Below are 113,011 nucleotides of genomic sequence, written 5' to 3' on the forward strand. Positions count from 1 at the left end.
CCGAAAGATCCCACGGTCGGGACGAAGAGCTGGCCTGCAATCGAACAAAGAGCTGATCATAAATCTTGACACACCAAACCCCCATGTGAGCAATCCAGAATCTTTCCGCGGAGGCAGTCTGGATTTGCTTCGCTGCGCTCGCAATGACGATCGTTGAAACGGCGGAGCAAACTAAGGCATCCCCGCTTACCCCGGATGCTTCTTCGCCCGCACCGTACTCCCGTCGATGTCGCTCCGCTTCAACAGATAATCCAGCCCGCCGACGCGATACCAGCGATAGCCGTAGGGCTCCAGCACGACGCGATGCTGGCCGCGCTTGTCGGCGTGGCTGTGGTCTTCCGCGAGCAGATTGATGAGGTGCGCGCCGGCCCCATCAGGCAATCCGGCCGAGAACGCGATCTCGCGCGGCTTCTCGTCGAGATTGTGCACGAACAGCACCGAATTGTTGCGCCAGTCATAGCGCATGATGAACACGGCGGGATCGCGCACAGGAATGATCGCGAAATCGCCCCAGCCGACTTCCGGCACCTCCTTGCGCATGCGCACGATGCGTTCGGTCCAGTTCAGCATCGAGTTGGGATCGCGCCGCTGCTTGGCAACGTTGACGTGGTCGTAGCCGTAAGGGCCCTTGTCGATGACGGGGCATGCCGGCTTGTTGCTCTTGGTGAAGCCGCCATGCGGCTCGGTCGACCATTGCATCGGCGTGCGCGCGCAGTTGCGTTCGGGCAGCGAGAGATCGTCGCCCATCGCGATCTCGTCGCCATAACGGATGACGGGCGTCCCCGGCAACGTGCACATCAGGCTGTAGGCGAGCTCGAGCCGCCGGCGGTCGCCGCCCAGCATCGGTGCGAGGCGTCGCCTGATGCCGCGGTCGTAAAGCTGCATGTCCTTGTCGGGACCGAAGCATTTGAACACGACCTCGCGCTGTGCCTTGGTCAGGCGGCCGAGATCGAGCTCGTCGTGATTGCGCAGGAACAGCCCCCATTGCGCGGTGGCAGGCCGCGGCTTGGTCGCCTTGAGCGCCTTCGCCAACGGCCGCGAGTCGGCCGAGGCCAGCGCGTAGAACAGGTTCTGGTTGACGTGGAAGTTGAACATCATGTGCATGCGATCGCCGTCGCGCCCGAAATATTCCATGTCCGTCTTCGGCAGCACGTTGGCTTCGGCAAGAATGATGGCGTCGCCCTGGCGCCATTGCAGAAATTCGCGGAAGGCGCGCAGCATGTCGTACTGCTCGACCGGCTTCCTCACCTTCGCGCCCTTGGTCGCGATCACGAAGGGCACGGCATCCATGCGGAAGCCGGAGACGCCGAGCTGGATCCAGAACCCCATGATCTTGAGGATCTCGGCCTGCACGCGCGGGTTTGAGGTGTTGAGATCGGGCTGGAAATCGTAGAAGCGATGAAAGTACCAGGCACCGGCTTCCTTGTCGCGCGTCCATGTCGATTTCTGCACGCCTGGAAACACCATGCCCTCGTTGGCGTTGGCCGGCTTCTTGTCGGACCAGACATACCAGTCGCGATAGGGCGAGTTCTTGTCGCGCCGCGCTTCCTTGAACCAGGGATGCTGATCCGAGGTGTGGTTGACCACGAGATCGATGATGATTCGGATGCCGCGCTGCTTGCAGCCATGGGCGAACTCGACGAAATCGCCGAGCGTGCCGTAGCGGGAATCGACGCTGTAATAGTCGGCGATGTCATAGCCGTCGTCGCGGCCCGGTGAGGTCTGGAACGGCATCAGCCAGATCGTGGTGATGCCAAGCCCGTGCAGATAGTCGAGCCGGCGGAGCAAGCCCTTGAAGTCGCCGATGCCGTCGCCGTTGGCGTCCATGTAGGAGCCGACGGACAGGCAATAGATTATGCCGTTCTTGTACCAGAGATCGTCGATCATGCGCCGCAGCCTCGATGGATCCGCCCGGGCGCGGCGGCTGCGTGATAAGTGTGAAGGAGAAGGGAGGTTCCGCCTTCTCGCCTCACACTCGCTGTCGTCCGGGGCGCGTAGCGAGCCTGGGACCCTTAACCCCAGGAAGAAGCCTGACGAAGATTCGGAGTGACCGTTTTGGCTAAGCAACCACTCCCTGTGGTTATGGATTCCGGGCTCGCACCAAGCGGGCGCGCCCCGGAATGACGGGTGGGGAGACAGTGTCCGTCCCTCATGGAATCGGCTATCCTCCTCCCATGGACAACACCGCCCGCAACATCGCCTTCGTACCGCCGCCGGACCGTCGCCAGTCGGAGACGGCGCTTGCGATCGCGCGCGGGACGGCGCGGCTGTTGCGATCGCTCGGCTTCTCATGCATCAGCGAATTGCCGCTGCCGTCGGGCCGCCGCGCCGATCTCGTAGCGTTGAACGAACGCGGCGAGATCTGGATCGTCGAGATCAAGTCGTCGGTGGAGGATCTGCGCGCCGATCAGAAATGGCACGAATACCGCGCCCATTGCGACCGGCTGTTCTTCGCCTTCACGCAGGATCTGCCGTGCGAGATTTTTCCTGAAGGTACCGGCCTCATCATTGCCGACGCCTACGGCGCGCACATGCATTGCGAGGCGCCCGAGCACAAGCTTGCTGCCGCCACGCGCAAGCAGATGACGGTGCGCTTCGCGATGGCGGCAGCGCTGCGGATCAACCGCCTGGTCGATCCGCAGGGACACGCGGATTTCTGGGAGTAGCGGCGCTACGAGCAGGCGCCGTAGGGTGGGCAAAGCGTAGCGTGCCCACCATTCAACATCAGAATTGAGGCAGAAGCAGTCGGCACGACGCTACGCGCCTTTGCCCACCCTAGGAGACCATTACCTCGGCGCGCGCTTGGCCAAAATCCGCTGCAACGTGCGGCGGTGCATGTTCAGCCGGCGCGCCGTCTCCGAGACGTTGCGGTTGCACATTTCGTAGATGCGCTGGATGTGTTCCCAGCGCACGCGATCGGCCGACATCGGATTGGTCGGCAGTTCGGATTTCTCCGCGCTGGTCGAGAGCAGCGCCGCGACGACGTCGTCGGCGTCCGCGGGCTTGGAGAGATAATCGATCGCGCCCATCTTTACCGCGGTCACGGCGGTGGCGATGTTGCCATAGCCGGTCAGCACGATCGCGCGCGCGTCCGGGCGCTTCTTCTTCAGCGCCGAGACCACGTCAAGGCCGTTGCCGTCGCCGAGCCGCAAATCCACCACGGCGAAGGCCGGTGCCGATTTGCCGATCTGCGCAAGACCGTCCGAGACGGTGTCGCAGGATGTCACGGCAAAGCCCCGCGTCTCCATCGCGCGCGATAGCCGCTCCAGAAACGGCTTGTCGTCCTCCACGATGAGAAGCGAGCGGTCGGTCTGTTCGTTCAGTTCGGCGATGGCGTTCAAGGTGTTGTCCTCTCTCCAGCGCATTGACATATGGCGTCGCAATCGTTCGGTGCCAAGGCGGCAAATAGTCGATCGGCCCCGTTGTGCGACGCAAGGTCGCGGCCTATCCTATTGTTTCTTCAAGCGTCTCGATAGCCTCAAAACGCTCTCGCGGCCAATTGATCTGGACCACCGCGCCGTGATCCGGAAAGGTCCGGTTGGTAAACGAGACCTTGGCGCCGGTGCGTTCGAGCAGCGTGCGCGCGATGAACACGCCGAGACCGAGGCCGCGCCGGTCGCCGCCGCCTTCATCCTGGGTGCGCCGCCGCGACAGATAGGGCTCGCCGATCCGGTTGAGGATGTCGGGCGGGATGCCGGGGCCGTCGTCGGAGATCACGAGTTCGATATGGTCCTTGTTCCACCAGGCGTTCACCTCAACGGTGGTGCGAGCGAAATCGACTGCGTTCTCGACGATGTTGCCGATGCCGTAGAGGATCGCGGGGTTGCGTGAGCCGACCGGCTCGGCCGCGACGGCCACCGCGATCCGCACCTTGATCTCGACACCGAAGTCGCGATGTGGCGCAACCACCTCCTCGATCAGCTCCGACAGCTTCATGCGGTCGAACGGCGCGCCGGTGGAGGACAGCTGCGTGATCTTGCTCAAGATGTCGCGGCAGCGCTGGGTCTGCTCGCGCAGGGTTTTCAGGTCGGCGGCGATGGCCGGATCGTTCACCGTCTTTTCCAATTCGCGCGAGATCAGGAAGATGGTCGCAAGCGGCGTGCCGAGCTCATGCGCGGCTGCGGCAGCTAATCCGTCGAGCTGGGTCAGATGCTGCTCGCGCGTCAGCACGAGCTCGGTTGCAGCCAGTGCGTCCGCAAGCTTGCGCGCCTCCTCGGTCACCTGGAAGGAGTAGAGGCTGGTGACGCCGATCGCGAGCGCGATCGAGAGCCAGACGCCGATCAGATAGATCGGCGGCAGCACCAGGGGATCATCGGAATCCCAGGGCAGCGGCAGATGAAAGAAGAACAGGATCGAGGCGCAGGCAACGGCGAGCAGGCCGAGGCCAAAGGTGAAGCGGGCGGGGAGCGCCGTGGCCGAGATCAGCACGGGTGCGAGGAACAGGAACGAGAACGGGTTCTGGAGGCCGCCGGTGAAGAACAAAAGTCCAGCCAATTCCACGATGTTGAGCGCCAGCAGTCCGGCCGCCTGCATCGGCTCCAACCGCTGCATCGGATTGGCCACCGTCTGGAGCGCCAGGTTGAGTGCTGCCGACAGGAAGATGATGCTGACGCAGGGGACGATCTCGACGTCGAATTCCAGCCCCTGCGCCACGATGAAGATCGCGGCGAGCTGCCCCAGCACCGCGAGCCAGCGCAGCCGCAGGATCGTGTCCAGGCGGATATGCCGCTGCGCGTGGCGAAAGCCGGAATCGGCAATTTCGGTCATGTCGGCCAATGTGCAGGTGCCTTCTCGATCACAAACGCTGGGCTCACGGAACCACCCAGGAATTACAAGCCTTGCGCTATCGGCTGCAATAGCAGAAGAACGGCCAGCATGACTGAGATTGACAAGGCTTCAAGTCGGCCGACTGTCGCGGATCGCAGCGCACCTGCGGCGATTGCGGTCGATCATCTCGTCAAGGTCTACAAGCAGACCCGCGCCGTCGATGATATGTCCTTTTCGCTGCCGCGCGGCAGCATCACCGGGCTGCTCGGCGGCAACGGCGCCGGCAAGACCACGACCATTGCGATGATCATGGGCCTGGTGCTGCCGACCTCCGGCCGTGTGCAGGTGCTCGGGCGAAGGATGCCTGAGGAGAGCGCGTCCGTGCTGGGGCGGATGAATTTCGAGAGCCCCTATGTCGACATGCCGATGCGGCTCACGGTGCGACAGAACCTCACCGTGTTCGGCAAGCTCTACGCGGTGAAGAACCTGTCCGAGCGCATCGCCGAGCTTGCCGATGATCTCGACCTCGGCGATTTCATCGACCGTGCCAACGGCAAGCTCTCCGCCGGGCAGAAGACCCGCGTCGCGCTGGCGAAAGCGCTGATCAACCAACCCGAGCTGCTCTTGCTGGACGAGCCGACCGCCTCGCTCGATCCTGACACCGCCGATTGGGTGCGGGCGCATCTGGAGCGCTATCGCCGGCACCACCACGCCACCATCCTGTTGGCCTCGCACAACATGCTCGAGGTCGAGCGGCTATGCGACCGCGTCATCATCATGAAGCGCGGCCGCATCGAGGACGACGACACGCCCGAGGCGATCATGGCCCGCTACAACCGCACCACGCTGGAGGAGGTGTTTTTGGACGTCGCACGCGGGCGGGTGAACGGTGCGCGAGAGGAGGCGGCGAAGTGAGACGGCAGCGGGTGCTCCTTTCGTCATTGCAAGCGAAGCGAAGCAATCCAGAATCTTTCTGCGCAAGGACTCTGGATTGCTTCGTCGCATCAGCGCAAAATTGCTGCACAATTTTGTCGCGAGCTCCTCGCAATGACGTCTTGGATAGATCGTGCGCGGCATTTCCATCGCTATGCGGGAGGGTGCCATGAGCGAGCTCTCCCTCCACCGCGGCATCTCCGCACATCGCATCGGCGCGATGGTCCTGCGCTATTGGTATCTGTTGATGTCGTCCTGGCCGCGGCTGCTCGAGCTGTTGTATTGGCCGGCGCTGCAAGTCATCACCTGGGGCTTCCTCCAGCTCTATATCGCCGAGAATGCCAATTTCTTCGCGCGCGCCGGCGGCACGCTGATCGGCGCCGTTATCCTCTGGGACATCCTGTTCCGTGGGCAACTCGGCTTCTCCATCTCGTTCCTCGAGGAGATGTGGGCGCGCAACATCGGCAACCTCATGATGAGCCCTTTGAGGCCGATCGAATTTCTGCTGTCGCTGATGGTGATGAGCCTGATCCGGCTTGCGATCGGGATCATTCCGATGACGCTGCTCGCGCTGTTCCTGTTTCACTTCAATGTCTATGCCCTCGGCCTGCCGCTGATCGCCTTCTTCTGCAATCTGATCTTCACGAGCTGGTCGGTCGGCATCTTCGTCTCGGGCCTGGTGCTGCGAAACGGCCTCGGCGCCGAGAGCATCGTCTGGACCTTGATGTTCGCAATCCTGCCGCTCGCCTGCGTCTACTATCCCGTCAGTGTGCTGCCTGCCTGGCTGCAATACGTCGCCTGGGCGTTGCCCCCGACCTACGCCTTCGAGGGAATGCGCGCGCTCCTGATCGAGCAAACCTTTAGGACCGATCTGATGCTGGAGGCGTTGGCCATCAACGCAGTGCTGCTGGTCGCATCTTTTGGGGCATTCCTTGCCCTATTGCGAAGCGCCAGGAAGCACGGTTCGCTGCTCTCGGCTGGCGAATAACGTCACTTTCCCGTGGATTCATGCTGGTTTTGGCGTTTCCGCTACGTAGATGTACGGAACCATGCATTGACGCAATATTGCGCATTCGGCAGTATGCTGCGATGCGAAGAGGAATATAAGCGATGCCTATTGGTGAGTTTGGCGGCGCGCCGCCCCTGGCGGCTGAAGGCAGTCCGGTCCTGACGACGCCGATGTACTGGATGTACGAGATGGCGCAAGCCTCTCTCAATCCGGCGCGCGCGGTCACCGATGCGACCAAGCTCCTGTTTCAGAATCCTCTCAATCCCTGGGCGCGGACCGAGGTCGGCAAGTCGGTCGCCGCGGCCTGCGAATTGTTCGAGCGCACCACGCGCCGCTACGGCAAGCCGGAATGGGGCCTCAACGACACCGAGGTCAATGGCATCCGCGTCCCCGTCGAGATCCGCTCGGTCTGGGAAAAGCCGTTCTGCAAGCTGCTCTACTTCGATCGCAAGTTCGCTCGCCCCTTGCGCAGTCCGCAGCCGCGCGTGCTGATCGTGGCACCGATGTCCGGCCATTATGCGACGCTGCTGCGCGGCACGGTCGAGGCCTTTCTGCCCGCGCATGAGGTCTACATCACCGATTGGGCCGATGCCCGCATGGTGCCGCTCAGCGAGGGCCGCTTCGATCTCGACGACTACATCGACTATGTCATCGAGATGCTGCACGTTCTCGGCGGCAACACTCACGTCATGGCGGTGTGCCAGCCCTCCGTCCCCGTCGTCGCCGCCGTCTCGATCATGGAAGCACGGCGTGATCCCTTTGTGCCGACCTCGATGACGCTGATGGGCGGGCCGATCGATACCCGCCGCAATCCGACCGCGGTGAACAACCTCGCCCAGGAGCGCGGCATCGACTGGTTCCGCAACCACGTCATCACCAAGGTGCCGTTCCCGCATCCGGGCATGATGCGCGACGTCTATCCGGGATTCTTGCAGCTCAACGGCTTCATCAGCATGAATCTCGACCGGCATATGGATGCCCACAAGCAGCTCTTCGCCAATCTGGTGAAGGGCGACGGCGATCTCGTCGACAAGCATCGCGAATTCTACGACGAATATCTCGCAGTCATGGATCTCTCCGCGGAGTATTATCTGCAAACCGTCGACACGGTGTTCGTGAAGCACGCACTGCCGAAGGGCGAGATGACCCATCGCGGAACACGCGTCGATCCTTCGAAGATCACGCGCGTGGCCTTGATGACGGTCGAAGGCGAGAAGGATGATATCTCCGGTCTCGGTCAGACCGAAGCAACGCACACTTTGTGCAGCGCGATTCCCGATCATCGCCGCGTTCATTACGTCCAGAAGGGCGTCGGACATTACGGCGTGTTCAACGGCTCGCGTTTCAAGTCGGAAATCGTGCCGCGGATCCATGATTTCATGGTCTCGGCGGCGAATCCGACCTCGCTGCAGGCGCTCGCGGCCGAATAGTCGCGTATTTCGGCTTTCCCGTCGAAAATTCAGGCCCTGTCGGAGCCTCCTGGAGAGCACGGTTCCGTCCAGATTCGCGGTATTGAGGTAGCCTCATAGGAGTGAGTCGCCACTCACCCCTTGGGGGCGCCTCATGCGTCCAGCGGGGGCGAAAATTGATGGTTCCAACCCCAGTCTGTAGGGTCTCCCGGACGCCTGACCGCTGTATATTGGGCAAATGATTTGTTTTTGCGCCGAGCGCTTCCCATGGCGGCGGTTATGGCAGAATCCGGGCGCCCTCCTGCCCCCCGGACTGACAGACATGGCCACTCGCGCGCTCCTTTATCGGCGGCCCCACGAACCAAAGACCCTCGTCATCACCCACGGCTCGCAATTTTTTGCGATCCGGCTGCGCCGCCACAGACGCGCGCGACGCTATACGCTCAGAATCCATCCGAGCGACCGCGAAGCCATCCTCACCATGCCGCCGCGCGGCACGCTCGCCGAAGCAAAGGACTTCGCGCAGCGTCACGGCGCATGGATCGCCGCACGCCTCGGCCGGTTGCCGAAGGCGGCGCCGTTCCAGCCAGGCACGGTGATACCGTTGCGCGGCACGCCCCATCGCATCGTTCATCGCGCCGGACAGCGCGGCACGGTGTGGACCGAGATGCGCGAGTCCGGCGAACGCATTCTCTGCGTCGCCGGTGGTCTCGAGCATGTCGACCGCCGCGTCAGCGACTTCCTCAAGCGTGAGGCGCGCCGCGATCTCCAGCGCTCAGCCGAGGCCTACGCGGCCGAGCTTGGCGTCAGGGTCAAGCGGCTCTCGATCCGCGACCAGTCCAGCCGCTGGGGCTCCTGCACCTCGGCGGGCTCGCTGTCGTTCTCCTGGCGGCTGATCCTCGCACCGCCCTTCGTGCTCGACTACCTCGCTGCCCACGAGGTTGCCCATCTCGTCGAGATGAACCACTCGGCGCGGTTCTGGCGCGTCTGCGGTAAGATCTGCCCGTCAATGGAACGCGCCAAGAAGTGGCTCGACACGTACGGGAATGATCTGCACCGGTATGGGGTCGAGGATTAGGCCCTGCTTTTGTCGGGCGCTCGCGCACTGGAGCGGGCGATCCGGTATTCGAGAGGCAGTGATTGTTTGGTCGAGAAGCTGCTGCGCTGGATCAAAGCCCAGCCAGCATCGGCCTCGCCGAACGCTGCTGTTTTGAGCCGACGTGTCAAATGGTCTTGCCGCCAGCGTCGGCTGTTCTGCGATCCGCGTAAGCCGTTGATTCCTCTATCACCGGCTACTGTGCATGGGGTTGTTTTCGCAGTTTTGTTTTGATGCGCTCAGGACCTCAACCCGAACCTATCGATTTCCGCCGAACAGCCGGTCCATCAACCAGCCGTCGAGCCCTGCCGCCGCCTCGGGGCGTACGTTGGCGCGCGTCGGAGGCGGCGGCCGATAGCCGCCATTGTTCGTCGGGGCCGGTCCGGCCGAGGTCGGCGCGGAGACCTGCGAGGCGGCCTGCGCAAGGTTCGAAAGGCCCCAGCCGCCTGGTGAGCTCGGCAAGGCGGCCACCGGCACACCCTCATGTGCCGTGCGCATGAAGCGCGTCCACACTTCCACCGGCAGCCCGCCGCCGGTCGCCTTCTTGGTCGGCGAGTTGTCGTCATTGCCGAGCCAGACGCCGGTGACGAGGTTGGCGGTGTAGCCGATGAACCAGGCGTCGCGGTAATCCTGGCTGGTGCCGGTCTTGCCGGCCGCCGGCCAGCCCGGGATCTCGGCCTTCTTGGCGGTGCCGTTGATCAAGGTCTCCCGCATCATCGTGTTCATCATGCCGACATAGCGCGGGTCGATCACCTGGTTGCGCTCGTCCGGCTGGCGCATGTAGAGCAGCTTGCCGCCGAGCGTCTTGATCCGCGTCACGACATGCGGCGCCACCGCGAGGCCGCCATTGGCGAACGGCGCATAGGCGCCGACCAACTCGACGACAGAGACTTCCGATGTTCCGAGCGCGATCGAGGCGTTCGGCTCGAGCTTCGAGGAGATGCCGAGCCGGTGCGCCGTGCGCACCACGTTCTTCGGTCCGACCTCGAGGCCAAGGCGGATCGCGACCGTGTTGAGCGACATCGCCAGCGCCTGCGTCAGCGTCACCGCGCCGAAATATTCGTGGGTGTAGTTCTCAGGCCTCCAGCCCTTGACCTCGATCGGGGCGTCCTGGCGCACGGTATCCGGCGTCAGCCCCTGCTCGAGCGCCGTCAGGTACACGAACGGCTTGAACGAGGAGCCCGGCTGGCGTTTTGCGGTGACCGCGCGATTGTATTGGCTGTCGGAATAGTTCCGCCCGCCGACCATGGCGCGCACCGCGCCGTCAGGCGTCATCGCCACCAGCGCACCCTGGCTGACGTTGAACTTCACGCTCTTGGCCGCGAGCTCGTCGATGATGGCGGCTTCCGCCACGCTCTGCAGCTTCGGATCGATCGTGGTCTCGACCTTGATGCTCTCGTCGATCTGGCCGACGAGATCGTCCAGCACCTCGCCGATCCAGTCGGCAACGTAATTGACCGTTCCGGCGCCGACCGGCTTCACGTTATAGGAGGGGTGGCCGATCGAGGCCTTGGCTTGCGCGTCGGTGATGAATTTTGCATCCGCCATCGCCGCGAGCACGATTTGTGCGCGCGCTTCCGCGCCCTCGGGATTGCGGTTCGGCGCAAGGCGCGAGGGCGATTTGACGAGGCCCGCCAGCATCGCGGCTTCGGCGATCGTCACGTTCTTGGCCGACTTGCCGAAATAGCGCTGCGCCGCGGCCTCGACCCCATAAGCGCCGGAGCCGAAATAGACGCGGTTGAGGTAGAGCTCCAAAATCTCGTTCTTGGAATGCTTGCGCTCCAGCCAGATCGCGAGCTCCGCCTCCTGCAGCTTGCGCTGCATGGTTCGCTCCTGGGTCAGGAACAGGTTTTTGGCGAGCTGCTGTGTCAGCGTCGAGCCGCCCTGCGAGACGCCGCGATGGAGCACGTTGGTGACGAGGGCGCGCAGGATGCCGACCGGGTCGATGCCGAAATGGGAATAGAAGCGGCGGTCCTCGATGGCGATGAACGCCTTGGGCAGATAGGGCGGCAGGTCCTTCAGCGCGACGTTGGCGCCGGCCATCTCGCCGCGCTGTGCCAGCATGCTGCCGTCGATGCCGACGATCTGGATCGTCGGCGGGCGCTTAGGGATTTCCAGCGACTGGATCGGCGGCAGATGGGCGCCGACATAGATCACGACGCCGATCACGGCGATCACGCCCCACAAGCTCAGCACCGCGCTCCAATAGACCAGACGGCCGAGGCTGAAGCCTCCGCGCGACTTTGGCCGCCGCTTGGCGCCGCTACGGCCGGCCGATGCCTTGCGTTCGCGCGGCGGCTCGTCGCCGGCATCGTCGCTCTTGCGCTTGGCGGATGATTTCGCTGATTTCTTGGGCTTGTCGTCGCCACCGGGAATGCGGTCCGCCGCGGTCAGGCGCAGGTCGGCGAGCGCCGCAGGCAAGCCGAATAGCGGCTCCTTCCGCCCACCCTTCTTCTTTCCCCACGCCATACGCCAAACGCCCGGTCAGCCCGCCCCGCCGCACGCTAGCGGTTGCTGTTTAAGGCCCGGTTAACCAGAGCTTAACGCGCAATTAGGAGGTGCGGCATTCGCCGGCCGCAGTTCCGCTTCTGGAGCGCCAGAGCTAGGATCGCTCGCATCAAGAAAAAGGAAACTCGCATGGGCCATATCGATCCGACCAAGGAGATCTTCGCGCAATTCCGGGAGAACGACCGCCCGGGCCCGATCCACATGCTCAATCTGGTGCGGCTGCGCAAAGAGGCGGCCTATCCGGACGGCCGCAAGGCGAGCGGCGCCGAAGCCTATGCGGCCTATGGCCGCGAGAGCGGCCCGGTGTTCGAACGCCTCGGCGGCCGCATTGTCTGGCAAGGCAAATTCGAGCTGATGCTGATCGGTCCCCCGGAGGAGCGCTGGGACCATTGCTTCATCGCCGAATATCCGAGCGTCTCAGCCTTCGTCGAGATGATCCGAGATCCCGTCTATCGCGAGGCGGTGAAGCATAGGCAGGCAGCGGTGGAGGATTCGCGCCTGATCCGACACGCGGTGTTGCCGGTGGGGAAGAATTTTGGGGAGATACCGGAGTAGGCCCCGTCATTCCGGGGCGATGCGAATGCATCGAATGATGGTGCGCACTTGCGCACCTGAGAATCTCGACATTCCGGGTCTGGCGCTTGCGCGCCATCCCGGAATGACCGTTTAGCCTAGCCCGACGGCCCCGTGTCCTCGATGACCGGCCCGAACAGCTCCCAGCGTTCGCCGTTGAATTTCATCATCTGCATCTGCTTGTTGACGCGGTAGTCGTTGGGACCGGTGGTGATCTTGATGCCGGGCAGCGCCAGGCTCGGCGTATAGCCCTTGATGTTGGCGACCTGCTTCATGACGTTCTCACGCGTCAGGTCGTCGCCGCATTGCTTCAGCACCTGGACCAGGAGCTCCGCCACCGAATAGGCATAGGTGTTCACGGTGTTGAGCTTGTCGCCTTCCGGGAAATACTTGTCCATGAAAGCGAAGAAGGCCTTCACACCCGGATCGTCCTTCCACTGGGGATCGCCGGGGTCCTTGCCGTAATTGGTCGAGATGATGCCCTTGGAAATATCGAGGCCGGCCGGCTTCAGCGTCGCCGACACCGGGCTCGCATTGATGTCGAGGATATGCACCGGAGACCAGCCGAGGTCTGCGAGCTTCTTGATCGCCTGCGCCGCGAATTTTGGCGTCGAAGCGTCATAGAACAGATCGACGCCCATCGACTTCAGCTTGACCACCTGGGAGTCAACGGTCGGATCAGTGACCTCGTAGGAGACCTCGCCGACGATCATGCTGGCGGCCTTGTCACCGAGGCCGCTCTTGAGGCCCGCGAGATAGTCGCGGCCCATGTCGTCGTTCTGGTAGAGCACGCCAATCTTGGCATTGGGGTGATTGGCGAGAATGTACTTGGCGTAGATCCGTCCTTCGGACACGTAGTTCGGATTGTAGGCAATGGTCCAGGGAAAGTTCTGCGGATCGTTGAAACGCGCGGCGCCGGTGGACGCCAGCAGTTGCGGCACCTTCTTGCCGTTGAGATATTTTTGCACGGCGGCATTGGCCGCGGTGCCGATCAGCTGGAAGGTGAACAGCACCTCGTCGCCTTCGACCAGCTTGCGGACCTGCTCGACCGTCTTCGGCGGCGAATAGGCGTCGTCATACTGGATCAGATTGATCTTGCGGCCGTTGATGCCGCCCTGATCGTTGATCATCTTGAAATAGGCGGCCTGGGTCTTGCCGATATTGGCGTAGACCGAGTAGGCACCGGAGAACGGAACGGTCTGGCCGATCTTGATCTCGGTGTCGCTCGCGCCGGTGTCGTATTTCTTCTGGGCGAGGGCTTGGCTCGCGGAGAATGCGAAGGCGAGCGCCGCCGTGGCAGCTAGGAAGGCTCTGCGATTGTTCATGTTAGTTCGTTCCTCCTGACGGAATTATCGATCGATGGTCTTTGTCCGTTGATTGCAACGGTCGCCATCGCTGCCAAAGATTGTGGAGGAACGTTCGCCCCCGCGCAAGGATCACGGCGCTGCGCCGTAGCGTCTCAGGCTAAAAACTAGGCCAGGAACAATGCCATCAGCGCAAACCGTCGCCGGCCACGTCACGCACAGCTTTGTCCGGAAACGCTAAGGTTGGCGATCAAAATCAGGTTGGCTCCCCCAAAGCGTCAGCTTTCGGGTGGACGATAGTACGGCCGGCGTGGCAAGTCCGGCGGCGTGTTTCGATGCAATGGTGCCGCAATGCCCGCTGGACCAACCAAAACGCCTGAACGCTTTGGTCTCGATCGCCTGGTGACGCCGATCGGGATCGCCCTGCTCGTCACAGATGCCGATGGTGCCTTGCGCGCGCTCGACTGGGCGGATTACGAGCACCGCATGCGCGAGCTGTTGCGCCTGCATTATGGGGTGGTGGATCTGAGCGATCAGCCTGCGCCGACGCAGATGCGGGCTGCGCTGTCGGGCTATTTTGAAGGCGATCTCGGCCAGCTCTCGGGCGTCGCATGGCGTATCGGCGGCACGTCGTTCCAGCGGAAGGTCTGGACCGCACTTGCGCGGATTCCCGCCGGCACCACGATGAGCTACGGCGCACTCGCGGCAAAGATCGGCATGCCCAAAGCCATTCGCGCCGTCGGCCATGCCAACGGCTCCAATCCGATCAGCGTGGTGCTGCCGTGTCATCGCCTGATCGGCGCCGATGGCTCGCTGGTGAAATACGGCGGTGGGCTCGAGCGCAAGCGCTGGCTGCTGCGGCATGAGGGGGTGGAGCTTTAGGTCTCTCCTTTTCGTCATTCCGCGGCACCCCGGAACAACGGACGAGATCACGCCGCCGGCTGCACCGCCTTGTCGCCGGCCATCACATGGGTCAGCGCGCTCTTGATCGCGGCCTGGCGGGTCGGCGCGTTGATCTGTGCGCCCAGGAGGTCGGTGACGTAGAACACGTCGCGCGCGCGCTCGCCGAAGGTCGCGACATGCGCCGAGGCGATGTTGAGGTTGAGCTTGGAGATCGCGGTGGTCAGCTCGTAGAGCAGGCCGGGGCGATCGAGGCCGGAGACCTCGATCACGGTGTAGCGGTCGGACCATTGGTTGTTGATGGTCACTTCCGGCTCGATCACGAACGGCTTCGCCTTGCTGCGCACGGTGCGCCGCGCCACCACTTCCGGCAGGCGCAGCTTGCCTTCCAGCACGTCCTCGATCATCTCGCCGATCCGGGTGGCGCGCCGTCCCTCGTCCTCGTCGCGGTCATACTCCCGCGAGATCGAGATCGTGTCGAGCGCACGGCCGTCGGTGGTGGTGTAGATCTGGGCGTCGACGATGTTGGCGCCGGCCGAGGCGCAGGCTCCGGCGATGATCGAGAGCAGCCAGGGATGGTCGGCGGCGAAAATCGTGAGCTCGGTGACGCCACGCACCTCGTCGAAGCCGACATTGATCGCGAGCTTGTGGCCGGCCTGCTCGCTGGAGCGGACGAAGCGGGCATGGCGGATTTTTCGCGGCAGCTCGACCTTGAGCCAATAGGCTGGATAGTGCCGGCCGATATAGGCATCGAGCTCGTCAGCCGGCCATTCGGCGAAGGCCATGCGGAATTCGGCGTACGCAACGGCGAGGCGCTTTCCGCGGTCGACCTCCGAGAAGCCGCCGGTGAGCACCGGCTCGGTCTCGTAATAGAGCGAGCGCAGCAGCTGCGCCTTCCAGCCGTTCCACACGCCCGGGCCGACGCCGCGGATATCGGCGGTTGTCAGGATGGTCAACAGCTTCATCTGCTCGACCGATTGCACCACCGCGGCGAAATTCTCGATCGTCTTGCGGTCCGAGAGGTCGCGCGACTGCGCGACCGTGGACATCGTCAGATGCTCCTCGATCAGCCAGGCCACGAGCTCGGTATCGGCCGGGCTGAAGCCGAGCCGGGGGCACAGCCGCCGCGCCACCTTGGCGCCGGCAATGGAGTGATCCTCGAGGCGGCCCTTGGCGACGTCGTGCAGCAGCGTCGCGATGTAGATGACAGGCCGGTGCTCGGGCCTGATCTTGCGGAACAGGTCGCTGGCCAGCGCGAACTCCTCGATCCCGCCGCGCTCGATGTCCTGAAGGAAGCCGATGCAGCGGATCAGGTGCTCGTCGACCGTGTAGTGATGATACATGTTGAACTGCATCATCGAGACGATCTTGCCGAAGGCGCGGATGAAGTGGCCGAGCACGCCGGTCTCGTTCATCCGCCGCAGCACGATCTCGGCATTGTCGGAGATGAGGATCTCCATGAACAGCCGGTTGGCCTCGGGATTCTCGCGCAGCTGGGCGTTGATCAGGCCCAGCGAGCGCGTCACACCGCGCATCGCATCCGGATGGAAGGCGAGGTTGTTCTTCTGCGCCAGGCGGAAAATGCGGATCAGATTGACCGGATCGTGCTTGAAGACGTCGGGCGCGGCGATGTTGATGCGATTGTTGTCGACGATGAAGTCGTCGCTGTCAGGCACGCGCCGCTTCACGGTGCTGGGCCGCAGCCGCGCCATCATCCGGCTCAGCACCGGCGCGGGCTTGGCCTGCTGGTCCTCGAGCTTGGCGCAGAGAATGGCGGTGAGGTTGCCGACTTCCTTGGCGACCAGGAAGTAGTGTTTCATGAAGCGCTCGACGTCCTGCATGCCGGGATGCGAGGTGTAGCCGAGCCTGACCGCGATCTCGCGCTGGAGGTCGAAGGAGAGGCGCTCTTCGGCGCGATTGCAGTAGAAATGCAGATTGCAGCGTACCGACCAGAGGAAATCGGCGCAGCGGCGGAAGCTGCGATATTCCTGCGCGTCGAACACGCCGCGCTCGACCAGCTCGTCGGTATCGCGGACGCGATAGACGTACTTTGCGATCCAGAACAGCGTGTGCAGGTCGCGCAGGGCGCCCTTGCCGTCCTTGACATTCGGTTCGACAAGATAGCGCGACTGGCCGCCGCGGCGATGCCGCTCCTCGCGCTCGGCGAGTTTTGCGGTGACGAATTCGGACGCGGTGCCCTGCACCACGTCCTTGTCGAAGCGCTCGACCAATTCGTCATAGAGCGGCTTGTCGCCGGTCAGGAAGCGCGTCTCCAGGATCGCGGTGCGGATCGTCATGTCGCCGCGCGCCTGCCGGATCGACTCGTCGACCGAGCGCGTGGCGTGGCCGACCTTCAGCCCCATGTCCCAGAGGCAGTAGAGGATGGCTTCAGCGACCTGCTCGCCCCAGGCGGTCTGCTTGTAGGGCAGGATGAACAGCAGATCGATGTCGGATTCCGGCGCCATCAGCCCGCGGCCATAGCCGCCGGTCGCCACCACCGCCATGCGCTCGGCGCCGCTCGGGATTGGCGAGCGGTAGAGATGCCGGGTCGCGGCCGAATACAGGATGCGGATGATCTCGTCCTGGACGTGGCACAGTCGCTCGGCGCAGCGCCTTCCGTGGCGGTCCTTGAGCAGGATCGCCTGTGCGGCGGCGCGCGCCGCGATCAACTCGGCCTTGAGCAATTGCGCCATGGCGGTGCGGAACGCGTCCTCGCGGCCCTCGTGCTTTTCGGCGAGCGCATCGACCGCGGCGGTGATCCGCGCGCTGTCGAAGCGGTCATCCGTTTCGGGCTTCTGCTCAGTCGCGATGCTGTCCATGCCTCACCGGATATAAGAGGCGGCAGGCGCTGTCACCCGCGATTCTCTGGCAATAGTCGTTCCATGCTGGAAAGCTGCGGCTTTGGGCAAATCTGTTCTCGGGCTGCGCGCTTGCAAGGGACGGATTTTCTCGTTGACCTCTAGAAATAACTCCTTGAAAAACAATGAAATTTTGGAGGAGCTGGGCATGACCAGGATTACACGACGCATTCTGTTGGCGGGAGCCGTAGCGCTCGCATTGACCCCTGCGGCACGGGCGGCGGATCCGCTCAAGGAGATCCGCATCGACTGGGCGACCTACAATCCGGTGTCGATGGTCCTGAAGCAGAAGGGACTGCTGGAGAAAGAGTTCGCCAAGGACGGCATCACGATCACCTGGGTGCAGTCCGCCGGCTCGAACAAGGCGCTCGAATTCCTTAACGCCGGCTCGATCGATTTCGGCTCGACCGCGGGCTCGGCCGCGCTGGTCGCCCGTATCAACGGCAATCCGATCAAGTCAATCTATGTCTATTCGCGTCCGGAATGGACGGCGCTGGTGACATCAAAGGATTCCAAGATCGCTGGCGTTGCCGATCTCAAGGGCAAGCGCGTTGCGGTGACGCGCGGCACTGATCCGCACATCTTCCTGGTCCGCGCGCTGCTTGGCGCGGGTCTCACCGAAAAGGACATCACGCCGGTGCTGCTCCAGCACGCCGACGGCAAGACCGCGCTGGTCCGCGGCGACGTCGATGCCTGGGCCGGTCTCGATCCGATGATGGCGCAGGCCGAGGTCGAAGAGGGCGCAAAGCTGTTCTACCGCAAGGCCGATGCCAACACCTGGGGCATCCTCAATGTGCGCGAGCAGTTCCTGAAGGATTATCCGGACACTGCTCGCCGCGTCCTCGCGGTTTACGAGGAAGCGCGGAAATACGCCCTGGCGAATTACGACGAGCTGAAGAAGACTTTCATCGCGGTCACAAAACTGCCCGAGGCGGTCGTCGACAAGCAGCTCAGGGAGCGCACCGAGCTCACCCATAGCCGCATCGGCGCGCCCCAGCGCGAATCGATCCTCGCCGCGGGTCTCGCGCTCCAGCAGGCAGGCGTCGTCGACGCCAAGGTCGACGTCAAGGCGACGCTGGATGCCCTGATCGACGACCAGGTTCCGCTGCCGACGAATTGAGGCTCCTTGCATTCCCCGACCAGACGCGCTTGCTATGGCCATGATCTCCGACGCGCCAGTCCTGCAACAATCCTCGGAGCCGGCCGAAACCGCGGCTGCGCCTTCGCGCATCGCCCGCTACGCGCGGCCGGTGCTGGGTGTGCTGCTGCCGCTGATGCTCGCGCTTGGCTGGGAGCTCGTGGTCTGGCTCGGCTGGTCCAACGGGCGGCTGGTGCCATCGCCCTCGCGCGTGTTTGCCACCATCACCGAGCTCGCCCGCTCCGGCGAGCTGGTGCGCCACATCACAGCGACGCTGTGGCGGGTCGCTCTCGGCTTCGCCTTCGGCGTGGTCGCGGGCACGCTGTTAGGCGCCATCTCCGGCTATTGGTCGCTGGCGCGGCGGCTGCTCGATCCGACCGTGCAGGCGCTGCGCGCGATCCCTTCACTGGCCTGGGTGCCGCTTTTCATTCTCTGGCTCGGCATCTTTGAGACCTCGAAGATCGCGCTGATCGCGGTCGGCGTGTTCTTTCCGGTCTATCTCGGCGTGATGGGCGCGATCCTCGCGGTCGACCGCAAGATCGTCGAGGTCGGCCGCACCTTCCGCCTCTCAGGGCCGGCCATGATCCGGCGCATCCTGTTGCCCGCGGTGCTGCCGGCCTATGTCGTGTCCTTGCGCGTCGGCCTCGGTCTGGGCTGGATGTTCGTGGTGGCGGCCGAGCTGATCGGCGCCTCCGAAGGCCTAGGCTATCTCCTGCTCGACGGCCAGCAGCTCGGCAAGCCCGCACAGATCCTCGCGGCCATCGTGATCTTCGCCATCCTCGGCAAGCTCACGGACTGGCTGATCGAAGTCGCGGCCGCGCCCTTCCTGCGCTGGCAGGATGCCTTCGGACGCGCGAAGGGAGCGTGACGCGATGCTGGCGCTCCACCGGGTCAGCAAGACCTATCCCAACGGCGTGGAGGCGCTGGCGCGCTTCTCCGCCGAGATCCGCCAAGGCGAGATCGTCGCCATCATCGGCGGCTCCGGCTGCGGCAAATCAACATTGCTGCGCGCCATCGCCGGCCTCGATCGCGCCAGCTCCGGCACAGTGACGCTCGACGATGAGGCGATCGCCGCGCCGCACGCCAAGATCGGCATCATCTTCCAGGAGCCGCGGCTTTTGCCCTGGCTCAGCGTCGCTGACAATATCGGCTTCGGACTTGCCGATCTGCCCGCAGCCGAGCGGCGCGAGAAGGTGGCGCGCGCGCTCGAACGCGTCGGGCTCACCGAGAAGGCGCAGGCCTGGCCGCGCGAGCTCTCCGGCGGGCAGGCGCAGCGCGTCGCGATCGCACGCGCACTGGTGCCGCAGCCGGAGGTGCTGCTGCTCGATGAGCCGTTCTCGGCGCTTGACGCCTTCACCCGTCGCGACCTTCAGGATCATCTGCTCGACCTCTGGGCCGATACGCGGCCGACCTTGATGCTCGTCACACATGACGTCGACGAAGCCGTCGTGCTGGCCGATCGCGTGCTGGTGATGCGGCCGCGGCCCGGCCGATTGTTCGATCAGATCGAGATCAATCTGGGTCGGCCGCGCGACCGCAATTCGCCGCTGTTCGAGAACTTCAAAAGAAGTGTGCTGACCTCACTCGACCGCTCACTCGACCGCAGGGTGCCTGACCGTGACGCAACCCAGGGTCCCGGTCAGGCCATGTGGTGGTGACAATTCGTCTCCAAGCCGGTACATCGAGGGGCAATCTTCCGGGAGAGAACGAACATGGACGCTGCCCAATTGCGCCAGATGCAGGCCCCGATCAAGGAGCGCTACAAGACTGATCCGAAGGCTGCGCTGATCACGCTGAAGGCGAAGGGTTCGACAGACAGCGAAGGCATCGCCTGCAAGGTCGAGACCGGACGCGCCATTGCGATGGCCGGCCTGCATCCGGCCACCGGCGGCTCCGGCCTCGAACTGTGCTCCGGCGACATGTTGCTGGAAGCGCTGGTCGCCTGCGCCGGCGTCACGCTGAAATCGGTTGCGACCGCGATCGAGGTGCCCTTGAAGACCGGCAACGTCTATGCCGAGGGTGATCTCGATTTCCGCGGCACGCTCGGCGTCGATAAGGAGACCCCGGTCGGCTTCGCCGAGATCCGGCTGCGCTTCGAGGTCGACACCGACGCGCCGCAGGACAAGCTCGATCTGCTGCTGAAGCTCACCGAGCGCTATTGCGTGGTCTATCAGACCATCAAGAACGGCCCGAAGGTGTCGGTGTCGATGCAGCGGATGTAGCTGCCCACTTCCATTGCGAGAGGTTGCGCCGACGGCGCGGGTGAGGGGCGTTCTCTCGTGGGGACCTGAAGTCCTCACCCGATGTGCTGTGCAAATCGACCTCTCCCTCCGGGAGAGGTGAACGAACCCGCGGCTAATTCGCCTCAACGAAAATCATCCCGCGCTAGATGTCCCCCGATCTCCACCTCATCCTTTTCCTTCTCCTGCGCATGGCGATCGCGGCGGCGTTCGTCGTGACGGCGTCGATCATCACCGAACGTTCCGGCCCAGTGATCGGTGCGCTGGTGGCGACGCTACCGATCTCAGCGGGCCCTTCCTATGTCTTTCTCGCGCTCGACCATAACGCCGCCTTCATCGCGCAAGGCGCCCTGTCGAGCCTTCCCGTCAACGCCGCGACGATCGTCCTTGGCCTCTGTTATGTCGTGCTGGCGCAGCGGCACAATCTGCTGGTGAGTGCCGGCAGCGCGATCGCCGTGTGGATCGTGCTGGCCTCCATCATCCGCCTGTTCGACTGGACCTTGACGGCCGGACTCGCCGTGAACCTGATTGCCTTCGGCATCTGCATTCCGCTGCTCGCTAAGTACCGCCATGTGAAGATGCCGTTGGTGACGCGTCGCTGGTACGATATTCCGTTCCGCGCCGCTTTGGTGGCAACGCTCGTCGCCATCGTGGTTTCCACCTCGGGCTGGGTCGGCCCGCGGGTCTCCGGTGTCATCGCGCTCTACCCGATCGTCTTCACCAGCATGATGGTGATCCTGCATCCGCGCATCGGTGGCCCGCCGACCGCCGCGGTGCTTGCCAATTCTGCCTGGGGCTTGCTCGGGTTCGGTATGGCGATTGCGGTGATGCATGTCGGCGCCGCAAACTTCGGCTCCGCGATCGGCCTCAGCATGGGGCTCGCCACCTGCATCGTGTGGAACCTGACGCTGTGGTGGAATGGACGAAGGAAGCGGCTGGCGCACTAACCTCCGTCGTTGCGAGGAGCGAGGCGACGAAGCATCCAGACGATCACGGGGAGAGAGAATGGATTGCTTCGCTCCGCTCGCAATGACGATTGCGGTCGCGGCGTGCCTATTGCTTCGGCAGCTTGGCCTTCAACGCATACAGCGCATCCAGCGCCTCGCGCGGCGACATTTCGTCGGGATGTAACGCCTTCACCGCTTCCATTAGAAGCTCCGCTTCGCTCGGCGGCGCGGCCTCCGCCGCGGCGCGCGAGGGCACGGCGAACAGCGGCAGATCGTCGGCGGGGGCGCGGGCGGTCTGGCCGCGGTCCTGGGCCTCCAGCTTGGCCAGCACCGATTTGGCCCGCGTGATCACGGCCGGCGGCAGGCCGGCGAGCTTGGCCACCTGAATGCCGTAGGAGCGATCGGCCGAGCCCGGCAGCACCTCGTGCAGGAACACGACATTGCCCTGCCATTCCTTCACGCGCACGGTGGCGTTGAACATGCGCGGCAGTTTTGCCGAGAGCGCCGTCAGCTCGTGATAATGCGTGGCGAACAGCGTGCGGCAGCGATTGCTCTCGTGCAGATGCTCGATCGCGGCCCAGGCGATCGAGAGGCCGTCGAAGGTCGCGGTGCCGCGGCCGATCTCGTCGAGGATCACGAGTGCGCGCTCGCCGGCCTGATTCAGGATCGCCGCGGTCTCGACCATCTCGACCATGAAGGTGGAGCGGCCGCGGGCGAGATCGTCGGCCGCGCCGACCCGCGAGAACAGGCGATCGACGATGCCGATCCTCGCCCGCGCGGCCGGCACAAAACTGCCGATCTGCGCCATCAGGGCGATCAGCGCGTTCTGGCGCAGGAATGTGGATTTACCTGCCATGTTGGGACCGGTGAGCAGCCAGAGTTGGCCTGACTTCTGTCCGGGCGCCGGCGAGAGGTCGCAGGCATTGGCGATGAACGGCTCGCCATTGCGCTTGAGCGCCTGCTCCACCACGGGATGGCGGCCGGCTTCGATCGCAAAGCCGAGCGAGGTGTCGACCTCGGGCCGCACGTAGTTCTCGTCGACGGCCAGCTTGGCCAGCGACGTCGCGACATCGAGCAGCGCAAACCCGTGCGCGGCGGCGCGCAAGTCTTCACTGATCTCGAGCGCCTTGGCGCAGAGCCGCTCGAAGATCTCGAGCTCGAGCCCGAGCGCGCGCTCGCCGGCATTTGCGATCTTGGCCTCGATCTCGCCAAGCTCCGAGGTGGTGAAGCGTACCTGGCCCGCCAGCGTCTGGCGATGAATGAAGGTCGCATTCAGCGGCGGCGACATCAGCTTGTCGCCGTGCTGCGCGGTCACCTCGACGAAATAGCCGAGCACATTGTTGTGCCGGATCTTCAGGGCCTTCACGCCGGTTTGGTCGGCGTAGCGGGCTTGCATTGAGGCCACCACCAGGCGCGAAGCATCGCGCAGGTTGCGGGCTTCGTCGAGCGCAGGCTCAAAGCCTTGACGAACGAAGCCGCCGTCGCGCTTGATCAATGGCAGTTGCTCATCGAGCGCGCCGGCAAACTCCGTCGCCAGCGCGCGAGATGGCTTTTGCAGCGCCGCCATCACCGCCACGATCTCCTGCGGCGGCTGGTCGAGTTCGGACAGCCGCGTCAGCACCTGGTCGGCGGCGATGATGCCGTCGCGGATGCCGGCGAGGTCGCGCGGTCCGCCGCGGCCGACGGAGAGACGGGCCAGCGCCCGCGACATGTCCGGCGCGCCGCGCAGGATGCTGCGGATGTCTTCGCGCGCGGCGGAATCGGCAACGAAGGCGCCGACGGCGTCGAGCCGCCGGGCGATCGCCGGCGCATCGGTCAGTGGCGCCGCCAGTCGCTGCGCCAGCAGCCGAGAACCGGCCGAGGTCACCGTGCAGTCGATGGCGTCGAGCAGCGAGCCGCGGCGTTCGCCGGCGAGCGTGCGCGTCAATTCGAGATTGGCGCGGGTGGCCGGATCGATCGCCATGGTTGCGCCCGAGGCTTCGCGCGCCGGCGGCGACAGCGGCGGGTGCTTGCCGACCTGGGTGCGGTCGACGTAGGTGACGGCGGCGGCCGCCGCGGTGGCTTCCAGACGCGTGAGCTGCGCCAGCCCATCCATTGTGGCGACAGCGAAATAGTCGCACAGCCGCTTCTCGGCGGTGGCGCCGTCGAACACGTCGCGGGTCAGCGGCGTTACCGCCGGCAGCTCGCGCAACGTCTGTCCGAGCTCGCTGTCATTATAGAGCGCGTCGCTGACGATCGCCTCGTTCGGATTGATGCGCGCCAGCGTGGCGGCGAGCTCGCCGCCGCCGCACTCCGTCACCATAAATTCGGCAGTCGAGATGTCGATCCAGGCAAGGCCGAAGCGGTCGCCACCGGCGGAGGAGCGGGCGCGCGCGATCGCCAGCAGGTAGTTGTTCGCCCGCGCGTCCAGCAGGGTGTCCTCGGTCAGCGTGCCCGGCGTGACCAGCCGCACCACGCCGCGGCGCACCACGCTCTTGTTCCCGCGCGCCTTGGCCGCAGCGGGATCCTCGGTCTGCTCGCAGACCGCGACGCGGTGACCGGCCGAGATCAGGCGGTGCAGATAATCCTCGGAGCGTTCGACCGGCACCCCGCACATCGGGATATCCGTGCCCTGATGCTTGCCGCGCTTGGTCAAGACGATGCCGAGCGTCTTCGAGGCAATTTCGGCATCCTCGAAGAACAATTCGTAGAAATCGCCCATCCGGTAGAACAGCAGCAAGCCCTGATGCGCCGCCTCGATCTCGAGGTACTGTTCCATCATCGGCGTGACACGCGCGGCAGCTTCCGCCTGCGGCGCGGGCGTGTCGTCGGGAGGCGGTACAGGTATTGGCTGTTGCATTGTCATGGGCGGTGCAACCTACAAAATTTCGGCACCTGCTCCTATCGCTTTGGCCGCAGCGGCGAGGTTTTCCACGTTGTCCGCATTGCGGCATGCGTGGCTGGCGTGCGCCCCATCGGAACACGCGCGTATCAGTCAATTGACCTGCTGCGGGCGGCCTCCTAAAACTCCGCCGTCATTGAAGAATTCCGGCCGAACCACGGCATTCAGGGAGAACAGCGATGCGTGACGTCTTTATCTGCGATGCCGTGCGGACCCCGATTGGCCGTTTCGGCGGCTCGCTCGCCAAGGTGCGCACCGACGACCTGGCGGCCGCGCCGATCAAGGCGCTAATGGCCAAGCATCCCAAGCTCGACTGGGCCCAGGTCGACGAAGTCTTCTTCGGCTGCGCCAATCAGGCTGGCGAGGACAATCGCAACGTCGCACGCATGGCGCTGTTGCTGGCGGGCCTGCCGGATTCGGTTCCGGGCCAGACCCTGAACCGGCTCTGCGCGTCCGGGCTGGATGCGGTCGGCGCCGCGGGGCGCGCCATCCGCTCCGGCGAGATCGAGCTTGCGATTGCCGGCGGTGTCGAATCCATGACCCGTGCCCCCTTCGTCATGGGCAAGGCGCAGGAGGCGTTCTCGCGTTCGGCCGAGATCTTCGACACCACGATCGGCTGGCGCTTCATCAATCCGCTGCTCAAGGCGCAGTATGGCGTCGACGCGATGCCGGAGACCGGCGAAAACGTCGCCGAGGAGTTCCAGGTCTCGCGCGCCGACCAGGACGCCTTCGCGATCCGCTCGCAGCAGCGTGCCGGCGCGGCGATTGCATCCGGCTATTTTGCGGAAGAGATCACGCCGATCACCATTGCCGGTGGCAAGGCCGGCCCCATCACGGTGGACCAAGACGAGCATCCGCGCCCCGAGACCACGCTGGAGGGGCTCGCCAAGCTGAAGCCGATCGTGCGCAATCCCGGCACGGTCACTGCCGGCAACGCCTCCGGCGTCAATGACGGCGCCGCCGCGATGATCCTCGCGTCCGAAGCTGCGGTGAAGAAGCACGGGCTGACACCCCGCGCGCGCATTCTCGGCCTCGCCTCGGCCGGCGTGCCGCCGCGCATCATGGGCATTGGACCCGTGCCGGCGACGCGCAAGCTGATGGAGCGGCTCGGCAAGAAGATCAGCGATTTCGACTTGATCGAGCTGAATGAAGCCTTCGCCTCGCAGGGCATCGCCTGCATGCGTCAGCTCGGCGTGGCTGATGACGCCGACTTCGTCAATCCGCATGGCGGCGCGATCGCGCTCGGCCATCCCCTCGGCATGAGTGGCGCCCGTCTCGCGCTCACCGCCGTGCATGGCATGGAAAAGCGCGGCGGCAAGCTCGCGCTTGCCACCATGTGCGTCGGCGTCGGCCAGGGCGTCGCGGTCGCGATCGAGAAGTTGAACTGACGGAGCGCGGCGCATCTCGTCATCCCCGGGCGCGGTGCGCTTGCACCGAACCCGGGATCTCAGGTTCAGCCCTCTCGGGCTGCCCCCGGAAACAACAAGTAATAGGGGCTGCGAAACCCGCTTCCCCAAATTAGTTATGTCCTATAATGATTGTCGAGCGTTGACCGGCCCCAGAACGGCCGGGGAGGAGTTCGCCAATGACATTCGTCTATCCCGTCGACAGCAACAAGGCGCATCCGCTGCCGCTGTCTCCCGAGTACAAGAGCTCGATCAAGCGCGCGCCGCACCAGCCCTTGATTCCGATGCGCCACACCCTGTCGGAGCTGACTGGCCCGGTCTATGGCCACGAGACCGTGCGCGAGGGCGACAATGATCTGACCCGCCAGCACAGTGGCGAGCCGCTCGGCGAGCGCATCATCGTGCATGGCCACGTCCGCGACGAGGACGGCCGCGGCGTGCCGAACTCGCTGGTCGAAATCTGGCAGGCCAATTCCTGCGGCCGCTATGTCCATGTCCGTGACCAGCACCCGGCACCGCTCGATCCAAATTTCACGGGCGCCGGCCGCACGGTGAGCGATGCCTCCGGTTACTACCGCTTCGTCACCATCAAGCCGGGCGCTTATCCCTGGGGCAATCATCACAATGCGTGGCGGCCCGCGCACATCCACCTCTCGGTCTTCGGCCACTCCTTTGTCACGCGCCTCGTGACGCAGATGTATTTCCCGAACGATCCGCTGTTCCCGTTCGACCCGATCTTCAATTCGGTGCCGGACGAAAAGGCGCGGGCGCGGATGGTCTCGTCGTTCGATCTCGAGAACACACAGCCCGAATGGGCGCTGTGCTATCGCTTTGACATCGTGCTGCGCGGCCAGAACGCGACGCCTATGGAGAACCATTAAGTGCAGGATTCTGTGAAGCCCAACGGGATCACCCCATCGCAAACCGTCGGTCCGTTCTTCAAGTACGGCCTGACGCCGAACGGCGAATACGCCTGGAACGACGCGTTCACCAACTCGACGCTCACGCCCGACGTTTCCGGCGACCGTATCCGCATCGAGGGCCGGGTATTTGACGGTGATGGCGTCGCCGTGCCGGATTGCATGCTGGAGATCTGGCAAGCGGACGCGCAAGGTCGCTTTGCCGACCCGCAGGACAAGCGTGCGCTGCCGAATGCGAGCTTCCGCGGCTTTGCCCGCTGCGGCACCGACAAGGACGGCAATTACGCCTTCGAGACCATCAAGCCCGGCGCCGTGCCGGATCCCGACGGCAAGCCGCAGGCGCCGCACATCCTTCTTGCGGTGTTCGGGCGCGGCATGCTCAGGCATCTCTATACCCGCATCTATTTCAGCGATGAGGCCGGCAATTCCGCCGATCCCGTGCTGGCGCTGGTGCCCACTGAGCGCCGCGCCACGCTGGTTGCGACGCGCGAGGCCGGCAAGGCGGTTTACCGGCTTGACCTGCGGCTCCAGGGCGACGACGAGACGGTGTTCTTCGACGTTTAACTCCCGCGTCGTCCCGGACCTGCGGACGGCTGAGACGCGCTTGTCCGGGACGACGGCCTGGCGCCTTCCGTATCGGAAGCCGCCCCTGACCGCTTTTCCCGTAGTTTCCCCGGAGTTCGCCGAGCGCAATTTCCGCGCGTAGCAATCCCGTGTTTACCGTAGTCGTTTAGCATCCATTTGGATTTCGACCGCGCGATCGGATTGTTCCATGAAAATTCGTTTTTCGCTTTCCTTGGCGATCATTGCATTCGGCATCGTCCTGGCCCTCGGCTTTACGGCCGTGGTCTCCACCAGCCTCTACGCCCTAAAAGAGCTCAAGGTCGGCGGCCCGCTCTATTCCGACATCAAGCTCGGCAACGACCTCATCGCCGATATCCTGCCGCCGCCGGAATATGTCATCGAAGCTTATCTCGAGGCCACGCTTGCCATGCGCGAGCCGGACCAGCTTGCCGCTCATGGCGAGCGCCTGGTTCAGCTCCGCAAGGATTACGACGAGCGCAAGGCAATCTGGGTCTCCTCCAGTCTCTCGGCAGACCTGAAGACCGCGCTGGTGTCGAAGTCCGATGCCGAGGTGCAGAAATTCTGGAAGGCGTCCGACCAGCTCCTGCCAGCCCTCAAGGCCAAGGACGCGGTCGCTTCCGAGCGCGCCTATGCGCAGCTCAAGGGCGCATACACCGCGCATCGCGCCGTCATCGACAGCATCGTCGAGAGTGCCAACAAGCAGAATGCCGCCATGGAGAAGCTGGCCGCGGAGCGCGACAGTTCGATGCTCTACATCCTCCTCGGCGTCTCCGCCGCCGTCCTCGCCTTCATTGCCGCAGGCCTGCTCGGCGTTGCGCTCGGCGTGGTGCGCCCGATCGTCCGCATGACGGACACGATGCAGAAGCTCGCGACCGGCGATCTCGCAGCCGACATTCCTTTCGCGCACCGCCAGGACGAGGTTGGCTCGATGGCGGGTGCGCTGCTGGTGTTCAAGCAGGCGGCGGTCGAGAATTCCCGCCTGCGCGAGGAGCAGTTGCGGCAGGAACAGGAGGCCGCGCGCGCCAAGCGCGGCGCCCTGCAGCAGATGGCCGAGACCGTCGAACGCGAGACCGGCCGGTCGGTCGACACCGCGAGCACGGCGGCGCACGGCGTCGAGCGGGTCGCCACCAGCCTGTCCGAGATCGCAAGTTCGCTCTCCGCGCAGTCGCAGGCGGTCGCCGCGGCCTCCACCCAGGCCCTCGGCAGCTCGCAAACCGTCTCGGCTGCGGCCGAAGAGCTGAGCGCCTCGATCCGCGAGATCGCGAGTCAGGTCGCGAGGACCAGCACGGTCACCAAATCTGCGGTCGCCGGCCGTGAGCAGGCGCGCTCGACCATTCAGGCGCTGGCCGGTTCGGTGAGGAAGATCGCCGAGGTCTCCGATCTCATCGGCGGCATCGCCGGGCAGACCAACCTCCTGGCGCTCAATGCCACGATCGAGGCGGCGCGCGCCGGCGAGGCCGGCCGCGGCTTCGCGGTGGTCGCCACCGAGGTGAAATCGCTGTCCGATCAGACCGCCAAGTCCACCGAGGAGATCGGGCGGCTGATTGCCGAGATCCAGACCGCGACTCAGGCTGCCGTCGACGCCGTCGAGACCATGGGGGGCCACATCGCCGAGATCGACGGTGTCGCGACCTCGGTTGCTGCCGCGATGGAAGAACAGGACGCCGCGACGCGTGAGATCACGCGGTCGATCTCCGAATCCGCGTCGGCGGCGAAGGAGGTCTCGGCCAAGATCGGTCATGTCAGCCGCGACGCCGCCTCCGTGAACGAGCGCGCCGCGGAGGTCAGGCAGGCGATCGCCGGCATGGCGGCCAATCTCGAGCAATTGCGGTCGGTCGTGGTGCGGACCGTGCGGGACTCGACGGCCGCGGCGTGACGCCCGGCGCGATGCCTGCCGCTGGTGCCGGCGGTTGTGATCGTGCAGTATGGCGCGGCACAGGGGCATCGTGGTTTTCATGACGAATGCGCAACTGCCGGCGGTTGCCGAGCCCGCTTACCTCACGGCCGCGCTGCGCAGGGCCGGCGCGCTGGACGCCGGTGCCGTGCGTGAGGTGAAGGTGCTGCATCAGCGCGACACCATCGTGTCGCATATCGTGCGTCTCGGTTTGCGCTATGTTGGGGAGTCCGCTGGCGCCCCACAGTCGCTGATCCTGAAGACCGCGCATGCAGGCTTCGCCAAGTCGCTCGCAAATAGCGGCCGGAACGAAGTCGCGTTCTACACGCAGCTTGAGCCAGAAACGCCGCGGGGTCTCGTGCCGCGCTGCTTCGACGGACATTTTGACGAGGACGGCCTCACCTGGCATCACCTGCTCGAGGACCTCACCGACAGCCATGAGGTTGCAACTCAATGGCCGCTGCCGCCGTCGCGAGAGCAAGCAACGGCGATCGTGACGACACTCGCGCGCTGGCACGCGGCGTGGTGGGACCACGATAGCTTCGGCGATACTATCGGCACCTGGATGAGCACCGACGACAGTGCGAAGCTGATGGCGACCTTCGCTGGTCACTACGATCGTTTCGCCGATCTGCTCGGCGACCGCCTCAGCGAGGAGCGCCGCATTCTCTTCCGCCGCTTCATCGAGCAGTCGGAACGGTTGTTCGAGCGTTATCATTCGCGCCGGCATGTCACCATCGCTCATGGCGACGCCCATACCTGGAATTTTCTGTTGCCGCGCACAGGCGTTGCCAACACCGTTCGCATCTTCGATTTCGACCAGTGGCGCATCAACGTGCCGACCGGTGACCTCGCCTACATGATGGCGACGCAATGGTATCCGGACCGCCGGCAGGCACTCGAGCGGCCCCTGCTCAACCTCTATCACGAGACGCTGATACAGCACGGTGTCACTGGTTACACGCGCGGCGCGCTCGATCAGGACTATCGTCGGTCGGTGCTCTGGCACATCACCAAGCCGGTCTGGCAATGGAGCATCAACATCCCGCCGCTGATCTGGTGGAATAACCTGGAGCGGGTGATGATGGCGGTCGAGGATCTCGGGTGCGAGGAGTTGTTGTAGCGCGCTCGTGCAGCAAGCCGTCATTGCGAGGAGCCCTTGCGACGAAGCAATCCAGACTGCCTCCGCAGATACAGTCTGGATTTGCTTCGCTACGCTCGCAATGACGAAGGTGGTCGCGAGGCCTCTATTCCATCACCGCATGCTCCGGCCCGGCGGCCTGCTTGCGCAGTGTGGCCTTGGTGGAGCCGATCAGCAAAGCGAGCGGGATGGTGCAGAGGATGAAGACCATCACCAGCTGGTAATCGTGCGCGAAAGCGATGATCTGCGCCTGCACGCTGACCATCCTGTCGGCCATGGCGCGGCCGGCATCCGTGGAAAGATTGATCATGCCGCTGACGCTGGGCATCTGGAGCGCGTGGTTGAACGGGTTGATGTGCTCGGAGAGAATCGCATAAGTCCGCCGCGTTCCCTGCGTCAGCTGGGCGATCACGACGGAGATGCCGACTGAGCTTGCGACGTTGCGCATCAGGGTCAGCATCGCGGTGCCGTCGGTACGCAGCTCGTTCGACAGCGTCAGGAACGCCACGGTCGAGAGCGGCACGAAGACAAGGCCGAAGCCGAAGCCCTGGATGACGCTGACCGTGACGATCTCCGGTACCTGGGTCAGATCGGTCCAGCCGGTCATCTGGAACAGCGAGCCCGCGGTCAGCGTGAGGCCTGCGATGATCAGCGTGCGGGCCTCGATATAACGCATCATGCGGCCGACCAGCATCATGGCGAAGAAGGTGCCGATGCCGCGGCTCGCCAGCAGCAGGCCGGCGGTGATGATGGGATAGCCGATCACGTTCTGCATGTAGGGCGAAGCCAGCGCCATGGTCGAGAACAGCACGAGCCCCATCACGACCATGAACACGCAGCCGGTGACGAAGTTGCGATCCCGAAACAGCGCGAAGCGGATGAACGGCGTCGATGTCGTGAAGGAGTGCGCGTGGAAGAAGTAAAAGGCGACAGCGGAGACGATGAATTCCGCCAGGATCTCGCTCGACTCAAGCCAGCCCAGCTGCTCGCCGCGATCGAGCGCAAGCTGAAGTGCGCCGATCGCGATCGCCAGCGCGGCGAAACCGAACCAGTCGAACTTGAGGCTGAAATCCTTCCGGGTCTCGTCCATGAAGACGATCAGGCCGAGCACGGTGATGGCGCCGAACGGCAGGTTGACGAAGAACACCCAGTGCCAGGAATAGGTCTCGGTGAGCCAGGCGCCCAGCGAGGGGCCCATGATCGGGCCCATCATCACGCCCATGCCCCAGATCGACATCGCCTTGGCGCGTTCCTGGAGCGTGTAGTAGTCGAGCATCACCGACTGTGACAGCGGCACCAGGGCGGCGCCGAACACGCCTTGCAGCAGGCGGAACAGCACCATCTGGTTGATGTCCTGCGCGAGACCGCACAACACCGACGCCATGGTGAAGCCCGCCGAGCAGATGATGAAGATGCGCTTGCGGCCGAAGCGGTTGGCGATCCAGCCCACCGGCGCCGTCATGATCGCGGCAGCGACGATGTAGGAGGTCAGCACCCAGTTGATCTGATCCTGCGAGGCCGACAGCGTGCCTTGCATGTAGGGCAACGCAACATTGGCGATGGTGGTGTCCAGCGCCTGCATGATGGTCGCGGTCATGGCGCAGATCGTCACCATGTTCCGGCGCAGGCCGGGGACCATCAGACTGGCATTGGGGCCGGACATCGGATCAATCTTTGTCTTGTTAGTTTAAAGCGGAATGGCGTAGGTCGAATCGATTGCCGCGGCGCGTTCACCTCTCCCGCTTGCGGGAGAGGTCGCGCCGAAGGCGCGGGTGAGGGCTTTTTCCTCCTGGCGAGTCTTCGTTGTTGAGACACCCTCTCCCCAACCCTCTCCCGCAAGCGGGAGAGGGAGCGCACCTCCGTCGCAGCGCCAATCGAGCCTCATGCATCGTGCTTTAGTCTTTGTCCTGGCTCGCGGTCGCCGACAGGCCAAACAGGCCGGCGAGCGAGCGTCGATGGCCGGTGTCGATGGTGGCGTAGACGCTCATGCCGGCCTTCAGTTTCCGCACGTATTTGTCGGTCTCGTCGAAGTAGATCCGGATCGGCACGCGCTGCACCACCTTGACGAAATTGCCGGTGGCGTTCTGCGGCGGCAGGATCGCGAATTGCGCGCCGGTGCCGGGCGAGAGCGACCCGATCTTGCCCTTGAAAAGGTGGTTCGGAAACGCGTCGACCTCGAGCGTGACGGGCTGTCCTTCGGTGACGTAGGTGAGATCGCTCTCCTTCGGATTGGCATCGACCCAGGGACGGGCGACGTCGATGATGGAGAACACCGGCGTGCCGGCGGCGACGTAGCGGCCGAGCTGGATCTGTTCCACTTGCGTGGCCACGCCGTCCATCGGCGCGCGCAGGACGGTGTGGTCGAGGTTGCGCTGGGCGTCGTCCAGCTTGGCTTTCGCCTGCGCGTAAGGCGGGAACTGCTCCAGCGGCAATGCGGGATCGCCCAGCAATTGCGTCTTGGCGTTGGAGAGCTGCTGCTTGATGTATTGCGCCTGTGCGCCTGCGGTCACCAGCGCGTTGGCAGCGTTGTCGAGATCGAGCTGCGAGCCGTAATTGTTCTTCACCAGCGCCTGCTTGCGCTCGACATCGCGTTGCTTCAGGTCGACGCCCTGCTGGGCAAGGTTGAGCATGTCGCCGTAGATCTTGATATTGGCGACGAGGTTCTCATAGGTCGTGCGGGCCTGCGCGAGCTGCGCCTTGGCTTCATCCACTGCGTGGCGGAACGGAACGGGGTCGATCTCGAACAGTTCGTCGCCCTGCTTGACGGATTGTCCTTCTCTCACGATCACCTTCTGAATCTTGCCCGAGATGTCGGGCGTCACCAGCACCTTCTGCGCACCGACATATGCGTCGTCGGTGCCGACATAGCGGCCGCCATGGAGATAGAAGGTGATGCCCCCGATGACGACGGTGACCGGCAGGACGACCAGGAGGAGGAAGCGGCGGTAGCGGCGCAGGCCCGCCGCCAGGCGGCGGCGCGGATCCGTGCCGGCCTTCTTTGTGGGCTTGCCGCCGTCGATCTTCTGCTCGGGCTGGAACTTGAGAACCTGATCAGCCATAGCGCTGCTCCTTGCGTGCTTGTTCCGCTCCGGATGTCTGGATCGCGGTCCGCACGTTTTCCTTGATCGTTTCGAGCTGGGTGAGGAGGCGGTGGGCATCGGCCGCGTTGATGCCGTCGAGCGCGTTGGCGGTGATTTCGGACTTCAGCCCGCTCATCCGGCCAAGCAACGTCCGGCCCGCCTTCTTCAGATACAGGCGCTTGACGCGGCGGTCCGAGGCGTCGCTGCGGCGCTCGATCCAGTCATTCTCGCAGAGCTTGTCGATCAGGCGCGTCAGCGTGATCGGCTGCATCTCGAGGAGCTCGGCGAGCTCCGATTGCTTCATGCCCTCGCTGCGCTCGACTTTGGACAGCACGGCCCATTGCGCGCGGGTGATGCCGAAACGGGACGCCTCCTTATCGGCATAGACACGCAACAGGCGGTAGAGCTCACCCAGCGTGAACAGGAAATTCTGATCGACCGACCCTCGGGTCATGAGCTTCGTCTCCAATAAGCCTAGAATATAATAAGCAAGCTTATGATTATTTCATGGCGGATTAGCGGGGGGCCGTCCCGCTCCAAGAGCATGGCTGGCAGCCGCGCTGTCGGTCGCGCTTTGGGTTCCATCAGCAAAATGCTAGAACGCGTCCCGCATGACCCTCGCAAAGACGGCATTTCCCGCGCCCGATCACGATCACGACCGCTGCACTGCGGATGCGCTGGCGCATGCCGAACAGGTCTGCGAGCAGCGCGCGCAGAAATTCACGCCGATCCGCCGTCAGGTGCTCGGGGCGCTGCTCTCCAGCCACCGCCCGCTTGGCGCCTATGAGGTGATCGACGAACTCGCCAAGTCGATGGCGCGACCAGCGCCGATCACGGTCTATCGTGCTCTCGATTTTCTGATGGCCAACGGCCTCGTGCATCGCATCGAGAGCCGCAACGCCTATTTGGCCTGCGCCGCCCATGACCACGACGCGACCTCGGCGGTGGCGTTCCTGATCTGCGAGCGCTGTGGCCTGGTCGGCGAGATCCCGTCGGCCTCCTTCGCAAAGGAGCTCAATGCCGCTGCGCGCAGCTCAGGCTTCGCTCCCAAATTGTCCGTGGTGGAGATCACGGGCGTCTGCACCCATTGTCAGAAAGCTGCCTAAAGTAACAACGGCACAACGCCGGTAGTCGGGAAGAGATGTCCTCACCACAAGTTATATCCTCCGCCGGTCGCCCGCTGAGCGCCGGCGCCATTGCCCTGATGCTGATGCTGTGCCTGACCTGGGGCTTCAACCAGATTGCGGTGAAGCTGGTGTTGCCGGATATCCCGCCGATGCTCCAGGCCACGATCCGCTCGATGGGCGCGCTGCCGGTGCTGTTCATCATCGGCACTCTTCGTGGCGTCAATTTCTTCGAACGTGACGGCACCTGGAAGCCCGGCGTGATCGCCGGATTGATGTTCGGCATCGAGTTCGTTCTGATCTTCCAGGGCCTGCGCTTCACACCGGCCTCTCGGGCGGTCGTCTTCCTCTACACCGCGCCGTTCTTCGTCGCGCTCGGCTCCTATCAGGTGCTCGGCGAACGGCTTGGCGGCACGCAATGGCTGGGACTGGCGGTGAGCTTTGCCGGCGTCGCGCTCGCCATCGGCGTGCCGCAGCCGGATGTCGATGCCAAGGTGTTGCTCGGTGACCTCATGATCGTCGGCGGCGCGGCGCTGTGGGCGGCAACCACGCTGGTCGCCAAGGGCACGCGGCTGCGCTTCGCCGCGCCCGAAAAGGCGCTGGGCTATCAGGTCGCGACTTCGATCCCGATCCTCGGGCTGGCAGCCTGGCTGTTTGGCGAATCCGTCACGCATACGCCTGCGCCCCTGTCCCTCGCCCTCATGGCCTTCCAGGCAATCTGGGTGGTTGGAACCACGTTCACGCTTTGGTTCGCGCTGGTGAAGACGTATTCGGCCAGCAAATTGTCGGCTTTTACCTTCATCACCCCTTTGTTTGGCGTGGTCGGTAGCTATTTCATCATGCACGACACCCTAAGCCTGACATTCGGAGCCGCCGCGGTCCTTGTAATTGCTGGGCTTTTTCTGGTTAACCGTCCCAGCTCATCGGCTGCGGCGCCGCGCGATGCATTGCTGAACGTCACCAAAACCTGATATTTGGACCCCATGAACAAGCTCGAAAACCCTCTCGATTCCGACATCGCGGGCCCCGCGCCCCGGCACCAAACCACCCAGGTCAAAGTCGGCGACGTCTCGGTGGGCGGCGGTGCGCCGATCGTCGTGCAGTCGATGACCAACACCGACACCGCCGACATCGACGGCACCATTGCCCAGGTCGCAGCGCTCGCGCGCGCCGGCTCAGAAATGGTCCGCATCACCGTGGACCGCGAGGAGGCTGCCGCCGCCGTTCCGCACATCCGCGACGGCCTGCTCAAGCGCGGCATTACCACGCCCTTGATCGGCGACTTCCACTATATCGGTCACAAGCTGCTCGCGGCTTATCCGGCCTGCGCCGAGGCGCTCGCCAAATACCGCATCAATCCCGGCAATGTCGGCTTCAAGGACAAGCGCGACACCCAGTTCGCCGACATCATCGAGATCGCCAACAAGAACAACAAGCCGGTGCGCATCGGCGCCAATTGGGGCTCGCTGGACCAGGAACTGCTGACCAGGCTGATGGACGAGAACGCGGCTTCGGCCAATCCGCGCGACGTGCGCGCGGTGACGCGCGAGGCCATGGTGCAGTCGGCGCTGTTGTCGGCCGCGCGCGCCGAAGAGCTCGGCATGCCGAAGAACCGCATCATCCTGTCCGCCAAGGTCTCGGCGGTGCAGGATCTCATCGCGGTCTACCAGGATCTCGCCAGACGTTCCGACTATGCCATCCATCTCGGGCTGACCGAAGCCGGCATGGGCTCGAAGGGCATCGTGGCGTCCTCAGCCGCGCTCGGCATTCTCTTGCAGCAGGGCATCGGCGACACCATCCGCATCTCGCTGACGCCGGAGCCCGGCGGCGACCGCACCCGTGAGGTGCAGGTCGGCCAGGAGCTGCTCCAGACCATGGGCTTCCGCACCTTTGTGCCGCTGGTTGCGGCCTGCCCCGGCTGCGGCCGCACAACCTCGACCACGTTCCAGGAGCTGGCCCGCTCGATCCAGGATTTCATTCGGGACGAGATGCCGACCTGGAAGACGAAATATCCCGGCGTGGAAGAGCTCAACGTCGCGGTGATGGGCTGCATCGTCAACGGCCCCGGCGAGTCCAAGCACGCCAATATCGGCATCTCGCTGCCCGGCACCGGCGAGGCCCCGGCCGCGCCCGTGTTCGTCGACGGCAAGAAGTTCCGCACGTTGCGCGGCCCGACGATCTCCGCCGACTTCAAGGCGCTGGTGATCGACTATATCGAGCAGCGCTACGGCCAAGGCGCCAAGGTGCCGGTGACAGCGGCGGAGTAGTTTTACTCCGCTGTTTGCTTGCGGCGCGCGTGTAGCCCGGATGGAGCATTGCGAAATCCGGGGTTTTACGCAGGCTGATCGTTCCCGGATTGCGCTGCGCTCCATCCGGGCTACCATGCTCCCAATCAAACGATCGGGAGACACGCCATGAGCTCACTCGCCGGCAAGCAGGGTCCGCGCTATCGCCACACCGCCGAAGACGGCGCTCCCTACGAGACCATCGCGGTTGAAAAGCTCACCCCGATCATCGGCGCGGAAATCTCCGGCGTCGACATCGGCAGGCTCGTCGAGGGCGACACCCGCTCCAACCGGCAGATGGATGAGATCCATCGGGCGCTCGCCGAAAACCTCGTGATCTTCTTTCGCGATCAGCACATCACGCCAAAACAGCATCTCGCCTTCGGCCGCAAGTTCGGCGAGCTGCATTTTCATCCCGCCGCGCCGCATGAGGATGAAGACCCGGCACTGATGAAGATCTACGCCGACAAGAACTCGCCACGGGCCAATGGCGAGGGTTGGCATTCGGATGTGTCCTGCGATCTCGAGCCGCCGATGGGCTCGATCCTCTACATCAAGCAATGTCCGCCGCGCGGGGGCGACACGCTGTTCGCCAACATGTATGCAGCTTATGAGGCGCTGTCGGATCGCATGAAGACCTATCTCGACGGGCTCACTGCGCTGCATGACGGCGAGCCGATTTATCGTGGACTCTACGCCAATTACGGCGTCGCGGACCGCCCCTCTTATCCGCACGCGGAGCATCCCGTGGTGCGAACGCATCCGGTCACCAGCAAGAAGGCGCTCTATGTCAACCGCGGCTTCACCCGCCACATCAACGGCATCCCGCGCGACGAGAGCGACGCTATGCTCGCCTACCTCTATCAGCACGCCGAGAATCCGCTGTTCCAGTGCCGCTTCCGCTGGACCGAGAACGCCATCGCCTTTTGGGACAACCGCTGCACCCAGCACCGCGCGATGTGGGATTACTGGCCGCATACGCGCTCGGGGACGCGGGTGACGGTGAAGGGTGAGCGGCCGGTTTAAACTGGCGTAGGGCGGATTAGCGAAGCGTAATCCGCCAACTCCACGGCGGTGACACAGAGGTGGGTTACGCTGCGCTAACCCACCCTACGAAGCTGTTCTTGCGTTGACGTCCTTCCACTCCCGCGCCAATCTTCCCAAAAAACAAATCGGGAGGACTTTCCATGCTCCGCGCCGAGGACAACAAGTTCCTGACCGAGTCGGGCCCGGGGACAGGCATGGGCGAGCTGCTGCGCCGCTTCTGGATTCCTGTCCTGCTCTCGGAAGAATTGCCCGAACCCGAAGGCGAGCCGAAGAAGATCATCGTGCTGGGAGAGGAGCTGCTCGCCTTTCGCGACTCACGCGGCGTCGTCGGTCTCATCGACCAATATTGCCCGCATCGCGGCGCCAATCTCTGGCTCGGGCGCAATGAGGAATGCGGCATCCGCTGCGTCTATCACGGCTGGAAATTCGACACCGACGGACGTTGCGTCGACATGCCGACCTCCTATCCCGATCTCAATGCCAAGGATCTCATCCGCATCAAATCCTATCCGGTCCGCGAATGGGGCGAGATGATCTGGGCCTATATGGGCCCGGCCGAAGCGATGCCCGAGCTGCCCGATCTCGAGATGGCGCTGCTGCCGGCCTCGCATCGCTATGTCAGCAAGAAGTGGCAGGATTGCAACTGGGTGCAGGCGCTCGAAGGCTCGATCGACACCGCGCATTTCACCTTCGCCCATCTCTCCTTCGACAAGGAAGAGAACGAGATTCTGGATATCAAGAAGCATTTTGTGAATCCGCTCACCCGCGTGAACACGGACCATATGCGCTGGATCGCCGAGGATCCGCGCCCAGTCATCAAAGTCAGCCCCCACGAGGCGGGGCTGACCATCGCCGGTGGCCGGCTGACCGGCGGCGACAACATCTACTGGCGCATCGCGCAATTCCTGATGCCATTCCACGCCTATGCGCCGAGCGCGATGCCGGGCGAGAATATCTTTGGCCAGACTTTCGTGCCTGTGACCGACACCAATTGCTGGATCTACACCTATGCCTGGAATCCGGAGCGTCCGTTGACGCAAGCCGAGTGCGACGCTTTTGATCGCGGCAATGGCGTGATCGCGGAGGTCGACGACAATTACGTGCCGCTCCGCCACAAGGGCAATGACTATTTGATCGACCGCAAGCTCCAGAAGACCAGGAGCTACACCGGCATCAAGGGCGTCTCCGAGCAGGACGCTGCCGTGCAGGACAGCCAGGGGCCGATCGCCGACCGCACCCGCGAGCATCTCGGCCCGACCGATCTCGGCATCATGCATTTCCGCAAAACCGTCATGGATCTGGCGCGGGCGCTCCAGCACGGCGAGCCGCCGCCGCAGGCGGCGCACCAGGATCGCTACGCGGTGCGCTCCGGCGCCTGCGTCACCAGCAAGACCAAGGACCTGCCCGCGGTGATGCTGGAACGTTTCGGTGATGTCGCGGGCTTCGTTGGCCGCCCGCGGATCGCGGCAGCGGAGTAGAGCTTGGGGCAGTCGCGCAGCATCATCGCCGGGCTCATCGCATCGATCCTGCTGTCGCCGCTCGCGCTTGTCGACGTCGGCGAGGCTGCTGCTACGCGAAAGATCGCGAGACCCAGGCCGAAGCTGTCGCCGGCCGCCAAATGCGAGATGGCGAAATTCCGCATCGTCGTGGATGTCGGGCACACCCCGGACGCCTACGGCGCGTTGAGCGCGCGCAATGATCCGGAGTTCGGCTTCAACTTGCGTCTCGCAAGTCTCATCACCGCAAGACTCAAATCCGAAGGCTTTGCCGCAACCCGCCTGCTCGTCACGAACGGTAAGGCGAGAGCGAGCCTGTTCAAGCGCGTCAGTGCCGCGAATGACGGCCGGGCCGATCTGTTCCTGTCGGTCCATCACGATTCGGTGCCGGACAAGCTGCTCGAGACCTGGGAATTCGACGGCGCAAACAGCTATTTCAGCGATCGCTTTTCGGGCCATTCGCTGTTCGTATCGCACCAGAATCCGCACTTCGCCACCAGCCTGTTGCTGGCACGGATGATCGGCAGGCAGCTGAAAGAGCAAGGTCTGCACTATGCGAGGCAATACACGCTTCCGGTGATGGGCCGCTATCGGCGCCAGCTGCTCGACAAGGACGTCGGCGTCTACCGCTATGACGGGCTCGTCGTGCTCTCGCGGACGAGAAGCGCCGCGGTGCTGCTCGAGGCGGGCTCGATCATCAACCGCGACGAGGAGATGGAGATGAATTCGTCGGAGCGGCAGGACGCGGTCGCGGGGGCCGTTGCGGTCGCGATGAGGGAGTTCTGTGAGAGGCGATAGACTGCCTGGTCGTTCAAACAGCTGTTATTGCCAGCGCAGCGAGGCAGTCCAGGCTGCCGCGGTGGACAGATTCTGGATTGCTTCGGTGCGCTCGCAATGACGGCGGGAAGCTACAGCGGCGCGCCCCGATACTCCCTGTTGGCCAGGCTCGCCTCCTCCAGGTCAAGATCCCGCTCGATCCTTCGCCTTGTCTCGTCGGTGATCTGGCCGTCGCGCAGCAGGTCGTGGATGAATTTGCGCTCGGCGACGATCAGCTCCCGGGTCAATGCGATGCCGGCGGCGGAGACGTCGTGGTGCGTAGGATCGAGCAAATCCGGAAGCTGGCTGGTGCGGATCTCGTGGCGAGCACGCAGGAGCCGCATCACCTCGTCGGATACCTCCTTCTCCGCGGTCAGCGCGTCGAGCGATTTCAGTGCTGCCTCGAGAGCCTGACGACGCGCGGCGATCTCGGCCTCATGCTCGCTGACATGCTCGTTGCGGCCAGCCTCGGCGACGCCGAGCCAGCGCACCACCGGCGGCAGCGTCAGGCCGACACCGATCAGGGTGATGAAGATGACGCCGAAAGCGACGAACAGGATCAGGTCGCGATATGGGAACGCCTCGCCACTCGGCAGGGAGAACGGCAGCGCCAGCGCAGCCGCCAGCGACACCGCGCCGCGGACGCCGGTGAAGGCGAGCGTAAATACCCATTGCCACGGCGGCGACGGATCGCGCTCGCGCAGCGATTTGCTGAACATCCGCGGCAGATAGGTCGCGGGATAGAGCCAGGCGAAGCGCGCAATGACGACGATCACCAGGACCACGGCGGTCGCGATCACGATGTCGTCGAGCGGAAAGGCCTTCGACTTCTCGTACAGCGCGCGCATCTGAAAGCCGGTGAGCAGGAACAAGAGGCCTTCGATCAAATAGATCACGAGGTCCCAGAAGAAGATGCCCTGCAGGCGCGTCGCGGAAGAAATCAGCAGCGGGCCGTTCCAGCTCACATAAAGGCCGCAGGCGACCGTCGCGATCACCCCGGAGCCGCCAACATGCTCGGGCAGCCAATAGGAGACGTAAGGCGTGATCAGCGACAGCGTGAGCTCGACCTGCGGATCCCCCGACCATTTGCGGAGACGCAGGGAAAGCCATCCCACGCCGATGCCGAAGGCGATCTCGCCGGCGATGATGAGGAGGAATTCGCCGGCCGCCAGTGGCAGCGAGAAATGGCCGACCATGATTGCCGCGAGCGCAAAGCGGTAGAGGATCAGCGCGGTGGCGTCGTTGGCGAGCCCTTCGCCCTCGAGCACGACCAGGATTCGCCGCGGCATGTGCAGCCGGCGTGCGATGGCGAGCGGCGCCACCACGTCGGGCGGCGCGACGATGGCCCCCAACAGGAAGGCAACGGTCCAGGGCAGGCCGATCATGTAATGCGTGGCGGCCGCCACCATTGCCGCAGTGAAAATCACCGCGCCGACCGCGAGCAGCACGATCGGGCGCAAATTCTTCCTGAACTCGCGCCAGCTCATGGCGACGCTTGCCGAGTAGATCAGCGGTGGCAGCACCATCAGCAGCACCAGCTCCGGCGGCAATTCCACTGACGGCATGCCCGGCACGAAGGCGAGGCCGACGCCGGCCAGCATCAGCAGGATGGCAGGGGCGACGTTGAAGCGGCGCGCGGTCAGCGCCACGCCTGCCAGCACGGCCAGCAGGATGAGAAAGGTCTGAAACTTCGCTTCCATGATGGCCTGTCTTGACCCGGAAGCGGCCGCAACGTCAATGCGCGCGGCTCACGCCAGCCGCTCCGCCACCATCCGGCCGATCCGCGCGAAAGCCGCCGCAATCTGTGCGGCAGTCGGCGTGCCGCCTTGGACGTAGGCCGTAAGCAGGATCGGCGTGTCGGCCTTCGGCCAAGCCACCGCGATGTCGCCCGCTGCGTCCTTGCCATTGTAGCCGGTCTTGTCGCCGATCTTCCAGCCTGCGGGCAGGCCACCGCGCAGCCGGTTCGCACCGGTCTTGCAGTTCACCATCCATTCGATGAGCTGCGCGCGCGAGGCCGGCAACAATGCTCCGCCCAGCATCAGGCGGCGCAGGTTCCCGGCCATCGCCGCCGGCGTCGTCGTGTCCTGGGGATCGCCCGGCTGGGAGCGGTTGAGCTCGGGCTCGTTGTGGTCGAGCCGCGAGGTGGTATCGCCGATCGATCGCCAGAACGCGGTGAGCGCGGTCGGACCGCCGATCCGCGCCAGCAGCAGATTGGCGCAGGTGTTGTCGCTGAGCTCGACGATCGCCTTGCACATCTCGGTGACCGACATTGCGCCGGCCGCCAGATTTTGCTTCGCGACCGGCGCGTATTCCAAGAGGTCGTCCTGGCCGTAGGGAATCATGGCGGCAAGCTGTTCCTCGCCGCGGTCGACCCGCGCCAGCACACAGGCCGCGAGCGAGGCCTTGAATGTCGAGCACATGACGAACCGCTCGTCGGCGCGCCAAGCGAGTTTGGCGCCGGTCGCGAGATTTTCCGCATACACGCCAATCCGCCCGCCGCTCTCGCGTTCGTATGTTTCGAGTTCAGGCAGCGCATCCGCGGCCAGCGTAGGAGATGCGGCCATCCAGCACAGCGAGGCAAGCAGGGAGCGGCGATCGAGCAGCATGGGGGACTTTCGCGCGAATGAAGATGGGGGATGCGGCGCACTCTATCCGCATTGTCGTTGCGAGCGGAGCGATTCTGGATTGCCTCGCTTCACTCGCAATGACGGAGAATGGGAGGCGAGCGCGCCCGATTTCGGGCAGCGGAAGGTGAGCCCCCTCACTCTCTCAGGTCGTATCGATAAGATTTCGACACAATCTGCCAACCGTCGGCGAGCTTCATCGCCACTAGGTAGTCGGTGAAATAGCGCGGCGGCAGCTGGCATCTGACCTTGACGAAGGCGGTCTTGTCGTCAGAACGGTCGATGGTGACGATGAAATCCTCTCGCGGCTTGCCTTCGGCCTTGCCGGAGGGACGCTTGCACACGCGGTCGAGCCAGTCCGGCACGGTCAGCACCTGCAATTCGCCCTTCTCGACCCAGCGCAGGTCGGCGGAGGGATGGAAAATGGCGCCGAGCTTTTCGGCGTCGCCCTCATAGAGTCCGTCAAAATAGGATTGCACGACGGCTTCGAGACTTGAACGATTTGGGCTCATGGGTCATCCCTTGGAATAATGACTTGAGGCGAGTTTAGTCGTACACATCAAAATGCGCTATGGATGTTCAGACGGTTTGCGCAAGGACATCATGATGACCGGATCAGAGATTTCGAACGCTCGTATCCTGATCGGCGAATGCTATTGCCGTGCAGTGCGCTTCGAGGTGGCCGACGAATTCTCCTATGCGATGAACTGCCATTGCTCGAACTGCCGCCGCACCACCGGCTCCGCCTTCAAACCCTTCGCCGGTATCGTGCGACACAAGCTCCGCATCGTCAGGGGCGGCGACCAGCGGACGGTTTTCGGCGATGATATCACCCACGATGTGCACTGCGCCCGTTGTGGCTCGTTGCTCTATTCCCACGTGCGTGAGGGGAAATGGGCCCACGTCGCTATGGGAGCTCTGATCGACGCCCCTTCGATCCGGCCTAGCGCCCATATTTTCGTGGGCTCGAAAGCACCCTGGCACGAGATCACGGATGACCTGCCGCAATATCGGGGTTGACTGAGGGAACCCGGCCCGATTTGCTTCCTGGCGAACCACGGCCGCGCTGGCGCGACAAACAAAAGGGGTGTTTCGTCCCGTTGCGGGCGCCGCCTTCGTGACCTCCATCACAAGCGCCGGTGGCGGATCCTGCTAAAGCGGTCCCAAAGGGCCCAGCGGCCCGAATTTCGGAAGTCGTGTCATGCGCAATTTGCTCAGACTTTGTCCGCTTCTCCTTGCCCTCGCGCTGCTGTTCGGCACTGAACCGGCTTTCGCCGGCAAGCGCGTTGCGCTGGTGCTCGCCAATTCGGCCTATCAGCATGCGCCGTTGCTGGCCAACCCCGTCAATGACGGTTCGGTGATGGCCAAGACGCTGAAGGAGGCCGGCTTCGACATCGTCGATTCCCGGCACGATTTGTCGGCGCTGGATACGCGGCGGGTGCTCCGCGACTTCGCGGATGCGACCCGCGATGCCGATATCGCCGTGGTCTATTATGCCGGTCATGGCATCGAGGTCGAGGGGTCGAACTATCTGATCCCGGTCGACGCCAGGCTCGAGCGCGACACCGACGTGTACGACGAGGCGCTCTCGCTCGACCGGGTCCTGGTTGCGGTCGAGCCCGCCAAGCAGCTCCGCCTGGTGATCCTGGATGCCTGCCGCGACAATCCGTTCGGCAAGAGGATGAAGCGCACAATCGCTTCGCGCGGCATCGGCCGCGGCCTCGCCCAGGTCGAGCCGACCAGTCCCAACACGTTGATTGCCTATTCGGCCAAAGCCGGCTTCACGGCGCAGGACGGCGACGGCGCCAACAGCCCGTTCACGGTCGCGCTGTCCAAGCATCTGGCGACGCCGGGCCTCGACGTCCGCCGCGCCTTCGGATTCGTGCGCGACGACGTGCTCAAGTCGACTGGCAACAAGCAGGAGCCGTTCGTCTATGGCTCGCTTGGCGGCGAGGATGTTCCACTGGTGCCGGTGAAGATGACGGCGGCGGCTCCGGCGGCACCTATGGCGAACCCGCAGGCCGATATCCGCCGCGATTACGAGCTCGCGCTCCAGCTCGGCAACAGGGCGGCGTGGGATGCCTTCCTCGCCCAGCATCCCGACGGTTTCTATGCGAGCTTGGCCAAGCTCCAGCTCGAGAAGATCGGTGCCGAGCAGGCCCATGCGGCGGCGATCGCGAAGGCGAAACAGGCCGAGGCCGAGCGCGACCGCCTCGCCGCCGTTGGTGCGCAGAAGGATGCGCAGGCCAAAGCCGCAGCCGATGCGAAAGCCGCCGAACAGGCGCAGCTTGCCGCCCAGAAAGCGAAGGAGCAGGCGCAGCAGCAGGCAGCCGTGGCCGAGCAGCAGCGCGTCAACCTCGCCGCTGCGGCACCCGGCGGTGCGCCGGCCAGCACGGCCGGTTCGGCCGGCACCAACGTCGCTTCGCTGACCCCCGCGACCGCACCGGCTGATCTCACTCGCACGGTGCAGACCGAGCTCGGTCGCGTCGGCTGCTTCTCCGGACAGGCCGACGGCAATTGGACTACGTCTTCGCAGCGCTCCCTATCGCAGTTCAACCGTTATGCCGGCACCAAGCTCGACGTGAAGGTCGCGAGCACCGATGCGCTCGATGCGGTCAAGTCGAAACCGTCGCGCGTCTGCCCGCTGGTCTGTGAGCACGGCTTCAAGGCCGACGGCGACAAGTGCACCAAGATCGTCTGTCGTGACGGGTATGCGGTCAACGACGACAATGAGTGCGAGAAGAAGCGTGCCGCCAAGCCGGCCAAGCCTGCGATTGCGAAGCGCGACGACGGTGATGAACGTCCTGCACGGCAGCGTCGCCAGTCCGCCGGCGCTGGCGCAGCGGACGGTTACGGTGCTGCCGCCGGCATTGCTGCTGCCGCTGGCGCCAGTCGCGCTAAGGGTGGCGGGCAGGTCTTCTGCAATAGCGGTGGCTGCCGTCCGGTCCATCGCGGCTGCCATCTCGAATATCGCGGCGGAGGCGGCCCCGGCAATGACGCCAATGCCGAGGTCTGTTACTAGGATCGCGGTGTTCAAGAATCGCCATGGCGAAAGCCAGGACGATTCTTGGGAGTGAGTTCAGGTCGCAATAGCGCTTGCCGCGATGTTCACCGTCAGCGCCAGCAACGCCGTGTTGTAGATGAACGACACGATGCCGTGCGCCGTCGCCGTGCGGCGGATGGTCTTGTCGGTGATGCCGACGTCGGAGACCTGCGCGGTCATGCCGATCACGAACGAGAAATAGACGAAATCCCAGTAATCGGCATGGTCTTCCTTGTCGCCGCTCGGAAACTGAAGGCCTCCTGCCGTACCGTGCCGATAATAATCGTGCGCGTAATGCAGCGCGAAGGTCGTGTGCACGGCAGCCCATGACAGTGCGATTGTGGTGATCGCGATCGTCAGCTCCATGACGCCGCGATGCGACGTGCCGAGCTCGGCAACGATCGCCGCGATGCTAGCGAAGGCGCCGGTCGCCGTCACCAGCAGAATGACGAAGCGGCCGTCGTCCTGCATCGCAGCGGCGCGACGAATGTGCTGGTGGTCATTGCACAGCATCATCGCATAGACCAGCACGAGGTAGACCGCGATCAGCGCGTCCCAGCCGAGCAAGAGCCGCGTCACCAGCCGGTGCGTGCCCGGCAGCAGCAGGCAGACGAGGATGCCGACAGCGAGCGCAACAAACGTTCGCGGCCGTGCATAAAGCAACCGCATCGGCCGCGACATCTGGCGGAAGCGGGCGAGGACGGGATCCTCTTTGCCGCCGGCGGCCATCGACGCGCGTCAGTTCTTCCGTTCGGCGACGAATCGCGCCGCGGCTTGCAGCACGGCAGCGCGGTCGCCGAAGATCGACACGGCGCTGTCGGCTCGCGCGAGCAGGTCGCGCACGCGCTGCTTGGCGCCTTCGATGCCGAGCTGGGTGACGAAGGTGGTCTTGCCAAGCGCGGCGTCCTGGCCCGAGGGCTTGCCGAGCGCTGCCGCATCGCCCTCGACGTCGAGCAGATCGTCGGCGATCTGGAAGGCTTCGCCGAGCGCACGGCCGTAATCGTCGAGCGCCTGATATTCCGCACTCGAGGCCTGGCCGAGGATCGCGCCGGCGATGCAGCCATAGCGCAGAAGCGCGCCCGTCTTCATCTGCTGCAAGCGCGCGACATCGACGGGCTCGCGGTCGCCGAAGCGGCCTTCGCCGGCGAGGTCGAGGATCTGGCCACCGACCATGCCGCCAATGCCGGCGCAGCGCGCCAGCGCCCGTGTCAGCAGCAGCCGCACATTGGCGTCGCGATGGATCTCGTCGCGGGTGATGATGTCGAAGGCGAGCGTCAACAGGCCGTCGCCGGCGAGGATCGCGGTGGCGTCATCGGTCTTCTTGTGCAGGGTGGGGCGGCCACGGCGCAGGTCCGAATTGTCCATCGCCGGCAGGTCGTCATGAATCAGCGAGTAGCAGTGGATGCATTCGAGCGCCGCGCCCGCGAGCAGCGCGGCTTCGCGCGGCACGCCGAACACGGCGGCGCTTTCGACCACCAGGAACGGCCGCAGACGCTTGCCGCCATTGAGGCTCGAATAGCGCATTGCGTCCATCAGTCGCTTGGGGCGAGCGATCTCATCGGGCAGGATGTCGTCCGACAACAGGTGCCTGAGCAGGGCTTCAGTGTCATCAGCGGTCTTGTCCAGACGTTTGGCGAAATCGGACGGGGACGTGCCGGTCATCAAGAAAGGCTCCAGAACAAAAATTCGGCGGGACAATCCTTTATGAGTCGGCCCCAGTCAATCGTTTGGAAGGCCTAAAAACTGCTGGAAAAGGCCCGAATTATCACAGACTTAATGGTCTAGCGCGTGGCCGCGTTTCATTTTGCGCCGGAAAGGTCGATTTGCGCATCGTCAAGATACTGCTGGTCGTGCTCGCGGTCGTGGCTCTCGCGCCCTATGTGATCGCGCCGTTTTACCGGACCGGCCATCCGGTTTCCACGCTGATAGCCTGGCGTTCGCTTCGGGGCGCGCCGATGCAGCGCCAATGGATCGATCTGGCGGCGATGTCGCCGTATCTGCCGCGGTCGGTGGTGGCCGCCGAGGACGCGCATTTCTGCAAGCATCACGGCATCGACTGGGGGGCGCTGCGCGAGGCGATCGATGACGCTCAGGAGGACGGTACGGCGTTCCGGGGCGCCTCCACCATCACCCAGCAGGTCGCAAAAAACCTGTTCCTCTGGCAGGGGCGGGACTTCGTCCGCAAGGCGCTGGAATTCCCCCTGGCGCTGTGGATCGACCTCGTCCTGCCCAAGCAGCGAATCCTGGAGATCTACCTCAACATCGCAGAACTCGGCCCGCAGGGGCAGTTTGGGGTCGAGGCGGCCAGCCTCTATGCCTTCGGCAAGTCGGCCGCCAGCCTCTCCTCTCGGGAAGCCGCCCTTCTGGCCTCGATCCTGCCCAATCCGGTCAAACGCAGTGCGCGGAGCCCCGGACCGGGTGTGAGGCGGCTGGCAGCAACCTATATGGCGCGGGGGCAGGCGAGCTCGCTTGCGACCTGCTGGCACGAAAATCGCTGATTCCGGGCCCATTCCGGGCGTATTTTCCGGTCCAAGAGCCTAGCTTTACCGCCAGCCTTCCTCTATAAGCGCGGCCTTGATCGGCATTCAGCTCGCCTCGTATTGCGGGTGCTGAGCCGTCCTTTCGCGGACGATGCCCTGATGACACCAATCCCTAGAGGATAATTGAAATGGCCGTTCCGAGAAGAAAAACCTCGCCGTCGCGCCGCGGCATGCGCCGCTCGGCCGACGCCATCAAGAAGCCGACCTATGTGGAAGACAAGGACTCCGGCGAGCTCCGTCGTCCGCACCATCTCGACCTCAAGACCGGCATGTACAAGGGTCGCCAGGTCCTGAAGAAGAAAGAATCCTGAGGGCAGGACCTTTCTTCGGGCGGGCCGATTGGCCTGCCTGATTTCGGCCACCCCATGAGATAGACGGGGAGGCGGCGGAGCAAATGCTTCGCCGCTGTATTATCCTGTCCGGATATCTTGATCGAGAAGGCATCTTGCCGATGGTCGGTTTCCCGCTACTTCTGATTCCGCTCGCGGTCTACAACATCATCGCCTTCCTGATGCCAACGGTGTCCTTTACGGACGTGCTGTTCAAGGTGCCGATGGTGTCCGGCGAGACTTGGCCGGTCACGCTTGCCGATCTGCTGCTCGCGCTCGGGGTGGTGCTGCTGCTGCTCGAGGTGGTCAAAGGCGCGCGGCCCGGCTCGAAATTCCTGATGGATCACCTGCTGTCGCTGATCGTGTTCGGCGCGGCCGCCGCCGAATTCGTGATGTGGCCCAAATTCGGCAATTCCACCTATTTCCTGCTTGTGCTGCTCGCGATGGCCGACTTCCTCGGTGGCATCGCCCAGCGCACGCGCCGTCGCGTCAGCTATGTCGCCGAGACGACGATGGCTGCGCCACGCAAGGCCAAGCGCCAGGCCGAAGCGGCGGCGGACGATGTGGCGTCCGAGCGCAAGTTCGAGCCGGTGATCGCGCCGCAGCCGGCACCGGTCGTGCCACCCGCACCGTCGGCGCAATCCGTCGCCGAATCCGTGCTGACGGATCATCCCGCGCCGAAGCCGGTGCAAAGCGCGCCCTCGCCGGAAATCCCCTCGCCGCATCTTCAGCCGGGCAACGGCACGCCGTCCTCGCCGGATACACCGCCGCGCTGATCAAGCCACCTGCCGTGTGCGCGCGCTGACGCTAGGCAGCGGGCGCTTGCTGCCATAGGCCATCTGCGCATCTTCGGACGAGGCGCGGCGCAGCCGGCTCGCCTGGGGCAATTGCTCGGCATTGGCGATCAGCTGGGTGACGAAGCTCGGATCGGGTCGCGGCAGCGGTGCCTTATGGACCCACTGCAACGTCGGCATTAGCGGCACGAGGGCCGTGCCAGTCCCATTGTCCCCTGCGTCCGCTCGATCAGTACTCAACATCGCAATCACCGTTAGTCCGGCGGGATTGTCGCGTTTCGGGACGCTGGCGCCGGTGCGTGCCATGTACTCGCAAGCCCTATGCCGGCCGGGCCGGATTGGTTCCCCGGTGCCGACAAACGTGGTTTCCAAATTGTTTATCAACTTTGCCTAGGGTCGGCGGCGAATCTGGCTCTATCCTGTGCCAGCTCAGGAACTTTTCCACTGTCCCGAAACGAGGCGACTTTGACCCCTGGATTGCCGCAAGCCTCCGACATCCTCGCCGCGCTCGGCCAGGCCGTGTTCGCCTGGGACATCGCCAGCGACGTCATCGTCTGGGGTGAGCAGGTCAGCGCCGTCTTCCCGGGCATTCCCGCCGAGCGGCTCGCCACCGGGGCCGAATTCGCCAAGCTGATCGAGCCTGCGCAATCGCTACGGAGCGCGGCGCTGGCGCAGACCTCTGCCGTGCACGGTGCCGGCGGCACGCCTTATCGGGTCGAGTACGGCGTGCGCATGAGCGCTTCCGATCCCGTGATCTTGGTCGAGGAGACCGGCCGCTGGTTTGCCGGTCCCGACGGCCGCCCCACGCGGGCGATCGGCTCCGTCCGCATCAACAACGAGCGTCATGCCCGCGACGAGGAATTGACGAAACTGGCCCGGCTCGATCCGCTCACCGGCGAGCTCAACCGCTCCCATCTGATCGCCTCACTGGCCGAGGCGATCGAGGAGACGACCCGCTTCCGCTCGACCGCAGCCTTCATGCTCGTCGGCATCGATCATCTCGCCCGCGTCAACGACGCCTTCGGCTTCGACGTTGCCGACGCGGTGATCCTTGACGTCGCCAAGCGCATTCGCGCGCGCTTGCGCGGCGGCGACGTGCTCGGTCGCTTCTCCGGCAACAAGTTCGGCCTGATCCTGAAGAATTGCACCGTCGACGACACGAACGTTGCCGCCGAGCGCTTCCTCGCCGGCATCCGCGACGAGGTGGTGCCGACCAAATCCGGCCCGGTCTCGGTCACCGCGTCGATCGGTGCGGTCAGCGTGCCGCGCTATGCCCGCACCACCGACGAGGCGGTCAACCGCGCCCATGAGACGCTCGATGCCGCAAAGCGACGCCGCGTCGGCTCGTTCGCCGCATGGCGCCCGGATCCCGCGCGCGACGCGCAGCGCCGCGTTAACATCCGCGTCACCGACGAGATCGTCACGGCGCTGAACGAGCGCCGCATCAAGCTCGCCTATGAGCCGGTGGTCTCGGCCTCCTCGCGCGAACGCGCGTTCCACGAGTGCCTGGTGCGGATGGACCAGGGCGACGGCCAGGTGCTGCTCGCACCCGACATCGTGCCGGTCGCCGAACGGCTCGGTCTGATTCGCCTCGTCGATCATCGCGTGCTCGAGCTCGTGGTCGCCGAGCTCGCGGCTGCACCCGACATCTGCCTCAGCCTCAACATCTCGCCTGATACGACCATGGATCCGGACTGGTGGGCGGGCATCGAGTCGCTGATGCTGGCTCATCCCGGCGTCGCCGAACGGCTGATCGTCGAGATCACCGAAACGGTCGCGATTCAGGACATCGATGACGTCCGCGGCTTTGTCACGCGGCTGAAGAATTTCGGCAGCCGCATTGCCATCGACGATTTTGGCGCCGGCTACACCTCGTTCAGGAACCTGCGCAAGCTCGGCGTCGACATCGTCAAGATCGACGGCGCCTTCGTTCAGAACGTCACGCGGTCCGCCGACGATCGCGCCTTCGTGCAGACCCTGATCGACCTCGCCCGCCGCCTCGACATCAAGACGGTCGCCGAATGGGTCCAGGACGAAGAGGCCGCAAGCATGCTGCGCGACTGGGGCTGCGACTACATCCAGGGCCGTCTGATCGGCCTCGCCTCAGCCGAGCGGCCATGGGGCGCACCGCCGGACAATGCGCTGCCTGCGGCTGGGTAGGTGTTTTCGTTTCGTCGCGCGGGGATCTCGCTTCACCTCTCATTTGTGGGAGAGGGTGGTACGTCAGGCAGTAAGTATAAACCTCCTCACGCCCCTTCGTCCAACGCCACCAGCTCACGCTTCTTGCGCAGCGCGGGCAACAGCGGTGCGATCAGCAGCACCATCGCCAGCGCAAGACACGCCGCCGAGATCGGCCGCTGCACGAAGGTCCAGAGGTCGCCCTGCGACAGGATCAGCGACTTGCGCAGATTGTTCTCCAGCATCGGTCCGAGCACGAAGGCGAGTACCAGTGGCGCGGGCTCGTAGCCGAGCTTGCGCATGAAATAGCCGATGATCCCGAACGCGATCATCACGTAAACGTCGAACACGTTGTTGCTGGAGCAGTAGACGCCCAGGATCGTGAACAGGATGATCAGGGGGAAGAGGATGTTATAGGGCAGCTTGAGCAGTTGCACCCACATGCCGATCATCGGCAGATTGAGGATCAGCAACATGACGTTGCCGATATACATGCTGGCGACGATGCCCCAGAACAGGCCGGGGTTTTGTGTGATCAGCAGCGGACCCGGTTGCAGGCCGTGGATGACGAACGCGCCGAGCAGCAGCGCCATCACCACGTTCGGAGGGATTCCCAAGGTCATCAGCGGAATGAACGCGCCCCCGGCCGCCGCATTGTTGGCGGACTCGGGGCCTGCGACGCCCTCGATCGCGCCTTGGCCGAACCGCTCCGGCGTTTTCGACAGCCGCTTCTCCAGTGCGTAAGACGCGAACGAGGCCACCACGGCGCCGCCACCCGGCAGGATGCCGAGCAGAAAGCCGAGCAGCGTACCGCGTGCTACGGGGCCGGCGCTCGCCTGCCAATCGGCCTTGTTGGGCAAGAGCTGCGTGATCTTGGTATTGATGATGTCGCGCTTGATCGCCTGCTCGGTGTTGAGCAGCACCTCGGCGACGCCGAACAGGCCCATCACGACGGGCACGAGGCCGATGCCGTCGATCAACTCCATGCGGCCGAAGGTCATTCGCGGCTGCGCCGTGATGCTGTCGAGGCCGATCAGGCCGAGCACGACGCCGATGCAGGCCATCAGCAGCGCCTTCGGCATCGAACCCTGGGTCAGGAAAGTGAGCACGACGAGGCCGAGCACCATCAGGCTGAAATACTCGGCCGGGCCAAAGGCGATGGCGATACTGGCAAGCCTCGGCGCCACCAGCATCAGCGCGATCAGCGCAAAGGTGCCGGCGATGAAGGAACCGAAGGCGGAGATGCCGAGCGCGGGGCCCGCGCGGCCCTGCTTCGCCATCTGGTGGCCGTCGATGCAGGTGACAACGGAGGCAGCTTCGCCGGGGATGTTGACCAGGATCGACGTGGTCGAGCCGCCATACATCGAGCCGTAATAGATGCCGGCCATCATGATGATGCCGGATTCCGGCGTGCCCGACAGCGTCACCGGCAACAGCAACGACATCGCCGAGATCGGCCCAATGCCCGGCAGCACGCCGACCAGCGTGCCGATGAAGACACCGATGAAGCAATAGAGCAGGTTGATCCCGGTCAGCGCAACGCCGAACCCGTGCGCGACATTGGCGAGCGTATCCATGCGATCAGCCGATCCCGAACAGGCCAGAGGGCAGCTGGATCAAGAGCAGGCGCTTGAGCACCCACCACATGCCGAGCGGAACAAGCACGGCGATCGGAATCGCCAGCGTCCAGCGCACGGGATCGATCAGGCGCAACAACAGCAGCATCAACGGGATCGACGACAACAGGAATCCCAGCGGCTCCAGTGCGAACGAGAACGCGGTGAGGCAGGCGATGACGAGAAGCGGCTTGCTCCAACGCACATTTTCCCACCGTGAGGCCAGCGTTGGCCCGCCCTCGGTGATTGCCGAGATGATGATGCTGGTTGCGAACACGCATATCAGGATGCCCGTGTAGAACAGCACGTAGCCGGAGCCGGGATCGTTGATGGTGCCGAGCTTGAGCTTCAGCCCCGACCAGATCACGAAGCCGCCGAGTGCGAGCCCGATCAACCCGCCCCAGAGTTCGGAGTTGCTGAGGCGGAGTTTGACATTGGTTTGGTTGTTCATCGCTTCTCTCTCAGCCGTTCCCCGGACGCTGCGCAGCACCAAGTGGTGCGCTGCAGATCCGGAGGTCCGGTGGTTCGTGGCAAGCTGGTCGGCTCTGCGGTGCATCGCTGCAGAAGCGCTGCACCGCGTCCGGGACACCGAAGCGGCTCAGTCTATTTCTTCGCCAACCCGAGTGTCTCGATCACCTTTCGCTCGGACTCCGTGACCTCGACAACGAACTTCTTGTAATCCTCGGTGTTCTTGTAGTTCGGCACCATGTCATATTTGGCGAGCGTTGCCACGACGGCCGGGTCTTCGACCGCCTTCTTGAACGCATCGTGCAGCTTGGCGACGATTTTCGGATCCATCCCCTTCGGGCCGGCGATGCCGAACGGGGAGTCGTAGACCATGGGATAGCCGAGCTCCTTCAGCGTCGGTACATCCGGGTAATTCGGCGAGCGGGCAGCGGTCCACACCATCAATAACCGCAGCTTGCCGGCGTCGACCAGCGGCCGCCATCCCGTGGAGTCTGCCTGAAGCATTGTATGCTGCCCCAGGACCGCGGCGTTGGTTTCCGCGCCGCCTTTGAACGGCACCTGGGTGAGCTTGATGCCGGACATCGCCGCGATCTGCTCCATGCCGATATGCAGCGAGGTGCCGGTGCCGGGCGTCGCGTAGGTCACCTTGCCCGGGTTCGCCTTGGCGAACTCCACCACGTCCTTCCAGCTCTTGAACTGGGACTCCGCGTTGGTGGTGACGCCGAAGGTATAGCCGGTGAGATGGATGATGTAGGTAAAATCCTTCGCCGGATCCCATGACACCTCCTGCATCAAGGGCAAGCGGAAGACGGTGATCGGGATCTGGGAGATGGTGTAGCCGTCCGGCCTCGCGGCCGCGGCCATGGTTGCAGGTCCCACCGTGCCGCCGCCGCCGGCCTTGTTGTCGATCACGACGGGCTGACCCAGGACCTTCGAAGCGCTGTCGGCGATCGCGCGCATCGAGATGTCAGTCGAACCACCGGCCGGCCAGGGCACGATCAGCGTAATCGGCTTGGTAGGATAGTCCTGCGCACTGGCAGCAGTGGAGAGCACTGCGCCTATGACCGCATGTATGGCGGCAAAGGCAATCGTCTTCAGCCCGGATCGCGACATAGAAACGCCTCCCTCGCAGCGGCCTCGCTCAAGCCGCCATCTCTCATTCTGTGGAGCGATTGTTCCCGAAATCACGAGAGAAGAAAAGCGCCATTGCGTCTGTGCCAGGCAAGGAGCGAGACGGCAATTCCGCCGGAAACCATCCATGCGACAATTGGTCGTTTGGCGGCGTGCCGAGATACGGAATTTGAGCGGGCGAAGCCGCTACGCCACGCGCCGGACTCCGCTCAGCCTCTCGATGATGCCGCCGACTTCGGCCGCCGGGCACGGCTTGCCGAAATAATAGCCCTGCACGGCGGTGCAGCCGCATTCGCGCACGAAGTCGAGTTGCTCCGCGGTTTCCACTCCCTCCGCCGTGGTCTCGACCCCGAGCACGGAGCCGAGGCTGGCGATGGTGCGGACGATGGCGACGCTTTCGGGGCTCTCGCCGAGGGTGCCGACGAAAGAGCGGTCGATCTTGATGCGATCGAACGGAAACTTGCGCAAATAGCTGAGCGAGGAATAGCCGACGCCGAAATCGTCGAGGCTGACCCGCACGCCGAGTGCGCGGAGCTGGTGCAGGATCTCGATCGTCGCCTCGCTGTCGTCGAGCAGAGCCGTCTCGGTGACCTCGAGCTCGAGCCGTTGTGGCGGCAGGCCGGCTTCCGCAAGTGCGCTCGTGACCATCGACACCAGGCCGCGCGAGCGGAACTGCACCGGCGACAGGTTTACCGCGATGGTGACCTCGGGCCAGGATGCAGCGGTCGCACAGGCGGTGCGCAGCACCCATTCGCCGATCGGGACGATCAGCCCGGTCTCTTCCGCGATCGGAATGAATTCGGCCGGCGAGACGAAGCCGCGCGAGGGATGCTTCCAGCGCAACAGCGCTTCGAAGCCGATCAGCTCGGAATTGTCGAGCCGCACCTGCGGCTGGAACACGAGATGGAATTCACGTGCTTCCAACGCGCCGCGCAGATCGTGCTCCAGCGCGTGCCGGCTGCGCGCCTCTTCTTCCATCTCGGGCGCGAACAGCTGATAGGCGCCGCGGCCCTTGGCCTTCGCCTGGTAGAGGGCGAGGTCGGCGCATTTCATCAGCTCGTCGGCATCGAGCCCGTGGTCGGGCGCGATCGCGATGCCGACGGAGACGCCGATATGGATCGACTGGTTTTCCAGCGGCGGGGGATGGCCGATAATCTGGACCAGGCGACGGGCGAGCGTTTCAGCCGATTGCGGCTGCGGTCCGCGTTGGAGCACGGCGAATTCGTCGCCGCCGAGCCGCGCGACGGTATCATGCTCGCCGACATTCTCCTTCAGCCGCGCCGCAGTCCAGCGCAGCAGGCGGTCGCCTGCCGCGTGGCCGAGGCGGTCGTTGACGGTCTTGAAATTATCAAGGTCGAAACACAGCACCGCCATCGCGCCGCCGGCGATCGCGACCTGGTTCAGCCCCTCGCTCATCTTCTCGCGGAACAGCGTGCGGTTGGGCAGGTCTGTCAGCGAATCGTGGCGTGCCATGTGCGCGACGCGGGCCTGGGCCTTGTGGCGCTCGGTGACGTCCTCATAGGTGACGGCCCAGCCGCCAAGCTCCATCCGCTTGTGATTGAGCTTGATGATGCGGCCGTCGCTCAAATGGCGGTGCAGCGTGTGCTCGCCCTCGCGCAGCCTCTCGACATAGTCGGCATAGAGCCGCGCGCCCGTGGTGTTCGGATGGATGCCGAGCTCGCAGCTGTGCTCCATGATCTCGCGCATCGAGACGCCCGGCTTCACGATCTCGGTCGAGAGGCCGTACATCTCGATATAGCGGCGGTTGCAGACGATGACGCGCAGACTCGAATCGAGCATGCACAGGCCCTGGCTCATGTTGTTCAATGCGGCGTCGAAACGTCGATACTGCTCGCTCAGCTCCTCGATGGCGCGCTCGCGTTCGGTGATGTCCTCGTAGGTGGCGACGAAGCCGCCATCGGGCAGCGCACAGTAGCGCATGGAGATCACGATCCCGTTGGACATGCGCCGTCGCATCGGCGAGGAATCGCGGTTCGCGATCCTCGCGCTGGCGACTTCCAGGAGTTGCTGCGGGCTGTATTCGGAAGCGAACGCGCCGTTCGCCATCGACCGCTCAATCAGCTCGGAAAGATGCGTGCCGGGCCGTGTCTCCTCGGGCGACAGCCGGTAGATCATGCAGTAGGTGCTGTTGCAGACGCGAAGCCGCATCTCGCTATCGTAGAAAGCGAGTCCGTGCGCCATGTTCTCCAGCGCCGCATCGAGGATGAAGTTCTGCTGCCTCAGTGCTTCCTCGTATTGCAACCGCTCGGTGACGTCCTCGTGCACCGTCACCCAGCCGCCGTCGGGAAGGAAGCGGGAAACCGCCTGCACCATCCGCCCGTCATAGCGCATCACCAGCAGGGTTTTCGCCTTCCTGGCGCGCACGTCCGCCAGCCTGGTGTGGTGGAACTCATCGGCTGACATGCCCGTCAGGTTGCCGCGCGACATCCAGTGCTCGATCACCGTGCTGTGCGAGATGCCCGGCTTCACGATTTCGGAGTCGAGATTGTAAAGGTCCAGGAACCGGTCGTTGCAGACGACGACGCGGCTGTCGGCATCGTACATGATGAGGCCGTGCGACGTGTTCGCGAGCGCGTGCTGGCTACGCTCCGTCTGCACGCGCAATTCCGCCTCGAGTCGGGCGAGACGACTGACGTCGTCGCAGATCGTCATCCAACCGCCGCCGGGGAGAGGCTTCAGCTCGAGCGCCATGACGAGGCCGCTGGCAAGCCGCTGTTCGGTGCGAAAGGGCTTGCCCCCTGCAATTTGCGTCATTCGCGCCGAGTAAAGCGTATCAATCTCGTGCTGCGGAAAGTTTCCGCGCGTCGCGCTGTGGGCAAGCACCTCGCGATAGCTCGTGCCCACCCGCACGATATCGGCCGACATGTCGAACAGCGTGAGGTAGCGCTGATTGACCAGCACGATCCGGTTGTGGGCATCGTAGACGCAGACGCCCTGCTCCATGTGGTCGAGCGCAAGCTGGCTGAGCGCAACCAGTGCCTCGGGGGCCTGTTCGCGGTGTGCACCATGCTCGTTCTCGCGGGTCGACGTCATGTGAGTCGTGGATCTCGGCGGGCGATAGAGCTAACGCGACGTAATTCAGCCGCCGAGGGTAGCGAAGAGGCCAGAAAATTCCCTTAAGCGCAGTAGTTTACGGAGAGTGACCGGTGATGCAGAGATGCGTGTGCACGGAGTATCACCGTCACCCTGAGGCGCCGGAGCATAGCGGAGATCTGGAAAGAGCGTCGGGCCGGCTGCATCGCGGCCGTTCATCCTTCGAGGCGCGCCGCGCTGCGCAAGGCGAGCACCTCCGAATGACGGGCCAGTGCGCAGCCTGCGGGCCTGCTCAAGGCCCGTACAGCACGAGTTCCGTGTCGGTGAGGTCGGCGAGCTGCGGCCGGTGCGGGCCCTTGAAATATTTGCGGCCGCGCCGTTCGGTGTAGAGGCCGACGAGGCCGGGAAGCGGGCCGTTGGAATCGACGGCCACCGCAATCTTGCCGAGCCGCAGCAACAGCCGGCCGATCCGGCCCGCGCAAGTGGCATATTCGGCGGTGTTGCGGCAGTAGATCAGCTTCATCGCAGGCGGCGCAATGAAGCCGCGGCGGATGCGCACCGGTTGCAGGATGAAGGGGAACGTTCCCTCCGGTGTGCGGCAGACGAGGCTGAGGCAATTGTAGCGCGCATGTCGTGTCAGCAACTCGGTCTCGGGTTCGCCAAGCCCCTGGATCGCCTTGGCGTGCGGCGAGATCACCTCGATCGTGCTCCAGCGCGGGGGGCGCGCCAGCGCAGGCACCGAGAAGAATATCCCGCAGCAATAGGCGCGAAAGCCCTGCGTCTCGATGATCGGCCAGGTCCACGGCGCCGGGCTGATGTTGAGATAAGTGACGTCCTTGTGCCGCTGCGCGATCTTGGTCAGCAGCGGCGCGTAATTGCGGTAGACCGGATCGACATACCAGCTCGACAAATTGCACTGGATGGCGGCCTCTTCGCCGTGCTGGCGCGCCGTGTAGATCAGCAGCAGTGCGCCGACCGGTATGCCGTCATCCTCGAGCATGTAGCCGAAGCGCGGATAGCCCTCCGGCACGGTCCGGAAAGCCTGCCGGCGCAGGCCCTGGATCCAATAGTCCCGCGAGCGGCCGATGAAGCCGCGCGTCAGCAGGTCCGCGATGGCTTCGACATCGGTCTCGGTGATTTCGCGGCATCGGACCTTGGTGTGGATCACGCTCGTCTTGCCCGTGGAAATGGTCAGCCTCGTGAGTTCCGTTAGCGCCAGCCTTCGCCGTGGGCCTCGGCCGCAACATGCGGCTGTAAGCCCAGGACGTCGCGCACCCTGGCTGGCCAGGAAGCGGTATCAATGCCGTGGGTGTGGAACAGGGCGACCGCGAGCCGGTCCATGCCGAAGGCAACGCAGCCGGTGTGGGCCGGCTCGCCATTGGCATCCTGAATGCCCCAGGTCGTGCCGAAATGCTCGCGGTGATAGTTGAAGCTCATGCAGGCGGTCGGCTGCTCCTCCGAGCGCAGCGGGATCAGGAGCTCGAACTTCAGCTGCTGCTGCTTCTGGCTCACCGCCTTCATCTGGCCGACGCGGCCGAAGAAAGGATCGCTGGCGTAGTCGACGCGGAAGGTCAGGCCGAGGTCGCGGGCGATCGCCTGCGCGCGCACCATCCAGCGCTCGCGGAAGTCGGCGACGTCGTCGGGGCTGCCGATACAGACATATTCGCGCATCCGGAACGATTGCAGGCGGTCGAGATGCTTTGACGGCTCGCGGCGGAAGCAATCGGCGGCGACGTCGAAGCGCAGGCCGTCCTTCGGCAGTTGGCCTCGGCTTGCTGCGATCGGGTAGACGGGATAGCAGGCGGCTGGCGACAGCACGAGGTCGGCCGGGGAGAGCGATGAGGTCCAGTCGCCACCCGCATCGAAGCGGCTCACCGCAGCGTTGATCTCGCGTTCGGTGCCGTGCAGGCCGCAGACGCAGCCGAGCAGGTTCGGAAAGCTCTTGAGGTAGCCGGATTTCTCCAGCTGAGCCCGGCTCATCACCGGCGGAAAGCGCATCACCTCGGTTCCGGCCTCGCGATGGCCAGTGATCAGCGTGGCGAGCTTCTCGACGATGCCCTCGTAGAGCGCGGTGCGGGCGTAGACCCCGTCCGAGCCCATGCGGTGGAATAGCTTGTCGGTGAGATGATCGAGCGGATCGATGATCTCCGGTGCGGTCGCGGGCGAATTGGGGAGGACGGCAATGTTCATGGAGTTGATGTCCTGCTATCTCAAAATTGTTCTTGTTGGTTCAGTCGCCAAGGCTAGTCGGTCATGAAGGCACGTCAGTCACGAAGGCTCAATGGAACGCCGCTCATCAGCGTCGATGTCGCGGCGTTGGCGAGAATACGGTCATTGTTGATCATGATCGGCGACGACAGAACGTCCCGCAGGTGGCGGCCCATGGTGAACTCACCGTCGTTGCGGTAGCCGGAAAGGCCCGCGGTACGCATCGCATGCATCACGGTCTCCACCGCGAGCTCGGAGGCCTGCACCTTCAAAAGCGTGATCGAGGATTGGAAGTCGAGCGAGCTCAGCGCGCGCTCGTCATGCTCGGCGCCGGCGAAGGCGTCGATGTTGGCAGCGATCAGCGCGCGCAGCTTTGTGAGCGACATCTTCGCGGCGGTGAAATGCGCCGCGGCCGGCGGCATTTGTCCGCCGGAGCTGCGGGCCACCTTGCGGATGAAGGCCTGCGCACGGGTCACCGCGGCGGCGGCAATGCCAGCCCAAGCGGACGACCAGCATAGATGCGCGAACGGCGTCATGGTCTGGGCGTGGATCTTGTCATAGGATTCCGGGAAAACGCGGTCGGCGGGGCAATCGACCTTCAGCTCGAAACCGGTCGAGCAGGTGCCGCGCATGCCGAGCGTTTCCCAACCCAGCGTCCGCTTCAGCGAATAATCGCCCTTGGCGAGTGCCAGCAGCACTTGGTCGGAAGCGGCAGCGTCGGTGGCGCGGCGGGCGATGGTGACGAGACCGTCGGCTTCGGCGCCGTAGGAGATCACGGTCGCATCGCGTACTAGCGACACGATGTCGCCGGCGTGATCGACGGCGGCGGCGCTGGCGCGGATGTTGCCGCCGTTCTGTCCTTCGGTGGTGGAGGAGGCGAGCAGCCACTGGTCTCGCGCGACCCGGCGCATCATGGTTTCCATCCAGGGGATGCCGTGGCCGTGCCTGACGAGGCAGGCAACCTTGGTCTGGTGCATCGCGTAGATCATCGCGGTGGAAGCGCAGGCGCGCCCGAGCGTGTAGCAGATGTCGGTGACGTCGTAGATCGAGGCGCCAAAGCCGCCGAACTCGACCGGGATCATGACGCCAAGCAGTTTCTGCTCGCGCGCGACCTCGAAAGCCGTGTGGGGGAAGCGGGCGTCGCGATCGACCTCGTCTGCGTCGGCCGCTGCGGCAGCGGCTGTCCGGGCGGCACGCTCGATCAGGGAGGGGCCCTGCTCGAGAAAGCTCGTCTGCGTTTCGTCGACAGTGAGGACTGCTTCACGCACGTTCATGCTCGTCCGCCTCCGGTTCGCCGTTCGAGATCGCCGCCATCATTCGCGATGCCGCCGGCGATCCTCCGACCATCTTTGCTTGTGAGACGAGGCTACGGATTTAATTCAAATTCGTCGATGAAATAGAGGGTAAACAAAGCCCAATTCCGAACGAACAGTTAAGGTCAGGTTGTTGGAGGGGGCCGAAATTCCGTGGACCCGTTAGGGTTCTGGAAGAGCCCCCGAATTTTAGTCAATTTGAGTCATCGTTTACTAAGAAGGACGAAGTAATCCTCGTGCCCATTGCGGGACCGACTGGCCGTGTCCATCGTAGCCGGCAGTCCGGTCCGCCTCCGATAGATAGATGGGAATTTGCCGATGCAGGCTTTCGATACCGACATGCGCAATCGCATCATCAAGCTGGTGAAGGGCATCCTCGAACAGAACTCGCTCACGGCGGACATCACGCCGTCGGCGAAGCTCGTCGATGTCGGCCTGGCCTCGATGGACATGGTCAATCTGATGCTCGGCGTCGAGGCCGAATTCGACTTCACCATCCCGCAAGCCGAAATCACGCCGGAGAATTTCCAAACCGTCGAGACGCTGGAGCGGATGATCGCAGCTCAGCTGCAGCCGGCGAACGCAGCTTAGGTTGAACCACTGAGGTCGTTCCGGCGAAAGCCAAGACCCATTTCCCCCAGGGAGCAGTTTTGCGAAGACCGGTCGTTCGGGACAAAGACCGTTCGCAACCGATAGACCTCGCGGTATGGGCCCGCTTCGCCAAGACGACACACCGATGGCGTGGCGATAGCGCCCGCTTCCTGACCACACTACCACCCCGTTCCAAATCTGCCGCAAAACTGGCATAGCTTGACCATGTCGCACGTGGCGGATGGGATGGAGCAGGCATGACGCAGGCGGTATTGGGCATCATCGGCGGTTCCGGCATCTATGATCTGCCCGGCCTAGAGGGTGCGCGCGAAGCGGCGATCAAGAGCCCCTGGGGCGAGCCGTCAGCGCCCCTGCGCCGCGGCACTATGGCGGGCCTGCCGGTCGTGTTCCTGCCGCGGCACGACAAGGGCCACCGATTGTCGCCCTCCGACATCAACTATCGCGCCAATATCGACGTTCTGAAGCGGGCTGGCGTCACCGACCTGATCTCGCTGTCGGCCTGCGGCTCCTTTAGGGAGGAACTTGCGCCCGGCACCTTCGTGCTGGTCGATCAGTTCGTCGACCGCACCCACAAGCGCGAGAGCTCGTTCTTCGGCCGCGGCTGCGTCGCCCATGTCTCGATGGCCCATCCGGTCTCGCCACGGCTGCGAATCCATCTTGCCGCAGCGGCCGAAGCCGAGGAAATCGCAATCGCGCGTAGCGGCACCTATGTCTGCATGGAGGGGCCGCAATTCTCCACTTACGCGGAGAGCATGACCTACAAAACGTTGGGCTATTCCGTGATCGGCATGACCAACATGCCCGAGGCCAAGCTCGCGCGGGAAGCCGAGATTTGCTATGCCACCGTTGCGATGGTGACGGATTTCGACTGCTGGCATCCCGACCACGATGCCGTGACCGTGCAGGACATTATCCGTGTGCTGAATTCGAACGCCGACAAGGCCAAGGCGCTGGTGGCACGGCTGGCAAAGGATTTTCCGCGCGAGCATGAGCCGTGCCCGATCGGCTCGGATCGCGCGCTCGACACCGCCCTGATCACGGCGCCCGAGGCCCGCGATCCCGAGCTTTTGAAGAAACTCGATGCGGTGGCGGGGCGTATCCTGCGCGGTTGAGACGAAAGGCAGAATGCCATGAAGGTCGACGGCAAGCATTTTCGCAGCATCTGGCGCGAGCGCGACGGCTGGTCGGTCGGCGCGATCGACCAGCGCAGGTTGCCCCACGAGTTCGTTGTTGCGGAGCTGACGTCATGCGAGGAGGCGGCGGTCGCCATCCGCGACATGCTGGTGCGCGGCGCGCCGCTGATTGGCGCCACCGCCGCTTACGGCATGGCGCTCGCGATGCGCGAGGACGCCTCCGACGCCGGCCTGAAGCGTGCCTATGACACGCTGGTCGTGGCGCGGCCGACCGCGATTAATCTGAAATGGGCGCTGGACGAGATGCGCGCGACGCTCGCACCGATCGATCCGGTTGAACGGGCGGAGGCGGCCTACGCGCGCGCCGACGAGATCGTCGAGCAGGACGTCGAGATCAACCGCGGCATTGCCGGCAATGGCCTGAAGCTGATCGCGGCGATCGCGGCGAAGAAGCCGGGCGATACGGTCAACGTCCTCACTCATTGCAACGCCGGCTGGCTCGCGACCGTCGATTGGGGCACAGCGACGGCGCCGGTCTATCTTGCGCATGAGCGCGGCCTCAAGATCCATGTCTGGGTCGACGAGACCCGCCCGCGCAATCAGGGCGCCGCGCTCACGGCTTGGGAGCTCGGCCATCACGGCGTGCCGCACACGGTGATCCCGGACAATACCGGTGGCCATCTGATGCAGCACGGCATGGTCGATCTCGCTATCGTCGGCACCGACCGCGTCGCCGCCAACGGCGACGTCTGCAACAAGATCGGCACCTATCTGAAGGCGCTCGCCGCGCACGACAACGGTGTGCCGTTCTACGTCGCGCTGCCGTCGCCGACGATCGATTTCGCCATCCATGACGGCATCCGTGACATCCCGATCGAGCAGCGCAGTGGCTCTGAGGTCACCGACATGACCGGTCGCACCGCGGACGGGAGGCTGGAGACGGTGCGCATCGTGCCGGAGGGCTCCCCGGTCGCGAACTATGCTTTCGATGTGACGCCGGCGCGCCTCGTGACCGGCCTCATCACCGAGCGCGGCGTGCTGAAGCCCGACCGTGCCGCGCTCGCGGCCGCGTTTCCGGAGCGGATCGCGGCCGCTGCAGAATAGGTTGGACTAGCAGAGCTTCAACCCCGTCGCGACCTCGAGCTCGGCGATGGCCTGGACCCCGCTGGTGACCTTGATCGTGGTCATGCCCATCTCGCGAGCCGGCTTGAGATTGACGCCGAGATCGTCGAGATAAACGCAATTGTTGGGATCAACCTTCAGCGTCTGGAGCATCAGCCGGTAGATGCGTGGATCGGGCTTGCGCAGGCCGATTTTGGCGGACTCGATGACGTGATCGAACAGTGCCATCACCTCGGCAATGTAGAGCGTGCGTCCCGTCAGGCTGCTGATGGCGTTGGCCGGGAGGTTGTTGGTGATGCAGCCGGTCTTGAATTGCGCCTTGATGCGCTTCAGCGCCTCGACCATCTCGGGACGCAGCTCGCCCTGGAGCAGCGGCAGCACGTCGCGCCCGCGCACCTCTGCGCCAAGCGCACGTGATTCCTCGGCGAACAAAAGATCGAACGTGTCGATATCCACCTCGGCGCGTTCAAACTTGGCCCAGGCATTTTCCAGATGGTTGGCGGCATTGGTGCGCCGTATGATGTCGATGGGCAGGCCACGCTCGGTCTCGAAGCGGGCGAACGCCTCGAACGGTGAGCTCGTCAACACGCCGCCAAAATCAAAGATCACAGCCTCGATCGTCAAGGTCCTGTCCTCGTCAATTCAGTGCCAGGATGGCTGACAAGACGGCTAGCACGCGCTATCGGCAAGGGCCAGCCTGAAGCAAACTCCGCCCTTGACCGAACCGCCTGCCGAAACGTGTTCCCATGAAGACAATTGCGACATTCATCACTGCCATTTTGCTGCTCGCCACGCCTGCTCACGCCATCGTTGGCGGCGGCACGCCGCAAGCGGAGGGTGTCGCCCGCGCCATCGTCACCATCGTCGGCTCGCGCGGCAATTTTTGCACCGGGAGCCTGATCGCACCGAAGCTGGTGCTGACGGTCGCTCACTGCGTGCAGCCCGGCGCGGACTACAAGATCGTCGATCGCGGCGGCGACGGCCAGCCGCAATTGCTGAACGTCCGTTCTGTCGCGATCCATCCGAATTTCAACATGCAGGCAATGCAGGCGCATCGGGCGACTGCCGACGTGGCACTGCTGCAACTGGAAATTCCACTGAAGGGAAAATCGACGGTGCCGGTCGGTGCACCGGATATTCCAATCCGCGTCGGCAGCCGCTTTACCATCGCCGGCATCGGCGTCACAGTTCGCGGTGATGGCAAGAGCGGTGGCATTACGCGTTTCGCTGCGCTGGTCGCCACCGGCCAGCCCGGCACGCTCCAGATTCGGCTGGTCGATCCCGTAACCAACGGTGTTCGTGACGGAATCGGCGCCTGTACCGGCGATTCCGGCGGACCGGTGTTCGAGGACAAGCCGAAGGGTGCCGTGCTCGTTGGCGTCGTCAGTTGGTCGACCGGGCCGAACGGCGCCGCAGGTTGCGGCGGGTTGACCGGGGTCACTCCGCTCACGCTCTACCGGGACTGGATCTTGCAGACCGCACGGAGCTGGGGTGCGGCACTGTGATTTGACCGCGACCGGATCTATGTCATGTTGAAACGGAAGCGCGATGGGCGACACTGCCTGTCGCGGAGGAAACGCGCCGTCCAGTCAAGGCCGGCCACGAAAAACGAGCAAGGCAACAAGCAACAATGAATGTCGCTGTTCGCGGTCACACCGCTACCAAGCAAGCTTCCGAACATTTCGACGTGCTGATCGTCGGCGCCGGCATCTCCGGCATCGGCAGCGCCTATCATCTCACCAAGCAGCTTCCGGGCACGAGCTTCGTCATTCTGGAGACGCAGGCGAGCTTCGGCGGCACCTGGATCACACATCGCTATCCCGGCATCCGTTCGGATAGCGATCTCCACACCTTCGGCTATCGCTTCAAGCCCTGGGTCGGACCGCCGATCGCGACCGCCGAAGAGATCCTCGCCTACATGAACGAGGTGATCGAAGAGAACGATCTCGCGAAGCACATTTGCTACAAGCACAAGATCAGTTCCGCGAGCTGGTCGAGCGAGCAAAATCTCTGGACCATCGAGGCGGTCACGACCGACACCGGCGAGCCGAAGACCTTCACCGCGAACTTCCTCTGGATGTGCCAGGGCTATTACCGGCATTCGGAGGGTTACACGCCGGAATGGAAGGGGATGGACCGGTTCAAGGGCCGCATCGTCCATCCGCAGACATGGCCCGACGACGTCGATCTCACGGGCAAGAAGGTGATCGTGATCGGCTCCGGCGCGACCGCGGCAACACTCGTTCCGAACATCGCGGACAAGTGCGCGCATGTCACGATGCTGCAGCGCTCGCCGACCTATTTCCGGCTCGGTCGCAACGCCATCGAGATTGCGGAGGAGCTGCGCAGGCTTCAAGTCGACGAGGAGTGGATTCATGAGATCGTCCGGCGCAAGATCCTGTTCGAGCAGGATGCATTCACCAAGCTTTGCGTCTCCAAGCCGGAGCAGGTGAAGAAGGAGCTGATCGGTCAAATCAGCGCGGTCCTCGGCCCCGACTACGACGTCGAGACCCATTTCACGCCAAAGTACCGGCCGTGGCGGCAGCGCATCGCCTTCGTGCCGGATGCCGATCTGTTCAAGGGGATTGCCAGCGGCAAGGCCTCGGTCGTTACCGACGAGATCGAGTGCTTCGTCGAGAACGGCATCCAGCTCAAATCCGGCAAGCTGCTCGAAGCCGACGTCATCGTCACCGCGACCGGCTTCAACCTCGCCGCCCTGGGCGACATCGCCTTCGAGATCGACGGCAAGCCGCTCGCCTTCGGCGACACCGTCACCTATCGCGGCATGATGTTCACGGGCGTGCCGAACATGGTCTGGGTGTTCGGCTATTTCCGCGCGAGCTGGACGCTGCGCGTCGACCTGGTCGCCGATTTCGTCTGTCGGCTGCTCAGCCATATGAAGGGCAAGGGCGCAAAGAAGGTCGAGGTGAGATTGCGCCCCGAAGACCACAACATGCCGATCCTGCCCTGGATCGATCCGGAAAACTTCAACCCCGGATACATGATACGCAATATGGACCTGTTGCCGAAGCGCGGCGACAAGCCAGAATGGCAGCACAGTCAGGACTACTGGACCGAGAAGGACGAGATTCCGAAGACGGACCTGGACGATGCGGCGTTTGTGTATGGGTGAGGAGATTGCGAGAGCAACGGCAACGCCACAATCGTAAAGCCGTATAGGCGCGCCGGGCATCGGCGGTCACAGACGCACGTCACACGATCGGCCATGAATGTAAGCGGCCTTCCATCGGGCGTGCCGCGGCTAAGTGGAAGGGTCTGGCTTGGTGGCCAACGAGCGAGCCAGTTGCTCGCGCCGGAGCGTCACGGCAACTCGCCGGGCATTCTGGCCGAGATTAGTCTTAGTCGGAGCAGCCGCGGCGACCTTCCTTCAGGAAGGATAACGAAGAGATCACCGCTTCTGCTGCTCAGGCTTGCGCGGCGGTCGCGGCGCCACGGGCGTTCCCGCCATCTTGCTGGCGGTCTCGCTGACGTCGAGCAGCGAACGGCGGATGTCCTCGAGGTAGCTTGCCGACTTCTTCTTCATGGTGTCGGCCAGCTCGTGCAGTCCCTGTATCTTCTCGAACAGCTCGTCGGCCTTGCCGTCGACGAAGCCGGGCACCACGCCCTCGATCTTCGTGACCGCCTTGTCGAAGCCCGCGAAGGCGCTGTCGACCTTCGCCATGACGGAGTCGATCTCGCCGCCCTTGCCCCTGAGATCGGCGGTGTAGTTCTCGAATGTGCGCAGGCCCTCCTTGATCGCAGGGGCGTTGCTCACGATCGTACGGTCGACGCTGTGCAGGGCATCGACGATGGACTCGGCGTCACTGAGATCGGCGGTCAGTATGGGAATGCCGTCCACGTCCAGGGGCACCGGCGGCGCGGAGGGGGCACCCCCGATCAGCGAGATCGCGGCAACGCCCGTGAGACCCTGGAACTCGATGCCTGCGACGGTGTCCTTGCGGATCGGTGCGGTGTTGTCGAGCATCACCAGCGCCACGATCCTGCCGGGACTGTCCAGCTTGATCGACAGGATCTGGCCCGCAGGCACACCGTCGAAATTGACCGGCCCGCCGCGACGCAGTCCGCTGGCGGAGCCGCCTTCGAACACCACGCGCAACTGGCTGCGACTTTGGATGGTGCGCCATTTCTGCACGCCGAGCAGGCCGCCGAACGCCACGGCGATCGCCGCCAGCGTCGCCGTTCCGATCACGAGATTGCTCGCGCGTGCCATGCAGGGACGATTTTACGGCCAAAGCGGAGAAGTTGGAAGCAGCCCGGATGCACTTTGGCCGCATGTTACGTAGGGCAGGTTAGCGAAGCGTAACCCGCTCCACCTCATCTCAATGCCCGGCCGCGCGCTTTGCCGCAGCGTGTTCAGGACGATCAGGGCATCGACGGCCACGCCCGTCTTGGTGTTAATCAGGAACGGGTTGATGTCGATCGAGGCGATTCGGTCGCCGGCGTCTGCGATCAGGTTGGATAGGCCGACGAGCGCCTTCACTGCGGAGGTCTCGTGCAGCGTCGGCCTGCCGCGATAACCGCGCATCTTGATTCCGGCCTTGGTGCGACCGATCAGGAGCCGCGCCTCGGCCTCGTCCAGCGGCGCGCCGGCGAGTGCGACGTCCTTCATCAGCTCAATGTCGATGCCGCCAGTGCCGAACAGCACGACCGGCCCCATCTCGGCATCGAGCGAGGCGCCGACAACCAGTTCGAGTTCGGCCCTGACCTGCTGCGCGATCAGGATGCCGTCGAGCTTGGGCTTGCCCTTCAGCTTCTTCACCCGAGCCGTGATGTCGGCGAACGCCTTTTTCACCTCGGCGGCACTGTTGAGGTTCAGCACCACGCCACCGATGTCGGATTTGTGCAGGATCTCGGCGCTAACGACTTTAGCGACAACCGGGAAACCGATCTGCTTGGCGATCTTCACGGCTTCTGCCGCCGTCTGCGCAATTGCCTCCTTCGAGATCGGGATGCCGTATGCTTTCAGGAGCTTCTTGGAGGCAACCTCATCGAGCGCGGCGCCGCTCGCCGATTTCAGCATCTTCTCGAGCACGGCACGTGCGGCCGGCTTCGAGCGTGAGACGATGTCCGGCACTTCCTTGCGCAGCTTTGCGTAATCGAGCAGCGACTTGATCGCGGTCACCGCGCGGTCCATGCCCTGCATCACCGCCAGATGCGGCAGCGATTTGCGCAGCGCCTTGGTGAATTCGGTGAAGCCGATCGACATCGCGCTGATATAGATCACGGGCTTTGCGGCCCTGCTCGCCATGTCATTGACGATGCGAAGATTGCGCTCGCGCAGCTCGTGCGGCGCCTTCGGCAGCTCAGCGTCGATGATGACGACGTCGATATCGGGATCGTCGATCATCAGCTTAATCGACCTCATGTAGACGGAGGGATCGACCACGGCGGCAAACCCTGCATCGAGTGGATTGCCGACGATCGAGCCCGGGCCGAGCATCTTTGCCAGCTCCGAGCTGACATGGGGGCTCAGCGGAGCGAAATTCAAGCCCACGGCATAGAAAGCGTCGATCAACATACCGCGCTTGCCGCCGGACAAGGTGACAGCGGCGAGCCGGTCGCCTCTGGGCGCCACGGCGTGGACGAAGCACTCGGTGGTCTCGATCAACTCGTCGAGCCCACCGACCCGAATCACGCCTTCGCGGGTTGCAATGGCATCGAATGTCTCGATCGATCCGGCGAGTGCACCGGTATGCGCCATCGCCGCAGCGCGGCCACCCTCCGACGCGCCGAGCTTGAGCGCGATCACGGGCTTGCTCGCGGCGCGCGCCGCCTTGCAGGCGTCGCGGAACGCCTTGGTATTGCGCACGCCTTCGAGATAGACGACGATCACCTTGATGCTCGGGTCCTCGGCGAAATAGCGCATCAGATCCGGCGTCTCGAGCCCGGCCTCATTGCCGGTCGTCACCATGTAGCCGACGCCGACACCCCGGTCCTCCAGCGCCTGGCGGATCGCCATGACGATGGCGCCGGATTGTCCGGCGATCGCCACCGGCCCCTGCTCCATGGTGACGATACGATCGTCGATATTGGTGAAGAGCTTTTCGCCGGCACTCAAATTGCCGAGACAGTTTGGTCCCGTGACCGCAAGTCCCGTCTCGCGTACGGCTGCTTGCAATTCGGCGGCAAGCTTCTGACTCTCGTCGTCCTGCAACTCGCTGAAGCCTGAGGTGACGATGGTGGCCGAACGCGCGCCGGCCGCGGCGGCATCGCGGATCACCTGCACCGCAGAGCGTGCCGGCACCAGCACCAGGACGTGATCGGGCTGCTCGGGAAGACTGGCAAAGTCCTTGTAACAGGGGACATCCCAGATGGTGTCGCGCCTGGCGTTGACCGGATAGAGCCCGCCCTCGTAGCCGTACTTGACCAGATTGTTCCAGATGCGCTCGGCATAGTTGCCGGGCTTGTCGGTCGCGCCCACCAGCACGATGTTGCGCGGGTGCAGCATGGCATGGATGCCCTTGACCACGTCGCTGGCGTCGGGTGGGGGAGACCATCGACGGAGACAAACCGACGCAGCGGGCACCTGAGCTTCCATGGCGTGACCTCATCTGTTCTTGTTCTTGGTGGCGCGTCACGCTTTTCTATGGCGAGTTCGCCGCAGTGGCAACCATCAGAAAGGTATGCCGTATGACGGAATGGCAATCCGTCGCGGCATCGAACGGCCAACATGTGGTACCACGCTTTGAATGCATTCGCGCGAAAGATAGCGGCCCTTTCGGCCGCTATCTTGCTTGGGCATGTTGAGCTGATGCGGATTAGCCGCCCGTTTCCGCGCTGATGATATCCCCGAACAATTCCCACTGACCAGCCTTGAAGCGGATCATCTTGAGCTGCTCGATCGGCGCGAAATCGTTGGGGCCTGTGTTGACCTTGATACCCGGGATCAGCGTGTCCGGCGCAAAGCCCTTCAGGCTGGCAGCCTGCTTCATCACGTTCTCCCGGGTCAGCTCGTCCCCGCACTGCTTCAGCGTCTGGACCAGGGTCTGCGCGGCGGCGTAGCCGGAGACGTTGGCGCCCGGCATGTACTTGTCGATAAAGGCCATGAACTTCTTCATGCCCTCGTCGTCCTTCCATTGCGGGTCGGACGCGTCCTTCAAATAGGTCGCAGACAGCACGCCTTCCGAAGCATCGAGGCCGGCGGGCTTCATCACCGCGCCGATCGAGATCGACACGTCCGTCATCACATGCATCGGTTTCCATTCAAGCTCGGCGATCTTCTTGATCGCCTGCGCTGCGAATTTCGGCGTGGAGATATTGACGAGGACATTGGCGCCGGTGCCCTTCAGCTTGACGATGTGGGAATCGATCGACGGCTCGGTGGTCTCGTAGCTCTCCTCCGCCACGATCAGCGAAGAGGCTTTCTCGCCGAAGATCTCCTTGATGCCGGCGACGTAGTCTTTGCCGAAATCGTCATTGGCATAGAAGATCGCGACCTTGGCATCTGGCTTCGCCTGCAAGATGTACTTAGCGAAGATCCGGGCCTCGACCCGGTAGCTCGGCTGAAAGCCCATGGTCCAGGGAAAACCCTTCGGGTCGTTCCATTTGCTGGCGCCCGTTGCAAGGAAGAGCTGCGGCACCTTCTTGGCGTTGTGATATTTCTGCACGGCGGTCTGGGTCGGGGTGCCCAGCGCGTTGAAGACCAGGAACACCTCATCGCTCTCGATCAGCTTGCGGACCTGTTCGACGGTCTTGGGCGGCGAGTAGCCGTCATCATAGGAGATCCAGTTGATCTTGCGGCCGTTGATGCCGCCCTGGTCGTTGATCATCTTGAAATAGGCTTCCTCGGTTTTGCCGATGACGCCGTAGGCGGAGGCCGGACCGGAATAGGCTTCGACATTGCCGATCTTGATCTCGGTGTCGCTGGCACCGGTGTCGTATTTCTTTTGCGCGTGGGCGCCATGTAGGGAGAGCAATGTCAGTGCCGCTGCCGCGGCGAACAGAGCGAGTTTCTTGTTTTTCATGAACAATTTCCTTGGGGTTTCTTGTGGGTTGAGCAGGCACTTCGAAAAGAAAAAAGCGCCCGCGAGGGGCGCTTCGGTCAGGCACTGGCGACTTTGTTGTCGACTTCGGAAGCCACCGAAAACTCCTTGCGCAAGGTCGGCTTGTGGATCTTGCCGGTGGCGTTGCGCGGCAGCGCATCGACGAAGCGGATCTGGCGCGGGCATTTGAAGCGCGCGAGGTTGGCCGCGCAATGTGCGAGAACCTCGGCCTCGGTCAGCTTCTGGCCCGGCTTGACCGCAACGATGGCAAGGCCCACTTCGCCCCATTGCGGATCGGGAATCCCGATCACTGCGGCCTCCGCGATGGCGTTGAGCTGATGCAGGACGTTCTCGACCTCGGCCGGATAGACGTTCTCGCCGCCGGAAATGTACATGTCCTTCCAGCGGTCGACGATGTAGTAGAAACCTTCCTCATCGACGCGTGTGGCATCGCCCGTATGCAGCCAGCCGTCCGTAAACGACGTCTTGTTTGCTTCCGGCCTGTTCCAGTAACCGGGCGTGACGTTCGGCCCCTTGACCCAGAGTTCGCCGAGCTCGCCGACATCGGCATCGCTGCCGTCGGGTCGCACGATCCGGACCTCGGTGTGCAGCACCGGCTTGCCAGCGGAGCCGGCCTTGCGCGCAGCATCCTCGCGGTCGAGCACCAGCACGGCCGGCGATGTCTCGGTCATGCCATAGCCCTGCTGAAGCGCGACGCCGCGCGCTTCCCATACTTTCAGCAGCGCCACCGGCATCGGCGCGCCGCCGACACCGCCGACGATCAGCCGGCTGAGATCGGTGGCCGCGAAGGCGGGGTGTTGAGCCATGAACTGGTAGATCGCCGGCACGCCGAAGAAGACGTTGATGCCCTGCGCGGGATCATTGATGAGAGCGAGCGCAGTGCCGGGATCGAAGGCGCGCGTGATCATCACGGTGCCGCCGGCATGCAGCACCGGATTGGTGTAGCAATTGAGACCACCGGTGTGGAACAGCGGCAGCACGGTGAGCAGCACCGAGGACGGTCCGATGCAGGCCGGGCCGCCGAGATTGACGCAATTCCAGAAAGTCATGCCATGGGTGATGGTCGCGCCCTTCGGATGTCCCGTCGTGCCCGACGTGTACATGATGGTCGAGACGTCATCGAGCGTGACTTCTTCGCCGCGGTCGAGCGGTTTGGCGGCGGCGATGCCAGCTTCATAGGACCCGCCGGGGCCGAGCAGCAGGCGGGTCGCGACACCGCAGAGCTTGGCCACGCTCAGCGCCGTCTCGGCCAGGTCGGCGTCGTGGATCATCACCTTCGGCGCGCAGTCGCCCGTGATGAACTGGAGCTCGGGAACGGTGAGGCGGGTATTCAGCGGCACGAAGATGGCGCCGAGCCGCCCGCAGGCGAACTGCACCTCAAGCGTATCGGTGGTGTTCAGCGCCAGCACCGCGACGCGGTCACCGCGCGAGACGTTGAGCGTGTCGCGCAGGAATGAGGCGAGGCGCGAGACACGGGCATCGAGCTGCGAATAGGTGAAGCGGCGCTCACTCGCGAGATCGATGACCGCCACCTTGGCGGGCGTGCGCCGGCCATGATGAGCGATCCAGTCGTAGTAACGAACGGCCAAAAATCCCTCCCTCGGCGCTCTTGCGCCGCTATGTTATTTATTGCCATGCACCAGGCCCGGCGTGGCCTTGCTGGGCCAGCCGGAGTTGTGTGCACCATATTTTTGATCCGGAGTTGGCCTGCGAGGAGCGAAAATCGTCTTGCGTCAAGTTGCTGGCGCTTGAAGAGGACCGGCCCTCTCCGGCCAGCCACTTGGCGCAAGTGAAACCAACAAAGTTCCGGCCATGCTGGCCGAGGCGAATCCGTACGAGGCGAGAGGTGCCATGAAGAGCCCGTTCTACACTGCGGAGCATGACGCCTTTCGCGATGTCATGCGCCGCTTCGTCGAGAAGGAGATCACGCCCTTCGCCCATGAATGGGACGAAGCCGGCGAATTCCCGCGCGCGCTCTATCGCAAGGCGGCCGAGATCGGGCTGTTGGGGCTCGGATTCCCCGAGGAATATGGCGGGATCGCCGCCGACCAGTTCATGAAGATCGTGGCGAGCCAGGAGCTCGCGCAGGCTGGTGCCGGCGGTGTCAGTGCCAGCCTGATGAGCCACACCATCGGCTCGCCGCCGATCGCCCGCGCGGCGCGCCCCGAGATCAGGGCGCGTGTGCTGCCGCAAATCCTCGCTGGCGAGAAGATTTCAGCGCTCGCCATCACCGAGCCGGGCGGCGGCTCCGATGTCGCGAACCTGCGCACCCGGGCGCGGCGCGACGGCGATCACTACGTTGTGAGCGGGGAGAAGACCTTCATCACCTCAGGGATGCGTGCGGATTATCTGACCGTTGCGGTGCGTACCGGTGGCGAGGGCGCCGGCGGCGTCAGCCTGCTGCTGATCGAGGGCAACAGGCCCGGCCTATCGCGCACGAAGCTGCAGAAGATGGGCTGGTGGGCTTCCGACACCGCGACGTTGCATTTCGACGAATGCCGCGTGCCCGCCGAAAATCTGATCGGCGAGGAAGGTCAGGGCTTCAAGATCATCATGCAGAACTTCAACAGCGAACGCATGGGCATGGCCGCGAGCTGCACCGCCTTCGCCCGGGTCTGCCTGGATGAGGCGATTGCCTATGCCAAGGAGCGCAAGACCTTCGGCAAGCCGCTCGCCCAGCATCAGGTGATTCGCCACAAGATCGTCGACATGGCGCAGAAGGTCGCCGCCTCCCAGGCGATGCTGGAGATGCTGGCTTGGCGGCTCGAGCAGGGCGAAAGCCCGGTCGCCGAAATCTGCATGATGAAGAATCAGGCGACGCAAACCATGGCCTTCTGCGCTTCGGAAGCGGTGCAGATTTTCGGCGGCGCCGGCTTCATGCGCGGCATCAAGGCCGAGCGCATCTACCGCGAGGTCAAGGTCAATGCCATTGGCGGCGGCACCGAGGAGATCATGAAGGATCTGGCATCGAGGCAGATGGGGTTGTGATTGAGGCTGTCATTCCGGGGCGCAGAGTGCAGCGAAGCGAGCCCGGATTCCATCGGGCGCCGAATACCAGAGGGGAATGGATTCCGGCCTCATCGCTCCGCGATGTCCCGGAATGACGAAGGGAAAGACATGCTGTTCACTGCCGACCACGACGACATCCGCCGGTCCTTGCAGAAATTCATCGCCAATGAGATCAACCCTCATGTCGATGAATGGGAGAAGGCCGACATCTTTCCGGCGCATGAGCTGTTCAAGAAGATGGGCAGCCTCGGCTTTCTCGGATTGAACAAGCCCGTGGAGTTCGGCGGCTCAGGTCTCGATTACTCCTATGCGCTGATGATGGCAGAGGAGCTCGGGGCCATCACTTGCGGCGGCGTCCCGATGGCGATCGGCGTGCAGACCGACATGGCGACGCCGGCGCTGGCGCGGTTCGGCTCGGACGAGGTGCGGCGCGAGTTTCTGGCGCCGTCGATTTCGGGGGACTATGTCGCCTGCATCGGCGTCTCCGAGCCCGGCGCAGGATCGGACGTCGCCTCGATCAAGACCAATGCACGCTCGGATGGCGATGATTACGTCATCAATGGCGGCAAGATGTGGATTACCAACGGCACGCAAGCCGATTGGATCTGCCTGCTGGCCAATACGGGCGAGGGGCCCGTCCATCGCAACAAGTCGCTGATCTGCGTGCCCATGAAGAGCAAGGGCGTCACAATCGCGCGAAAACTCGACAAAATGGGCATGCGCTCGTCAGACACCGCGCAGATTTTCTTCGACGATGTCCGCGTGCCCAAGCGCAACCGGATCGGTGAGGAGGGCAAAGGCTTCACCTACCAAATGATCCAGTTTCAGGAGGAGCGGCTCTGGGGCGCGGCGGCCTGCCTGAAGGCGCATGAATACATCATCGATCAGACCATCGAATACACTCGCAACCGCAAGGCGTTCGGCAAGTCGATCCTCGACAATCAGGTCGTGCACTTCAAGCTCGCGGAGATGCAGACCGAGGTCGAGCTGCTGCGCGCGTTGATCTATCGGGCCGCCGAGCAGCTGGTCGCCGGCGAGGACGTCACCAGGCTCGCCACGATGGCCAAGCTGAAGGCCGGGCGACTCGGCCGTGAGCTCACCGATGCCTGCTTGCAATATTGGGGCGGAATGGGCTTTACCAACGAGACGCCGGTCAGCCGCGCCTATCGCGACAGCCGTCTGACCTCGATCGGCGGCGGTGCCGACGAGGTCATGCTGATGGTCCTCTGCAAGATGATGGGCACGTTGCCCGGCAGTAAAGGAAATGCGTCATGATCACGCTCTACCACTGCGAGGCCGCGCGCTCGTTCCGCCCGCTCTGGATGCTGGAGGAGATGGGGCTGCCCTATGAATTGAAGATGCTGCCGTTCCCGCCGCGGGTGTTCGCGAAGGATTATCTCGGCGTCAATCCGCTCGGCACGATCCCCTTCCTGATCGACGGCGAGACGCGGATGACCGAATCCTCCGGCATCTGCCACTATCTCGGCATGAAATATGGTCCGACGCCGCTGATGGTCGGCCCCGAAGATTCCGCCTATGGCGCGTTCCTGAATTGGATGTATTTCAGCGATGCCACGCTGACCTTCCCGCAAACGCTGGTGCTCCGATACACCCAGCTCGAGCCGGAGGAGCGCCGCAATCCGCAGGTCGCCGGAGATTATGCGAAATGGTTCCTGGGGCGCTTGCGCGCCGTTGAGGCAGCCACCGCAAATGCCGAAACCTTGTGCGCCGGCCGCTTCACAGCCGCTGACATTGTCATTGGTTATGCGCTCCGCCTTGCCGACAATATTGGGCTGGCCAGGGATTTCGGGCCAAATGTCGCAGCCTATTGGGCGCGCCTGCAGCAACGCGACGGCTTCAAGCGCGTAGTTGCTGCGGAACAGAGGGCAGGCGTCGAGCAGAACGTCGCACCGCGGGTGCGGGCGTAAGCTTCAGCCCGTCATTCCGTGGCGGTGCGCAGCATCGAGCTACGGCGCATCGTTGCGCATCTGACAATCTCGAGGTTCCGGGTTGGTCCTGCGGACGGCCCCGGAATGACCGGCTGTGTCTTTTGACAGCGCTATCCTATCGTGACAGCGCCCAAATTTCCGCTAAGGTGACCTCCGTCCGCAGCGGCCAGAGAGCCGCGCGAGGAGGACCCCAATGGAAGATACAGGTCGCGAATCCGACCATTTGATGCTGATCACGCCGGAACGGGTGTTCTATGCCGGCCTACTCGGCCGCCCCCGCAAGCGGACCCCGGGCTGCTGCCATGTCTATGTCGCGGTGAAGGGCAGCCTGCATCTGACCATCGATGACGTCCACACGTCCGACGAATTGATCGTGACCCTGCCCAACCAGCGGCACACCATCGCCAGCGATTATCGCAGCGTGATCAGCGTGACGTTGGAGCCGGAGAGCATGCCGGATGGCGTGATCGAGGCCTTGGCCGAGCGGCTGCGGGGACCGGACAAGACTGCCTATGCCCGGAAGATCCTCGCCGCCTACGCGCTACTTCGCCAGCGCCGCTACGGCGACATCACCACCGCCGAGTTCGACGAGATGTGTTTTGGCGAGGCGCTGCCGCGCCGCCTGCTCGATCCGCGCGTGATGCGCGCGGTCGCGCGCATCGAGCGCTTCTCCGGCGAGCCGGTCACGGCCGATACTTGCGCAGCCGAAGCGGGATTGTCCGCCTCGCGCTTCCTGCACCTGTTCAAGGAAGAGACCGGCATCTCGTTCCGGTCCTTCCGCGCCTGGAAGCGTGCGCGGCATCTCTTGCACTACGCCAACCAGGACCTCAACCTCGCCCATCTCGCGCAGGACATCGGCTATCCCGATTCCACCCACTTCAGCCACTCGATACGCCGCTTCTACGGCCTGAAGCCGCGCGCGATCTTCGTCGGCTCACGCGATCTTGCGATCTATCGCAGCACCGAGACGGTGCGGATGGCCGAGGCGAGTTAGCACCCCTCTCGTAGGGTGGGAAGGCGCAACGCGCCGTGCCCACCACTGTCCCGGATCGCGATGGAAGAGGTGGGCACGCTTCGTTTTGCCACCCTACGAAGCTCGTCGTTTTCCAGCTTCTCCGCGCAAGAAGCCGCATGCCGCGCGTCACATGATCGCAAGCGTTGAATTCTCAACGTGCGAGACATCCAAGTCATGAGCGTCAAGGCATGAGCGACAAGGCCGTCATCACCTGCGCGCTGAACGGCGTGCTGACCGACCCGAAGCAGCACAACGTGCCTGTGACGCCCGAAGAGATGGCGCGCGAGGCCAAGGCTGCGTTCGACGCCGGCGCGTCCATCATGCACATTCATCTGCGCCAGCAGGCGCCGAACAAGGGCCACTTGCCGTCCTGGGAGGTGAGCGTCAGCAAGGAGATCCAGCAAGCGATTCGCGAGGCCTGCCCCGGCGTGATCATCAACCACACCTCGGGCGTGTCAGGGCCGAACTACTCAGGCGCGCTCGATTGCATTCGTGAGACGAAGCCGGAGATCGCGGCCTGCAACGCCGGCTCGCTGAACTATCTGAAGGTCAAGGCCGACAACAGCTGGGCCTGGCCGCCGATGATGTTCGACAACGCGGTCGAGAAGGTGAAGGACTATCTCGATGTCATGAACGCGGTCGGCACCATCCCCGAGTTCGAATGCTTCGACGTCGGCATCGTCCGCTGCGTCGGCATGTACCACCAGGTTGGCATGTACAAGGGGCCGCTCGAATATAACTTCGTGATGGGCGTCGCCTCAGGCATGCCGTCTGATCCCGAGCTGTTGCCGATCCTGCTCAAGCTGAAGCGGCCCGAAGCGCATTGGCAGGTCACGGCCATCGGCCGCGAGGAGATCTGGCCGCTGCACCAGCGTTGCGCTGAGCTCGGCGGCCATCTACGCACCGGTCTCGAAGACACCTTTTATCTCGCTGACGGCAAGAAGGTGACGTCGAACGGTCAGCTGATCGAAGCCGTCGCTGCCTGTGCCCGGCGTGCCGGCCGCGAGATCGCAAGCCCCGCCGAGGCGCGGAAGATCTTTGGGACGAAGCGCTGAACGTCGGTCCGGGGCGCGCGAAGCGCGAACCATGGTGCCCGATTGCGCATCTGAGAACCTCGAGATTCCGGGTTCGATGCTTCGCATCGCCCCGGAATGACGGAGTAAACTGTGTCCATTCTCGAAAACACCATTTCCCCCGGTAGCGCAGCCTACCACGCCAACCGCCACGGCATGCTTGCGCTGATCGACCGCATGCGCGCGCTGGAAGAGCGTACGCGGGCGGCGTCGGCGGCAGCGAAAGATCGCTTCCACAAGCGCGGCCAGCTTCTGCCGCGCGAGCGCGTGGCGCTGGTACTCGATCCCGGCGCGCCGTTCATCGAGCTGTCGACGCTCGCCGGCTACAGGTTCGACGTGCCGGATCCGGACAAGAGCGTGCCCGGCGGAGGCGTCATTGCCGGGATCGGCTTTGTCTCGGGCGTCCGCTGCATGGTCAGTGCCAACGACGCCGGCATCGATGCCGGTGCGCTGCAACCTTACGGACTCGAGAAGACGCTGCGGGTGCAGGAACTCGCGCTGGAGAACAAGCTGCCTTACGTCCAGCTCGTCGAAAGCGCCGGCGCCAATCTGTTGCGCTACCGCGTCGAGGATTTCGTGCGCGGCGGCAACATCTTTCGCAATCTCGCGCGGCTCTCGGCAGCGGGATTGCCCGTCGTCACCGTGACGCACGGCTCGTCCACCGCCGGCGGTGCCTATCAGACCGGCCTCTCCGACTACATCGTCATGGTCCGCGGTCGCACCCGCGCCTTTCTCGCCGGGCCGCCGCTATTGAAAGCCGCGACGGGCGAGATCGCGACCGAAGAGGAGCTTGGCGGCGCCGAGATGCACACGCAGGTGTCCGGCCTCGGTGACTATCTCGCCGAGGACGATCGCGACGCACTTCGCATCGCACGCGAAATCATGGCGGCGCTGCAATGGGACCGGCCGGGCAAAGCGGCTCTGCAGTTCAAGCCACCGCGCTACGACCAGGACGAGCTCCTCGGCATCATGCCGATGGACCACAAGCGCTCCGTGGACATGAAACAGGTGATCGCGCGCATCGTCGATGATTCCGATTTCACCGAGATGGCGCCGAATTATGGTCCGGCCACGGTCTGCGGCCATGCCCGCATCGAGGGTCAGGCCATCGGCATCATCACCAACAACGGTCCGCTCGATCCCGCCGGCGCCAACAAAGCGACGCATTTCATCCAAGCCTGCTGCCAGACTAGCACGCCGCTGCTCTATCTGAACAACACCACCGGCTACATGGTCGGCAAGGCTTACGAAGAGGCCGGCATGATCAAGCACGGCTCGAAGATGATCCAGGCCGTGACCTCGGCGACGGTGCCGCAGATCACCCTCTATTGTGGCGCCTCGTTCGGCGCCGGTAATTACGGCATGTGCGGCCGCGGTTTCCATCCGCGCTTCTGCTTCTCCTGGCCGAATGCCAAGACCGCCGTGATGGGCGGCGAGCAGGCTGCAGAAACCATGGCGATCGTGACCGAAGCGGCTGCCGCACGCCGCGGCAGACCGGTCGAGAAGGACAAGCTCGAGGCCATGAAGGCTGAGATCATCGGCGTGTTCGACGGTCAGATGGACGTGTTCTCGACCAGCGCGCGCGTCCTCGACGACGGCGTGATCGATCCGCGCGACACCCGCGCGGTGCTCTCCGAAGTGTTGGCCATCTGTGGCGAGGGTGATGCACGCACACCCCAGCGCATGCAATTCTCCGTGGCCCGCCCATGAGGAACGGATCAGTGCAGCACCGGCCGTTCTTCAAGGTCCTGATTGCCAACCGCGGCGAGATCGCGCTGCGCGTGATGCGCAGCGCGCGGCACCTCGGCCTTGGCGTCGTCGCGGTCTATTCGGATGCCGATAGCGACGCCCTCCATGTGCGCCAAGCCGATCAAGCCGTGCGCATCGGCGAGGCGCTGCCGGCGCAATCCTATCTCAACATCCCCGCGATCATCGCCGCCGCCAAGGCGAGCGGCGCGGACGCTGTCCATCCCGGTTACGGCTTCCTCGCCGAGAACGAGGCGTTTGCGCGCGCTTGCAAGGATGCCGACCTCGTCTTCATCGGCCCGTCGCCGCAGGCGATCGAGGCGATGGGCAACAAGGCGGGCGCCAAGGACATCATGAAGAAGGCCGGCGTGCCCGTCGTGCCCGGCTATCAGGGGGCAGACCAGAGCGACGAGGTGATGCTGTCGGAAGCCACAAGGATCGGCTTTCCCGTGATGATCAAGGCGGTCGCCGGCGGCGGCGGACGTGGCATGCGGCTCGTGACCGATGCAGCATCCTTTCCCGATGCGCTGCGCAGCGCGCGATCGGAGGCCAAGGCGGCGTTCGGCGATCCCACGGTCATCCTCGAACGGGCCATCCAGAACCCCCGCCATATCGAAATCCAGGTGTTCGGCGACAGCCACGGCAACGCCATCCATCTCGGCGAGCGCGATTGCTCGGTGCAGCGGCGGCACCAAAAGCTGATAGAGGAGGCGCCGTCGCCCGCCGTGACGCCGGAGCTGCGCGCGAAAATGGGCGAGGTCGCCGTCGCTGCCGTGAAGGCGCTGCGCTACGAGGGCGCCGGCACGTTGGAATTTTTGCTCGATCAAAGCGGCGAGTTCTACTTCATGGAGATGAACACGCGGCTCCAGGTCGAGCATCCCGTGACCGAGGCGATCACCGGGTTCGATCTCGTCGAGCTGCAGCTGCGCGTTGCGCGCGGCGAGCCGTTGCCGGTGAAGCAGCAGGATATCCGCTTCGAAGGCCACGCCATCGAGGTGCGGCTGTGCTCGGAAGATGCCGCACACGATTTCATGCCGCAGTCTGGCCGCATGGCGCGCTGGCAGGTGCCGGAAGGTATCCGCGTCGAGCATGCGCTGCAATCAGGCACGGAGATCCCGCCGTTCTACGATTCCATGATCGCCAAGATGATCAGCCATGGCACGACGCGCGAGGAGGCGAGGGGCCGGTTGATCGTCGCCCTCGAGCAGCTCACGGCATTCGGCGTGACCACCAATCAGGCGTTCCTGATGTCCTGCCTGCGTCATCCTGGCTTTGCCCGGGGCGGGGCCACCACCGCCTTCATCGGCTCGCACCGCGATGAACTGTTTGCGCCACGGACGGCCGCCGCATTTGATACGGCGCTGGCCGGGCTGCTGCTCTACGTCACGAACCCGTGCGCGCCGTCATGGCGAACTGGACGGAGCCTTGCGGCAACGTTTCCGCTGCCGGCAAAAGTCGAGATCTCAGGCCAAACGCATGAGCTCGAAATCACGCGGGAGCGCGACGGGCGCTACGCCGTCGCAACGAATGGTCGGCAAGACCGATTCGAAATCGACCAGCTCGATCCCGACGCCATCCGCTTCCGCCACGACGGCGTGATTGACAGCGCCAAATTCCTGCGCGATGGCGACCGGCTCTACGTCCAGCGCCGCGGCATCCCTCTCGCGGTCGTCGATCTTACCCTGGCCGCGCCGAAGGCTGCCGCGAGCAATGGCGGTGACGGCAAGGTCCGCGCAGCCCTGAATGGCCGCGTCGTCGCCGTCCTCGTCAAGCCGGGCGATCGCGTCACCGCGGATCAGCCGGTGCTTATGCTGGAAGCGATGAAGATGGAGCACGTTCACAAGGCCGGCATCGACGGCGTCGTCGCAGCGATCGATGTCGCCGAGGGCGAGCAGGTGACAACTGGGAAGATCATGGCTGAGATCGGGCCGGGATAGCGGCGGCAAACTAACTTAACGCCCATGGGCCTTCACCGGGACGACGCTAGAGAGGCCGCCCCGTCCCGTCATTGAGCAAGCACGCGACCTGGTGCCCGCCGGCGGCATCCACCAGTGCCGGCCGTTCCACTCTGCACCGCTCCATCGCAAACCGGCAGCGCGTGTGAAACGCGCACCCCGAGGGCGGATTGACCGGGCTCGGCACATCGCCATCGACCAGCGGCGCAAGTTTCTTCGCAAGCGGATTAGGGACCGGCACCGAGGCGAGCAGCGCCTGCGTGTACGGATGGCGCGGATTGCGGAACAGCTCGTCCTTGTCGGCAATCTCGACGATTCGCCCGAGATACATCACTGCGACGCGGTGGCTGATATGCGCGACCACGGCGAGATCGTGCGCGATGAAGAGATAGGAGAAGCCGTGCTGCCGCTGTAGATCGATCAAGAGATTGATCACTTGCGCCTGGATCGAGACGTCGAGCGCGGAGACCGGCTCGTCGCAGACGATCAGCCGCGGCTCCAGTGCCAGCGCTCGCGCGATGCAGATGCGCTGACGCTGGCCGCCGGAGAATTGATGCGGGAAGTTGCGCATCTGGTCTGGCCGCAAGCCGACTTGTTCAAAGAGCTTGGCGACGCGCCCCTCCAGCGCCTTGCCAGTGGCGAGTCTATGCACGGCCAGCGGCTCGCCGACGATGTCGCCCGCGGTCATGCGCGGATTGAGCGAGGCAAAGGGGTCCTGAAACACGATCTGCATCGAGCGGCGGTGCGGCCGCAGCGCCGTCTTCGAGAGATGGGTGATGTCCTCGCCCTCGAGACGAATTTGCCCTGAGGTCGGCTCGACCAGCCGCAGCACGCTCCGCGCCACCGTGGACTTGCCGCAGCCGGATTCGCCGACGAGGCCGAGCGTCTCGCCGGTGCCAAGTGAAAACGACACGCCGTCGACCGCATGAACCGTGCCGACCTGCCGGCGCAGCACGCCGGCGCGGACCGGATAGTGCTTTTTGAGGTCGGTGACTTCGAGCAGCGCTTCGGTCATGCCACCTCCGCCACTTCCGCCGCGCGCCAGCACGCCGCGAGATGGCCGCCGCCCCAGTCCGCCAGCGGCGGATACTCGGCCTCGCAACGCTTGATCGCGAGCGGGCACCGTGGCGCGAAGGCGCAGCCTTTCGGCAGCCGCGCCAGCGACGGCACGGTGCCGGGAATTTCGTTCAGCCGCGGCGGCGCGGCGACGCCGGACGCCGGCACGGCTGGAATCGAAGCCATCAGCCCACGCGTATAGGGGTGCTTTGGCGACGCAAACAGCGCTTCGACGCCGGCTTCCTCGACCTTGCGGCCCGCATACATCACGATCACGCGCTGCGCGGTTTGCGCGACGACGCCGAGATCGTGCGTGATCAGCACCAGCCCGGTGCCGAGCTCCTTCTGAAGGTCGAGAATCAGCGCCAAAATCTGCGCCTGGATGGTGACGTCGAGTGCGGTGGTCGGCTCGTCCGCGATCAGCAGCGCGGGCCGGCACGCCAGCGCCATCGCGATCATCGCGCGCTGGCGCATGCCGCCGGAGAGCTGGTGCGGATATTCCCGTGCGCGCCGCGCCGGCTCGGGGATGCGCACCAGCCGCAGCATCTCGACTGCGATATTCCCGGCCTCCTTGGCCGACAAGTTCCGGTGCAGCCGCACCGCCTCGGCGATCTGGTCGCCGATCCGCATCACCGGATTGAGCGATGTCATCGGCTCCTGGAAGATCATGGAGATGCGGTTGCCCCTCTTGGCACGCATCTCCGCTTCATCCAGCGCTAGCAGATCGGTGCCTTCGAGCGTGACTGAGCCGCCGACAATGCGGCCCGGCGGATCTGGCACCAGCCGCATCAGTGACAGCGCCGTAACGCTCTTGCCGCAACCGGATTCGCCGACGATCGCCAGCGTGTCGCCGCGCCGCACTGTGAATGAGACGTCGTCAACCGCCTTGAAGAGGCCCGAATTGGTGAAGAACACCGTCTTCAGGTTCTTCACGTCGAGCACGACATCGAATTTGTCAGCCATCAGCCGCGCTGCCGGGGATCGAGGATGTCGCGGAGGGCGTCGCCGAACAGATTGGCGCCGAACACCGCGAGGCTGATGGCGATGCCCGGGAAGATCACCAGCCACGGCGCAGTGCGGACATATTCGGCAGCGGATTCCGAGAGCATACGCCCCCACGACGGATAAGGTTCGGGAATGCCGAGGCCGAGGAAGGACAGCGAAGCCTCGGTCAGGATGGTCGAGCCGAGCTGGGCGGTCGCCAGCACGATCAGCGGCGCCAGCGTGTTCGGCAGCACGTGGCGCAGCGCGATCCGCATCTCGCTCATACCGATCGATTTTGCCGCTTCCACGAAGGGCTGTTCGCGCAGTGCCAGCGTGTTGGCGCGGATGACGCGCGCGACCGTCGGGATCAGCGGAATGGCGATGGCGAGGATGACGTTCGGCAGTGACGGACCCAGCGCCGCCGTCATCACCAGCGCCAGCACCAGAAGCGGCAGCGCCTGGAGAACATCGGAGACGCGCTGGAACACGAGATCGACCCAGCCGGAGAGATAGCCGGAGGTAAGGCCAACGATCACGCCGATCGAGCCGCCGAGTGCCGTGGAGCCAAGCCCGACCGCCAGCGATATCCGCGCGCCGTGGATGATGCGGCTGAACACGTCGCGGCCGAAGGAATCGGTGCCCATCCAGTGCGCAAGGCTCGGGCGCGCCAGCGCTCGGGCGGAATCGACGGTCAGCGGATCGTAGCGCGCGATGAAATCGGCGAAGATCGCAGTCAACACGAACACCGTCATGATGACGAGCCCCGCCGCGCCCAACACGTGCCGCTGCGTCATGAACAGCACGCGCCGCCAGCCACCGGTCGCATGTGCGCCGGCGCGCCTTAATTCGAGATCATAGTCGATCGCGGTCAAGCTGATCTCCTAGTCCGTATACCTGATCCGCGGGTCGAACACCGCGTAAAGCATGTCGACGGTGAAATTCGCGAACACGACCACGACCGCAATGAACATCACGAGGTTCTGCACGATCGGGTAATCGCGCCAGCGGATCGCCTCGACCAGGAAGCGGGCGACGCCGGGGATGTTGAACACGGTTTCGGTGACGATCAGGCCGCCGATCAGGAACGCGGCCTCGATGCCGATCACGGTGATGACGGGCAGGATCGCGTTCTTCAGCGCGTGGTGATAGTTCACGGCAGCATCGGATGCGCCCTTGGCGCGGGCGGTGCGGATATAATCCTGCCGCAGCACCTCCAGCATCGAGGAGCGGGTGATGCGCATGGTCAGCGCGGCGCTGCGGAAGCCGACGGCGGCCGCGGGCACGGCATAGGTGGCAAACGCTTCGAGCCAGGTCTGCGGATTTGGATTGAAGATCGGCATCTGCCCGAACATCGCCACCGACGCGGTCAGGATCAAAAGGCCAAGCCAGAACGAGGGCAGCGACAATCCGCTGAGGCTGACGACACGCAGGGCATAGTCGAGTTTTGTGCCCTGCTTCACGGCGCTGATGACGCCGAGCGGGATGCCGATGGACGCCGAGAACAACAGCGCAAGGCCGGCAAGCCGCGCCGTGATAGGAATCCGCGGCAGGATCTCCTGCAGCGCCGGCTTCTCCGAGACGTAGGAATAACCAAAGTCGCCGCGCAGAAGACCGCCGATCCAGTGCCAATATTGCACGATCAGCGGTTGGTCGATGCCGAGCTCCTTCTCCAGATTGGCCTTGTCGGCGGGATCGACGTAGCCGGCCGCGGCGAACAGAATGTCGACGATGTTGCCGGGGACGATGCGCAGCAGGAAGAAGATGACGATCGAGATCCCGAACAGGGTCACGAGCATCAGGAAAAGGCGCCGCACCAGATAGGCAAACATGCACCGCCTCCTGTCGAACCCGTCAGCCGCCCGCGCTACTTGTCGATCCAGACGTCCTCGTAGCGAAAGCCGTTATAGGAGCTGTTCGACATGATCGTGATCCCCTTGACATAGGGCTGCCAGCAGGTGCCGGCCCGCGCATGGAAGATGATCGGCCGGGCGACGTCCTCCTGCAGCTTCTTGTCGATGTCCCAGACCAGTTGCTTGCGCTTGCCTATTTCGATCTCTTGAGACTGCACGTCGAACAGCTTCTCGATCTCCTTGTTGCAGTAATTGGTGTAGTTCCGCTCCGAACCACAGGAGTAGTTTTCGTAGAAAGACTGATCGGGATCGTCGACGGAATTGCCGGTCAAGTTCAGGCCGAGCATGTAATCCTTGCGTGCAACCTTCGGGAACCAGTTCGCCGTCTCCACGACGTCGAGCTCGCCGTCGATATAGATGCTCTTGAGCTGGTCGATCAGGATCACCGCGGGATCGCGATATTCCGCGAGATTGCGTGTCGAGACCTTCACCGCGAGGTGCTTGTCGGGGCCGTAGCCCGCCTTCTGCATCAACTTCTTGGCCTCCTCCCGGCTCGCGTTCACGTTCGGGCCATAGCCTGGAATGGTCTCCAGCTTGTCCTTGGGCATGCCCCAGATGCCCTGCGGCGGCGGGAGCATGGTGCCGCCGATATCGGCCTGGCCTTCGAACAGGATGTCGACGAAGGCTTTGCGGTCGAGCGCCATCGCCATCGCCCGGCGAATATCGATGTTGTCGAATGGCGGGGACGCCGAATTGACGATGATGTTGGTCGCAACGTTGGTCGGCTCGACGGCGCAGATCGCGTTCGGCGCCTGCGACTTGATGTCTTTGAGGAGCGGGATGGTAATGTGCGTCGGGAAGGTCATGTCGAACTTGCCGGCGACGAAGGCGAGGATGGCAGTCGAGCGGTTGGTGATGATCGTGTACTCGATGCCGTCGAGATAGGGCAGGCCCTTCTTCCAGTAGTCAGGGTTTCGCGTCAGCTTGATCGATTCATTGGCCTTGAACTCGACGAATTTGAACGGGCCGGTTCCGACCGGATGGGTGCGCATGTCGGCCGGCGAGACTTGACAGGGATAGATCGGCGTATAACCGGATGCGAGCATCGCCAGCAGCGACGGCTGTGGCCGCTTGAGGTCGAATGAGACCTCGAAATCGCCGTTCGGCGTGACGTCGTTGACCTCGTTGTACCAGGCCTTGCGCGGATTCTGCCGCAGCTTCTGCTGCGACTTGCCCATCAGGAGATCGAAGGTGCATTTGACGTCGGCCGACGTGAACGGCTTGCCGTCGTGCCACTTCACGCCCTGACGCAGCTTGAACGTCAGCTTTTTGTTGTCGCCGCTCCAGGACCAGCTCTCGGCGAGCTCTGGCCTGATGGTTTCAGGGCTGTTCTGCGCGATGTGCTGATCATAGATGACCAGATTGTTGAATACCCCCATGAACGGCACGTTGATCGAATAGGTCGCGCCCTCGAGGATGGACGCATTGGCCGGGCTATCGCGATGATACATCCGCAGAATACCGCCCTGCTTGGGCTCGCCGGCAAGCGCAATGGTCGAAAACGCCAGCAAAGATAGCGCCGCCGTCGCGGCGAGCGCCCGCACGGTCCGCATCCTCGTCCTCCCTGGACATCGGCCTTTGGCCTTTTGGCCTGTTTGAGGGGACGATAACGATGGGCGTGAAGAGAGGCAACCGGCAAGGCCGTCCACGCTCTCGACAATTCGGATGACGGATGCCGCGGCGCTGTTCTCTCATGAAGTCAGAGTGCAGTGCGAAGGGACGGTTCCTTTACCCTGGGGCAGCCAACAACCGCCGGTGTTGTCCCGGACAAGCGCGCCGAAGCGCGCGCCGGGTTTGCGACCTCGTCGCGCCCTGGGACAACAACGGAGTTTGTGGCTGCGCCTCACACGATACGCGACGCCTTGTTCCCCCAGTACCTATCCCGCAGCAGCCGCTTGTAGAGTTTCCCCGTCGGCAGCCGCGGCAATTCCTTTTCGAAATCGACCGAGCGCGGCACCTTCTGCCGCGATAGCGATTTTGCGCAGAACGCGATCAGCTCTTCCGCGAGCGCCGGGCCCGGCACCACGCCCGGCATCGGCTGCACCACCGCCTTCACCTCTTCGCCGAGATCGGCATTGGGCACGCCGAACACCGCGGCGTCGGCGACTTTCGGATGGGTGATCAGCAGATTCTCGCATTCCTGCGGGTAGATGTTCACGCCACCGGAGATGATCATGAAAGTCGCGCGATCGGTGAGGTAGAGGAAGCGGTCCTTGTCGACATAGCCAACGTCGCCGACCGTGCTCATGCTGCCGTCGGCAGAGCGCGCCTCCCGGGTCTTTTCGGGATCGTTGAAATATTCGAACGGCGAGGCCGTCTTGAACCAGATCTGCCCAGGCGTGCCGGTCGGGCACTCCCTCATGTTCTCGTCGAGAATGTGGAGGTCGCCGAGCAGCACCTTGCCAACCGTGCCGCGATGGGCGAGCCACTCCTCGCTGTTGCAGGCGGTGAAGCCGAGTCCTTCGGTGGCGCCGTAATATTCGTGGATAATCGGTCCCCACCATTTGATCATGTCGTCCTTGACCAGGGCCGGGCAGGGCGCCGCGGCATGGATCGCGATCTCCAGCGAGGATAGGTCATAGCGGGTGCGTACTTCCTCCGGCAGTTTCAGCATGCGCGAGAACATCGTCGGCACCAGCTGGGTGTGGGTGATGCCCCATCGTTCGACGAGCTGGAGGTAACGTTCCGGATCGAAACTCTCCATGATGACGACGGTCCCGCCCATGCGGATCGTGAGGTTCACGGCAGCTTGCGGCGCGGAGTGATACAGCGGTGCCGGCGATAGATAGACCATGCCCTCGCGGTAGTGCCAAAGTTTCGCCAGGAAATCGAATAGCGGCAGATTGTGCTTTGGCGGCTCCTCCGGCAGCGGTCGCAGGATGCCCTTGGGCCGTCCGGTCGTGCCCGACGAATACAGCATGGCGGTGCCGAGCCGCTCATCCGCGATCGGCGTTGTCGGCAGACCGGCGGTCACGTCGGCGAGGCCGACGATGCGCTCGCTCTCGCCAGGACCGTCGGCGACGACGCAGAGCCTGACGTCGGGGCAAGCCTGTATGGCTTCGCGCGCGATGTCGAGCTTCGCCATTGACGTGATCAGGATCTTGGACTGGCTGTTGACGAGGAGATAGGCGAGCTCGCCCGGCGTCAGGAAGGAGTTGATGCAGGTGTAGTAGAGGCCAGAGCGCTCGCCCGCGGCGCAGGCTTCGAGATAGCGCGAATTGTTCTCCATGAAGATCGAATAATGATCGAGCCGCTTCAGGCCGTGCCTACGAAACAGATGCGCGAGGCGGTTACTGCGCGCCTCCAGCTCGCGATAGGTGACAGTCTCGTCCGTCGCCGCCATGATGAAGGCAGGCTGAAGCGGGCGTAGGCGGGCATGCTGACCTGGATACATCAGTCCTCCGGCTTTGGATCATGCGGCAAGAAGCAGGATTTCGCGCACTTGCGCGGGGCTATCGATCTTGCGTGGATTGCGCGGGATCCAGTTCGTGCGCATCGCCTGTTCGGCGATGGCGTCGAAATGTTCCGGCGATACGCCCACCTCGGCGAGGCTGCGGGGCATGCCGAGCGAGCGGATGAAGGCATCGAGCACGTCGGCGGCATTTTGGCCGGGGAAGCCCATGGCGGCCGCGACGATCATCTGGCGCTCGGCATTGTCGGGCGCATTCCAGCGCATCACCGCCGGCAGCATCACGCAGGAGGTGTGGCCGTGCGGCACGTCGAAGGCTGCGCCCAGGACGTAACCGATGCCGTGGCTCGCGCCCATGGGAACGCCGGCCGAAAGCGCGCCCATCGACAGCCAGGTGCCGATCTGCGCATCCATCCGCGCGTCGAGATCGGCGGGATCGGCCTTTACCCGCGGCAGCGCATCGGCGAGCATGGCGAGCCCCTTCACCGATTGCGCATCGGCGTAAGGGTGCGTTTCGCGCGAGCAGATCGCCTCAACGCAATGGTCGACGGCGCGAATGCCGGTGGACAGAAACAGCCATTCCGGCGTGTGCACGGTGATAGCGGGATCGAGGATGGTTGCGCGCGGCACCGTGAGCGGATGCCGCAACATCTGTTTCACATGCGTGCTGCGGTCGGTCACGCCCGCGATGGCGCTGAACTCGCCGCCGGCAATCGTGGTCGGCACGCTGATCTGCCGTACGCTCGGGGCGGTCAGCTCGGGCGCAATGCCCTTGTGGACGCGGATGCGCTCGATGCCGCCGATATCATCGATGCCGTTGGCGAGGCAAAGCTGCACCGCCTTGGCGCCGTCGGTGATGGAGCCGCCGCCGACGGTGACGATCAGATCCGCGTTCACCTCGCGCGCCGCATGGGTGGCTGCGATCACAGCCTCGCGCGGCGTATGCGCCGGCATGGCCTCGAACAGGCCGGCGCAGCGCTCGCCGAGCGCCTGCCTAATCTTTTTGATTTCATCGGTCTGCCGGTTGAGCGTGCCCGAGACCATCAGGAAGGCGCGGCGCGTGCCCAGCCGGTCCATCTGCGCGACGATGGCTTCGGCCGCAGGATGACCGAACACGACCTCCTCGATCGCGCCGTAAACGACACGTCCCTGGTGCACGCCTGCCCTCCCTGGACAATTCGTCTTAGTTTTATGAGCATAATCTAGCCGAGCCGCTGGCGTCCGTCATGCGCGAAGACGCTGGCCGCTTGTCGCCGTCCAAGGGGAGGGTGGCGAGCATCGCTTTTCGTCACCCATTCGCACTGCGCGTGTGCGACCGTCTCGGTCTCTGTCAACCCACCATCCGGTCAGGGCCTCTTCCCCAGCCTTGCGTCCGCCGTCGTCTTGAAGAGTTCATCATCGCAACACATCTTGTGTCGCCCGCGGGTAGACGAGTACCCTGTCCTGCGGCTTTGATGCGAGGACCTGGGATGAGCGGACCGGACGGAAGCGAGCAGTTTGTCAAAAAGCACGATTTCGTTCAGCGCAGCGCAATCGCCGGGCTTCTCGCTGCGGCGTTCGCCCTTTCCGGCTGCGACAAGCCGGCGTCACAGGCCGCTGCCCCGCCGCCGGCGCCGGTGACAGTCGCTCAGCCGGTCAAGCGCACCGTCACCGATTGGGATGAGTTCACCGGTCGTTTCGAGGCGGTCGAGGAGGTGCAGGTGCGCCCCCGCGTCGGCGGCTTCGTCAACTCGGTCGAGTTCCAGGACGGCGCCATCGTGCGTCAGGGCGATCTGCTCTACGTGATCGATCCCCGTCCGTTCGAGGCGGTGGCCACGCAGGCGGAGGGGCAGCTGTCGGATGCGCGCGCCAGGGTGGAGCTTGCCAAGCGCGAGCTCGACCGTGGCCTCAATCTGGTGCAGACCAATGCGGTCTCGGAGCAGGTGGTCGATCAGCGTCGCCAAGCCCTGCAGGCCGCGCATGCGGCCGAGATGCAGGCCGAAGGCGCGCTGAAGGCCGCCAAGCTCAACATCGAGTTCACGCATGTGACGGCGCCGCTGACCGGTCGCGTCAGCCGCCATCTCGTCAGTCCCGGCAACCTCGTGCAGGGCAGCGACAACGGCGCTTCGACGCTGCTGACCTCGATCGTCACGCTGGATCCGATCTACATCTATTTCGACATGGATGAGGCGACCTTCATCAAATACAGCAAATTATGGTTCGAGGGGCGGCGCCCAAGCTCGCGCGACACTGCGAACCCGGTGCAGGTGACGCTGGCCGGTGAAACCAAGCCGTCGCATGAGGGCACCGTCAACTTCCTCGACAACCGCCTCGACGTCTCGACCGGTACGCTGCGCAGCCGCGCCGTGGTCAAGAACACCGACCTGTCGATCCTGCCCGGCCAGTTCGGGCGCGTCCGCCTGATTGGCAGTGCGCCCTATGATGCGCTGCTGATTCCGGACGTCGCTGTCGCAACCGACCAGTCCCGCAAGATCGTGTTCGTGGTGAAGCCCGATGACACGGTCGAGGCGCGTCCGGTGGTGCTCGGGCCGCTCGATGACGGCCTGCGCGTGATCCGCGAGGGGCTGAGGGCGGAGGATCGCGTCATCGTCAACGGCATCCAGCGCGCCCGGGTCGGCGCCAAGGTCGCCCCGCAGACGGCGCAAGCGCCGGCCGGTGGCAAGTCATGAATCTTGGCCGCCTCTCCATCAACCAGCCCATCCTGGCGATGGTGCTGTCGATCGTGCTGCTGATCGTCGGCGCGATCGCCTACACCACGTTGCCGGTCTCCGAATATCCGCAGGTGGTGCCGCCGACCGTGGTGGTCACCACGCAATATCCCGGCGCCTCCGCGCAAACCGTGTCCGACACGGTCGCAGCTCCCATCGAGCAGGAGATCAACGGCGTCGAGGACATGCTGTATCTCTACAGCCAGGCGACCTCGAACGGCCAGCTCACCATCACCGTCACCTTCAAGCTCGGCACCGATCTCGACAAGGCCCAGGTGCTGGTGCAGAACCGCGTCGCCATCGCGCAGCCGCGTCTGCCGGAGGAGGTCCAGCGCAACGGCGTCACCACGCGCAAGAACTCGCCCGACATCCTGATGGTCGTGTTCATGCTGTCGCCGGACGACACGTTCGACCAGCTCTACATCTCCAACTATGCCTTGCTCCAGGTCCGCGACCAGCTGCTGCGCCTCGACGGCGTCGGCGACATCCAGATCTTTGGCGCACGCGACTATTCGATGCGATTGTGGCTCGATCCCGACCGGATCGCCAATCTCGGCCTGACCTCGGCCGAGGTGCTGGCGGCGATCCGCGCCCAGAACGTTCAGATCGCCGGCGGCCAGATCGCCGAGCCGCCGATCGCCGACCGCGCTTTCCAGCCGAACCTCACCTTCACGGGGCGCCTGAAGGATCAGAAGCAGTTCGAGGACATCCTGATCAAGGCCGGCCCCGATGGCCGGATTGTCCGCCTGCGCGACGTCGCCCGCATCGAGCTGGGTGCCTTGTCCTACACCACCAACAGCTTCCTGCTGCGCAAATCCGCGGTCGCCATGCTGGTGACGCAGCGGCCCGGATCCAACGCGCTCGCGACGGCGAAAAACATTTCCGACACGATGACGAAGCTCAAGGAGAGCTTTCCGAGAGGTCTCGACTACAATATCGGCTACAACCCGACCGAGTTCATCGCGCAGTCCGTCCACGAGCTGATCAAGACCATCTACGAGGCGATGCTGCTCGTGGTCGTCGTGGTGCTGGTGTTCCTGCAAGGATGGCGGCCCGCGATCATTCCGATCATTGCTATTCCGGTGTCGCTGGTCGGCACTTTCGCGGTGATGGCGGCGCTGGGCTTCTCCATCAATAATCTCACGCTGTTCGGTCTCGTGCTCGCCGTCGGCATCGTGGTCGACGACGCCATCGTCGTGGTCGAGAATGTCGAGCGGCATCTCGAGCACGGCATGAGTCGGCGCGACGCCGCGCTGAAGACGATGGAAGAGGTCGGCGGCGCGCTGGTGTCGATCGCGCTGGTGCTTTGCGCGGTGTTCGTCCCGACCGCGTTCCTGGGCGGCATTTCTGGGCAATTTTTCCAGCAATTCGCCGTCACCATCGCGGTCGCGACCGCGATCTCCTGCTTCTGCTCGCTGACGCTATCGCCGGCGCTGGCTTCGCAGATCCTGGTGCCGCACGAGGAGAAGCGGCCGCCGGCCGCCTGGAACGTCATCGCGCGCGGCTGGAATGCTTTCACTGGCGTGTTCAACCGGGTGTTCGACCGGCTGGCGCACGGCTATGCGGGTCTTGCCAATTTCGTGATCCGGCATTCGGTCGTGATGCTTCTGGCGTACGTGGTGTTGATCGGCAGCGCCGGCTGGCTGATCGTGACGACGCCGCAGGGCTTCATTCCCGCGCAGGATCGCGGCTACGTCATCATATCCGTGCAATTGCCGGGCGCGGCGTCGCTGGCGCGCACCACGGAGGTCGTGCGTGAGATCGAGCGGATCTCGCTGGATACGCCGGGCATCGTCCGTGTTGCGGCATTCGCCGGCTTCTCCGGCGCCACGCGCACGCAGGCCGGCAACGCGGCGGCGCTCTTTCCGGTTTTCGATGAGCCCGAGGTGCGACTGAAAAAGGGGCTGTCCGCGAACGCCATCACGGCCGAGCTGCGCAAGCGCCTCACCGCAATTCAGGGTGCCTTCATTATCGTGATTCCGCCCCCGGCCGTGCCCGGCATCGGCACCGGCGGCGGTTTCACGATCCGCGTCCAGGATCGCCAGGGCCGCGGGCCCGAAATGCTCGCCGCTGCGACCGACGAGCTGGTCGCCGCCGCGCGCAAGGCACCCAGTCTCACCTCGGTGTTCTCGCCGTTCACGGCCAACACGCCGCAGCTCTTCGTGGACATCGACCGCACCAAGGCGCAGAAGCTCGGCGTTCCCATTTCCAACATCAACGACACGATCCAGTCCTATTTCGGCTCCACCTATGTCAACGACTTCAACCTGTTCGGCCGCACCTACCACGTCACCGCGCAGGCCGATTTCCCGTACCGCAAGGAGCCGAGCGACCTCGCGCGGCTGCGCACGCGCAACGCCTCCGGCGACATGGTGATGCTCGGCAGCGTCGTCGAGTTCAAGGATGTCTCGGGTCCCGATCGCGTCGCGCGCTATAATCTTTACGCAGCGTCCGAATTGCAGGGCGAGCCGGCGCCGGGCACCAGCTCGACCACCGCGCTCAACACCATCAAGCAGCTCGCCAACGATACCTTGCCGAGCGGCTTCACCTTCGAATGGACGGATCTGTCGTATCAGCAGGTCACAGGCGGCAATGCCGGCCTTTACGTGTTCCCGATCTGCGTGCTGTTCGTCTATCTCGTGCTCGCCGCGCAATATGGCAGCTGGACCTTGCCGTTTGCAGTGATCTTGATCGTGCCGATGTGCCTGCTCGCTGCCACCATCGGTGTGCGCATCATGGGCCAGGACGTCAACATCCTCACCCAGATCGGCTTCGTCGTGCTGGTGGGACTCGCAGCAAAGAACGCGATCCTGATCGTCGAGTTCGCGCGCGACATCGAGCTCGAGGGCAAGCCTCGGCTCGAGGCCGTCATCGAAGCCTGCCGCCTGCGCCTGCGCCCGATCCTGATGACCTCCTTCGCCTTCATCCTCGGCGTGCTGCCGCTGGTGATCTCGAGCGGCTCCGGCTCGGAGATGCGGCAGGCCGTCGGCGTTGCCGTGTTCTTCGGCATGATCGGCGTCACCCTGTTCGGCCTTCTGTTCACGCCGATCTTCTATGTGGTGGTGAGGAACCTGGCGGAGGGGCGGCGGGATAAGAAGCCAGGGGCCCCTGCGTAAGTCAGTGTCGCCACCGGCGTATCCACATCCGCGCCGTCGTCCCGGACAAGCCTAAGCGCAGATCCGGGACTCACCCCCAGTGACGCGCGCTGGCCCAAGGCGCGCTTGGTCCGGTGACGAAGCGGAGAATATAGCGCCCACCTCGATACTAACGGCCTACGCCGAAATGGATGGGCACGCGCGGGGTTCTTCACTACTATCCGCGCGATTTCACAACAGAAGACTGCTGGGAGTTAACATATGAAATCAGCATTTTTGGCCGCAGCGGCCTCGGCCGTATTGCTGGCGTCGCCGGCCGCCGCGCAGGGCGTCAAGATCGGCATCCTCAACGATCAGTCCGGCGTCTATGCCGATTACGGCGGCAAATGGTCGGTCGAAGCCGCGAAGATGGCGATCGAGGACTTTGGCGGCGAGGTGCTCGGCCAGAAGATCGAGCTCATCACGGCCGACCACCAGAACAAGCCGGATCTCGCCAGCTCGATCGCGCGGCGCTGGTATGACGTCGAGAATGTCGACATGATCACGGAGCTGACCACCTCCTCGGTCGCACTCGCGATCCACGAGCTCTCCAAGGAAAAGAAGAAGATCGACATCGTCGTCGGCGCCGCGACCTCGCGGCTGACCGGCGATGCCTGCCAGCCCTACGGCTTCCACTGGGCCTACGACACCCGCGCGCTCGCCGTCGGCACCGGCGGTGCGCTGACCAAGGCCGGCGGCGACACCTGGTTCTTCCTCACTGCCGACTACGCCTTCGGCTACGCGCTGGAGAAGGACACCAGCGAGATCGTCACCGCCAATGGCGGCAAGGTAGTCGGCTCGGTGCGCGTGCCGCTCAATTCCTCTGACTTCTCGTCCTTCCTGCTGCAGGCGCAGAGCTCCAAGGCGAAGATCGTCGGCCTCGCCAATGCCGGTCTTGACACCACCAACTCGATCAAGCAGGCGTCCGAGTTCGGCATCGTCTCCGGTGGCCAGAAGCTCGCAGGCCTTCTGATGACGCTCGCCGAGGTGAACGGCCTCGGCCTGCAGGCCGCGCAGGGCCTGGTGCTGACCGAAGGCTATTACTGGGATCTCAACGACAAGACGCGCCATCTCGGGGAACGCTTCTTCAAGCGGACGGGGCGGATGCCGAGCATGATCCACGCTGGCACCTATTCGGCGACGCTGAGCTATCTCAAGGCGGTCAAGGCCGCCGGCACCAAGGATCCGGACGCGGTTGCCAAGAAGCTGAAGGAGCTGCCGGTCGACGACGACTTCGCGCAAGGTGGCAAGGTGCTCGAGAACGGCCGCATGGTCCACGACATGTACCTGTTCGAGGTCAAGAAGCCCTCGGAATCGAAGAAGCCCTGGGATTATTACAAGCTGCTCGCTACCGTTCCCGGCGACAAAGCGTTCTTCGCCGCCAAGGAAAGTGGCTGTCCGCTGACGAAGTGACGCGCAGCGTCATTCCGGGGCGATGCGAAGCATCGAACTATGGTGCGCAATTGCGCACCTGAGAATCTCGAGATTCCGGGTTCGGCGCCAATGCGCCGCCCCGGAATGACGGCGGAATTTGGAGCCGCAGATGGGCCCTCACACCAGCCGCAACGCCACCGCCCCTAACGCCCCCGCCCACAGCGCCACGGCGGCGAGGCTCTGGATCGCGAAACCCAGGCTGCGCTTTGCCGCCGCCTGGGAATAGCCGACGAAATAGAGGATGCGGCCGATGATCCAGACCACGCCGATGCTGGCTGCGATGGCGTCGCTGATATAGATGGCGAACAGCCAGAGCGCCGGCAGGAAGATCGGCATCCATTCCAGCGTGTTCATCTGGATGCGAAAGGCGCGCTCGAAATCCGGATGGCCGGACATCGCCGGCACCTTGACGCCGGTCTTGGTGCGCGAGCGCGAGACGTTGACGGCGGTGAAAAAGTAAAATGCGATCGCCAGCAGCGTGACGAGGGCGGTGAGATGATGCATCGTTATTTCCTTCGACGAGATCGCGCTTCAATAGCCCGTCAGCTCGAGATAGCCAACGCCATCATGCGTGCCGGCAAAGCTGATCGGCCCTTCCCAGTAGGAGAAGCCGGTCCCCATCCAGGCCCCTGGATTGAGCGGCTTGCACAGGATCGAGAACGATTGCGAGGGGATTGCGATCTGCCACTCCACCGGCAGCTTGCGTCCCGCAACATCCGCGGTCGCCTTCGGCATCATCTGGATGTCGCGACCTGCAATCATCCGCGTCTCGCCGGCGGCGCTGATCCAGTTGCCGAACGGATAGTTTTGGCCGTCCTTCTGCCGCAGCCGGTATAGCATCAGCTTGTCGCCGGATCCGAGATGCAGCGACAGCCAGTCCCAACCGGTCTGATCGGCATCCAGCGGCTGGCTGCTCCATTCGCGGTCCATCCAGGCCTGGCCCATCACCTCGGCCGGCTTATCGTCGATCGTGATGCTGCCGCGTGCGCGATAGAACGGCTGGCTGTAATAGTAAGATGCCTGCCCGCGCTCCGACTTGCGGCTGTAGCCGCGGTCGCCCTGCAATACCATCGGACGATCGGCCTCCAGCGTCAGTGTATAGCTGAAATCGGTCGCCGAGGCTTTGAGCGTCAGCGGCGCCAGCGTGCGATCGTCGGTGCGCTCAAGACCCTTCATTTCCCAATCGTCGATCCAGGCATCGAACGGCTTGGCCGTGACGCCGGCCTGCCCCACACCGCCGCGTGAAAACGTCTCGCTAAAGCGGTGGGTGTCGGCGCGCGTCACCGCCGCATGTCCCATCCATATCTGCTGATTGGCCCAGCCCTCGCGTTGCGGGCCTGGCTGCGCCGCCTGGCGGAACAGGGTCCATTGTAGGCCGCAAGCAGCGCCATTGGCATCGACGAGGTTGGCCGTGAGATACCACCACTCGATACGAAACTCCGGATGCGGCCCGTGATCGCCCGGAAAGGTGAAGACCTTGCCCGCCGTTACTTTGGCAAAGCCGTCCGCGGTTTCGCCGAGTCCGGCATAGCCCTGCGCCCCTGCGCGAGGTGTGAGTGCCAGCGCAGCAAAGCTGCCGACGACCGCGCGTCGTGAGATTTTCTCAGCGCTCATTGGCGAACACCTTGACGAGATTTGCCGGCTGCATGCGCGCCAGCCGTAGCATCGGCAGCAATGCGGCAAGCAGCGAGGCGAGCAGCGCGACCGCGACCAACTCGACCAATTGCAGCGGAAACACATGGAACGGCAGCCGCCAGCCGAATGCCTTCACATTGACGATCGCGATCAGGCACCACGCCACCAAGAGGCCGAGCGGCACGGCCAAGAGCGATGTGAACAGCGCCACCGATAGCGTCTTGGCCAGCTCGATCGCGGCAAGGCGCGGCCGGGTGAGGCCCATCGCCCACAGCGGCGCAAGCTGCGGCAGGCGTGAGTTGGCCAACGTCAGCAGGCTTGTGAGCAGCGCGATGCCGGCGACGCCAAGCGTAAAGGCATTCAGCGCGGACGTGACCGCAAAGGTGCGGTTGAAGATGCGGATCGATTCTGCTTTCACCGTCGCCTGGTCGGCGACGCTGCGATCGTCGAGCGCAAATTGCTTCTGCAACGCTGAGATCAGGCCGGGGATATCGTTCTTGTTGACGATCAGGCCGATCCGCGTCTGCGGCGTCTGTGGAAATTGCCGGATCAGCGCCGCGACATTGACCGCGAGCTGCCCCTTGGGATTGCCGTAATCAGCATAGATGCCGACAATGTCGAGCTCCCAGGTCCCGCCCGGCGCCGGCACCTCGACGACGTCGCCGACGCGGATGTTCAGCCGGCGGCTCAACTGCTCGCTGATGAAGGCAGCATTGCCGGGCACGAGCCGGGTCCAGGCGCGCGGCGCGGCTTCCAGCAGCGGCCAACGTTCGCGATAGAGCGCGTGGTCGGGAAGGCCGAGCAATTCCACCGGCTGGCCCTGAACTTGCGCCTCCGCGCGTGCGCCCGAGAGGATCGCCTGGACATCGCTGCGCTCGCGCAGCCAGTTCCGGATCGCAACACCTTGCGTGTTGTCGGACGCGCTGATGTAGACGTCGGCCGCCAGCCGTCCATTGAGCCAGCCGATGAAGGTGCGGCTGAAGGTCTCCACCATCGTGGACACCCCGACATTGACGGCGAGTGCAAGCAGCAGCGCCATCAGCGCCAGCGACAATCCGGAGAGTTGCTGCCGGCTGTCGGCCCAGAACCACAGCGCCAGCGGCCCTTTCGCCCAACGCTGGCCAACGAGCAGGATGAGTTCGAGAAATGCCGGAAGGATCAGGGCCGCACCGAACATCAGCGCGGCCAGCACGCCGAAGCCTGCGACCAGCGATTGCCCATAGTGAAGCAGCAGCAGCGCGACCATGAATACGGCGCAGGCGCCTGCACTTTGCAGGATCAGCCAGCGGCGCTGCGCCTGCTGCCAGGCGCGTGGTTGCGCGGTTGCCAGCACCGGCATCCTGATCGCCTTGATCAGGCTGGTTGCGGCCGCGACCAGCGCGCCGACAACGCTGATGCCGATACCGGCTAGCCACCATTCGGAACGCAGCGTGAGCTGCCCGGGGATCTGTGCGCCATAGAGCCCGCGCAGCGAGGCCGCGACGTCGGGCAACAGCGCTGCCGCGATGAAATAACCGCAGACGAGCCCGATCAGCCCGGCGATCAGCGCCAGCACCACCAGCTCCAGCACCAGCATCGTGTTGACCAGCCGCGCCGACGCGCCGCAGGCGCGCAACGTCCGCAGCATCGGCAGACGTTGCTCGAAGGCGAGGCCAACGGCTGAATTGACGATGAAGAGCCCGACGAAGAATGACAACAGCCCGAAGGCGGTGAGATTGAGATGAAAACTGTCGGTGAGACGTTCCAGCTCCGTCTCGGCATCCGGCTCGATCCGCTGCAGCTGATCGCCGACGACGCTTTGAAGCGGCGCGGGCTTGCCCTTCGCCTTGCCGATCAGCAACCGCGACACCTGGTCCGGCTTGTTGAGGAGCCGCTGCGCCACGCCGATATCGACCACCAGCACGCCGGGCACGAGCTGCGGCAGCACGCGCAGCGGCGGCAGTTTTGCGCCGCTGCTGATCGCCGGCACCGCACCCTCCTGCTCTTGCAAGTCACTCAGCGTCTCCCGCGCCACCAGCGTCTGGCCCGGCGGCGCGACGAAACTGCTGAGATCCGAGGCGCCAAGGCGCGGCGCATTGCCGACGTCGGTCGGCAGCGTCACCGGCTCGATGCCGAGCAGCCGCACCGAGCGTCCATTGATCTGGACGCGTCCCTCCAGTACCGGGGAGACCGGCCAGCCGGCGCGGCGCAATTTTATGAACAGCTCCTGGGAAAAGGTCGCGGAATCCAGCGCGACCAGCATCGCCGTACGTGCGCCGCCGAATGTCGCCGCGGCGCGGTCATAGGCGCTGCGGGCCTGCTGGTTGATCGCCTGCACGCCACTCCACAGCGCGGTCGCCGCGATCAGCCCGATCAGCAGCGTTGCGAACTGCATCTGGTGACGCCGCCAATGGCTGAGCAGCACGGCGAGGATCCACAGCGCGCGCCTCATGCGATGCGCCCGCCGTGCAAGGTAAGGTGGCGGTCGAGCGTCGCTGCCAGATGCAGGCTGTGCGTCGCCATCAGGAAGCCGCAGCCGGTGCGCGCCACGAGATCGCGCGTCAGCGCCAGCACGTCCTCGGCGGTGGCTTCGTCCAGATTGCCGGTCGGCTCATCCGCCAGCAGCAGCGAGGGCTTCGTCGCCAGCGCCCGGCCGATGGCGACCCGCTGCTGCTGTCCGCCCGACAATTGCTCGGGATAACGCTTGAGGAGAGTGCGGAGTCCGAGCCGTTCGATCAGCTCTTTGGTCCAGGCCGCATCATGCCGGCCGGCGATCCGGGCCTGGAAGGCGAGGTTGTCCGCGACCGACAGGCTCGGGATCAGATTGAACTGCTGAAAAACCAAGCCGACCCGGTCGCGTCGCAAGCTGGCGCGTCCCGCATCCGACAGCTTGGTGACCTCGATATCCGCCAGCCGGATCGAGCCGCTATCAGCCGCATCGAGCCCGGCGATCAGGTGCAGCAGCGTGCTCTTGCCGCTGCCGGATTCGCCCGTCAGCGCGACCCGCTCGCCGGCCGCGAGGTCGAGATCGACGCCGCGCAGCACGTGGACCGGCTCGCCGGCTGAGAAGAAGGTCTTCGAGAGATTTTTGATGTTCAGCACGATTAATGGCGCCGGACGGAATTAGCGGAATTGCTGCCTAGCACACTTGCTGCGGAAATGCCGGGGTTGCGTTGGCATCCACGCCGTTGTTAGCTCCAAGAAGGTCAAATCAAAAAAGTGCCAAAAAGATACATGGGGAAAATAGAAGCATGAGCGCTCAGGGAACGCCGTCCGCGGCGAGCAAGCCGACAGCGACGCCGAAGGGCGCCTGGACCATCACCTTTCTCCTGTTTCTGTTCATGCTGGTGAACTTCGCCGACAAGATCGTCGTCGGTCTTGCCGGCGTGCCGATCATGGCGGACCTCAAGCTCACGCCGGAGCAATTCGGCCTGCTCGGCTCCTCGTTCTTCTTCCTGTTCTCGATCTCGGCCATCGTGGTCGGCTTCATCGTCAACAAGGTGCCGACGCGCTGGGTGCTGCTGGCGCTCGCAGTGGTTTGGGCACTGGCGCAGTTTCCGATGGTCGGCACCGTCTCCTTCACCACGCTCCTGATCTGCCGCATCGTGCTGGGCGCCGGCGAAGGCCCGGCCTTCTCGGTCGCAGCGCACGCCATCTACAAATGGTTCCCTGACGAGAAGCGCACGCTGCCGACCGCGATCCTGTCGCAAGGCTCGGCCTTTGGCGTGATCATCGCGGTGCCGGCCTTGAACTGGATCATCGTCAACCATTCCTGGCACTATGCCTTCGGCGCGCTCGGCGTCGTCGGCCTGATCTGGGTCTGTGCCTGGCTCGCGCTCGGCAAGGAGGGGCCGTTGGAGGATGCGCAGGCCCTCGCCGCAACCGAGACGAAGATTCCCTATATTCAGCTTCTTACCTCGCGCACCTTTCTCGGCTGCGTCGCCGCGACCTTCGGCGCCTATTGGGCGCTGTCGCTCGGGCTGACTTGGTTCACGCCGTTCATCATCAAGGGCCTCGGTTTCTCGCAGAGCCAGGCCGGCTGGATTTCCACTCTGCCCTGGATCTTCGGCGCCACCATCGTGATCCTGACGGGCTGGATCTCGCAAATGATGATGGCGCGCGGCTCGACCACGCGCATCGCCCGCGGCGTGCTCGGCTCGGTGCCGCTGGTCGTCGGCGGCCTGATTCTGGCGACGATGCCGCATGTCCAGGGCGCCGGCCTTCAGCTGGCTTTGCTGGTGGTCGGAACGGGCCTGTGCGGCGCGATCTATGTCGTGTGCCCGCCCATGCTCGGCGAGTTCACGCCGACATCGCAGCGCGGCGCCATCCTCGCGATCTACGGCGCGCTTTATACGCTTTCGGGCATCATCGCACCCGCCGTGATGGGCACCGTGATCCAGCGCGCCGGCAGCATGCTCGACGGCTACATGACCGGCTTCACCATCAATGCGGCGATCATGGTCGGCTCCGGCCTGCTCGGCTTGCTGCTGCTCTGGCCGAACACCGAACGCGCCAGGTTGACGGGCGGTGCCGCCCCGCAGGCGGGCGCGCTGAAGAGTGCGGTGTCGCCGACGTAGGGGTGGCGGCGCACGCCCCAAGCAACAACCGTCGTTCCGGACAAGCGCCCCCCAAGGGCGCGCCGACCCGGGGTCATAACCGCGGGGCGATGCTTGGCGCGGGAACGGACGATTAACTTTGTGGTCGCCGCTTCCGCTCCGTGAACGGTGACAGCACCACCGTCGCCGCCATGAAGATCACGGAGGCGCCGAACACCCAATGCGGCGCGCTCTGGTCCATGATCCAGCCGAACAGCAGCGGGCTGACGATGCCGCCGAGATTGAATCCGGTGGAGACGATGCCGAAGGCACGCCCCGCAGCGCCGGGAGGAGCCGCGTTGCGCACCAGCATGTCGCGCGAGGGTGCGATCACGCCGCTGAGGAAGCCTGCGGCCGTCATCGCGGCGGTGAGAGCCCAGCCCGGCAGTGTGGCGAGTGCGATCAGCAGCACGATCGCCGCATTCGCGGCAAAGCAGGCTGCGGCGACCTGGCCGTGGCGCTCGGTCCGGTCGGCGAGCAAGCCGCCTGCGAGCACGCCGATGGCGCTGGCGCCAAGGAATGCCGTCAGCGCGATGTTGGCGGCGGAGTAGGTGGCGCCGTAGCCGCTCATCAGTGCCACCACGCCGAAATTGTTGATGCCGGCAACCGAGAGGCTCAGCAGCATGAACAGCGCGGTCAGCGTGATCAGCGCCGGCGTGATGACGGCCTGTTTTGGCGCGTTCGCGCTGCCGGGTTTGGTCTTGTGCGCACCGGCGTCGGGAATGTTCATGGCGATCAGCAGCAGCGCCACCGCGACACCGATCGCGCCGGAGGCGATCAGCGCTCCAGTGCCACCGGACAATGTGACGAGCGCAGCGACGATGGCAGGAGCGAGGGCGCCGCCGAGAAAGCCGGCAAAAGTGTGAATCGAGAAGGCGCGGCCCATCCGCGCCTCGTCCATGTGCGCGGCCAGGATCGCGTAATCGGCGGGATGGTAGACGCTGTTGGCGAGGCCCAGCAGCACGGCGCAGGCGATTAGCGAGGCGTAGCTGAGGTGCAAGCCGAGCAGGATCAGCGCGAAGCCGCCGAGCGCGAGCCCGGCCAGCAGAATTCGTCGCGCGCCAAAATGGTCGACGAGATAGCCGGTCGGCGCCTGCGTCAATCCCGACACCACCGCAAACACGGTGAGTGCGAAGCCGAGCTCGATATAGCCGACGCCGAGCTGGCTCTTGAGGAACGGGAACAGCATCGGAAGCACGAGCAGATGGAAATGGCTCACCCAATGCGCGATCGAAATCCCCGTCAGCGTGCGCAGCGCGCTGTCCGCCTTGCTTTGCTGCGGTGCGGCGAGAACGTCGACCATTGTAGTTCCGTCTTGCGTGCTAAAGGAGGCGCAAACTATCGGGCAGAGCGGTTATTTGTCCATGAACGCGGGCGCATGGCAGGTAGCGCGGGCGGCGGCACGAGGTGTGTCGCTAGCCTGCACTTCGCCGGGACGACTTTGGAGGATGTTGCGCCAGCGTGCGCTCAACCCGCGAGCACCGTCCTCACAACGGCTCGTCGTCCGGGCCGTAGCGGTCGCGCTTCGGGGTCGCGATGTCGCCGTCTTCGTAATCGTCATGGTCGATCTCGCGCGGAGGCTTGGACTTTTTCGCCTTGTCTTGCGCTTGCTTATCGTCCGCGATCTTGTTGTCCGCGATCTTGGGCGGCTCGCTCGGCTTGCCGATCTTGGCCATGGCGGCTCCCGGATGGTGATGCTGCATCCGTCCTAGCCCGACATATGGGAACTTCCTGATCTATCTCAAGCACGGCACTCGGCCGTTCAGTGCACCACCGGCCCGCCTGCCTTCTTCCAGGCATCCAGGCCGCCGGCGATGTGCGCGCTGTTGGAGAGCCCCGCCTCCTTGGCGGCGGCCACCGCCATCGCCGAGCGTTCGCCGAAGGCGCAGAAGAACACGACGCGGCGGCCGGTCGCGGCTGCGACCTCGCGCAGCATGCCGCCGGGCTTCAGGCTCTCCTCCACGGATTGATAGGGCGTGTGCAGTGCTCCTTCGAGCATGCCGTGCTTCATCCGCTCGTTGCTCTCGCGCAGGTCAACCAGCAGGATGTCGGGCCGGCCGAGAATGCGGATCGCCTCGGCGGCACTGAGCGCGCGGCCCTCTTTCTCGAGCTCCTCCTGATGCAGGCCGACATGCATGTTGGCGGGGACCGCAACATCCATCATCTTCGGATTGGGCAGCTTCAGATTGGCCATCAGCTCGATATATTCGTCGACCGAGCGGACCTGGAGCCGCGGATTGTAGCGCTTCTCCTCGCCGATGGTGGAGACGGTATCGCCCTTGTAGTCATGCGCCGGAAACACCATCGTCTCGTCCGGCAGCTTGAGCAGGCGGTTGAAAATCGAATCGTATTGCGCGCGCGATGAGCCGTTCTGGAAATCGGTGCGGCCGGTGCCGCGGATCAGAAGCGTATCGCCGGTGAAGACACGGTCACCCATCAGATACGAATAGGAATCGTCGGTGTGGCCCGGCGTGTACATCACGTCGAGCGACAGGCCCTCGATCGTCACTTTATCGCCGTCGGCGACCCGCATCGCCACCACGTCGGCCTTGGTCTGATCGCCCATCACGGTCATGCAATGGGTGCGGTCGCGCAACTCGCCGAGACCGGTGACGTGATCGGCATGCAGATGGGTGTCGATCGCCTTGACCAGCTTGAGGTCGAGCTCGCGCAGCAACTGGCAGTAGCGGTCGACCTTCTCCAACACGGGATCGAGGATCAGCGCCTCGCCGCCTGGGCGGCTCGCAAGCAGATAGCTGTAGGTGCCCGAAACACTGTCGAAGAGCTGGCGGAAGATCATGGCAGGACCCGGCGTGTGGTGATTTCGAGGATTCTACTACGGGGCGGGCCCTAGAGAGAAGCAAATCACTGTGTAGAGAATGAACTTTAGAAGATCTTTATTGCGCGGGTGGCCGTCCCCACCCACCCCTGTCATCGCCCGCGCAGGCGGGCGATCCAGTATTCCAGAGGCGCTGAACGGGATGGAGGGGCCGCGGCGCACTAGATTCCCCCCTTCGCGGGGAATGACACGGATTGTGTTGCGCGGACGTGCGACAAGCTCGGACAGCTCCTACGGCCGCACCACCGTGTAGCCGTTCTCCGCCAGGAACAGGATCTGCCCGACGCCCACCTGCACCGGCGTTGCCGCGGGAATGAACTCCGGCCGCTTGCCTGTCTCGCGCTCGATCGTGTCCACCGTATTGAGGCAGATGTCGAAGCGCACGCCCTGTGCGATCAGGCTCTCGACCTGCTTGCGACGCTCGCTGCCGGACAGCAATAGATCGATACCGGGACCGAACGCCACCACTTCGACCGCGATCTTGTCGGGGTCGTAAGCCTTCAGCAGGTTGTTGGCGACGCTGAGCACCAGTGCCTGTTTCTTCGCATCGCCGTCGGAGAGCTGAAGTACGACCTTGTGCTCGGCGAACGGCTTGTCCTGCAGCGGCACTTGCTGCGCAAAGCCGGCGGGATCGCTGCCCAGACGAGCAATGCCAGCAGCATCGCGGATGAGATTTGCGACCGCATCATCCTTGTCCTGCAATGCCTGGATTGCCCTCGACCCCTTTCAGGGTGACGCCGGAGCCGAGCCGCTCCTGAAACATTCGTCCCGAGCGCAGATATTTGCCAACGACGTCCCACACCGGCGCGCCTTGCTGGCGGTTGACGGAGGCCCAGCCTGCGACCTTGTAGCGGTGGCTGGCGCCGAGCGCCTTGCCGCCATTGAGCTTCAGCTCGGAGATGCGGCTGCCGATCGCGGCGTCCGGCGTGCAGGTGTAGCTGAACCCGCCGGCGCGCACCATGTCGCCACCCTGCTGGTAATAGGGATCTGCGTTGAAGAGGTTGTCGCAGATGTCCTCCAGCACGTCCTTGATCTGTGCGCCGGTCATCTCCTGCACATAGGTCTCGGGATAGGTGATCGCGGTTTCCGCGAGCACATCCTCCATCGTCAGCGCCTGGCCCGACAGCGCGGTGACGCCCCAGCGGAAGCCCGGCGACAGCGCGATCTCGGCATCGAGCTCGCTGCGCAGCGCCGTGCAGATCAACTCGTCGACGGGACCGGAAAAATTGCCCCGGCGGTAGAGCAGGCGATCGGGCGTTGTGATCTTCTCCGACCAGTCGCTCACATGCGGCGCGCGCAGCCGGCCGATCAGCTCGGCCATCCCCGCATCCGGCTTCAGCAGCTCGGAAAAAACCGGCAGCAGATGATAACGAATGTCGCTGACCTTGCCCTTGCCGATTGCGAGATCGAGCACGGCCAGGAATTTTCCGTTGGAGCCGGCATTGGTGACGAGCGTGGTGCCTCCAGCGTTCTTCACGGCAATCGGCTGCGGCACGGCGTCGTGGGTATGGCCGCCGAGGATAACGTCGATGCCGGTGACGCGGCTCGCGAGTTTCAGGTCCACGTCCATGCCGTTGTGCGACAGCAGGATGACGGCATCGACCTTGTCGGTGGCGCGCAGAGCATCGACATGCTTCTGCAACTCCTCTTCGCGGATGCCAAAGGTCCAGTCCGGCGTGAACCGCTTGGGATGCGCGATCGGCACGTAAGGGAACGCCTGGCCGACGATTGCGACACGATGGCCGCCAAGCTCCTTGATGACAGACGGTTTGAACACGCGCCCGCTGGCTTTGTCGAAGGCGGGAGCATCGTTGAAGGCGGCCTCTTCGGTCAGGAAGACGTTCTGCGCCAGAAACTCGCCCTTGAAGCGCTCGAGATTGTCCCGCAGCACCTGCTCGCCATAGGTGAATTCCCAATGCCCGGTCATCGCCTCGATGCCGAGCAGGTTGGCGACCTCGACCATGTCGCGGCCCTGCATGACATTGGCAAGCCCGGTGCCCTGCCAGAGGTCGCCGCCATCGACGAGCAGCGAATGCTTTTCGCCGACGTCGCCGCGCAAGCGGTCGATCAGCGTCTTCAGATGGGCAAAGCCGCCGAGCTTGCCGAAACGGCCCGCAGATTTCTCGAATTCGAGGCAGGTGAAGGCATAGGCATCCGCGCTGTCGGACCGGATGCCGAACCGCTCCAGGAAGGCGCGGCCAACCAGGTGCGGCGGTCGTCCCGCCATCTCGCCGATGCCGATATTGACGCTGGGCTCGCGGAAATAGACCGGATTGAGCTGCGCATGCGTGTCGGTGATGTGCAGGATGCGCGCATTGCCGAAACGCTCGATGTCATAGATGCTCGCGGTGTCGGCACCGCGCGCGAGCCGCGGCAGTCCGAGCGATGCGGCGGCTAGGCCCGCGCTCTTCAGGAAATCGCGGCGGCGGATGGCCATCTTAACTTCTCCGCGCCCTCAACGCTGTCGACTGTTCCACAAGCATGATCCGGATCCGAAGGGGCCGCGTCAGCGCAAGGTGTGGTGCGGCTTTCCGACAAGATCATGCTCAAAGAATGATCTGGAGCACGATGTTCTCGCGCGCCAGGCCCAGTCTAGCGGATTTCCATCGCCTTCCAGGCCTCTTTTTCGGAATTAGCCTGGAAGATCGACGCCTTCGCCAGCGCCTCGGCCTCTTTCGCTGCGGCAAATGCGCGGTCGAAATCGCCGCCATCGGCCGCCTTCTTCGCCGCCGCCAGCGTCGCGACGGTCGTGGTCCATTGGTGGCGCAGGCTGGCCGCCTCCTTGGCTGCGGCTTCGGCGGCGGCATAGGCCGCCTTGTACTCCGCTTCCGTTGCCGCGCGTGCCGACGGTAGCGCGATGGTCAATGCAACCAGTGTGGCCAGGAGACATGCCCGCTTCATGGCCGCGCTCCCGGTCCCGAGATCGGCAGGCCGTTGGCGACGTAGGAGAGGAAATATTCGACGTCGCGATATTCGTCCGATTGCGGCTCCAGCGGAACCGCCCGGGTCTGGCTGTTGCAGGTGACGAAGCGGCGGCTGGTCGTGCCCATGCCGCTCCATTCGGAGCGGTAGATCGGCATCGCATTCAAAATGCCGAGCGCCGGCGCCAGAGTCTCGGCGCGGATGCGCTCGCCCGGGCTCTGCACGTGGCAGCTCGCGCAGGAGAAGTTCATCTGGCCGCGGCGGGTGTAGAAATACCGCTTGCCGTTCTCGAACGCTTCGAGCGCACGGGGATCATCGGGAATCTTGATGTCCATCGGCTTGCCGCGCGAGGTGTAGGCCATGTAGGCGGTGAGCGAGGCCATCTCGTCCTTGACGTAGGAATAGGGCGCCTCGCCATTGGCCTCGCGGCAGCGGTTCAGCGCGAGCTCCAGCGTGATGACCTTGCCTTCCTTGCTGTCGAAATAGGGATAGTTCTGGCGGATGCCGATGCCGCCGTTCGGGAAGCAATCGGCGTAAGTCTTGCCGTTCTTAAACGGGGTCGAAAACATTTCCTTGCCGGCGTCGAGCGCGAACTCGTAAGGCGGGAATTCTTCCTTCTCCTGCCACTGCCGCTTCATGTCCTCGTTCATGGAATAAGGACCGTTGACGAAATCCTCGCGCTTCACGTTCGGAAATTTCTGGAAGAAGAAATTCTGGAACGCCTTCGCATCAGCAACGGGATCGACCTTATCAGCCGCGACGGCTCGCGGCGAGGTGAGGGCGCACGCAACGAGCGCGGCGCTCACCGAGCCAAGCAGGAGGGAGAAGCGGGTCTTCATCACGCGATCTTCGCGGTGGTCGTATCCGACGCACCCTTGTTGTCGGTCCAGGAGATCTTGAGCTCGTCGCCCTTCTTGGCGCCCTTGAAGCTGAATTTGACGTAGGGGTCCTTGGAGACCGCCGTGCCCCAATTGGCGACAAAGACGTCCTTGCCGTTACATTCGAACTTCAGCTCCTGGATGAAGTGGGCCGGGATCAGCTCGCCCTTGGAATCCTTGACCAGGCCGGTGTCCATGGGATGTTGGATCAGCGCCTGCACCTCGGTGATGTCGCCATTGGATGTTGCGCGCACGCGAATGCTTGATGCCATCGGACCGATCCTCCTAGCCGCCGCAGCCGCCGACGGTGACCTTCACTTCCTTGGTCGCGCTGTAGAGCTTGCCGTCAGCCTCGACGATGGCGACCAATTTGGTGGTCTTGGCCATCTTCAGCCGGTTGGCAACGCCCGGAATCGTGCCGTCGGCGATCTTGTAGGACGCGGCGAGCGCGTACGGGTTCTCGGCCACGAAGAACGAGATCGAGGTCACCTTGTCGAGCGTCGTCGTCACTGAGACCGGCACCACGCCGCCGTTCTCGGCGATCTCCGGCGCATCCAGCTTGACCTTGTCGGAGGGCTCGGCGGTCCTGCCATAGAGCGCCTTGAGCGCGTCGGCCTCGCTCTTCTGCTTGAAGGCCTCTTCCGGATATTTATCGTTCGCCGCGGCGCTCGCTGGGCTGGCCGCGAACGGCAGGTTGCCGAGCCCGATCAGCGCGACAGAGGCAGCGCCCAGAAGGATCAGGCGCCGCGTCGGATGTGGGCCCGTGGTCGTGGTCATCGGAGGTCTCCTGGCGTGCCGGCCGTTTACAGCGTTTGCAGGAAGTCAACGATCGCGTTGATCTCCTGTTCGGTCAAAATCCGGTTCCGGCCGAACGGCGGCATCATGGTCTGCGGATTGCGTTTGGTCTCGTCGAAGATGATCGCGGCCAGCTCGTTGCGGTCGGGGTATCTGGCCTTGATGTCCTTCAGTTCCGGCCCGATCGTCCCCGGCAGGTCGCCCCCCTGGATGACGTGGCAGGTCAGGCAATTGCCCTTGCTGCGGTCGATGGCGAGCTTCCGGCCCTCGTTTGCCGCGGATTGGGCCTGCGCCGGGCTGGCGAGGCCGGCAGCGACGGCCAGCAGGAGGAACAGGATGGGCGTCCGGGACAAAGCAGGCAAGGCGTCATTCCGAGGCGTTATGGCGATGGTCCCGATCGCTGAAATAAAGGCGTTCCAAAGCATAAAGGACATCGCCTGACAATCGAGACTATGCACGGAGCAAAATGGAGTTAATATCTTCCGCATTGCAATTAAAGGCATTATTGGTTCGGCCGATCTGGCCCCGACAATCCCCAACAATAAGGACAATGGGCGCCGGCCGGCTGTTTCCAGGGCGTTTTCGCGCCCATCCTGTTTTCATCGCGTTCTCGTGTTTTCAAGGGGACCTCACTTGGCTGAATATGTCGTCGAATTTGGCGGGGATGGCGGACGGGTCGCGCCGGATGGGCGGCTCGATGCGCCGGCCTTCCATCGCAATCACGAGCCGATCTGGGCGGCGCTGGAAAAGCATCTCGCCGGCACGACCGGTGACGTGGTCGAGCTCGGCAGCGGAACCGGACAGCACGTGGTCCATTTCGCCCGTCATACCCCCGGCCTGATCTGGTGGCCGAGCGACCTCAACCAGCGCCATCTCAAGAGCATCGAGGCCTGGCGCGTTCATTCAGGCCTGCAAAACGTCCGCCCGCCCTTACGGATCGATCTCACCGATCCCGACTGGTGTCCGGAAATGAAAAGCGGGCAGGGGCCGACCAACCTTGCCGCATTGTTCTGCGCCAATGTCATTCACATCGCGCCATGGAACGTGGCCGAGGGTCTGTTCGCCGGCGCCGGGCGCTATTTGCGGGCAGACGGCAAGCTGTTTCTCTACGGCCCGTTCAAGCGCGGCGGCAAGCACACCGCGCTCAGCAACGCCGTGTTCGACACGTCCTTGCGCGAGGGCAATCCCGAATGGGGCGTGCGCGACATCGGCGATGTCGAGGCGCTGGCGCAAGGCATTGGCCTCCGGCTGATCGATACGATCGAGATGCCAGCGAACAATCTCACGCTCGTGTTTTCGCGCTAAGCCGCATCGGCAGTGCGCTCCCTCCCCCGCTTGCGGGCAGGGCTATCGCATATGGCGAAGCATACTGAGGAGGAAGGCATCATCCCAGCCCGCGCGCTTGATTTTGCGTCGAATCGAGGCGGTGTCGGGATGAGA

Annotated in this window: 93 protein-coding genes and 2 pseudogenes; 46 read left to right on the forward strand and 49 right to left on the reverse strand. The window is 64.1% G+C overall.

All coding sequences use genetic code 11. The annotated features are described in order from the left end of the window. Positions 1-186: 186 nt before the first annotated feature. Positions 187-1,887 carry an alpha-amylase family protein gene (locus IVA87_RS25350; RefSeq protein ID WP_247303717.1) on the reverse strand — a complete coding sequence of 567 codons (1,701 nt, stop codon included), beginning with the start codon at positions 1,885-1,887 and terminating at the stop codon, positions 187-189. Between the two features lie 287 nt (positions 1,888-2,174). On the opposite strand from IVA87_RS25350, the gene IVA87_RS25355 reads away from it, so the two are divergent. Continuing rightward, positions 2,175-2,666, forward strand: coding sequence for an MmcB family DNA repair protein (locus IVA87_RS25355; RefSeq protein WP_247303716.1), 492 nt, complete (start codon positions 2,175-2,177; stop codon positions 2,664-2,666). Between the two features lie 120 nt (positions 2,667-2,786). Here IVA87_RS25355 and IVA87_RS25360 read toward each other — a convergent pair whose 3' ends face one another. Next, positions 2,787-3,341, reverse strand: a complete 555-nt coding sequence (locus IVA87_RS25360; RefSeq protein WP_164934823.1) for an ActR/PrrA/RegA family redox response regulator transcription factor — start codon at positions 3,339-3,341, stop codon at positions 2,787-2,789. 103 nt (positions 3,342-3,444) lie between these two features. After that, a complete protein-coding gene (locus IVA87_RS25365) occupies positions 3,445-4,767 on the reverse strand; it encodes an ActS/PrrB/RegB family redox-sensitive histidine kinase (protein WP_247303715.1) in 1,323 nt (440 codons plus the stop codon). 108 nt (positions 4,768-4,875) lie between these two features. Between IVA87_RS25365 and IVA87_RS25370 the strand changes: the two genes are divergently transcribed. The 4 genes from IVA87_RS25370 (at position 4,876) to IVA87_RS25385 (ending at position 9,196) form a co-directional block, all read left to right on the forward strand. Further along, positions 4,876-5,682, forward strand: coding sequence for an ABC transporter ATP-binding protein (locus IVA87_RS25370; protein ID WP_247335614.1), 807 nt, complete (start codon positions 4,876-4,878; stop codon positions 5,680-5,682). A 187-nt stretch (positions 5,683-5,869) separates the two neighbouring features. Then, positions 5,870-6,688, forward strand: a complete 819-nt coding sequence (locus IVA87_RS25375) for an ABC transporter permease (RefSeq protein ID WP_247303713.1) — start codon at positions 5,870-5,872, stop codon at positions 6,686-6,688. A gap of 122 nt (positions 6,689-6,810) precedes the next feature. After that, complete coding sequence (phaZ, locus tag IVA87_RS25380) at positions 6,811-8,139, forward strand: polyhydroxyalkanoate depolymerase (protein ID WP_247303712.1); 1,329 nt, start codon at positions 6,811-6,813, stop codon at positions 8,137-8,139. Positions 8,140-8,356: 217 nt separating this feature from the next. Continuing rightward, positions 8,357-9,196 (forward strand): SprT family zinc-dependent metalloprotease, encoded by an 840-nt coding sequence (locus IVA87_RS25385; protein WP_247303711.1) that lies wholly within the window; start codon positions 8,357-8,359, stop codon positions 9,194-9,196. Between the two features lie 276 nt (positions 9,197-9,472). Here the strand turns inward: IVA87_RS25385 and IVA87_RS25390 are convergent, their stop codons facing one another. Beyond that, positions 9,473-11,683, reverse strand: coding sequence for a penicillin-binding protein 1A (locus IVA87_RS25390; protein WP_247303710.1), 2,211 nt, complete (start codon positions 11,681-11,683; stop codon positions 9,473-9,475). A gap of 168 nt (positions 11,684-11,851) precedes the next feature. Between IVA87_RS25390 and IVA87_RS25395 the strand changes: the two genes are divergently transcribed. Continuing rightward, entirely contained in the window at positions 11,852-12,277 is a 426-nt protein-coding gene (locus tag IVA87_RS25395) for a DUF1330 domain-containing protein (RefSeq protein ID WP_247335618.1), read from the forward strand. Positions 12,278-12,393: 116 nt separating this feature from the next. Here IVA87_RS25395 and IVA87_RS25400 read toward each other — a convergent pair whose 3' ends face one another. Next, positions 12,394-13,620 carry an ABC transporter substrate-binding protein gene (locus tag IVA87_RS25400; RefSeq protein ID WP_247303708.1) on the reverse strand — a complete coding sequence of 409 codons (1,227 nt, stop codon included), beginning with the start codon at positions 13,618-13,620 and terminating at the stop codon, positions 12,394-12,396. A 330-nt stretch (positions 13,621-13,950) separates the two neighbouring features. Between IVA87_RS25400 and IVA87_RS25405 the strand changes: the two genes are divergently transcribed. Further along, complete coding sequence (locus IVA87_RS25405; protein ID WP_247303706.1) at positions 13,951-14,481, forward strand: methylated-DNA--[protein]-cysteine S-methyltransferase; 531 nt, start codon at positions 13,951-13,953, stop codon at positions 14,479-14,481. Positions 14,482-14,528: 47 nt separating this feature from the next. On the opposite strand, the gene IVA87_RS25410 is transcribed toward IVA87_RS25405, so the two are convergent. After that, positions 14,529-17,318 (reverse strand): [protein-PII] uridylyltransferase, encoded by a 2,790-nt coding sequence (locus IVA87_RS25410; RefSeq protein WP_247303704.1) that lies wholly within the window; start codon positions 17,316-17,318, stop codon positions 14,529-14,531. 187 nt (positions 17,319-17,505) lie between these two features. Between IVA87_RS25410 and IVA87_RS25415 the strand changes: the two genes are divergently transcribed. The 5 genes from IVA87_RS25415 to IVA87_RS25435 all read left to right on the forward strand — a co-directional run bounded on the left by IVA87_RS25415 (position 17,506) and on the right by IVA87_RS25435 (position 21,682). Continuing rightward, positions 17,506-18,477 carry an aliphatic sulfonate ABC transporter substrate-binding protein gene (locus IVA87_RS25415; protein ID WP_247303702.1) on the forward strand — a complete coding sequence of 324 codons (972 nt, stop codon included), beginning with the start codon at positions 17,506-17,508 and terminating at the stop codon, positions 18,475-18,477. A 40-nt stretch (positions 18,478-18,517) separates the two neighbouring features. Then, on the forward strand, positions 18,518-19,363 hold the full coding sequence (locus tag IVA87_RS25420) for an ABC transporter permease (RefSeq protein WP_247303955.1): 846 nt from the start codon (positions 18,518-18,520) through the stop codon (positions 19,361-19,363). 4 nt (positions 19,364-19,367) lie between these two features. Continuing rightward, the gene (locus IVA87_RS25425) at positions 19,368-20,153 is read left to right on the forward strand and encodes an ABC transporter ATP-binding protein (RefSeq protein ID WP_247303700.1); all 786 of its coding nucleotides are present in this window, start codon (positions 19,368-19,370) and stop codon (positions 20,151-20,153) included. 54 nt (positions 20,154-20,207) lie between these two features. Further along, complete coding sequence (locus IVA87_RS25430; RefSeq protein WP_247303698.1) at positions 20,208-20,717, forward strand: OsmC family protein; 510 nt, start codon at positions 20,208-20,210, stop codon at positions 20,715-20,717. Between the two features lie 167 nt (positions 20,718-20,884). Then, positions 20,885-21,682, forward strand: coding sequence for a hypothetical protein (locus IVA87_RS25435; protein WP_247335621.1), 798 nt, complete (start codon positions 20,885-20,887; stop codon positions 21,680-21,682). Positions 21,683-21,788: 106 nt separating this feature from the next. On the opposite strand, the gene mutS is transcribed toward IVA87_RS25435, so the two are convergent. Further along, entirely contained in the window at positions 21,789-24,527 is a 2,739-nt protein-coding gene (mutS, locus tag IVA87_RS25440) for a DNA mismatch repair protein MutS (RefSeq protein WP_247335624.1), read from the reverse strand. Positions 24,528-24,742: 215 nt separating this feature from the next. Between mutS and pcaF the strand changes: the two genes are divergently transcribed. The 5 genes from pcaF (at position 24,743) to IVA87_RS25465 (ending at position 30,491) form a co-directional block, all read left to right on the forward strand. Further along, entirely contained in the window at positions 24,743-25,951 is a 1,209-nt protein-coding gene (gene pcaF, locus IVA87_RS25445) for a 3-oxoadipyl-CoA thiolase (protein WP_247335626.1), read from the forward strand. A 197-nt stretch (positions 25,952-26,148) separates the two neighbouring features. After that, positions 26,149-26,850: a protocatechuate 3,4-dioxygenase subunit beta gene (pcaH, locus tag IVA87_RS25450; protein ID WP_247303692.1), complete on the forward strand. Its 702-nt coding sequence runs from the start codon at positions 26,149-26,151 to the stop codon at positions 26,848-26,850. Next, positions 26,851-27,453 (forward strand): protocatechuate 3,4-dioxygenase subunit alpha, encoded by a 603-nt coding sequence (gene pcaG, locus IVA87_RS25455; protein ID WP_247281972.1) that lies wholly within the window; start codon positions 26,851-26,853, stop codon positions 27,451-27,453. Between the two features lie 208 nt (positions 27,454-27,661). Beyond that, positions 27,662-29,350, forward strand: a complete 1,689-nt coding sequence (locus tag IVA87_RS25460; protein WP_247303689.1) for a methyl-accepting chemotaxis protein — start codon at positions 27,662-27,664, stop codon at positions 29,348-29,350. A 49-nt stretch (positions 29,351-29,399) separates the two neighbouring features. Next, positions 29,400-30,491 (forward strand): ecdysteroid 22-kinase family protein, encoded by a 1,092-nt coding sequence (locus IVA87_RS25465; RefSeq protein ID WP_247303687.1) that lies wholly within the window; start codon positions 29,400-29,402, stop codon positions 30,489-30,491. 124 nt (positions 30,492-30,615) lie between these two features. On the opposite strand, the gene IVA87_RS25470 is transcribed toward IVA87_RS25465, so the two are convergent. The 3 genes from IVA87_RS25470 to IVA87_RS25480 form a co-directional block, all read right to left on the reverse strand. After that, the gene (locus IVA87_RS25470; protein WP_247303685.1) at positions 30,616-32,172 is read right to left on the reverse strand and encodes an MDR family MFS transporter; all 1,557 of its coding nucleotides are present in this window, start codon (positions 32,170-32,172) and stop codon (positions 30,616-30,618) included. Positions 32,173-32,404: 232 nt separating this feature from the next. Then, positions 32,405-33,568 carry an HlyD family secretion protein gene (locus tag IVA87_RS25475; RefSeq protein WP_247335629.1) on the reverse strand — a complete coding sequence of 388 codons (1,164 nt, stop codon included), beginning with the start codon at positions 33,566-33,568 and terminating at the stop codon, positions 32,405-32,407. Beyond that, the gene (locus tag IVA87_RS25480; protein WP_247303682.1) at positions 33,561-34,043 is read right to left on the reverse strand and encodes a MarR family transcriptional regulator; all 483 of its coding nucleotides are present in this window, start codon (positions 34,041-34,043) and stop codon (positions 33,561-33,563) included. Before IVA87_RS25480 ends, IVA87_RS25475 begins: the two co-directional genes overlap by 8 nt. A gap of 157 nt (positions 34,044-34,200) precedes the next feature. Between IVA87_RS25480 and IVA87_RS25485 the strand changes: the two genes are divergently transcribed. The 6 genes from IVA87_RS25485 (at position 34,201) to IVA87_RS25510 (ending at position 40,339) form a co-directional block, all read left to right on the forward strand. Then, the gene (locus tag IVA87_RS25485; RefSeq protein ID WP_247303681.1) at positions 34,201-34,695 is read left to right on the forward strand and encodes a transcriptional repressor; all 495 of its coding nucleotides are present in this window, start codon (positions 34,201-34,203) and stop codon (positions 34,693-34,695) included. A 35-nt stretch (positions 34,696-34,730) separates the two neighbouring features. Beyond that, a complete protein-coding gene (locus IVA87_RS25490; RefSeq protein WP_247303680.1) occupies positions 34,731-35,684 on the forward strand; it encodes a DMT family transporter in 954 nt (317 codons plus the stop codon). A gap of 12 nt (positions 35,685-35,696) precedes the next feature. Next, the gene (ispG, locus tag IVA87_RS25495; RefSeq protein WP_247335631.1) at positions 35,697-36,980 is read left to right on the forward strand and encodes a flavodoxin-dependent (E)-4-hydroxy-3-methylbut-2-enyl-diphosphate synthase; all 1,284 of its coding nucleotides are present in this window, start codon (positions 35,697-35,699) and stop codon (positions 36,978-36,980) included. Positions 36,981-37,127: 147 nt separating this feature from the next. Then, positions 37,128-38,024, forward strand: a complete 897-nt coding sequence (locus tag IVA87_RS25500; RefSeq protein ID WP_247303678.1) for a TauD/TfdA family dioxygenase — start codon at positions 37,128-37,130, stop codon at positions 38,022-38,024. A gap of 161 nt (positions 38,025-38,185) precedes the next feature. Beyond that, positions 38,186-39,523: a Rieske 2Fe-2S domain-containing protein gene (locus IVA87_RS25505; protein WP_247303677.1), complete on the forward strand. Its 1,338-nt coding sequence runs from the start codon at positions 38,186-38,188 to the stop codon at positions 39,521-39,523. A gap of 3 nt (positions 39,524-39,526) precedes the next feature. Beyond that, on the forward strand, positions 39,527-40,339 hold the full coding sequence (locus IVA87_RS25510) for an N-acetylmuramoyl-L-alanine amidase (RefSeq protein ID WP_247335633.1): 813 nt from the start codon (positions 39,527-39,529) through the stop codon (positions 40,337-40,339). 110 nt (positions 40,340-40,449) lie between these two features. On the opposite strand, the gene IVA87_RS25515 is transcribed toward IVA87_RS25510, so the two are convergent. The 3 genes from IVA87_RS25515 to IVA87_RS25525 all read right to left on the reverse strand — a co-directional run bounded on the left by IVA87_RS25515 (position 40,450) and on the right by IVA87_RS25525 (position 43,493). After that, on the reverse strand, positions 40,450-42,057 hold the full coding sequence (locus IVA87_RS25515) for a Na+/H+ antiporter (RefSeq protein WP_247303675.1): 1,608 nt from the start codon (positions 42,055-42,057) through the stop codon (positions 40,450-40,452). Positions 42,058-42,105: 48 nt separating this feature from the next. Continuing rightward, complete coding sequence (gene bla / locus IVA87_RS25520) at positions 42,106-42,963, reverse strand: class A beta-lactamase (protein WP_247303674.1); 858 nt, start codon at positions 42,961-42,963, stop codon at positions 42,106-42,108. Between the two features lie 155 nt (positions 42,964-43,118). Further along, the gene (locus IVA87_RS25525) at positions 43,119-43,493 is read right to left on the reverse strand and encodes a nuclear transport factor 2 family protein (RefSeq protein ID WP_247303672.1); all 375 of its coding nucleotides are present in this window, start codon (positions 43,491-43,493) and stop codon (positions 43,119-43,121) included. Positions 43,494-43,587: 94 nt separating this feature from the next. Between IVA87_RS25525 and IVA87_RS25530 the strand changes: the two genes are divergently transcribed. Continuing rightward, on the forward strand, positions 43,588-44,001 hold the full coding sequence (locus tag IVA87_RS25530; RefSeq protein ID WP_247335674.1) for a GFA family protein: 414 nt from the start codon (positions 43,588-43,590) through the stop codon (positions 43,999-44,001). Between the two features lie 181 nt (positions 44,002-44,182). Continuing rightward, entirely contained in the window at positions 44,183-46,003 is a 1,821-nt protein-coding gene (locus IVA87_RS25535) for a caspase family protein (protein WP_247303670.1), read from the forward strand. A gap of 57 nt (positions 46,004-46,060) precedes the next feature. On the opposite strand, the gene IVA87_RS25540 is transcribed toward IVA87_RS25535, so the two are convergent. Together IVA87_RS25540 and IVA87_RS25545 are read right to left on the reverse strand one after the other, a co-directional pair. Further along, positions 46,061-46,753 (reverse strand): DUF1345 domain-containing protein, encoded by a 693-nt coding sequence (locus tag IVA87_RS25540; protein WP_247303668.1) that lies wholly within the window; start codon positions 46,751-46,753, stop codon positions 46,061-46,063. A 9-nt stretch (positions 46,754-46,762) separates the two neighbouring features. After that, positions 46,763-47,686 (reverse strand): polyprenyl synthetase family protein, encoded by a 924-nt coding sequence (locus tag IVA87_RS25545; RefSeq protein WP_247303666.1) that lies wholly within the window; start codon positions 47,684-47,686, stop codon positions 46,763-46,765. 161 nt (positions 47,687-47,847) lie between these two features. Between IVA87_RS25545 and mtgA the strand changes: the two genes are divergently transcribed. The 3 genes from mtgA (at position 47,848) to IVA87_RS25560 (ending at position 49,669) form a co-directional block, all read left to right on the forward strand. Next, entirely contained in the window at positions 47,848-48,522 is a 675-nt protein-coding gene (gene mtgA, locus IVA87_RS25550; protein ID WP_247303664.1) for a monofunctional biosynthetic peptidoglycan transglycosylase, read from the forward strand. A 170-nt stretch (positions 48,523-48,692) separates the two neighbouring features. Continuing rightward, the gene (gene rpmF / locus IVA87_RS25555) at positions 48,693-48,875 is read left to right on the forward strand and encodes a 50S ribosomal protein L32 (RefSeq protein ID WP_007598106.1); all 183 of its coding nucleotides are present in this window, start codon (positions 48,693-48,695) and stop codon (positions 48,873-48,875) included. Positions 48,876-49,015: 140 nt separating this feature from the next. After that, entirely contained in the window at positions 49,016-49,669 is a 654-nt protein-coding gene (locus IVA87_RS25560; protein WP_247303953.1) for a hypothetical protein, read from the forward strand. Here IVA87_RS25560 and IVA87_RS25565 read toward each other — a convergent pair whose 3' ends face one another. Beyond that, on the reverse strand, positions 49,670-49,930 hold the full coding sequence (locus IVA87_RS25565; protein ID WP_247282053.1) for a hypothetical protein: 261 nt from the start codon (positions 49,928-49,930) through the stop codon (positions 49,670-49,672). It lies immediately after the preceding gene. A gap of 222 nt (positions 49,931-50,152) precedes the next feature. On the opposite strand from IVA87_RS25565, the gene IVA87_RS25570 reads away from it, so the two are divergent. Then, positions 50,153-51,847 (forward strand): GGDEF domain-containing phosphodiesterase, encoded by a 1,695-nt coding sequence (locus IVA87_RS25570; protein ID WP_247335635.1) that lies wholly within the window; start codon positions 50,153-50,155, stop codon positions 51,845-51,847. 86 nt (positions 51,848-51,933) lie between these two features. Here the strand turns inward: IVA87_RS25570 and IVA87_RS25575 are convergent, their stop codons facing one another. From IVA87_RS25575 to IVA87_RS25605, 7 genes are all read right to left on the reverse strand, one after another. Continuing rightward, entirely contained in the window at positions 51,934-53,442 is a 1,509-nt protein-coding gene (locus IVA87_RS25575) for a tripartite tricarboxylate transporter permease (protein WP_247303661.1), read from the reverse strand. A 4-nt stretch (positions 53,443-53,446) separates the two neighbouring features. Then, positions 53,447-53,932: a tripartite tricarboxylate transporter TctB family protein gene (locus IVA87_RS25580; protein WP_247303660.1), complete on the reverse strand. Its 486-nt coding sequence runs from the start codon at positions 53,930-53,932 to the stop codon at positions 53,447-53,449. Between the two features lie 152 nt (positions 53,933-54,084). Further along, positions 54,085-55,062, reverse strand: coding sequence for a tripartite tricarboxylate transporter substrate binding protein (locus IVA87_RS25585; RefSeq protein WP_247335637.1), 978 nt, complete (start codon positions 55,060-55,062; stop codon positions 54,085-54,087). Positions 55,063-55,266: 204 nt separating this feature from the next. After that, positions 55,267-58,134 carry a PAS-domain containing protein gene (locus IVA87_RS25590; RefSeq protein WP_247335639.1) on the reverse strand — a complete coding sequence of 956 codons (2,868 nt, stop codon included), beginning with the start codon at positions 58,132-58,134 and terminating at the stop codon, positions 55,267-55,269. 292 nt (positions 58,135-58,426) lie between these two features. Then, positions 58,427-59,302, reverse strand: coding sequence for an acyl-CoA acyltransferase (locus IVA87_RS25595; RefSeq protein WP_247335642.1), 876 nt, complete (start codon positions 59,300-59,302; stop codon positions 58,427-58,429). Positions 59,303-59,343: 41 nt separating this feature from the next. Next, a complete protein-coding gene (locus tag IVA87_RS25600; RefSeq protein WP_247335645.1) occupies positions 59,344-60,324 on the reverse strand; it encodes an amino acid--[acyl-carrier-protein] ligase in 981 nt (326 codons plus the stop codon). A 74-nt stretch (positions 60,325-60,398) separates the two neighbouring features. After that, on the reverse strand, positions 60,399-61,616 hold the full coding sequence (locus tag IVA87_RS25605) for an acyl-CoA dehydrogenase family protein (protein WP_247303655.1): 1,218 nt from the start codon (positions 61,614-61,616) through the stop codon (positions 60,399-60,401). Between the two features lie 357 nt (positions 61,617-61,973). On the opposite strand from IVA87_RS25605, the gene IVA87_RS25610 reads away from it, so the two are divergent. From IVA87_RS25610 to mtnA, 3 genes are all read left to right on the forward strand, one after another. Further along, a complete protein-coding gene (locus IVA87_RS25610; RefSeq protein WP_247303654.1) occupies positions 61,974-62,246 on the forward strand; it encodes a phosphopantetheine-binding protein in 273 nt (90 codons plus the stop codon). Between the two features lie 257 nt (positions 62,247-62,503). After that, positions 62,504-63,379: an S-methyl-5'-thioadenosine phosphorylase gene (locus tag IVA87_RS25615; RefSeq protein ID WP_247335648.1), complete on the forward strand. Its 876-nt coding sequence runs from the start codon at positions 62,504-62,506 to the stop codon at positions 63,377-63,379. An 18-nt stretch (positions 63,380-63,397) separates the two neighbouring features. Further along, the gene (gene mtnA / locus IVA87_RS25620; protein WP_247335650.1) at positions 63,398-64,504 is read left to right on the forward strand and encodes an S-methyl-5-thioribose-1-phosphate isomerase; all 1,107 of its coding nucleotides are present in this window, start codon (positions 63,398-63,400) and stop codon (positions 64,502-64,504) included. A 6-nt stretch (positions 64,505-64,510) separates the two neighbouring features. Here mtnA and IVA87_RS25625 read toward each other — a convergent pair whose 3' ends face one another. Beyond that, positions 64,511-65,146 carry an HAD-IA family hydrolase gene (locus tag IVA87_RS25625; protein ID WP_247303649.1) on the reverse strand — a complete coding sequence of 212 codons (636 nt, stop codon included), beginning with the start codon at positions 65,144-65,146 and terminating at the stop codon, positions 64,511-64,513. Positions 65,147-65,268: 122 nt separating this feature from the next. On the opposite strand from IVA87_RS25625, the gene IVA87_RS25630 reads away from it, so the two are divergent. Together IVA87_RS25630 and IVA87_RS25635 are read left to right on the forward strand one after the other, a co-directional pair. After that, positions 65,269-66,027, forward strand: coding sequence for a trypsin-like serine protease (locus IVA87_RS25630; protein ID WP_247303646.1), 759 nt, complete (start codon positions 65,269-65,271; stop codon positions 66,025-66,027). A 125-nt stretch (positions 66,028-66,152) separates the two neighbouring features. Continuing rightward, complete coding sequence (locus tag IVA87_RS25635) at positions 66,153-67,655, forward strand: NAD(P)/FAD-dependent oxidoreductase (RefSeq protein ID WP_247303645.1); 1,503 nt, start codon at positions 66,153-66,155, stop codon at positions 67,653-67,655. Positions 67,656-67,931: 276 nt separating this feature from the next. Here the strand turns inward: IVA87_RS25635 and IVA87_RS25640 are convergent, their stop codons facing one another. The 4 genes and pseudogenes from IVA87_RS25640 to IVA87_RS25655 form a co-directional block, all read right to left on the reverse strand. Then, entirely contained in the window at positions 67,932-68,753 is an 822-nt protein-coding gene (locus IVA87_RS25640; RefSeq protein ID WP_247303644.1) for an MlaD family protein, read from the reverse strand. Between the two features lie 109 nt (positions 68,754-68,862). Continuing rightward, positions 68,863-71,081: pseudogene (locus IVA87_RS25645) on the reverse strand (acetate--CoA ligase family protein). Positions 71,082-71,301: 220 nt separating this feature from the next. Next, positions 71,302-72,507, reverse strand: coding sequence for an ABC transporter substrate-binding protein (locus tag IVA87_RS25650; RefSeq protein WP_247335652.1), 1,206 nt, complete (start codon positions 72,505-72,507; stop codon positions 71,302-71,304). Between the two features lie 77 nt (positions 72,508-72,584). Continuing rightward, on the reverse strand, positions 72,585-74,135 hold the full coding sequence (locus IVA87_RS25655; protein WP_247335655.1) for a long-chain fatty acid--CoA ligase: 1,551 nt from the start codon (positions 74,133-74,135) through the stop codon (positions 72,585-72,587). A 262-nt stretch (positions 74,136-74,397) separates the two neighbouring features. Here IVA87_RS25655 and IVA87_RS25660 point away from each other — a divergent pair, with 262 nt between their 5' ends. The 7 genes from IVA87_RS25660 (at position 74,398) to IVA87_RS25690 (ending at position 83,275) form a co-directional block, all read left to right on the forward strand. Further along, complete coding sequence (locus tag IVA87_RS25660; RefSeq protein ID WP_247303640.1) at positions 74,398-75,534, forward strand: acyl-CoA dehydrogenase family protein; 1,137 nt, start codon at positions 74,398-74,400, stop codon at positions 75,532-75,534. 129 nt (positions 75,535-75,663) lie between these two features. Next, on the forward strand, positions 75,664-76,830 hold the full coding sequence (locus tag IVA87_RS25665) for an acyl-CoA dehydrogenase family protein (RefSeq protein WP_247303639.1): 1,167 nt from the start codon (positions 75,664-75,666) through the stop codon (positions 76,828-76,830). Next, positions 76,827-77,483, forward strand: a complete 657-nt coding sequence (locus IVA87_RS25670) for a glutathione S-transferase family protein (protein ID WP_247303638.1) — start codon at positions 76,827-76,829, stop codon at positions 77,481-77,483. Before IVA87_RS25665 ends, IVA87_RS25670 begins: the two co-directional genes overlap by 4 nt. A 214-nt stretch (positions 77,484-77,697) precedes the next feature. Next, positions 77,698-78,498: an AraC family transcriptional regulator gene (locus tag IVA87_RS25675; RefSeq protein WP_247303636.1), complete on the forward strand. Its 801-nt coding sequence runs from the start codon at positions 77,698-77,700 to the stop codon at positions 78,496-78,498. Between the two features lie 209 nt (positions 78,499-78,707). Next, positions 78,708-79,574, forward strand: a complete 867-nt coding sequence (locus IVA87_RS25680; RefSeq protein ID WP_247303635.1) for a 3-keto-5-aminohexanoate cleavage protein — start codon at positions 78,708-78,710, stop codon at positions 79,572-79,574. Positions 79,575-79,685: 111 nt separating this feature from the next. After that, positions 79,686-81,302, forward strand: coding sequence for an acyl-CoA carboxylase subunit beta (locus tag IVA87_RS25685; protein WP_247335657.1), 1,617 nt, complete (start codon positions 79,686-79,688; stop codon positions 81,300-81,302). Then, on the forward strand, positions 81,299-83,275 hold the full coding sequence (locus IVA87_RS25690; protein ID WP_247335660.1) for an acetyl-CoA carboxylase biotin carboxylase subunit: 1,977 nt from the start codon (positions 81,299-81,301) through the stop codon (positions 83,273-83,275). The genes IVA87_RS25685 and IVA87_RS25690 overlap by 4 nt, the downstream gene beginning before the upstream one ends. A gap of 46 nt (positions 83,276-83,321) precedes the next feature. On the opposite strand, the gene IVA87_RS25695 is transcribed toward IVA87_RS25690, so the two are convergent. The 7 genes from IVA87_RS25695 to IVA87_RS25725 all read right to left on the reverse strand — a co-directional run bounded on the left by IVA87_RS25695 (position 83,322) and on the right by IVA87_RS25725 (position 91,810). Beyond that, a complete protein-coding gene (locus tag IVA87_RS25695) occupies positions 83,322-84,308 on the reverse strand; it encodes a dipeptide ABC transporter ATP-binding protein (protein ID WP_247303628.1) in 987 nt (328 codons plus the stop codon). After that, the gene (locus IVA87_RS25700; protein WP_247303626.1) at positions 84,305-85,312 is read right to left on the reverse strand and encodes an ABC transporter ATP-binding protein; all 1,008 of its coding nucleotides are present in this window, start codon (positions 85,310-85,312) and stop codon (positions 84,305-84,307) included. The genes IVA87_RS25695 and IVA87_RS25700 overlap by 4 nt, the downstream gene beginning before the upstream one ends. Then, the gene (locus IVA87_RS25705) at positions 85,312-86,205 is read right to left on the reverse strand and encodes an ABC transporter permease (protein ID WP_247303624.1); all 894 of its coding nucleotides are present in this window, start codon (positions 86,203-86,205) and stop codon (positions 85,312-85,314) included. The genes IVA87_RS25700 and IVA87_RS25705 overlap by 1 nt, the downstream gene beginning before the upstream one ends. Positions 86,206-86,214: 9 nt before the next feature. Beyond that, positions 86,215-87,162 (reverse strand): ABC transporter permease, encoded by a 948-nt coding sequence (locus tag IVA87_RS25710; RefSeq protein ID WP_247303622.1) that lies wholly within the window; start codon positions 87,160-87,162, stop codon positions 86,215-86,217. Positions 87,163-87,197: 35 nt separating this feature from the next. Further along, on the reverse strand, positions 87,198-88,796 hold the full coding sequence (locus tag IVA87_RS25715) for an ABC transporter substrate-binding protein (RefSeq protein ID WP_247335663.1): 1,599 nt from the start codon (positions 88,794-88,796) through the stop codon (positions 87,198-87,200). 290 nt (positions 88,797-89,086) lie between these two features. Further along, positions 89,087-90,637 carry an AMP-binding protein gene (locus IVA87_RS25720; protein WP_247303617.1) on the reverse strand — a complete coding sequence of 517 codons (1,551 nt, stop codon included), beginning with the start codon at positions 90,635-90,637 and terminating at the stop codon, positions 89,087-89,089. An 18-nt stretch (positions 90,638-90,655) separates the two neighbouring features. Next, positions 90,656-91,810, reverse strand: coding sequence for an iron-containing alcohol dehydrogenase (locus IVA87_RS25725; RefSeq protein WP_247335670.1), 1,155 nt, complete (start codon positions 91,808-91,810; stop codon positions 90,656-90,658). A gap of 311 nt (positions 91,811-92,121) precedes the next feature. On the opposite strand from IVA87_RS25725, the gene IVA87_RS25730 reads away from it, so the two are divergent. The 3 genes from IVA87_RS25730 to IVA87_RS25740 all read left to right on the forward strand — a co-directional run bounded on the left by IVA87_RS25730 (position 92,122) and on the right by IVA87_RS25740 (position 97,907). After that, positions 92,122-93,321, forward strand: coding sequence for an efflux RND transporter periplasmic adaptor subunit (locus IVA87_RS25730; RefSeq protein WP_247303614.1), 1,200 nt, complete (start codon positions 92,122-92,124; stop codon positions 93,319-93,321). Then, positions 93,318-96,476, forward strand: a complete 3,159-nt coding sequence (locus IVA87_RS25735) for a multidrug efflux RND transporter permease subunit (protein WP_247303612.1) — start codon at positions 93,318-93,320, stop codon at positions 96,474-96,476. The genes IVA87_RS25730 and IVA87_RS25735 overlap by 4 nt, the downstream gene beginning before the upstream one ends. A 240-nt stretch (positions 96,477-96,716) precedes the next feature. Continuing rightward, the gene (locus tag IVA87_RS25740; RefSeq protein ID WP_247303609.1) at positions 96,717-97,907 is read left to right on the forward strand and encodes an ABC transporter substrate-binding protein; all 1,191 of its coding nucleotides are present in this window, start codon (positions 96,717-96,719) and stop codon (positions 97,905-97,907) included. A gap of 138 nt (positions 97,908-98,045) precedes the next feature. On the opposite strand, the gene IVA87_RS25745 is transcribed toward IVA87_RS25740, so the two are convergent. Genes IVA87_RS25745 through IVA87_RS25760 form a run of 4 tightly spaced genes read right to left on the reverse strand, consistent with a single transcriptional unit; the run spans position 98,046 to position 102,644 of the window. Beyond that, positions 98,046-98,432, reverse strand: coding sequence for an MAPEG family protein (locus IVA87_RS25745; protein ID WP_247303607.1), 387 nt, complete (start codon positions 98,430-98,432; stop codon positions 98,046-98,048). Between the two features lie 27 nt (positions 98,433-98,459). After that, the gene (locus tag IVA87_RS25750) at positions 98,460-99,542 is read right to left on the reverse strand and encodes a lipocalin-like domain-containing protein (RefSeq protein WP_247303604.1); all 1,083 of its coding nucleotides are present in this window, start codon (positions 99,540-99,542) and stop codon (positions 98,460-98,462) included. After that, positions 99,532-101,994, reverse strand: coding sequence for an FtsX-like permease family protein (locus IVA87_RS25755; RefSeq protein ID WP_247303602.1), 2,463 nt, complete (start codon positions 101,992-101,994; stop codon positions 99,532-99,534). The genes IVA87_RS25750 and IVA87_RS25755 overlap by 11 nt, the downstream gene beginning before the upstream one ends. Continuing rightward, positions 101,991-102,644 carry an ABC transporter ATP-binding protein gene (locus IVA87_RS25760; protein ID WP_247303600.1) on the reverse strand — a complete coding sequence of 218 codons (654 nt, stop codon included), beginning with the start codon at positions 102,642-102,644 and terminating at the stop codon, positions 101,991-101,993. Before IVA87_RS25760 ends, IVA87_RS25755 begins: the two co-directional genes overlap by 4 nt. Positions 102,645-102,793: 149 nt before the next feature. On the opposite strand from IVA87_RS25760, the gene IVA87_RS25765 reads away from it, so the two are divergent. Further along, positions 102,794-104,119: an MFS transporter gene (locus tag IVA87_RS25765; protein ID WP_247335672.1), complete on the forward strand. Its 1,326-nt coding sequence runs from the start codon at positions 102,794-102,796 to the stop codon at positions 104,117-104,119. Between the two features lie 112 nt (positions 104,120-104,231). On the opposite strand, the gene IVA87_RS25770 is transcribed toward IVA87_RS25765, so the two are convergent. The 10 genes and pseudogenes from IVA87_RS25770 to soxX form a co-directional block, all read right to left on the reverse strand. Then, on the reverse strand, positions 104,232-105,440 hold the full coding sequence (locus tag IVA87_RS25770) for an MFS transporter (RefSeq protein WP_247303596.1): 1,209 nt from the start codon (positions 105,438-105,440) through the stop codon (positions 104,232-104,234). A 184-nt stretch (positions 105,441-105,624) separates the two neighbouring features. After that, complete coding sequence (locus IVA87_RS25775; RefSeq protein ID WP_247335673.1) at positions 105,625-105,813, reverse strand: hypothetical protein; 189 nt, start codon at positions 105,811-105,813, stop codon at positions 105,625-105,627. Positions 105,814-105,899: 86 nt separating this feature from the next. Further along, entirely contained in the window at positions 105,900-106,937 is a 1,038-nt protein-coding gene (locus tag IVA87_RS25780; protein WP_247281911.1) for an MBL fold metallo-hydrolase, read from the reverse strand. A gap of 270 nt (positions 106,938-107,207) precedes the next feature. Beyond that, positions 107,208-107,665, reverse strand: a pseudogene (locus IVA87_RS25785) (hypothetical protein). Beyond that, the gene (gene soxB / locus IVA87_RS25790) at positions 107,662-109,413 is read right to left on the reverse strand and encodes a thiosulfohydrolase SoxB (RefSeq protein ID WP_247303593.1); all 1,752 of its coding nucleotides are present in this window, start codon (positions 109,411-109,413) and stop codon (positions 107,662-107,664) included. Before soxB ends, IVA87_RS25785 begins: the two are co-directional and overlap by 4 nt. Positions 109,414-109,568: 155 nt before the next feature. Next, positions 109,569-109,877 (reverse strand): hypothetical protein, encoded by a 309-nt coding sequence (locus IVA87_RS25795; protein ID WP_247303591.1) that lies wholly within the window; start codon positions 109,875-109,877, stop codon positions 109,569-109,571. After that, complete coding sequence (gene soxA, locus IVA87_RS25800; RefSeq protein ID WP_247303590.1) at positions 109,874-110,737, reverse strand: sulfur oxidation c-type cytochrome SoxA; 864 nt, start codon at positions 110,735-110,737, stop codon at positions 109,874-109,876. The genes IVA87_RS25795 and soxA overlap by 4 nt, the downstream gene beginning before the upstream one ends. Further along, positions 110,737-111,048, reverse strand: a complete 312-nt coding sequence (gene soxZ / locus IVA87_RS25805) for a thiosulfate oxidation carrier complex protein SoxZ (protein WP_247303589.1) — start codon at positions 111,046-111,048, stop codon at positions 110,737-110,739. The genes soxA and soxZ overlap by 1 nt, the downstream gene beginning before the upstream one ends. Before the next feature lie 13 nt (positions 111,049-111,061). Beyond that, a complete protein-coding gene (gene soxY, locus IVA87_RS25810) occupies positions 111,062-111,553 on the reverse strand; it encodes a thiosulfate oxidation carrier protein SoxY (RefSeq protein ID WP_247303588.1) in 492 nt (163 codons plus the stop codon). 26 nt (positions 111,554-111,579) lie between these two features. Beyond that, on the reverse strand, positions 111,580-111,933 hold the full coding sequence (gene soxX / locus IVA87_RS25815; RefSeq protein ID WP_247303587.1) for a sulfur oxidation c-type cytochrome SoxX: 354 nt from the start codon (positions 111,931-111,933) through the stop codon (positions 111,580-111,582). A 271-nt stretch (positions 111,934-112,204) separates the two neighbouring features. Here soxX and IVA87_RS25820 point away from each other — a divergent pair, with 271 nt between their 5' ends. After that, positions 112,205-112,876, forward strand: coding sequence for a DUF938 domain-containing protein (locus IVA87_RS25820; protein WP_247303586.1), 672 nt, complete (start codon positions 112,205-112,207; stop codon positions 112,874-112,876). Positions 112,877-113,011 lie beyond the last annotated feature (135 nt).

The organism is Bradyrhizobium sp. 147 (assembly GCF_023073935.1).
Classification (GTDB): domain Bacteria; phylum Pseudomonadota; class Alphaproteobacteria; order Rhizobiales; family Xanthobacteraceae; genus Bradyrhizobium.

Bases quoted from the DNA above. Each gene is read 5' to 3' on its own strand.
- IVA87_RS25350 (WP_247303717.1), bottom strand. From the start codon at position 1,887: ATGATCGACGATCTCTGGTACAAGAACGGCATAATCTATTGCCTGTCC.
- IVA87_RS25355 (WP_247303716.1), top strand. From the start codon at position 2,175: ATGGACAACACCGCCCGCAACATCGCCTTCGTACCGCCGCCGGACCGT.
- IVA87_RS25365 (WP_247303715.1), bottom strand. From the start codon at position 4,767: ATGACCGAAATTGCCGATTCCGGCTTTCGCCACGCGCAGCGGCATATC.
- IVA87_RS25370 (WP_247335614.1), top strand. From the start codon at position 4,876: ATGACTGAGATTGACAAGGCTTCAAGTCGGCCGACTGTCGCGGATCGC.
- IVA87_RS25375 (WP_247303713.1), top strand. From the start codon at position 5,870: ATGAGCGAGCTCTCCCTCCACCGCGGCATCTCCGCACATCGCATCGGC.
- phaZ (WP_247303712.1), top strand. From the start codon at position 6,811: ATGCCTATTGGTGAGTTTGGCGGCGCGCCGCCCCTGGCGGCTGAAGGC.
- IVA87_RS25385 (WP_247303711.1), top strand. From the start codon at position 8,357: ATGATTTGTTTTTGCGCCGAGCGCTTCCCATGGCGGCGGTTATGGCAG.
- IVA87_RS25390 (WP_247303710.1), bottom strand. From the start codon at position 11,683: ATGGCGTGGGGAAAGAAGAAGGGTGGGCGGAAGGAGCCGCTATTCGGC.
- IVA87_RS25395 (WP_247335618.1), top strand. From the start codon at position 11,852: ATGGGCCATATCGATCCGACCAAGGAGATCTTCGCGCAATTCCGGGAG.
- IVA87_RS25400 (WP_247303708.1), bottom strand. From the start codon at position 13,620: ATGAACAATCGCAGAGCCTTCCTAGCTGCCACGGCGGCGCTCGCCTTC.
- IVA87_RS25405 (WP_247303706.1), top strand. From the start codon at position 13,951: ATGCCCGCTGGACCAACCAAAACGCCTGAACGCTTTGGTCTCGATCGC.
- IVA87_RS25410 (WP_247303704.1), bottom strand. From the start codon at position 17,318: ATGGACAGCATCGCGACTGAGCAGAAGCCCGAAACGGATGACCGCTTC.
- IVA87_RS25415 (WP_247303702.1), top strand. From the start codon at position 17,506: ATGACCAGGATTACACGACGCATTCTGTTGGCGGGAGCCGTAGCGCTC.
- IVA87_RS25420 (WP_247303955.1), top strand. From the start codon at position 18,518: ATGATCTCCGACGCGCCAGTCCTGCAACAATCCTCGGAGCCGGCCGAA.
- IVA87_RS25425 (WP_247303700.1), top strand. From the start codon at position 19,368: ATGCTGGCGCTCCACCGGGTCAGCAAGACCTATCCCAACGGCGTGGAG.
- IVA87_RS25430 (WP_247303698.1), top strand. From the start codon at position 20,208: ATGGACGCTGCCCAATTGCGCCAGATGCAGGCCCCGATCAAGGAGCGC.
- IVA87_RS25435 (WP_247335621.1), top strand. From the start codon at position 20,885: ATGTCCCCCGATCTCCACCTCATCCTTTTCCTTCTCCTGCGCATGGCG.
- mutS (WP_247335624.1), bottom strand. From the start codon at position 24,527: ATGACAATGCAACAGCCAATACCTGTACCGCCTCCCGACGACACGCCC.
- pcaF (WP_247335626.1), top strand. From the start codon at position 24,743: ATGCGTGACGTCTTTATCTGCGATGCCGTGCGGACCCCGATTGGCCGT.
- pcaH (WP_247303692.1), top strand. From the start codon at position 26,149: ATGACATTCGTCTATCCCGTCGACAGCAACAAGGCGCATCCGCTGCCG.
- IVA87_RS25460 (WP_247303689.1), top strand. From the start codon at position 27,662: ATGAAAATTCGTTTTTCGCTTTCCTTGGCGATCATTGCATTCGGCATC.
- IVA87_RS25465 (WP_247303687.1), top strand. From the start codon at position 29,400: ATGGCGCGGCACAGGGGCATCGTGGTTTTCATGACGAATGCGCAACTG.
- IVA87_RS25470 (WP_247303685.1), bottom strand. From the start codon at position 32,172: ATGTCCGGCCCCAATGCCAGTCTGATGGTCCCCGGCCTGCGCCGGAAC.
- IVA87_RS25475 (WP_247335629.1), bottom strand. From the start codon at position 33,568: ATGGCTGATCAGGTTCTCAAGTTCCAGCCCGAGCAGAAGATCGACGGC.
- IVA87_RS25480 (WP_247303682.1), bottom strand. From the start codon at position 34,043: ATGACCCGAGGGTCGGTCGATCAGAATTTCCTGTTCACGCTGGGTGAG.
- IVA87_RS25485 (WP_247303681.1), top strand. From the start codon at position 34,201: ATGACCCTCGCAAAGACGGCATTTCCCGCGCCCGATCACGATCACGAC.
- IVA87_RS25490 (WP_247303680.1), top strand. From the start codon at position 34,731: ATGTCCTCACCACAAGTTATATCCTCCGCCGGTCGCCCGCTGAGCGCC.
- ispG (WP_247335631.1), top strand. From the start codon at position 35,697: ATGAACAAGCTCGAAAACCCTCTCGATTCCGACATCGCGGGCCCCGCG.
- IVA87_RS25500 (WP_247303678.1), top strand. From the start codon at position 37,128: ATGAGCTCACTCGCCGGCAAGCAGGGTCCGCGCTATCGCCACACCGCC.
- IVA87_RS25505 (WP_247303677.1), top strand. From the start codon at position 38,186: ATGCTCCGCGCCGAGGACAACAAGTTCCTGACCGAGTCGGGCCCGGGG.
- IVA87_RS25515 (WP_247303675.1), bottom strand. From the start codon at position 42,057: ATGGAAGCGAAGTTTCAGACCTTTCTCATCCTGCTGGCCGTGCTGGCA.
- bla (WP_247303674.1), bottom strand. From the start codon at position 42,963: ATGCTGCTCGATCGCCGCTCCCTGCTTGCCTCGCTGTGCTGGATGGCC.
- IVA87_RS25525 (WP_247303672.1), bottom strand. From the start codon at position 43,493: ATGAGCCCAAATCGTTCAAGTCTCGAAGCCGTCGTGCAATCCTATTTT.
- IVA87_RS25530 (WP_247335674.1), top strand. From the start codon at position 43,588: ATGACCGGATCAGAGATTTCGAACGCTCGTATCCTGATCGGCGAATGC.
- IVA87_RS25535 (WP_247303670.1), top strand. From the start codon at position 44,183: ATGCGCAATTTGCTCAGACTTTGTCCGCTTCTCCTTGCCCTCGCGCTG.
- IVA87_RS25540 (WP_247303668.1), bottom strand. From the start codon at position 46,753: ATGGCCGCCGGCGGCAAAGAGGATCCCGTCCTCGCCCGCTTCCGCCAG.
- IVA87_RS25545 (WP_247303666.1), bottom strand. From the start codon at position 47,686: ATGACCGGCACGTCCCCGTCCGATTTCGCCAAACGTCTGGACAAGACC.
- rpmF (WP_007598106.1), top strand. From the start codon at position 48,693: ATGGCCGTTCCGAGAAGAAAAACCTCGCCGTCGCGCCGCGGCATGCGC.
- IVA87_RS25560 (WP_247303953.1), top strand. From the start codon at position 49,016: ATGGTCGGTTTCCCGCTACTTCTGATTCCGCTCGCGGTCTACAACATC.
- IVA87_RS25565 (WP_247282053.1), bottom strand. From the start codon at position 49,930: ATGTTGAGTACTGATCGAGCGGACGCAGGGGACAATGGGACTGGCACG.
- IVA87_RS25575 (WP_247303661.1), bottom strand. From the start codon at position 53,442: ATGGATACGCTCGCCAATGTCGCGCACGGGTTCGGCGTTGCGCTGACC.
- IVA87_RS25580 (WP_247303660.1), bottom strand. From the start codon at position 53,932: ATGAACAACCAAACCAATGTCAAACTCCGCCTCAGCAACTCCGAACTC.
- IVA87_RS25585 (WP_247335637.1), bottom strand. From the start codon at position 55,062: ATGTCGCGATCCGGGCTGAAGACGATTGCCTTTGCCGCCATACATGCG.
- IVA87_RS25590 (WP_247335639.1), bottom strand. From the start codon at position 58,134: ATGACGTCGACCCGCGAGAACGAGCATGGTGCACACCGCGAACAGGCC.
- IVA87_RS25600 (WP_247335645.1), bottom strand. From the start codon at position 60,324: ATGAACATTGCCGTCCTCCCCAATTCGCCCGCGACCGCACCGGAGATC.
- IVA87_RS25605 (WP_247303655.1), bottom strand. From the start codon at position 61,616: ATGAACGTGCGTGAAGCAGTCCTCACTGTCGACGAAACGCAGACGAGC.
- IVA87_RS25610 (WP_247303654.1), top strand. From the start codon at position 61,974: ATGCAGGCTTTCGATACCGACATGCGCAATCGCATCATCAAGCTGGTG.
- IVA87_RS25615 (WP_247335648.1), top strand. From the start codon at position 62,504: ATGACGCAGGCGGTATTGGGCATCATCGGCGGTTCCGGCATCTATGAT.
- mtnA (WP_247335650.1), top strand. From the start codon at position 63,398: ATGAAGGTCGACGGCAAGCATTTTCGCAGCATCTGGCGCGAGCGCGAC.
- IVA87_RS25630 (WP_247303646.1), top strand. From the start codon at position 65,269: ATGAAGACAATTGCGACATTCATCACTGCCATTTTGCTGCTCGCCACG.
- IVA87_RS25635 (WP_247303645.1), top strand. From the start codon at position 66,153: ATGAATGTCGCTGTTCGCGGTCACACCGCTACCAAGCAAGCTTCCGAA.
- IVA87_RS25640 (WP_247303644.1), bottom strand. From the start codon at position 68,753: ATGGCACGCGCGAGCAATCTCGTGATCGGAACGGCGACGCTGGCGGCG.
- IVA87_RS25650 (WP_247335652.1), bottom strand. From the start codon at position 72,507: ATGAAAAACAAGAAACTCGCTCTGTTCGCCGCGGCAGCGGCACTGACA.
- IVA87_RS25660 (WP_247303640.1), top strand. From the start codon at position 74,398: ATGAAGAGCCCGTTCTACACTGCGGAGCATGACGCCTTTCGCGATGTC.
- IVA87_RS25665 (WP_247303639.1), top strand. From the start codon at position 75,664: ATGCTGTTCACTGCCGACCACGACGACATCCGCCGGTCCTTGCAGAAA.
- IVA87_RS25670 (WP_247303638.1), top strand. From the start codon at position 76,827: ATGATCACGCTCTACCACTGCGAGGCCGCGCGCTCGTTCCGCCCGCTC.
- IVA87_RS25675 (WP_247303636.1), top strand. From the start codon at position 77,698: ATGGAAGATACAGGTCGCGAATCCGACCATTTGATGCTGATCACGCCG.
- IVA87_RS25680 (WP_247303635.1), top strand. From the start codon at position 78,708: ATGAGCGACAAGGCCGTCATCACCTGCGCGCTGAACGGCGTGCTGACC.
- IVA87_RS25690 (WP_247335660.1), top strand. From the start codon at position 81,299: ATGAGGAACGGATCAGTGCAGCACCGGCCGTTCTTCAAGGTCCTGATT.
- IVA87_RS25695 (WP_247303628.1), bottom strand. From the start codon at position 84,308: ATGACCGAAGCGCTGCTCGAAGTCACCGACCTCAAAAAGCACTATCCG.
- IVA87_RS25700 (WP_247303626.1), bottom strand. From the start codon at position 85,312: ATGGCTGACAAATTCGATGTCGTGCTCGACGTGAAGAACCTGAAGACG.
- IVA87_RS25710 (WP_247303622.1), bottom strand. From the start codon at position 87,162: ATGTTTGCCTATCTGGTGCGGCGCCTTTTCCTGATGCTCGTGACCCTG.
- IVA87_RS25715 (WP_247335663.1), bottom strand. From the start codon at position 88,796: ATGCGGACCGTGCGGGCGCTCGCCGCGACGGCGGCGCTATCTTTGCTG.
- IVA87_RS25720 (WP_247303617.1), bottom strand. From the start codon at position 90,637: ATGTATCCAGGTCAGCATGCCCGCCTACGCCCGCTTCAGCCTGCCTTC.
- IVA87_RS25730 (WP_247303614.1), top strand. From the start codon at position 92,122: ATGAGCGGACCGGACGGAAGCGAGCAGTTTGTCAAAAAGCACGATTTC.
- IVA87_RS25735 (WP_247303612.1), top strand. From the start codon at position 93,318: ATGAATCTTGGCCGCCTCTCCATCAACCAGCCCATCCTGGCGATGGTG.
- IVA87_RS25740 (WP_247303609.1), top strand. From the start codon at position 96,717: ATGAAATCAGCATTTTTGGCCGCAGCGGCCTCGGCCGTATTGCTGGCG.
- IVA87_RS25745 (WP_247303607.1), bottom strand. From the start codon at position 98,432: ATGCATCATCTCACCGCCCTCGTCACGCTGCTGGCGATCGCATTTTAC.
- IVA87_RS25750 (WP_247303604.1), bottom strand. From the start codon at position 99,542: ATGAGCGCTGAGAAAATCTCACGACGCGCGGTCGTCGGCAGCTTTGCT.
- IVA87_RS25755 (WP_247303602.1), bottom strand. From the start codon at position 101,994: ATGAGGCGCGCGCTGTGGATCCTCGCCGTGCTGCTCAGCCATTGGCGG.
- IVA87_RS25765 (WP_247335672.1), top strand. From the start codon at position 102,794: ATGAGCGCTCAGGGAACGCCGTCCGCGGCGAGCAAGCCGACAGCGACG.
- IVA87_RS25770 (WP_247303596.1), bottom strand. From the start codon at position 105,440: ATGGTCGACGTTCTCGCCGCACCGCAGCAAAGCAAGGCGGACAGCGCG.
- IVA87_RS25775 (WP_247335673.1), bottom strand. From the start codon at position 105,813: ATGGCCAAGATCGGCAAGCCGAGCGAGCCGCCCAAGATCGCGGACAAC.
- IVA87_RS25780 (WP_247281911.1), bottom strand. From the start codon at position 106,937: ATGATCTTCCGCCAGCTCTTCGACAGTGTTTCGGGCACCTACAGCTAT.
- soxB (WP_247303593.1), bottom strand. From the start codon at position 109,413: ATGGCCATCCGCCGCCGCGATTTCCTGAAGAGCGCGGGCCTAGCCGCC.
- IVA87_RS25795 (WP_247303591.1), bottom strand. From the start codon at position 109,877: ATGAAGCGGGCATGTCTCCTGGCCACACTGGTTGCATTGACCATCGCG.
- soxA (WP_247303590.1), bottom strand. From the start codon at position 110,737: ATGAAGACCCGCTTCTCCCTCCTGCTTGGCTCGGTGAGCGCCGCGCTC.
- soxZ (WP_247303589.1), bottom strand. From the start codon at position 111,048: ATGGCATCAAGCATTCGCGTGCGCGCAACATCCAATGGCGACATCACC.
- soxY (WP_247303588.1), bottom strand. From the start codon at position 111,553: ATGACCACGACCACGGGCCCACATCCGACGCGGCGCCTGATCCTTCTG.